General features: G+C 56.7%; 110 protein-coding genes, 1 other RNA gene and 1 pseudogene (2 of these 112 only partly in view). 67 read left to right on the forward strand and 45 right to left on the reverse strand.

From position 1 onward, the window contains the following. The 18 genes from Q0915_RS03850 to Q0915_RS03935 all read left to right on the forward strand — a co-directional run. Window positions 1-190, forward strand: partial view of a UDP-N-acetylmuramoyl-L-alanyl-D-glutamate--2,6-diaminopimelate ligase gene (locus Q0915_RS03850; protein ID WP_299473511.1) — the 3' end only. It extends 1,280 nt beyond the left edge of the window; only the last 190 of its 1,470 coding nucleotides appear in the window; its start codon lies off the left edge, out of view; its stop codon occupies window positions 188-190. After that, window positions 187-1,617, forward strand: coding sequence for a UDP-N-acetylmuramoylalanyl-D-glutamyl-2,6-diaminopimelate--D-alanyl-D-alanine ligase (locus Q0915_RS03855; protein WP_299473514.1), 1,431 nt, complete (start codon window positions 187-189; stop codon window positions 1,615-1,617). The genes Q0915_RS03850 and Q0915_RS03855 overlap by 4 nt, the downstream gene beginning before the upstream one ends. A 10-nt stretch (window positions 1,618-1,627) precedes the next feature. Then, on the forward strand, window positions 1,628-2,713 hold the full coding sequence (gene mraY / locus Q0915_RS03860) for a phospho-N-acetylmuramoyl-pentapeptide-transferase (protein WP_299473517.1): 1,086 nt from the start codon (window positions 1,628-1,630) through the stop codon (window positions 2,711-2,713). 5 nt (window positions 2,714-2,718) lie between these two features. Beyond that, on the forward strand, window positions 2,719-4,119 hold the full coding sequence (gene murD, locus Q0915_RS03865) for a UDP-N-acetylmuramoyl-L-alanine--D-glutamate ligase (RefSeq protein WP_299473520.1): 1,401 nt from the start codon (window positions 2,719-2,721) through the stop codon (window positions 4,117-4,119). Next, complete coding sequence (locus tag Q0915_RS03870) at window positions 4,119-5,276, forward strand: FtsW/RodA/SpoVE family cell cycle protein (protein WP_299473523.1); 1,158 nt, start codon at window positions 4,119-4,121, stop codon at window positions 5,274-5,276. The genes murD and Q0915_RS03870 overlap by 1 nt, the downstream gene beginning before the upstream one ends. 18 nt (window positions 5,277-5,294) lie before the next feature. Beyond that, entirely contained in the window at window positions 5,295-6,401 is a 1,107-nt protein-coding gene (gene murG, locus Q0915_RS03875; protein ID WP_299473526.1) for an undecaprenyldiphospho-muramoylpentapeptide beta-N-acetylglucosaminyltransferase, read from the forward strand. After that, complete coding sequence (gene murC / locus Q0915_RS03880) at window positions 6,398-7,798, forward strand: UDP-N-acetylmuramate--L-alanine ligase (protein WP_299473529.1); 1,401 nt, start codon at window positions 6,398-6,400, stop codon at window positions 7,796-7,798. Before murG ends, murC begins: the two co-directional genes overlap by 4 nt. A 12-nt stretch (window positions 7,799-7,810) precedes the next feature. Beyond that, the gene (gene murB, locus Q0915_RS03885; RefSeq protein WP_299473533.1) at window positions 7,811-8,782 is read left to right on the forward strand and encodes a UDP-N-acetylmuramate dehydrogenase; all 972 of its coding nucleotides are present in this window, start codon (window positions 7,811-7,813) and stop codon (window positions 8,780-8,782) included. Further along, complete coding sequence (locus Q0915_RS03890) at window positions 8,783-9,709, forward strand: D-alanine--D-alanine ligase (RefSeq protein ID WP_299473536.1); 927 nt, start codon at window positions 8,783-8,785, stop codon at window positions 9,707-9,709. Window positions 9,710-9,732: 23 nt separating this feature from the next. Beyond that, entirely contained in the window at window positions 9,733-10,611 is an 879-nt protein-coding gene (locus Q0915_RS03895; protein ID WP_299474680.1) for a cell division protein FtsQ/DivIB, read from the forward strand. Window positions 10,612-10,643: 32 nt separating this feature from the next. Continuing rightward, window positions 10,644-11,930: a cell division protein FtsA gene (ftsA, locus tag Q0915_RS03900; protein ID WP_299474683.1), complete on the forward strand. Its 1,287-nt coding sequence runs from the start codon at window positions 10,644-10,646 to the stop codon at window positions 11,928-11,930. Window positions 11,931-12,045: 115 nt separating this feature from the next. Continuing rightward, on the forward strand, window positions 12,046-13,809 hold the full coding sequence (gene ftsZ / locus Q0915_RS03905; protein WP_299474686.1) for a cell division protein FtsZ: 1,764 nt from the start codon (window positions 12,046-12,048) through the stop codon (window positions 13,807-13,809). Between the two features lie 255 nt (window positions 13,810-14,064). Beyond that, window positions 14,065-15,009 (forward strand): UDP-3-O-acyl-N-acetylglucosamine deacetylase, encoded by a 945-nt coding sequence (gene lpxC, locus Q0915_RS03910; protein WP_299473539.1) that lies wholly within the window; start codon window positions 14,065-14,067, stop codon window positions 15,007-15,009. A gap of 262 nt (window positions 15,010-15,271) precedes the next feature. After that, window positions 15,272-16,084 (forward strand): outer membrane protein assembly factor BamD, encoded by an 813-nt coding sequence (locus Q0915_RS03915; protein ID WP_299473542.1) that lies wholly within the window; start codon window positions 15,272-15,274, stop codon window positions 16,082-16,084. Between the two features lie 69 nt (window positions 16,085-16,153). After that, a complete protein-coding gene (recN, locus tag Q0915_RS03920) occupies window positions 16,154-17,821 on the forward strand; it encodes a DNA repair protein RecN (protein ID WP_299473545.1) in 1,668 nt (555 codons plus the stop codon). An 8-nt stretch (window positions 17,822-17,829) separates the two neighbouring features. After that, window positions 17,830-19,998 carry an NAD-dependent DNA ligase LigA gene (gene ligA, locus Q0915_RS03925; RefSeq protein ID WP_299473548.1) on the forward strand — a complete coding sequence of 723 codons (2,169 nt, stop codon included), beginning with the start codon at window positions 17,830-17,832 and terminating at the stop codon, window positions 19,996-19,998. A gap of 289 nt (window positions 19,999-20,287) precedes the next feature. Next, window positions 20,288-22,345, forward strand: a complete 2,058-nt coding sequence (locus tag Q0915_RS03930) for a nitrate- and nitrite sensing domain-containing protein (protein ID WP_299473552.1) — start codon at window positions 20,288-20,290, stop codon at window positions 22,343-22,345. Window positions 22,346-23,194: 849 nt separating this feature from the next. Next, the gene (locus tag Q0915_RS03935; protein ID WP_299474689.1) at window positions 23,195-25,630 is read left to right on the forward strand and encodes a UvrD-helicase domain-containing protein; all 2,436 of its coding nucleotides are present in this window, start codon (window positions 23,195-23,197) and stop codon (window positions 25,628-25,630) included. A gap of 151 nt (window positions 25,631-25,781) precedes the next feature. Here the strand turns inward: Q0915_RS03935 and Q0915_RS03940 are convergent, their stop codons facing one another. Then, window positions 25,782-26,273, reverse strand: a complete 492-nt coding sequence (locus Q0915_RS03940) for a hypothetical protein (protein WP_299473555.1) — start codon at window positions 26,271-26,273, stop codon at window positions 25,782-25,784. A gap of 189 nt (window positions 26,274-26,462) precedes the next feature. Here Q0915_RS03940 and Q0915_RS03945 point away from each other — a divergent pair, with 189 nt between their 5' ends. Both Q0915_RS03945 and Q0915_RS03950 read left to right on the forward strand, forming a co-directional pair. Then, a complete protein-coding gene (locus tag Q0915_RS03945) occupies window positions 26,463-27,182 on the forward strand; it encodes a response regulator (protein WP_299473558.1) in 720 nt (239 codons plus the stop codon). 28 nt (window positions 27,183-27,210) lie between these two features. Then, window positions 27,211-28,524, forward strand: coding sequence for a HAMP domain-containing sensor histidine kinase (locus tag Q0915_RS03950; protein WP_299473560.1), 1,314 nt, complete (start codon window positions 27,211-27,213; stop codon window positions 28,522-28,524). A gap of 8 nt (window positions 28,525-28,532) precedes the next feature. On the opposite strand, the gene Q0915_RS03955 is transcribed toward Q0915_RS03950, so the two are convergent. Further along, a complete protein-coding gene (locus Q0915_RS03955) occupies window positions 28,533-29,093 on the reverse strand; it encodes a tetratricopeptide repeat protein (RefSeq protein WP_299473562.1) in 561 nt (186 codons plus the stop codon). A gap of 136 nt (window positions 29,094-29,229) precedes the next feature. Here Q0915_RS03955 and Q0915_RS03960 point away from each other — a divergent pair, with 136 nt between their 5' ends. Next, a complete protein-coding gene (locus tag Q0915_RS03960) occupies window positions 29,230-30,120 on the forward strand; it encodes a 50S ribosomal protein L11 methyltransferase (protein ID WP_299473564.1) in 891 nt (296 codons plus the stop codon). A 100-nt stretch (window positions 30,121-30,220) separates the two neighbouring features. On the opposite strand, the gene Q0915_RS03965 is transcribed toward Q0915_RS03960, so the two are convergent. Next, window positions 30,221-30,424: a hypothetical protein gene (locus tag Q0915_RS03965; protein ID WP_299473566.1), complete on the reverse strand. Its 204-nt coding sequence runs from the start codon at window positions 30,422-30,424 to the stop codon at window positions 30,221-30,223. A 248-nt stretch (window positions 30,425-30,672) separates the two neighbouring features. Between Q0915_RS03965 and Q0915_RS03970 the strand changes: the two genes are divergently transcribed. Next, window positions 30,673-32,487: an aminopeptidase P family protein gene (locus Q0915_RS03970; RefSeq protein WP_299473568.1), complete on the forward strand. Its 1,815-nt coding sequence runs from the start codon at window positions 30,673-30,675 to the stop codon at window positions 32,485-32,487. A gap of 108 nt (window positions 32,488-32,595) precedes the next feature. Here Q0915_RS03970 and Q0915_RS03975 read toward each other — a convergent pair whose 3' ends face one another. Further along, a complete protein-coding gene (locus Q0915_RS03975; RefSeq protein WP_299473570.1) occupies window positions 32,596-34,239 on the reverse strand; it encodes a chloride channel protein in 1,644 nt (547 codons plus the stop codon). A gap of 109 nt (window positions 34,240-34,348) precedes the next feature. Continuing rightward, window positions 34,349-34,849 (reverse strand): thioesterase family protein, encoded by a 501-nt coding sequence (locus Q0915_RS03980; protein WP_299473572.1) that lies wholly within the window; start codon window positions 34,847-34,849, stop codon window positions 34,349-34,351. Between the two features lie 140 nt (window positions 34,850-34,989). Between Q0915_RS03980 and Q0915_RS03985 the strand changes: the two genes are divergently transcribed. Together Q0915_RS03985 and Q0915_RS03990 are read left to right on the forward strand one after the other, a co-directional pair. Next, a complete protein-coding gene (locus Q0915_RS03985) occupies window positions 34,990-36,405 on the forward strand; it encodes an FAD-linked oxidase C-terminal domain-containing protein (protein WP_299473574.1) in 1,416 nt (471 codons plus the stop codon). A 180-nt stretch (window positions 36,406-36,585) separates the two neighbouring features. Next, on the forward strand, window positions 36,586-40,404 hold the full coding sequence (locus Q0915_RS03990; RefSeq protein WP_299473576.1) for an AsmA family protein: 3,819 nt from the start codon (window positions 36,586-36,588) through the stop codon (window positions 40,402-40,404). Here the strand turns inward: Q0915_RS03990 and Q0915_RS03995 are convergent, their stop codons facing one another. The 4 genes from Q0915_RS03995 to ssrA form a co-directional block, all read right to left on the reverse strand. Beyond that, entirely contained in the window at window positions 40,405-40,629 is a 225-nt protein-coding gene (locus Q0915_RS03995) for a ribbon-helix-helix domain-containing protein (RefSeq protein ID WP_299473578.1), read from the reverse strand. It abuts the gene before it with no gap. A gap of 5 nt (window positions 40,630-40,634) precedes the next feature. Further along, the gene (locus Q0915_RS04000; RefSeq protein ID WP_299473580.1) at window positions 40,635-40,844 is read right to left on the reverse strand and encodes a DUF4169 family protein; all 210 of its coding nucleotides are present in this window, start codon (window positions 40,842-40,844) and stop codon (window positions 40,635-40,637) included. 15 nt (window positions 40,845-40,859) lie between these two features. Then, complete coding sequence (locus Q0915_RS04005; RefSeq protein ID WP_299473582.1) at window positions 40,860-41,438, reverse strand: SspB family protein; 579 nt, start codon at window positions 41,436-41,438, stop codon at window positions 40,860-40,862. A gap of 187 nt (window positions 41,439-41,625) precedes the next feature. Continuing rightward, window positions 41,626-41,995: a transfer-messenger RNA gene (ssrA, locus tag Q0915_RS04010) on the reverse strand. A gap of 150 nt (window positions 41,996-42,145) precedes the next feature. Between ssrA and Q0915_RS04015 the strand changes: the two genes are divergently transcribed. Next, the gene (locus Q0915_RS04015) at window positions 42,146-42,940 is read left to right on the forward strand and encodes a thymidylate synthase (protein WP_299474692.1); all 795 of its coding nucleotides are present in this window, start codon (window positions 42,146-42,148) and stop codon (window positions 42,938-42,940) included. A gap of 186 nt (window positions 42,941-43,126) precedes the next feature. Here Q0915_RS04015 and Q0915_RS04020 read toward each other — a convergent pair whose 3' ends face one another. Continuing rightward, entirely contained in the window at window positions 43,127-44,512 is a 1,386-nt protein-coding gene (locus Q0915_RS04020) for a multicopper oxidase family protein (RefSeq protein WP_299473584.1), read from the reverse strand. Between the two features lie 173 nt (window positions 44,513-44,685). Between Q0915_RS04020 and Q0915_RS04025 the strand changes: the two genes are divergently transcribed. Further along, the gene (locus tag Q0915_RS04025) at window positions 44,686-45,759 is read left to right on the forward strand and encodes a serine hydrolase (RefSeq protein WP_299473586.1); all 1,074 of its coding nucleotides are present in this window, start codon (window positions 44,686-44,688) and stop codon (window positions 45,757-45,759) included. A gap of 264 nt (window positions 45,760-46,023) precedes the next feature. Then, on the forward strand, window positions 46,024-46,320 hold the full coding sequence (locus Q0915_RS04030; RefSeq protein ID WP_299473588.1) for a GIY-YIG nuclease family protein: 297 nt from the start codon (window positions 46,024-46,026) through the stop codon (window positions 46,318-46,320). Window positions 46,321-46,517: 197 nt separating this feature from the next. On the opposite strand, the gene Q0915_RS04035 is transcribed toward Q0915_RS04030, so the two are convergent. Continuing rightward, the gene (locus Q0915_RS04035; RefSeq protein WP_299473590.1) at window positions 46,518-47,198 is read right to left on the reverse strand and encodes a DUF2461 domain-containing protein; all 681 of its coding nucleotides are present in this window, start codon (window positions 47,196-47,198) and stop codon (window positions 46,518-46,520) included. After that, on the reverse strand, window positions 47,195-47,569 hold the full coding sequence (locus Q0915_RS04040) for a TfoX/Sxy family protein (protein WP_299473592.1): 375 nt from the start codon (window positions 47,567-47,569) through the stop codon (window positions 47,195-47,197). The genes Q0915_RS04035 and Q0915_RS04040 overlap by 4 nt, the downstream gene beginning before the upstream one ends. Window positions 47,570-47,728: 159 nt before the next feature. Between Q0915_RS04040 and Q0915_RS04045 the strand changes: the two genes are divergently transcribed. The 7 genes from Q0915_RS04045 (at window position 47,729) to Q0915_RS04075 (ending at window position 53,858) form a co-directional block, all read left to right on the forward strand. Further along, window positions 47,729-48,241 (forward strand): dihydrofolate reductase, encoded by a 513-nt coding sequence (locus tag Q0915_RS04045; protein WP_299473594.1) that lies wholly within the window; start codon window positions 47,729-47,731, stop codon window positions 48,239-48,241. Between the two features lie 6 nt (window positions 48,242-48,247). Beyond that, the gene (locus Q0915_RS04050) at window positions 48,248-48,739 is read left to right on the forward strand and encodes a GNAT family N-acetyltransferase (RefSeq protein WP_299473596.1); all 492 of its coding nucleotides are present in this window, start codon (window positions 48,248-48,250) and stop codon (window positions 48,737-48,739) included. Window positions 48,740-48,950: 211 nt separating this feature from the next. After that, window positions 48,951-50,144, forward strand: coding sequence for an FtsH protease activity modulator HflK (hflK, locus tag Q0915_RS04055; protein ID WP_299473598.1), 1,194 nt, complete (start codon window positions 48,951-48,953; stop codon window positions 50,142-50,144). A gap of 2 nt (window positions 50,145-50,146) precedes the next feature. Then, a complete protein-coding gene (gene hflC, locus Q0915_RS04060; RefSeq protein WP_299473601.1) occupies window positions 50,147-51,079 on the forward strand; it encodes a protease modulator HflC in 933 nt (310 codons plus the stop codon). Then, entirely contained in the window at window positions 51,076-51,261 is a 186-nt protein-coding gene (locus Q0915_RS04065; protein ID WP_299473603.1) for a DUF2065 domain-containing protein, read from the forward strand. The genes hflC and Q0915_RS04065 overlap by 4 nt, the downstream gene beginning before the upstream one ends. 200 nt (window positions 51,262-51,461) lie before the next feature. Further along, the gene (locus tag Q0915_RS04070) at window positions 51,462-52,883 is read left to right on the forward strand and encodes a DegQ family serine endoprotease (protein ID WP_299474695.1); all 1,422 of its coding nucleotides are present in this window, start codon (window positions 51,462-51,464) and stop codon (window positions 52,881-52,883) included. Between the two features lie 462 nt (window positions 52,884-53,345). Beyond that, the gene (locus tag Q0915_RS04075) at window positions 53,346-53,858 is read left to right on the forward strand and encodes an Hcp family type VI secretion system effector (RefSeq protein ID WP_299473606.1); all 513 of its coding nucleotides are present in this window, start codon (window positions 53,346-53,348) and stop codon (window positions 53,856-53,858) included. Window positions 53,859-53,987: 129 nt separating this feature from the next. On the opposite strand, the gene Q0915_RS04080 is transcribed toward Q0915_RS04075, so the two are convergent. Beyond that, on the reverse strand, window positions 53,988-54,902 hold the full coding sequence (locus Q0915_RS04080; RefSeq protein ID WP_299473609.1) for a LysR family transcriptional regulator: 915 nt from the start codon (window positions 54,900-54,902) through the stop codon (window positions 53,988-53,990). Window positions 54,903-55,004: 102 nt separating this feature from the next. Between Q0915_RS04080 and Q0915_RS04085 the strand changes: the two genes are divergently transcribed. From Q0915_RS04085 to Q0915_RS04095, 3 genes are all read left to right on the forward strand, one after another. Then, complete coding sequence (locus tag Q0915_RS04085; protein ID WP_299474697.1) at window positions 55,005-55,205, forward strand: DUF1127 domain-containing protein; 201 nt, start codon at window positions 55,005-55,007, stop codon at window positions 55,203-55,205. A gap of 44 nt (window positions 55,206-55,249) precedes the next feature. Continuing rightward, window positions 55,250-56,491, forward strand: coding sequence for an MFS transporter (locus Q0915_RS04090; protein WP_299473612.1), 1,242 nt, complete (start codon window positions 55,250-55,252; stop codon window positions 56,489-56,491). A 188-nt stretch (window positions 56,492-56,679) separates the two neighbouring features. After that, window positions 56,680-57,030: an antibiotic biosynthesis monooxygenase family protein gene (locus Q0915_RS04095; RefSeq protein WP_299473615.1), complete on the forward strand. Its 351-nt coding sequence runs from the start codon at window positions 56,680-56,682 to the stop codon at window positions 57,028-57,030. A 21-nt stretch (window positions 57,031-57,051) separates the two neighbouring features. Here the strand turns inward: Q0915_RS04095 and Q0915_RS04100 are convergent, their stop codons facing one another. Continuing rightward, entirely contained in the window at window positions 57,052-57,696 is a 645-nt protein-coding gene (locus Q0915_RS04100; protein ID WP_299473618.1) for a class I SAM-dependent methyltransferase, read from the reverse strand. A 542-nt stretch (window positions 57,697-58,238) separates the two neighbouring features. On the opposite strand from Q0915_RS04100, the gene Q0915_RS04105 reads away from it, so the two are divergent. Then, window positions 58,239-58,751 (forward strand): Hcp family type VI secretion system effector, encoded by a 513-nt coding sequence (locus Q0915_RS04105; protein WP_299473621.1) that lies wholly within the window; start codon window positions 58,239-58,241, stop codon window positions 58,749-58,751. Window positions 58,752-58,909: 158 nt separating this feature from the next. Here Q0915_RS04105 and serB read toward each other — a convergent pair whose 3' ends face one another. Further along, the gene (gene serB / locus Q0915_RS04110; protein WP_299473624.1) at window positions 58,910-59,800 is read right to left on the reverse strand and encodes a phosphoserine phosphatase SerB; all 891 of its coding nucleotides are present in this window, start codon (window positions 59,798-59,800) and stop codon (window positions 58,910-58,912) included. Between serB and miaA the strand changes: the two genes are divergently transcribed. The 4 genes from miaA to Q0915_RS04130 all read left to right on the forward strand — a co-directional run bounded on the left by miaA (window position 59,784) and on the right by Q0915_RS04130 (window position 63,348). Then, window positions 59,784-60,749: a tRNA (adenosine(37)-N6)-dimethylallyltransferase MiaA gene (miaA, locus tag Q0915_RS04115; protein ID WP_366525228.1), complete on the forward strand. Its 966-nt coding sequence runs from the start codon at window positions 59,784-59,786 to the stop codon at window positions 60,747-60,749. The genes serB and miaA overlap by 17 nt on opposite strands. Before the next feature lie 216 nt (window positions 60,750-60,965). Next, on the forward strand, window positions 60,966-61,505 hold the full coding sequence (locus Q0915_RS04120; RefSeq protein ID WP_299473627.1) for a GNAT family N-acetyltransferase: 540 nt from the start codon (window positions 60,966-60,968) through the stop codon (window positions 61,503-61,505). 91 nt (window positions 61,506-61,596) lie between these two features. Then, on the forward strand, window positions 61,597-62,115 hold the full coding sequence (locus Q0915_RS04125) for a GNAT family N-acetyltransferase (RefSeq protein WP_299473630.1): 519 nt from the start codon (window positions 61,597-61,599) through the stop codon (window positions 62,113-62,115). Window positions 62,116-62,331: 216 nt separating this feature from the next. Further along, window positions 62,332-63,348 (forward strand): endonuclease/exonuclease/phosphatase family protein, encoded by a 1,017-nt coding sequence (locus tag Q0915_RS04130; RefSeq protein WP_299473633.1) that lies wholly within the window; start codon window positions 62,332-62,334, stop codon window positions 63,346-63,348. A 61-nt stretch (window positions 63,349-63,409) separates the two neighbouring features. Here Q0915_RS04130 and Q0915_RS04135 read toward each other — a convergent pair whose 3' ends face one another. After that, window positions 63,410-64,966, reverse strand: coding sequence for a 2-isopropylmalate synthase (locus Q0915_RS04135; protein WP_299473636.1), 1,557 nt, complete (start codon window positions 64,964-64,966; stop codon window positions 63,410-63,412). A 784-nt stretch (window positions 64,967-65,750) separates the two neighbouring features. Between Q0915_RS04135 and Q0915_RS04140 the strand changes: the two genes are divergently transcribed. Beyond that, window positions 65,751-66,005 carry a SemiSWEET transporter gene (locus Q0915_RS04140; RefSeq protein ID WP_299473639.1) on the forward strand — a complete coding sequence of 85 codons (255 nt, stop codon included), beginning with the start codon at window positions 65,751-65,753 and terminating at the stop codon, window positions 66,003-66,005. Window positions 66,006-66,135: 130 nt separating this feature from the next. Continuing rightward, complete coding sequence (locus Q0915_RS04145; protein ID WP_299473642.1) at window positions 66,136-66,537, forward strand: VOC family protein; 402 nt, start codon at window positions 66,136-66,138, stop codon at window positions 66,535-66,537. A gap of 122 nt (window positions 66,538-66,659) precedes the next feature. On the opposite strand, the gene Q0915_RS04150 is transcribed toward Q0915_RS04145, so the two are convergent. Then, complete coding sequence (locus tag Q0915_RS04150; RefSeq protein ID WP_299473645.1) at window positions 66,660-66,848, reverse strand: hypothetical protein; 189 nt, start codon at window positions 66,846-66,848, stop codon at window positions 66,660-66,662. Between the two features lie 289 nt (window positions 66,849-67,137). On the opposite strand from Q0915_RS04150, the gene Q0915_RS04155 reads away from it, so the two are divergent. After that, window positions 67,138-67,314: a hypothetical protein gene (locus Q0915_RS04155; protein ID WP_299473648.1), complete on the forward strand. Its 177-nt coding sequence runs from the start codon at window positions 67,138-67,140 to the stop codon at window positions 67,312-67,314. A 461-nt stretch (window positions 67,315-67,775) separates the two neighbouring features. Here Q0915_RS04155 and Q0915_RS04160 read toward each other — a convergent pair whose 3' ends face one another. The 7 genes from Q0915_RS04160 to Q0915_RS04190 form a co-directional block, all read right to left on the reverse strand. Further along, entirely contained in the window at window positions 67,776-68,009 is a 234-nt protein-coding gene (locus Q0915_RS04160) for a hypothetical protein (protein WP_299473651.1), read from the reverse strand. Then, window positions 67,993-68,817 carry an RNA polymerase sigma factor gene (locus Q0915_RS04165; protein WP_299473654.1) on the reverse strand — a complete coding sequence of 275 codons (825 nt, stop codon included), beginning with the start codon at window positions 68,815-68,817 and terminating at the stop codon, window positions 67,993-67,995. The genes Q0915_RS04160 and Q0915_RS04165 overlap by 17 nt, the downstream gene beginning before the upstream one ends. Next, complete coding sequence (locus Q0915_RS04170; protein ID WP_299473657.1) at window positions 68,810-69,235, reverse strand: hypothetical protein; 426 nt, start codon at window positions 69,233-69,235, stop codon at window positions 68,810-68,812. Before Q0915_RS04170 ends, Q0915_RS04165 begins: the two co-directional genes overlap by 8 nt. A gap of 328 nt (window positions 69,236-69,563) precedes the next feature. After that, window positions 69,564-70,256, reverse strand: coding sequence for a hypothetical protein (locus Q0915_RS04175; protein WP_299473660.1), 693 nt, complete (start codon window positions 70,254-70,256; stop codon window positions 69,564-69,566). Between the two features lie 271 nt (window positions 70,257-70,527). Continuing rightward, window positions 70,528-71,241, reverse strand: coding sequence for a DUF899 domain-containing protein (locus Q0915_RS04180; RefSeq protein ID WP_299473662.1), 714 nt, complete (start codon window positions 71,239-71,241; stop codon window positions 70,528-70,530). A 24-nt stretch (window positions 71,242-71,265) separates the two neighbouring features. Beyond that, window positions 71,266-71,757, reverse strand: coding sequence for an SRPBCC domain-containing protein (locus Q0915_RS04185; protein WP_299473665.1), 492 nt, complete (start codon window positions 71,755-71,757; stop codon window positions 71,266-71,268). Next, complete coding sequence (locus tag Q0915_RS04190) at window positions 71,757-72,077, reverse strand: metalloregulator ArsR/SmtB family transcription factor (protein ID WP_299474703.1); 321 nt, start codon at window positions 72,075-72,077, stop codon at window positions 71,757-71,759. Before Q0915_RS04190 ends, Q0915_RS04185 begins: the two co-directional genes overlap by 1 nt. 156 nt (window positions 72,078-72,233) lie before the next feature. Between Q0915_RS04190 and Q0915_RS04195 the strand changes: the two genes are divergently transcribed. After that, on the forward strand, window positions 72,234-72,884 hold the full coding sequence (locus tag Q0915_RS04195) for a glutathione S-transferase family protein (RefSeq protein WP_299473668.1): 651 nt from the start codon (window positions 72,234-72,236) through the stop codon (window positions 72,882-72,884). A 134-nt stretch (window positions 72,885-73,018) separates the two neighbouring features. After that, entirely contained in the window at window positions 73,019-73,942 is a 924-nt protein-coding gene (locus Q0915_RS04200) for a DMT family transporter (protein ID WP_299544175.1), read from the forward strand. A gap of 9 nt (window positions 73,943-73,951) precedes the next feature. On the opposite strand, the gene Q0915_RS04205 is transcribed toward Q0915_RS04200, so the two are convergent. Both Q0915_RS04205 and Q0915_RS04210 read right to left on the reverse strand, forming a co-directional pair. Further along, window positions 73,952-74,863 carry a PhzF family phenazine biosynthesis protein gene (locus tag Q0915_RS04205; protein ID WP_299473674.1) on the reverse strand — a complete coding sequence of 304 codons (912 nt, stop codon included), beginning with the start codon at window positions 74,861-74,863 and terminating at the stop codon, window positions 73,952-73,954. Between the two features lie 108 nt (window positions 74,864-74,971). Next, a complete protein-coding gene (locus Q0915_RS04210) occupies window positions 74,972-76,156 on the reverse strand; it encodes a GNAT family N-acetyltransferase (RefSeq protein WP_299473676.1) in 1,185 nt (394 codons plus the stop codon). A 269-nt stretch (window positions 76,157-76,425) separates the two neighbouring features. Here Q0915_RS04210 and Q0915_RS04215 point away from each other — a divergent pair, with 269 nt between their 5' ends. Next, the gene (locus Q0915_RS04215; RefSeq protein ID WP_299473678.1) at window positions 76,426-76,716 is read left to right on the forward strand and encodes a GIY-YIG nuclease family protein; all 291 of its coding nucleotides are present in this window, start codon (window positions 76,426-76,428) and stop codon (window positions 76,714-76,716) included. A gap of 230 nt (window positions 76,717-76,946) precedes the next feature. Here the strand turns inward: Q0915_RS04215 and Q0915_RS04220 are convergent, their stop codons facing one another. Continuing rightward, window positions 76,947-77,849, reverse strand: a complete 903-nt coding sequence (locus Q0915_RS04220; protein ID WP_299473681.1) for a pirin family protein — start codon at window positions 77,847-77,849, stop codon at window positions 76,947-76,949. Window positions 77,850-78,162: 313 nt separating this feature from the next. Between Q0915_RS04220 and Q0915_RS04225 the strand changes: the two genes are divergently transcribed. Further along, a complete protein-coding gene (locus Q0915_RS04225; protein WP_299473684.1) occupies window positions 78,163-78,813 on the forward strand; it encodes a pyridoxamine 5'-phosphate oxidase family protein in 651 nt (216 codons plus the stop codon). 13 nt (window positions 78,814-78,826) lie between these two features. Here the strand turns inward: Q0915_RS04225 and Q0915_RS04230 are convergent, their stop codons facing one another. Beyond that, window positions 78,827-79,042: a hypothetical protein gene (locus Q0915_RS04230; RefSeq protein ID WP_299473687.1), complete on the reverse strand. Its 216-nt coding sequence runs from the start codon at window positions 79,040-79,042 to the stop codon at window positions 78,827-78,829. A gap of 64 nt (window positions 79,043-79,106) precedes the next feature. Here Q0915_RS04230 and Q0915_RS04235 point away from each other — a divergent pair, with 64 nt between their 5' ends. The 4 genes from Q0915_RS04235 to Q0915_RS04250 are packed head-to-tail and all read left to right on the forward strand — an operon-like array spanning window position 79,107 to window position 82,237. Continuing rightward, window positions 79,107-80,030, forward strand: coding sequence for an ABC transporter ATP-binding protein (locus Q0915_RS04235; RefSeq protein WP_299473690.1), 924 nt, complete (start codon window positions 79,107-79,109; stop codon window positions 80,028-80,030). A 6-nt stretch (window positions 80,031-80,036) separates the two neighbouring features. Continuing rightward, window positions 80,037-80,504 carry a GNAT family N-acetyltransferase gene (locus Q0915_RS04240; protein WP_299473693.1) on the forward strand — a complete coding sequence of 156 codons (468 nt, stop codon included), beginning with the start codon at window positions 80,037-80,039 and terminating at the stop codon, window positions 80,502-80,504. 44 nt (window positions 80,505-80,548) lie between these two features. Beyond that, window positions 80,549-81,310: an ABC transporter permease gene (locus tag Q0915_RS04245; RefSeq protein ID WP_299473696.1), complete on the forward strand. Its 762-nt coding sequence runs from the start codon at window positions 80,549-80,551 to the stop codon at window positions 81,308-81,310. Window positions 81,311-81,340: 30 nt separating this feature from the next. Next, the gene (locus Q0915_RS04250; protein WP_299473699.1) at window positions 81,341-82,237 is read left to right on the forward strand and encodes a D-alanyl-D-alanine carboxypeptidase family protein; all 897 of its coding nucleotides are present in this window, start codon (window positions 81,341-81,343) and stop codon (window positions 82,235-82,237) included. 15 nt (window positions 82,238-82,252) lie between these two features. Here the strand turns inward: Q0915_RS04250 and Q0915_RS04255 are convergent, their stop codons facing one another. Further along, window positions 82,253-83,413 carry a GGDEF domain-containing protein gene (locus Q0915_RS04255; protein ID WP_299473702.1) on the reverse strand — a complete coding sequence of 387 codons (1,161 nt, stop codon included), beginning with the start codon at window positions 83,411-83,413 and terminating at the stop codon, window positions 82,253-82,255. A 710-nt stretch (window positions 83,414-84,123) separates the two neighbouring features. Here Q0915_RS04255 and Q0915_RS04260 point away from each other — a divergent pair. Next, window positions 84,124-87,837, forward strand: a complete 3,714-nt coding sequence (locus Q0915_RS04260; protein WP_299473705.1) for a hypothetical protein — start codon at window positions 84,124-84,126, stop codon at window positions 87,835-87,837. Window positions 87,838-87,912: 75 nt separating this feature from the next. On the opposite strand, the gene ilvC is transcribed toward Q0915_RS04260, so the two are convergent. Both ilvC and Q0915_RS04270 read right to left on the reverse strand, forming a co-directional pair. Beyond that, window positions 87,913-88,932, reverse strand: coding sequence for a ketol-acid reductoisomerase (gene ilvC / locus Q0915_RS04265; protein ID WP_299473707.1), 1,020 nt, complete (start codon window positions 88,930-88,932; stop codon window positions 87,913-87,915). A gap of 106 nt (window positions 88,933-89,038) precedes the next feature. After that, entirely contained in the window at window positions 89,039-89,689 is a 651-nt protein-coding gene (locus Q0915_RS04270) for a TetR/AcrR family transcriptional regulator (RefSeq protein WP_299473710.1), read from the reverse strand. 1,879 nt (window positions 89,690-91,568) lie between these two features. On the opposite strand from Q0915_RS04270, the gene Q0915_RS04275 reads away from it, so the two are divergent. After that, window positions 91,569-92,159 carry a DJ-1/PfpI family protein gene (locus Q0915_RS04275; RefSeq protein WP_299473713.1) on the forward strand — a complete coding sequence of 197 codons (591 nt, stop codon included), beginning with the start codon at window positions 91,569-91,571 and terminating at the stop codon, window positions 92,157-92,159. Between the two features lie 340 nt (window positions 92,160-92,499). Beyond that, a complete protein-coding gene (locus Q0915_RS04280) occupies window positions 92,500-92,850 on the forward strand; it encodes a ribbon-helix-helix domain-containing protein (protein ID WP_299473717.1) in 351 nt (116 codons plus the stop codon). A 188-nt stretch (window positions 92,851-93,038) separates the two neighbouring features. Here Q0915_RS04280 and Q0915_RS04285 read toward each other — a convergent pair whose 3' ends face one another. The 4 genes from Q0915_RS04285 to gatC all read right to left on the reverse strand — a co-directional run bounded on the left by Q0915_RS04285 (window position 93,039) and on the right by gatC (window position 96,575). Continuing rightward, entirely contained in the window at window positions 93,039-94,145 is a 1,107-nt protein-coding gene (locus tag Q0915_RS04285; protein WP_299473720.1) for an NAD(P)/FAD-dependent oxidoreductase, read from the reverse strand. A gap of 158 nt (window positions 94,146-94,303) precedes the next feature. Continuing rightward, window positions 94,304-95,788: an Asp-tRNA(Asn)/Glu-tRNA(Gln) amidotransferase subunit GatA gene (gatA, locus tag Q0915_RS04290; protein WP_299473723.1), complete on the reverse strand. Its 1,485-nt coding sequence runs from the start codon at window positions 95,786-95,788 to the stop codon at window positions 94,304-94,306. Between the two features lie 12 nt (window positions 95,789-95,800). Next, entirely contained in the window at window positions 95,801-96,274 is a 474-nt protein-coding gene (locus Q0915_RS04295; RefSeq protein WP_299473726.1) for a GNAT family N-acetyltransferase, read from the reverse strand. A 13-nt stretch (window positions 96,275-96,287) separates the two neighbouring features. Further along, on the reverse strand, window positions 96,288-96,575 hold the full coding sequence (gatC, locus tag Q0915_RS04300) for an Asp-tRNA(Asn)/Glu-tRNA(Gln) amidotransferase subunit GatC (RefSeq protein ID WP_299473729.1): 288 nt from the start codon (window positions 96,573-96,575) through the stop codon (window positions 96,288-96,290). Window positions 96,576-96,830: 255 nt separating this feature from the next. Between gatC and Q0915_RS04305 the strand changes: the two genes are divergently transcribed. The 3 genes from Q0915_RS04305 to Q0915_RS04315 all read left to right on the forward strand — a co-directional run bounded on the left by Q0915_RS04305 (window position 96,831) and on the right by Q0915_RS04315 (window position 99,022). Further along, window positions 96,831-97,388 carry a TetR/AcrR family transcriptional regulator gene (locus Q0915_RS04305; RefSeq protein WP_299473732.1) on the forward strand — a complete coding sequence of 186 codons (558 nt, stop codon included), beginning with the start codon at window positions 96,831-96,833 and terminating at the stop codon, window positions 97,386-97,388. A 152-nt stretch (window positions 97,389-97,540) separates the two neighbouring features. After that, complete coding sequence (locus Q0915_RS04310; protein ID WP_299473735.1) at window positions 97,541-98,035, forward strand: YHS domain-containing (seleno)protein; 495 nt, start codon at window positions 97,541-97,543, stop codon at window positions 98,033-98,035. A gap of 189 nt (window positions 98,036-98,224) precedes the next feature. Next, entirely contained in the window at window positions 98,225-99,022 is a 798-nt protein-coding gene (locus Q0915_RS04315; RefSeq protein WP_299473738.1) for a siderophore-interacting protein, read from the forward strand. Between the two features lie 36 nt (window positions 99,023-99,058). Here the strand turns inward: Q0915_RS04315 and Q0915_RS32070 are convergent, their stop codons facing one another. Continuing rightward, on the reverse strand, window positions 99,059-99,520 hold the full coding sequence (locus Q0915_RS32070; protein ID WP_366525229.1) for a DUF805 domain-containing protein: 462 nt from the start codon (window positions 99,518-99,520) through the stop codon (window positions 99,059-99,061). A gap of 208 nt (window positions 99,521-99,728) precedes the next feature. Here Q0915_RS32070 and Q0915_RS04320 point away from each other — a divergent pair, with 208 nt between their 5' ends. From Q0915_RS04320 to Q0915_RS04330, 3 genes are all read left to right on the forward strand, one after another. Next, on the forward strand, window positions 99,729-100,088 hold the full coding sequence (locus Q0915_RS04320; protein WP_299473741.1) for a hypothetical protein: 360 nt from the start codon (window positions 99,729-99,731) through the stop codon (window positions 100,086-100,088). A 126-nt stretch (window positions 100,089-100,214) separates the two neighbouring features. Beyond that, window positions 100,215-100,826 carry an MliC family protein gene (locus tag Q0915_RS04325; protein WP_299473744.1) on the forward strand — a complete coding sequence of 204 codons (612 nt, stop codon included), beginning with the start codon at window positions 100,215-100,217 and terminating at the stop codon, window positions 100,824-100,826. Between the two features lie 178 nt (window positions 100,827-101,004). Beyond that, on the forward strand, window positions 101,005-102,426 hold the full coding sequence (locus Q0915_RS04330; RefSeq protein WP_299473747.1) for a murein L,D-transpeptidase catalytic domain-containing protein: 1,422 nt from the start codon (window positions 101,005-101,007) through the stop codon (window positions 102,424-102,426). A 67-nt stretch (window positions 102,427-102,493) separates the two neighbouring features. Here the strand turns inward: Q0915_RS04330 and Q0915_RS04335 are convergent. Further along, window positions 102,494-103,243 (reverse strand): annotated as a pseudogene (locus tag Q0915_RS04335) (IS5 family transposase). A gap of 159 nt (window positions 103,244-103,402) precedes the next feature. Between Q0915_RS04335 and Q0915_RS04340 the strand changes: the two are divergent. Beyond that, window positions 103,403-104,413, forward strand: a complete 1,011-nt coding sequence (locus tag Q0915_RS04340) for an IS110 family transposase (RefSeq protein ID WP_299473750.1) — start codon at window positions 103,403-103,405, stop codon at window positions 104,411-104,413. Window positions 104,414-104,691: 278 nt separating this feature from the next. Here the strand turns inward: Q0915_RS04340 and Q0915_RS04345 are convergent, their stop codons facing one another. From Q0915_RS04345 to Q0915_RS04380, 8 genes are all read right to left on the reverse strand, one after another. Further along, window positions 104,692-105,477: a hypothetical protein gene (locus Q0915_RS04345; RefSeq protein ID WP_299473753.1), complete on the reverse strand. Its 786-nt coding sequence runs from the start codon at window positions 105,475-105,477 to the stop codon at window positions 104,692-104,694. A gap of 147 nt (window positions 105,478-105,624) precedes the next feature. Then, complete coding sequence (locus Q0915_RS04350; protein WP_299473756.1) at window positions 105,625-105,957, reverse strand: hypothetical protein; 333 nt, start codon at window positions 105,955-105,957, stop codon at window positions 105,625-105,627. 204 nt (window positions 105,958-106,161) lie between these two features. Next, window positions 106,162-106,785, reverse strand: coding sequence for a LysE family translocator (locus Q0915_RS04355; RefSeq protein WP_299473759.1), 624 nt, complete (start codon window positions 106,783-106,785; stop codon window positions 106,162-106,164). A 53-nt stretch (window positions 106,786-106,838) separates the two neighbouring features. After that, window positions 106,839-107,423 carry an HD family hydrolase gene (locus tag Q0915_RS04360; RefSeq protein WP_299473762.1) on the reverse strand — a complete coding sequence of 195 codons (585 nt, stop codon included), beginning with the start codon at window positions 107,421-107,423 and terminating at the stop codon, window positions 106,839-106,841. Beyond that, window positions 107,424-108,173: a pyridoxine 5'-phosphate synthase gene (locus Q0915_RS04365; RefSeq protein WP_299473765.1), complete on the reverse strand. Its 750-nt coding sequence runs from the start codon at window positions 108,171-108,173 to the stop codon at window positions 107,424-107,426. Window positions 108,174-108,421: 248 nt separating this feature from the next. After that, the gene (locus Q0915_RS04370; RefSeq protein WP_299473767.1) at window positions 108,422-108,907 is read right to left on the reverse strand and encodes a hypothetical protein; all 486 of its coding nucleotides are present in this window, start codon (window positions 108,905-108,907) and stop codon (window positions 108,422-108,424) included. Window positions 108,908-109,053: 146 nt separating this feature from the next. Continuing rightward, the gene (locus Q0915_RS04375; protein ID WP_299473770.1) at window positions 109,054-109,638 is read right to left on the reverse strand and encodes a DUF4166 domain-containing protein; all 585 of its coding nucleotides are present in this window, start codon (window positions 109,636-109,638) and stop codon (window positions 109,054-109,056) included. A 72-nt stretch (window positions 109,639-109,710) separates the two neighbouring features. Continuing rightward, entirely contained in the window at window positions 109,711-110,118 is a 408-nt protein-coding gene (locus Q0915_RS04380; RefSeq protein WP_299473773.1) for a DCC1-like thiol-disulfide oxidoreductase family protein, read from the reverse strand. Between the two features lie 220 nt (window positions 110,119-110,338). On the opposite strand from Q0915_RS04380, the gene Q0915_RS04385 reads away from it, so the two are divergent. The 4 genes from Q0915_RS04385 to Q0915_RS04400 all read left to right on the forward strand — a co-directional run. Further along, window positions 110,339-111,553 carry a GTP-binding protein gene (locus tag Q0915_RS04385; protein WP_299473776.1) on the forward strand — a complete coding sequence of 405 codons (1,215 nt, stop codon included), beginning with the start codon at window positions 110,339-110,341 and terminating at the stop codon, window positions 111,551-111,553. Then, entirely contained in the window at window positions 111,550-112,179 is a 630-nt protein-coding gene (locus Q0915_RS04390; RefSeq protein ID WP_299473779.1) for a DUF1826 domain-containing protein, read from the forward strand. The genes Q0915_RS04385 and Q0915_RS04390 overlap by 4 nt, the downstream gene beginning before the upstream one ends. Window positions 112,180-112,284: 105 nt before the next feature. Beyond that, the gene (locus Q0915_RS04395) at window positions 112,285-112,920 is read left to right on the forward strand and encodes a hypothetical protein (protein ID WP_299473782.1); all 636 of its coding nucleotides are present in this window, start codon (window positions 112,285-112,287) and stop codon (window positions 112,918-112,920) included. Window positions 112,921-113,087: 167 nt separating this feature from the next. Next, window positions 113,088-113,404: the 5' portion of a hypothetical protein gene (locus Q0915_RS04400; RefSeq protein ID WP_299473785.1), read on the forward strand. Its footprint extends 79 nt past the window's final position; only the first 317 of its 396 coding nucleotides appear in the window; it begins with the start codon at window positions 113,088-113,090; its stop codon lies off the right edge, out of view.

Here is a 113,404-nt window from a genome sequence, read left to right on the forward strand (position 1 = left end):
GCCTGACGCGCTCGAGATTGCGGATCGGTACGATGCAATTACCGAGGGAGTGAAGCACCTCGATGCCGGCGATATCCTGTGTGTAGCCGGAAAAGGTCACGAAACCGGCCAGATTGTTGGCGAGACAGTGATTCCCTTTTCCGATCATGACGCCGTGCAAAGCGCCATCAGCCTTGTAGGAGACACATGAGCGACCCTCTCTGGAAACTGGATGCCTTTGTGGAAGCTACTGGTGGCAGCATCAAGGGTGATGCTGGCGCGAACATCACGGGCATTTCGATCGACAGCCGGCCGCTTGAGCCTGGTGATGCGTTTATTGCGATCAAGGGAGACCGGCTCGACGGTCACGACTATGTCGCGGCGGCTCTGGAAGCAGGTGCCTCGTTGGCCCTCGTTGCAGAAAGCAGGCTGGCCGATTTGCCCGAGGACGGCAGATACGTTGTTGTTTCGGACCCTCTGGAAGCAATGCGGCGTCTCGGCATTGCGGCACGCGCTCGAACGCGCGCCAGGATTGTTGCAGTCACGGGATCCGTTGGAAAAACAGGAACCAAGGAGGCGCTGCGGCTGACGTTGGAGCAGTCCGGCAAGGTGCATGCATCGGTCGCCTCGTTCAACAACCATTGGGGCGTGCCCCTGACACTTGCCCGCATGCCGGCTGACATCGATTTTGGTGTGTTCGAGATCGGGATGAATCATGCCGGAGAGATCACGCCGCTGGTCAAGATGGTCAGGCCGCATGTCGCGATCATTACGACCGTTCAGGCCGTTCACCTGGAGTTTTTCGACTCCGTGGAGAAAATCGCTCAGGCGAAGGCGGAGATCTTTGATGGCCTTGAACCGGGCGGCATTGCCATCCTAAACAAGGACAACCGCCAGTTCGATCTGCTGCGCTTCCTTGCCGCCACCGCCGGTGTGTCTGTGGTGCAGACCTTCGGTGAGGACCAGAGTGCCGACAGCCATACTGAAAATGTTATCAGCTTTGCCGGTGGCTCCAGCGTCGACGCCACCATTCTCGGGACTGAAATCACCTATAAAATCGGAGCGCCGGGAAAACACCAGGTCAAGAACAGCCTTGCTGTCCTGACGGCTGTCGCAGACGTTGGGGCGGATCTTGCGAAAGCCGGGCTCGTACTGGATGGAATGCGGGCTCCAAAGGGACGCGGTGAAGTCAGCCAGCTGATGCTTCAGGGCGGCGAACTCAGTCTGATAGACGAGAGTTACAACGCAAACCCGGCATCGATGCGTGCGGCCATTGCCGTTCTTGGCTCTGTCCCGGTAGCACGGCCGGCGCGGCGCATTGCCGTGATTGGCGACATGCGGGAACTCGGCACGGATGCCGATCGCCTGCACGCGGATTTGCTCGCGCCGATTGTCGAAGCTCAAATCGATGCTGTCTATTGCGCCGGGCCACACATGCATGCGCTCTGGGAACAGTTGCCGCATGAGCTCCGCGCGCACTACTGCGAAGATGCAAAAGATCTGGAAGACGTCATTTTGAAGGACGTCCGCCCCGGCGATGTCGTTATGATCAAGGGATCGCTCGGAACCCGCATGGGCCCGCTGGTAACGGCCTTGAAAAAGGAATACCCGCCCGCGGATGACACCGCGGCGGCATAAGGGATAGCTGATGTTTTATTTTTTGGGGCAATTCGCTGATCAGATTTCGGCACTGAACGTGTTCAGGTACATTACCTTCCGAACAGGCGGCGCCATCATGACAGCGCTGTTTTTTGTCTTTTTGTTCGGACCCAAGATCATTTCAAGCCTGAGAATTCGCCAGGGGCACGGTCAGCCGATCCGCGCCGATGGTCCTGAAAGCCACCTCCTGACCAAGAAGGGCACGCCCACGATGGGCGGTCTCATGATCCTGTCGGGTGCGCTGGTTGCTGCGCTTCTATGGTCGGATCTGTCCAACCCGTATGTGTGGGTGGTCATCGGCGTGACGCTTGGGTTCGGTGTCATCGGTTTTTATGACGATTACCTGAAGGTGACGAAATCCTCGCACAAGGGCTTTGGCGGCAAGGCGCGGCTCGGTCTGGAGTTTTTGATCGCGGCGGCGGCGGCGTTTGCCGTTACGGTTTTGGATACCTCCGAGTTTTCGGAAGCCATCACATTCCCCTTCCTCAAGGACTTTACCCTCAACCTCGGACTTATCTTCATTCCCTTTGCGGCCTTTGTGATGGTCGGGGCCGGCAATGCCGTGAACCTGACCGACGGGCTCGACGGCCTTGCCATTGTGCCGGTGATGATTGCCTGCGCCTCGTTCGGTCTCATAGCCTATCTCTCGGGCAACGCGGTCTTTGCGAACTACCTACAGATCCATCACGTGTCCGGTACCGGTGAGCTGGCTGTCATTTGCGGTGCAGTGATTGGCGCCGGTCTCGGCTTTCTCTGGTTCAATGCCCCACCGGCGGCCATTTTCATGGGCGATACCGGTTCGCTGGCGCTTGGCGGCATGATCGGCGCGATTGCGGTCGCCACCAAACACGAGATCGTTCTGGCAATCATCGGCGGACTGTTCGTTCTGGAGGCGGTGTCCGTCATCGTGCAGGTAATTTCGTTCAAGCTGACGGGCAAAAGGGTGTTCCGGATGGCACCTATTCACCACCATTTCGAGATCATGGGCTGGACCGAAAGCCAAGTCGTGATCCGCTTCTGGATTATCGCTGTCGTTCTTGCCCTGCTCGGGCTTGCGACGCTGAAGCTAAGGTAAGACGCATGATCCCTGTCACCACATTTCTAGGCAAGAAAGTCGCACTGTTCGGGCTCGGGGGATCCGGCCTGGCGACTGCCCGTGCCTTGAAAGCAGGTGGCGCAGATGTCGTTTGCCATGACGACAATGAGGAACGGGTCCAGGAAGCCGCCGCGGAAGGCTTGCCGACACAAGACCTGCATTCGCTCGACTGGAGCGAGATTGCCGCACTGGTTCTGTCGCCGGGGGTGCCGTTGACACACCCGGTGCCGCACTGGACCGTCGATCTTGCACGGGAGGCATCCGTCGAAGTTATCGGCGATGTCGAACTCTTCTGCCGGGAGCGGCGCAAGCAGTGTCTTGCAGCACCGTTCATTGCGATTACCGGCACGAACGGAAAGTCGACAACAACCGCTCTTGTTGCGCACTTGTTGAAGGAAGCCGGTCTCGACGTGAAGATGGGCGGAAACATCGGCACACCGATCCTTGACCTGGAGCCGCCACAACCAGGCAGGCACTACGTCATTGAGTGTTCTTCCTACCAGATTGACCTTGCCCCGACATTGGATCCGAGCATCGGCATTCACATGAACCTGTCACCCGATCATCTCGATCGTCACGGCACAATGGAAAACTATTCGGCGATCAAGGAACGGCTCGTTGCCGGGTCGAAATTGGCAGTGATCGGTGTGGACGACCGCCTTTCATCCCTGATCGCCGACCGGCTTGAACTGGCGCATAAACCTGTGTGCCGCATCGCCGGGGAGCGGGAACTCACTGAAGGTATCTATGCGCATCTGGGCTATCTCATAGAAGCCCATAACGGCAGTCAGTCCGTGGTTGCGCTTCTCGGCGGCACTGACAGTTTGCGTGGTGACCACAACGGTCAGAACGCTGCGGCCGCCTTTGCTGCACTTCGGGCGCTGGAAATTCCAACCGAGCGAATTGCGGAAGCATTGAAAACCTTCCCGGGCCTGCATCACCGTATGGAAGTGGTTGCCAAGCGGGGCAGGGTGCTCTTCGTCAACGATTCCAAGGCGACCAATGCGGACGCAGCCGCGCGGGGACTATCCAGTTTCGACCGTATCTACTGGATTGCGGGTGGCAGAGCGAAGGCGGGTGGTATCTCCTCGCTGGACGAATATTTCCCGAAAATCGCAAAGACATTCCTGATCGGTGAGGCAGCAGAAGAGTTCGCGAAAACCCTTGAAGGGCGGGTTCCCTTCAAGATTAGCGGGACATTGCCCCAGGCCGTGAATGATGCCGCTGCAGAGGCAGCGGAGGATGGAGCTCAGGAAATCGCGATACTTCTGTCTCCCGCCTGCGCAAGTTTCGACCAGTATCCGAATTTTGAATTGAGAGGTGCGGCCTTCGTGGACGCAGTGCGTGCCTTGCCGGAAACCGGAAACAACCAGGAGGTGGCGTAATGGTATCACGCGCTGATCGAAGCCGTTTCGCCGAATGGCTCTGGACAGTCGACCACTATCTGCTGGCAGCGTTCGGGTTGCTGCTGCTTTCGGGGGTTGTTTTTGCCTTCGCTGCAAGCCCGCCGGTCGCTGAGCGCATTGGTGTTGATACGCTCTACTTCGTCAAGCGGCAGGCCATGTTCCTCGTACCCGCGCTGGTGATCATGCTGGCCGGGTCATTGATGACGCCGCGAATGGTTCGAAGAGCGGCGCTCGTTGTGTTCAGTGTCTCGGTTGTTCTGCTGGTCGCAACTCTCTTTATGGGATTTGAGACGAAGGGGGCCCGCCGATGGATCTATATCGCGGGTGTTTCGCTGCAGGCATCGGAGTTCCTGAAACCCGCATTCGTCATACTGGTTGCCTTTCTGTTGTCTGAAAGCGGCCGCCGCCGTGAGGTTCCCGGCGTTTTATTCGCCTTCGTACTCTTTGCCGTATGTGCTGCGTTGTTGATTGCTCAGCCCGACTTTGGCCAGACGATGCTGCTCGGTCTTGTCTGGGCCGGGCTGTTCTTCCTGAACGGAATTTCCTGGCTGATTATTGTGGCGCTTGGGCTTGTGGGTGTCATCGGCCTTTTCGCAGCCTATGCATTCCTGCCCCACGTGACCAATCGCGTTGACAGATTCCTTGATCCGAATTCGGGGGACACATTCCAGGTCGACACGGCAATGGATTCGTTTCTTGCCGGTGGCTGGTTCGGGCGCGGGCCGGGCGAGGGGACCGTGAAACAGGTTTTGCCGGACAGTCATGCCGACTTTATCTTTGCAGTCGTTGGCGAGGAATTCGGCGTCGTCGTCTGCCTGATCGTGGTCTCCGTGTTCGCGTTCGTCGTTCTGCGCGGCCTTAGCCACGCTGGCCGGGACCAGGATGCATTCTGCCGTCTGGCGACAGCGGGTCTGGTGGTTCTGTTCGGGCTGCAGGCCACCATCAATCTTGCCGTGAACCTGCATCTGATACCTTCAAAGGGCATGACCCTTCCCTTCATTTCTTATGGTGGATCTTCCTTGTTGTCTTCTGCGATGACGGCCGGCGCCATTCTGGCGCTGACGCGCAGAAGGCCGCAGCCCTCCAGGTCGGAGGTTGTGACCGTGAGCCGGTTGTCTCCCTCCTCATTGATGTAAGGCGCATAGCGCGAAACCATGAGCAAAACTGTACTCCTTACGGCCGGTGGAACCGGCGGTCACCTGTTCCCGGCGCAAGCGCTTGCGGGCGAACTCGGCAGGCGTGGATGGATCGTTGAGCTGGCGACCGACGAGCGCGCCGACAAATATGGGACTGCCTTTCCGGCCAGGAATGTCCACATCATTTCTTCAGAAACCATTCGCGGCCGCAATCCGGTTTCCATTGCCAAAACGCTATACAGCCTGTTGCGCGGTACACTTCAGGCACGGTCGGTGATCAAAAGCTTGAAACCGGCTGTCGTTGTCGGTTTCGGAGGATATCCGACTTTTCCGCCCATGTATGCGGCACGCCTTACCGGTACCCCCTCGATATTGCACGAAGCAAACGGTATCATGGGCCGCGCGAACAAGATGCTCGCCAAGGGCGTCAATGCAATTGCGACCAGCATTCCGGTGAACAATCTTCCGGCAGAGCTTTCAGCCAAGGTGGTGGAAACCGGCAACCCGGTCCGCGACGCCGTTGTCGAAGCTGCAGGGCAGCCTTATTCCGCGCCGCTTGAAGGTGGCGCATTTGCGTTGCTTGTGTTCGGGGGGTCGCAAGGTGCGCGATTTTTCTCCGATCTTGTGCCGCCCGCCGTGGAACGTTTGCCAGGTGAAATGAGAAACCGGCTGAAGGTCGTTCAACAGTGCAGGCCGGAAGACATGGACCGCGTCCAGAAAATCTATGAAGGCCTCGGTGTCGACGCCGAATGCGCTCCGTTCTTTAAGGACATGCCGCAGCGCATCGCCGCGTCCCATCTTGTCCTGTGCCGTTCAGGCGCGTCTTCGGTCAGTGAACTCAGCATTCTCGGCCGGCCGTCCATTCTCGTACCGCTGCCGGGTGCAATCGATCAGGACCAGGCAGCCAACGCAAAGGTCCTGGAGACGGCGGGCGGAGCCTGGCCGATCCGGCAATCCGAGCTCAATCCGGGCAGGCTTGCAGAGGAACTCGCCCGTTTCATGAATGCGCCGGATCAGCTCGCGGTCGCTGCAGAAAACGCACGCGGCGTCGCCAAGCCGGACGCGGTCAAACGTCTTGCCGACCTGGTTGAAAAGGTTGCTGCACAACAAGGAGAACGGCCATGAAAATGCCGCAGGATATTGGACCGGTTCATTTTGTCGGAATTGGCGGTATCGGCATGAGCGGTATAGCCGAAGTGCTGAAAACCCTCGGCTATCAGGTCCAGGGTTCGGACATGGCGGAAAATGCCAACGTTCAACGCCTCCGGTCGCACGGCATTCCGGTCGCGGTCGGGCATGCGCCGGAAAATCTCGGCGAAGCTGAAGTTCTTGTCGTGTCGTCGGCGATCAAGAAAGACAATCCGGAACTGGTCGCCGCGCGTGAAAAACTGATCCCGGTCGTTCGGCGGGCGGAAATGCTCGCAGAGCTTATGCGGTTCAAGCAGGCCATCGCTGTTGGCGGCACGCACGGCAAGACGACCACGACCTCCATGGTCGCTGCGCTTTTGGATGCCGGTTCACTTGATCCGACGGTGATCAACGGCGGTATCATCAACGCCTACGGCACCAATGCCCGCATGGGGGCAGGTGACTGGATGGTCGTTGAGGCGGACGAAAGCGACGGGACCTTCGTCAAGCTTCCGGCGGATATTGCAATCGTCACCAATATCGATCCGGAGCATCTCGATCACTACGGTGACTTTGAGGGCGTCAAGGCGGCGTTCCGGCAATTCGTCGAAAACGTTCCCTTCTATGGGTTCGCAGTCATGTGTCTCGATCACCCGGAAGTGCAGACCATGATCGGAACGATCGAGGACAGGCGGGTTGTGACCTATGGTACCAATCCGCAGGCCGATGTTCGTTTTACAGATGTTTCCATGGACGGCGGCAGGTCCACTTTTTCAGTCGCCATTCGCGACCGCCGTACAGAAGAAGTCGTGGAATTGAAGGACCTGGTGTTGCCAATGCCTGGGCTGCACAATGTGTCCAACGCAACCGCCGCAATTGCCGTCGCCTCCCAATTGGGTGTCGGTCCGGAGGATCTGGAAAAGGGCATATCTGCGTTCGGAGGCGTAAAGCGCCGTTTCACGCATACCGGGACGGTTGACGGCGTGCAGATATTCGACGACTACGGCCATCACCCGGTGGAAATCAAGGCGGTGCTTCACGCCGCGCGCGAGTCGACGCAAGGCAATGTGATCGCAGTCATGCAGCCACACCGGTATACGCGTCTTCAAAGCCTGTTCGATGATTTTTCCAACTGTTTCAACGACGCTGACACGGTCATTATCGCTCCGGTTTACGCTGCCGGTGAACAGCCCATCGAGGGTGCAAGCCACAAGGATCTGGTCTCGGGCATGAAAACCCGTGGGCATCGCCAGGTTCAGTCCATTGACAGTCCGGAGGAGCTGCCATGCCTGATCAAGGACATCGCCCGGCCGGGTGACTTCGTCATATGCCTCGGTGCGGGCAACATCACGCAGTGGGCTTATGCCCTGCCAAAACAGCTTGAAGAGCTTTGAGGACGGGAAATCATGAGCTATCCCGACCTCCTCGCTGAATATCCGGATCTTTTGGAAGGAATTCGCGGCAAGCTGACGCCCAATCAACCGCTGTCGGCGGTGACGTGGTTTCGGACCGGCGGGCCGGCGCAGCTTCTGTTCCAACCGGCCGACGAGGACGATCTTGCGGCCTTTCTCAGGAAACTGCCAGCTCACATTCCCGTCCTGCCTGTCGGGCTCGGTTCCAATCTCCTGATTCGCGATGGCGGCCTCGAGGGCGTTGTCATCCGACTCAGTGCGAAAGGTTTTGGTGCTGTCGATCAAATCGGTGAAAACCGTCTCAGGGCAGGCGCCGCAGTCCCGGACAAGCGGCTTGCCGAAGCAGCGGCGAAGGCTGGAATTGGTGGGTTTGCATTCTACACGGGCATTCCCGGAGGTTTGGGCGGTGCCTTGCGCATGAACGCCGGAGCTCACGGAACCGAAACCCGCGACCGTATGGTCGAGTTGGTGGCGGTGGACCGGAAAGGCGCGAGGCATGTGCTGAGCAATCGCGACATGGGATATGCGTACCGTCATTCCTCGGCGTCGCATGATCTGATCTTTACCGGCGGCGTTTTTGAAGGCACCCGGCAGGACGAGGCATCAATCCGGCAGGACATGGCGGATGTCGTCGATCATAGGGAAAAGGCACAGCCAATCCGGGAAAAGACCGGTGGCTCGACCTTCAAGAACCCGCCGGGCAGCTCTGCCTGGAAGGAAGTCGACGCAGCCGGATGCAGGGGGCTGACGGTAGGAGGCGCCCAGATGTCGGAAATGCACTGCAACTTCATGATCAATACCGGATCGGCAACGGGGCACGATCTGGAGTTACTCGGGGAAACGGTGCGTGCGCGCGTCCTGCGGCACAGCGGTATCCGTCTGGAATGGGAAATCAAGCGCCTTGGGCGTTTCGGTGAATCCGGGAGCGTCGAACCGTTTCTGGGACAGGAAGGGGAGGCCGCGTAAATGGCCAAGAAACACGTTGCCGTCCTCATGGGCGGTTGGGTCAACGAGCGTCCAGTCAGCCTGTCAAGCGGCCGCGATTGCGCGGATGCACTCGAAGAGGCCGGCTACAAGGTCACCCGGGTGGATGTGGACCGGAATATTTCCGCCGTTCTTCAGAAACTGAAGCCGGATGTCGCCTTTAATGCTTTACACGGGCCCTTCGGGGAAGACGGTTGCATTCAGGGAATTTTAGAATTTCTTAACATTCCCTACACTCACTCCGGAGTGATGGCCTCCAGCCTTGCGATGCATAAAATCAAGGCCAAGGCAGTGATGCAGGCAGCCGGAATCCCGGTCACCCATGACATCATTGTGAACCGCTATGACATCCAGCGCGAACACCCGATGGAGCCGCCGTATGTTCTCAAGCCGATCAATGAAGGGTCGAGCTTCGGTGTCCTGATTGTCAAGGAAGATCAAGAGTTTCCGCCTCAAGAGCTCAGCAGGGCGGACTGGCCATATCCTGACGTTTTGATGTGCGAAAAGTTTATCGACGGCCGTGAGCTGACCTGCGCTGTCATGGATGACAGGGCGCTTGGGGTCATCGACATCGTGCCGATGGGCCACAGCTTCTACGATTATGATGCAAAATATGTAGAAGGTGGTTCAAAACACATTCTTCCTGCAAAAATTTCACCGATTGTTTACCAAACCATAGAGACACTAGCGGTTAAGGCGCATCAGGCTTTGGGATGCCGTGGTGTTTCCCGGGCCGATTTCCGATTCGACGAACGCGAAGACGGAACCGGAGAACTGATTTGCCTTGAAGTGAACACGCAGCCAGGCATGACGCCAACCTCTCTTGTGCCGGAAATGGCGGCCCATAAGGGGATGAGTTTCAAGGATCTGGTCAGTTGGATGGTTGAGGACGCGAGTTGCTGTCGCTAGGTCGCAAATGGAAACGGGACGTGATGACGTCGCTGGAGGCCGAATTGGCTCCGCGTGGGCGCGGTGTGTCGCGTTTGCACCGGCAGCCTGTTTGGCGTTCGGCTGGACGGCTTGCCGACCTCCCGCGCTGGACGGGCTCCGCTGCTGCACTTGGTTTCTTAACCTTAACAATTGGTTATGGAATAGTCATAGGCGGCCACGGTCGGCTCGTTTCCGATGCCTTGCTGTCTGCGGCAGGGTTTGGCATCGAAGCTGTGAAGCTCTCCGGGCAACGTGAAATCAACGAATTTCAGATCCTCGAAGCCTTGGAAATTCACGAGGGAACATCACTTGCCCTCTTTGATGCTGCTGGTGCGCGCGAGCGGCTCAACACGATGGCCTGGGTTAAAAACGCTTCCGTCATGAAGCTTTACCCCAGCACGTTGCAGATCAAGATCGAAGAGAGAATTCCCTATGCGCTCTGGCAGCGCGGGGACCTGGTTTCGATCGTGAACGAAGCCGGCGACGTGATCACGGATGATGTTGACGGGCGTTATGCCAATCTGCTGCTTGTGGTCAATCACGGTGCGCAGCGCAGGGCAGTGGAAATCAACACCGCGCTCGAAAGCGTCCCGGAATTGCGCCCACGGGTGCGGGCCGCGTTCCTGATCAGTGACCGGCGCTGGGACCTGCAGCTGGAAAACGGGATATCCATCAGCTTGCCGGAACAGAATTTCGAAGCCGCACTCGCGGATCTCGTCGGGATGGACGAAGACAGCGGATTGCTGTCGCGCGATATCGTTGCCATCGACATGCGTCTTGCGGATCGCGTCACGGTGCGCCTGTCTGACGAAGCCGCCGAGCAGCGCAAGATCATGACCGGAGGACGCAATCGGTCGGGCAACAAGGAGCAGGACACTTGAGTCGCTCCGATAAAAATCTCTATCTGCCGAGAATGCGGCCCCTGCCAACCCGCCGGTCTGTCATCATGTCTGTTCTTGATGTCGGGTCGACGAAGATCTGCTGCCTGATCGCGAAACTTGTGCCGCATGAGGACAACGCTGTTCTGTCGAGCCGGTCTCACAAGGTTGAGGTTCTCGGTTACGGATATCAGCGTTCACGCGGGATCAAGTCCGGTGTCGTCGTCGATATGGACGCGGCCGAGCAGGCGATCCGGCTTGCGGTTGACAGCGCGGAACGCATGGCAGGCGTTACCGTCGAATCCCTGATTGCAAACATCAGCTGCGGCCGTTTGCGGAGCGAGGTTTACAGCGCCGGTGTGCCGCTTGCCGGAGACAGTGTCTCGGAAGCGGACATTCAAAGAGTTTTGTCCGCCGGTTCGAGTCATTCGGTAACCGACGGGCGGGCTGTGACCCACGCGCTGCCGATCTCCTATTCGCTTGATGGCAGCCGCGGTATTCGTGATCCGCGCGGCATGATGGGACACAAGCTGGGTGTCGATATGCAGGTTGTGACAGCGGAAGTTCCGCCGGTGCGCAATCTGGAACTCTGCATCAACCGCGGCCATCTGCATGTGGAGACGATGGTCGCGACGCCCTTTGCAAGCGGCCTGTCCACCATCGTTGACGATGAAGCCGAACTCGGTGTCGCCTGCATCGATATGGGCGGTGGAACCACTACGCTTTCCGTGTTTGTTGATGGCCATATGGTTCATCTCGATGCGATTGCCGTCGGTGGCAATCACGTGACCACCGACATCGCCCGTGCATTTGCAACGCGCCTGCAGGATGCAGAGCGTTTGAAAACACTTTATGGCTCGCCGCTGGCGTCCAGTTCCGACGATCGCGACCTGTTGACGGTTCCGCCGCTTGAAAGCGACAGCGATCTGCCGAATCAAATCCCTCGCTCGGCGCTGACACGCGTCATCCGTCCGCGCGTGGAAGAAATCCTTGAACTCGTGAGAGATCGCCTAACCGAATCCGGCTTTGCCGGCCGGGTCGGCAAGCAGATCGTTCTGACAGGGGGCGCCAGTCAGCTTACGGGTCTTGGAGAGGTTGCGCGTCACATTCTGGGCCGCAACGTCCGTCTTGGCCGGCCTCTAGGCGTCGCCGGTCTTCCCGAGGCTGCCAAAGGACCGGCTTTTGCCGCTGCTGTTGGCCTCTTGATTTATCCGCAAGTCGCTCAAATCGAACAGTTCGAACACAAGAACCGTCGAGTGGGGTGGGGCGGACAATCTGGTTACCTGGCCCGCGTGGGTCAGTGGATCAGGGAAAGCTTCTGACGACATGAGCCAAGAAGACGACAACCAGGAATTGGAGCTGCCGGGAGCGGCAGTTGAAGTTTGGGAAGAAGACGGATCTCCCGTATCGGGGGATCCAATGGGTCGCGAGGATAATATGACCATTAACCTGAAGATGCCCGACATTCAGGAGCTGAAACCGCGCATTACGGTCTTCGGCGTCGGCGGTGCGGGCGGAAATGCCGTCAATAACATGATCACAGCAGGCCTCCAGGGGTGCGACTTTGTTTGCGCCAATACGGATGCCCAGGCACTGGCCATGAACCATTCCGAGCGGCTCGTCCAGATGGGCGTAGCTGTTACGGAGGGGCTTGGTGCAGGCTCCCAGCCGGAAGTCGGTTCTGCCGCCGCTGAGGAAGTGATCGACGAAATCAACGATCACCTGTCCGGATCGCATATGGTGTTCATCACCGCCGGTATGGGCGGCGGAACCGGCACCGGTGCGGCTCCCGTGATCGCCCGTGCAGCGCGTGAGCAGGGCATCCTGACGGTTGGTGTTGTCACCAAGCCGTTCCAGTTCGAAGGTGCGCGCCGGATGCGCATTGCCGATTCCGGGATTGACGAGCTGCAGCGGAATGTTGACACGCTCATCGTCATACCGAACCAGAACCTGTTCCGGATCGCGAATGCGCAGACGACGTTTGCAGATGCCTTCGCAATGGCCGACCAGGTACTTTATTCCGGTGTTGCCTGCATCACCGACCTGATGGTCAAGGAAGGCCTCATCAATCTCGACTTTGCCGATGTCCGCTCCGTCATGCGTAGTATGGGCAAGGCAATGATGGGAACGGGCGAAGCGAGCGGTGAAAAACGCGCGCAGCAGGCAGCCGAAGCAGCGATTGCCAATCCGCTGCTTGACGAGTCCTCCATGAAGGGTGCCAAGGGTCTGCTGATTTCGATCACCGGCGGCAACGATCTCACGTTGTTTGAAGTGGACGAGGCAGCAACCCGGATCCGCGAAGAAGTTGATTCCGACGCCAACATCATTCTGGGTGCCACCTTTGACGAGACGCTTGATGGCATCATCCGGGTGTCTGTGGTGGCAACCGGCATCGACAAGGAGGCGGGCTTTGAAGCGGATATGTTTCCCTCATCGGCTGAACAGTCCTTGATTTCCGAAGCACCGGCGATGTCCCGGCCAGCGGAAATCTCCACTCAGAAGATGGCTCCGGCCGCTTCTAAGGCAGGGGCTGCGAGTGCGGCAGCGCAGGCCGTCGCCAACCTGGAAAAGGAGCTTGCCATCCCTGAGCCGGCGCCTGTTGCAGTGGCAAGCGATCCGGACGTCGAGATCAAGCGGGTCAAACCGGCCAGCACACCGCTGGCCGAAAAAAGACCCATGATGGATCTGGAAGAGGATGCACCGGCACCTGTTGTGGAAGATGCTCCGGTCAGTCAGCCTTACATCCCACCGGTAGCTGAAGAGCACAGCCCGGCACCGCGGATGCCGCGTGTAGAGGACTTCCCGCCGATCGCTCAGCGTGAAATCCTTTCGCAGCAGAGCCCGGCGCAGCCGCAGCCTGCTGCTCAAAAGCCGGCTCCTGCTGCCGTGCCTGCGGCTTCATTCGAAGCCGAAGAAAACTACAGTGACGAAGATCGACGTCCGATGGGCTTGCTGCGCAGGCTTGCCAACGGTCTTGGCAGGCGCGAAGACGAAGAGGAGCAGGAAGTCGAAGCTCCGGTTGCCCGCAGGGCACCGCAGCTGCAGCCGGCTCCAGCACCGCGCGCGCCGCAAACGAGGGCATCTTCGCCAGGCGCGACAGGCAATCTGGACGATACCGGCCGAGCTGCGCCCAAGCCGGTCAGTGCCGCAGATGACGAGCAGTTGGAGATCCCGGCGTTCCTGCGCCGCCAGGCCAACTGATTCGTTTTGCGATCTTCTTCCCGGATCGCGGCAGCCCGGAGCGCAAGTTTCGGGCTGCTTCCCTAACGTAATAATTTCCCTTTTTAATTCAATGATTTGTTCGCCTGTGAATCGTTACAAACCGTAATAAAGCTTTATTTCGCTCTACTGAGGAACGCGACTATCTTCGCGACCAACTGGTGATCGTTAAAAGTCCGTATGTGCATTGGGGCAAATTGAGGGCTTTTCGGTCGCAAACCGGAAGGGCTGGGTTTTATGACCACACATGTTGACCGACAGACGACGCTTGCCGAGCAGGTAACGCTGACCGGAATCGGCGTTCATTCGGGAAAACCCGCGTCGATCACACTGGTCCCTGCCGATGCCGGTGTCGGTGTCGTGTTCACGCGAACCGACCAGGACAGCGCCGCCGAGGTGCCGGCACTGTGGGACAAGGTTTCCGCGACTGCGCTTTGTACGGTGCTCGGCGATCCGAGCAAAGACGGTATCTCGACTGTCGAACATCTCATGGCAGCCCTGTTCGGAATGGGCGTCGATAACGTGATCGTTGAAATTGACGGCCCGGAAATGCCAATCATGGATGGCAGCAGTGCGGTTTTTGTTGAGGCGATTGAACAGGTCGGCCTGAAGAAGCTCGACCGCGGTCGCCGCTATCTCAAGATCAATAAAAAGGTTCGTGTAGACAATGGCAGCGCGTGGTGCGAGTTGCACCCGCATGACGGTACGAAGTTCGACATCACCATCGATTTTGACACGCCGGTGATCGGCCGGCAGCAATTCGTGTCGGAAATGACACCGGATATTTTCCGCAATGATTTGTCGCGGGCCCGCACGTTCGGCAACGTCAAGGATGTTGAGCAGCTCTGGAAGATGGGGTTTGCCCTCGGGTCTTCCCTGGACAATTCGGTCGCCATCTCCGAAGACAAGGTTCTGAACCCTGAAGGCACCCGTTGGCCGGACGAGTTTGCACGGCACAAAGCGCTTGATGCGGTAGGCGACCTTGCGCTTGCAGGTCTGCAGATCATGGGAATGTACCGGTCCTATAAGGGCGGACACAAAATGAACCACGCAGTGCTGGTCAAACTGTTTGAAGATCCGGACGCGTTCGAGGTTGTCGAGGCTCCGGCCTTCCGGCAGGTTGGTCAGGTCAGCAAGGGCGGACTTGCCGCCGCAGCTGCATTCGGCCCCGACGTCTCCTGAGCCAATTGCCAGACGTTTCCTTTGGCCAAACAGTGTTTTCTTCGGATTTCACTGTAATTTGTGCATGTTGCCATAAAAATGCTCAAAAAAACCGTCAGATCGCCGGTGTGGACGTGACGGGGACAGGGGAATTCCGCTAAACACTCCTGTCATTTAGAAGTTAGGCCGGGAAAACCTGTACGGCCGCATGGACCGGAAGCGGTCCGGGAGTAAAGGTGTGAACGGAATTTTATCTGGTTCTGATGTGAGCGGGACCTTTCGCATGAAATTCATTTTGAAAATGGCGGTCGTCGCGGCCCCGATTTTTCTGGCTGCTTGCAGCGGTAAGGAAGATCTTGACGAGCTGGCGCTGAACGATACGCCCGCTGAAGTTTTGTTCAACGAGGGACTGGCATTGCGCGCCCAAGGCAAGCTGCGCGATTCCACGACCAAGTTCGAAGAAATCGACAAGCTGTATCCCTATTCGGAATACTCCAAGAAATCCCTTGTCAACCTGGCATATCTGAACTATTCGCGCGGCAAGTATCCCGAGACCGTGACTGCGGCGCGCCGGTTCGTAACGCTTTATCCAGGCGACGAGGACTCGGCATATATGCTCTATCTCGCCGGTCAAAGTTATTACCGTCAGATGCCGGACATTACCCGCGATCAGGCGGTAACGCGAAAAGCTGCCGGAGCGTTCACCGAGCTTATCCAGCGGTTTCCTGAATCCGATTACGCGCCGGATGCTGAAGAGAAACTTCGCATTGTCGAAGACCAGCTCGCGGGCAAGGAAATGCAGGTTGGCCGCTACTATCTCAAGCGCCGGAATTACGTTGCTGCCATTAACCGCTTCAGAGCCGTGGTCACCGAGTTTCAGACCACACGTCATGTCGAAGAGGCGCTTTTCCGGCTGACAGAAGCTTACTACGCACTTGGAGTGGTCAACGAGTCTCAGACCGCCGCCGCTGTCCTTGGGCACAATTATCCTGACACGCAATGGTACAAGGATGCTTATTCGCTTCTGAACAAGGGCGGATTCGAGCCTTCAGAAGATTCTGGCAGCTGGATTAGCCGCGCATTCAGGAGTATTTAACGGGTTCTGGAAAGACGACTCGGCTCCTCCGAATGATGGGCCGCAACTAAGTCCGAGGAGCTCGCCTTCATGCTGGTCACGCTGTCAATCCGTGACATCGTACTCATTGACCGTCTCGATCTGGATTTTTCCGCTGGTATGTCGGTACTGACCGGTGAGACCGGTGCGGGCAAGTCGATCCTTCTCGATTCCCTTTCACTTGCTTTGGGAGCGCGCGGCGATGCAGATCTCGTCCGGCACGGCGAAGCCCAGGGACAGGTGACGGCAGTATTCGACGTAGCCCCCAGCCACCCGGTACGAACCTTCCTAAAGGACAACGACGTCGACGATGAAGGCGACATTATCCTGCGGCGGATCCAGACTGCCGATGGCCGCACGAGAGCCTTTGTAAACGACCAGCCCGTCAGTGCCGGCCTGATGCGCCAGGCGGGCGGTTTGCTGGTTGAAATCCACGGTCAGCATGACGACCGGGCGCTTGTCGATCCGGATAGCCACCGGGCACTCATTGATGTTTTTGGTGGACTGACGGGCGATGCGGAGAAAGTCGCGGCAGCGTTCAATGCATTCAGATCAGCTGAAAAAGCCGTGATTGAACACGAAAGGCGGATCGAGACGGCCCGTCAGGAAGCGGACTATCTAAGGTCATCTGTCGAAGAACTTTCCCAGCTCAAGCCTGAACCGGCAGAAGAAGAACAGCTGGCTGCCAGGCGAACGGACATGATGCAGGTTGAGAAAATCGCCGGTGATCTCAACGAGGCATTCGAGACGCTCAACGGTTCGGCATCGCCCATCCCGGAACTCGCGAGCCTGTTGCGCCGGCTTGAGCGAAAAGCGGATCAGGTGCCTCAGCTCCTTGCGCAGCCCGTGAAAACGCTCGCGGAGGCACTCGATCAGTTGGAAGAAACCCGCAGCGGTCTTGAAAGTGCCCTGCGTGAAACGGAATTCGACCCGCGCGAGCTGGAAAGCGTTGAAGAGCGGCTATTTGCCCTTAGAGCGGCATCCCGCAAATATTCGGTTCCGGTTGATGAGCTGAATGCGCTTTGTTCGCGCATGGCGTCCGATCTTGCGGATCTCGATGCGGGGGAAGACAAACTTGCAGCGCTTGCGGACGCGGCGGCGAAGGCCCGCGCCGACTACGACCGGAAAGCTGCGTCCCTTTCAGGCAAACGAACGAAAGCTGCGCGTGCTCTTGAAAAAGCGGTCGAAGTCGAACTGCCGGATCTGAAACTGGAACGCGCGCGGTTTCTTGTGGAGCTGGCGAGCGATCCGGACCAGCGCAGCCGCACCGGTACCGATCAGCTTGAATTTCATGTTCAGACCAATCCCGGCACGCGTCCCGGGCCGATGATGAAGGTTGCCTCGGGAGGCGAGCTTTCACGTTTCTTGTTGGCGTTGAAAGTGTCGCTCGCGGACAGGGGATCGGCGCCGACGCTGGTGTTCGATGAAATCGATACCGGTGTAGGTGGTGCCGTCGCCGAGGCGATCGGTGTCCGCCTGGCCCGGCTTGCAGAGAGTGTCCAGGTACTCACTGTAACGCACGCGCCGCAAGTGGCAGCGCGCGCGGAAGGCCATTTTCTGATTGCCAAGGAAGCGGCCAAACCGGACCGAGTCGCGACGCGCGTGCAGCGGATAAACGATGATCATCGAAGCGAGGAAATTGCCCGCATGCTGGCGGGTAGTGTGATTACCGAAGAGGCGCGGGCCGCCGCTCGCAAGCTTCTGACGGCAGCAGAATAGGGGCGGCTATGAGCGAGGAAACGATCGGTACACCGGATACCAAGGCCACAAGCGTCGAGAACCTGACTGCCGATCAGGCAAAGTTGGAACTGGCGCGCCTTGCTACCGAGATTGCCGAAAACGACCGTCGCTACCATCAGGAAGACGCGCCCACGATATCCGACGCCGATTATGACGCCTTGCGCCGCCGAAATACGGCGATTGAGGAACGGTTCCCGGAGCTGACCCTTGCCGACGGTCCATCTGCCCAGGTGGGTGCCGCGCCGGCAAGCGGTTTCGGCAAGATCGCGCATACCGTGCCGATGCTGTCGCTCGACAACGCCTTTAGCGACGAAGACGTGCAGGATTTTGTCGGGCGCGTCCGCCGTTTCCTGAAATTCGATCCGCTGATGGGTGCGCTTGCCGTTACAGCGGAGCCGAAGATCGACGGTCTGTCGCTGTCCCTGCGTTATGAACAGGGCGAACTTGTCTACGCGGCAACGCGCGGCGACGGCACCACTGGCGAGAACGTGACTGCGAATGCGCGCACGATCGGGGACATCCCGAAAAAACTGGCAGGAAGTGTCCCGGACGTCGTTGAAGTGCGCGGCGAAGTCTACATGGCACACAGGGATTTTCAGGACCTGAACAATCGAATGGAGGCAAATGGTGGCAAGGTCTTTGCCAATCCGCGAAATGCCGCCGCAGGCTCTCTAAGACAGCTCAAGTCCGAAATCACCGCGTCGCGTCCGCTCAGGTTCTTTGCATATGCCTGGGGTGAGCTGAGCGCGATGCCGACCGACACGCAGACCGGTATGGTCGAGCTGTTTGAAGCCTGGGGGTTCAAGATCAATCCGCTGATGAAGCGATGCGAGACCGTCGAGGAGCTTCTCGGTGTCTATCACGGTATTGAAGAGGACCGGGCCCGGCTCGACTACGATATCGATGGTGTCGTCTACAAGGTTGACCGGCTGGATCTGCAGGAGCGTCTCAGCTTTGTCTCCCGCTCGCCCCGATGGGCAATTGCGCACAAGTTTCCCGCGGAACAGGCCTATACGGTTCTGAACGACATTGAAATTCAGGTCGGGCGCACCGGCGCCCTGACACCGGTCGCAAAGCTGGAACCGATTACAGTCGGCGGCGTGGTGGTTTCCAACGCGACGCTGCACAACGAAGATTACATAAAGGGTATCGGTCAGGACGGTGAGCCCATCCGCGACGGCAAGGACCTCAGGATCGGGGACACGGTCAAGATCCAGCGCGCCGGGGACGTCATTCCGCAGATCGTCGATATCGATCTGGACAAGCGCCCTGCCGATGCCAAACCGTTCGATTTTCCGACGATCTGTCCGGCCTGCGGCAGCCATGCGGTTCGGGAGAAAAACGAAAAGACCGGCCGTATAGATGCCGTCAGGCGCTGCACCGGCGGTCTCATTTGCCCCGCACAGGCAACGGAGAAGCTCAAGCATTTTGTGTCGCGCAATGCCTTCGATATCGAGGGCTTCGGCGACAAGCAGGTGGATGCCTTCTACAAGGATGGTCTTGTAATGGCACCAGCGGACATATTCACGCTGGAGGAGCGCGACAAACGCTCACTCACCAAGCTGCGCAATCGAGAAGGGTGGGGCGATCAGTCCGCTGCGAACCTGTTCGAGGCGATCAATCAGCGCCGGTCGGTTGATCTCCACAGGTTTATCTTCGCACTCGGCATTCGACATGTCGGAGAGGGCAATGCCAAGCTGCTGGCGCGGGCCTACGGCTCCTGGGCTGCCTTTTACGAGGCGATGAAGGTGGCGCATGACGATGCTGGTGAAGCCTGGGCGGATCTGAACGATATCGACGGGATTGGGCAGATTGTTGCTGAGGCGCTGGCCGCATTTTTTGCCGAGGCTCACAATCGCGATCAGCTCGACGCGCTATTGATGGAAGTTACGCCGCAGGATGCTGAAAAAGTGGATGCGTCGGGATCACCGGTTGCCGGAAAGACCGTTGTCTTCACCGGATCGCTGGAGCGCATGACTCGCGATGAGGCTAAGGCGATGGCTGAACGTCTTGGTGCCAAGGTGTCCGGTTCGGTGTCGAAAAAGACAGATCTCGTCGTCGCAGGTCCCGGTGCCGGGTCGAAGCTCAAGAAGGCGCAGGATCTTGAGATCGAGGTAATTTCCGAAGACGGCTGGTTCGACCTGGTAGGAGCGTGAGGCGCGCATCTGAAAGCGCTTACATTGGCGCGGCACCGTTCCTGTACGTTCAGGGTGCGATTGAGGGTCTGCGCACCAACTTCAAACCTGGTTTTCATCCTAACGCAAAACATCATTGTGAAAAATGTCACGTGGTCGCTTTTTAGTTTTACCACCTGAAATTGATTCATTTGACATTTTGTGATTTTGACGTCGTATTTTGCCAAATGCGTATCTGACGTTAAGTAACAAGTAATGCGTCCCCGGCACTCTCTAAGGAATGATTTTTGTTCTGGAGGGGACGAGAAAAATGAAGCGCATTAAGCTGCAGATCGCTGCCCTCGCGGGTGTCCCGTTGCTTGCGGTGATCGGTTTCGCAACATTCAACGTCTATGAAAAGTCGGTTCAACTGTGGCATCACGATTACATGCGGCCGATGACACGCATTGCCGAAGACAGCGGCAATCTCATTCACGAGCTGCAAAAGGAACGTGGCATGAGTGTCAGCCTGATCAAGTCGGACTACGATCCGGCGGTCAGGGCCAAGCTCGATGCTCAGCGCCCGAAATCGGATGCTGCTCTCAAGATATTCGACGAGCATCTTGCCGGTCTTGATCTGAATGACGATGAAATGCTGGCCGATCTCCAGCACGTGGCCGAAGAAGTTCACAAGACGGACAGTTTCCGAGAAGCGATTGACGCCAAGCAATTCACCGTCGGAGACGTCATCAAGGGATATACGAAGGAAGTCCATGAGCTGATCCACGTGATCGGCGTCACGACCGAGTCCAGTCCCTCGCAGGCGATCACTTCTGAGTTGCTGCCCTATCTGACAATCGTCGAGGCCATGGAATCCGGCGGTCTGGAGCGAGCGACCGGGGCAGCATTGCTCAACGAATTCAATCTCACCGGTAACGTGAATCTCAAAACCTTCAAATCGGTGATGACTCACTACGGCGGCGAAGTGGCCTTTATGAAGGAGTTTGCCTCGGTCGCGCTCCCCGAACACAAGACCATGATGAAGGAGATGGTCAAGGGAGCCGACGTGGACCAGGCACTCGCGTGGAGGGAGCTGATTCACGCATTGCCGGAAACCAATGATTCCCAGGGGCTCGAAGGCGCTGTCTGGTTCGCAATGGCCACCAAGCGGCTTAATCTCATGAAAGGCCTGTCGGATGAGTTGATTCACCGGGCAGAAGCGGCCGCTGACGCTGATTCCGCCCAGCTCAATTCGGAGATCCTGTGGCTGACCGTGATTGCCGTTGCACTGACCGGTCTCGCACTCGCACTGGCCGTTCATCAGGTGTTTGCCATCAGCAAGACGCTGAGCCGTCAGCGCGATACGATCTCACAGCTTGCGGAAGGCAATCTTGACGTTAATGTCTCTGATACGGACCGCCCTGACGAGATCGGCGATATCGCCCGCGCATCTGAAGTCTTCCGCAACAAACTGATCCGGCAGAAAGAGCTTGAGGACGAAGCGGAAGCAGGCCGTGTCCTGCGCCGGCAGCGCCGCGCACAGCTGGAAAACGCCATCGGGCATTTCGAGACATCGGTGACCGAGATCCAGACCCAGCTGGCAGCCGAAACCGAGGGTGTCAGCAGCAACGCCAACGAAATGGTGACGATTGCGCTGCATGCTGATGAGAGCGCACGGGCAGCCAATTCGGCGACGGAAGAAGCAACGACCAACGTTCAGACGGTTGCTTCCGCTGCTGCGGAGTTGTCAGCTTCGATTGGCGAGATTTCGCGCCAGGCGGCAACTGCAACGGAGATTTCCTCCACTGCCGCGGAAACGGCCGTTTCAGCCGACAAGGACATTTCGCTTCTGGCAGAAACTGCCGACAAAATTGGTGAAGTGGTCGAGATCATCCGTGCAATTGCCGAACAGACAAATCTGCTCGCATTGAACGCCACGATCGAGGCCGCACGTGCTGGCGAAGCCGGTAAGGGCTTTGCGGTTGTTGCTGCGGAGGTGAAGGAACTCTCCACGCAAACCGCAAAGGCGACCGACGAGATTGCCAGCCAGATTTCCGGTGTGCAGTCCTCGACCCAGAAGTCGGTCGCGGCGATCCGCTCAATCGTTGAAAAGATTGAAGAGGTCCGCTCCGTCAGTGAAACGATCGCTGTTTCGGTGGACGAGCAGAACGCGGCCACCAGCGAGATCACCCAGAGCATCACCTTTGCCTCGGATGGTGCAAAGGCTGCGGCAACCAATGTGTCGGGCGTCTCCGGTTCCATCGACCAGACGCGTCAGAAATCCGAAACCTTGAGCGTGTCCGCCGAACAACTCGGTCAGGTCGCGTCCAACCTCTCTGACGCCGTGAACACTTTCCTGGAGGAAGTTCGCGACGAGGAGGCTGCATAAGCCGGTTCCAGATTCATCTGAAACGCTCTTTGAAAATCCCGGTTTGCCAGGTATTGGCAGACCGGGATTTTTAGTTTTTGGGGATTGATTGACACCACGGACGAAAACCCCTGCTTTTGAACTTTGTCATCCCGGTTTAGCGCGTAGCGCCAAGACCGGGACCCAGTCCTCCTTGCGGCGATAAGGTCCGCAGGCGTTGGCGATTACTGGATCCCTGCCTTCGCAGGGATGACAAGTCTGAGGTGTTCCGGGGGTGCAAAGTGTTTGTCATCCCGGTTTGACGCGCAGCGACAAGACCGGGATCCAGTCCTCCCTGCGGTGATAGGGTCCGCAATCGTCGGCGGTTACTGGTTCCCTGCCTTCGCAGGGATGACAACAGTGAGATGTTCCCGTGCGTGTGCGGGTTTGCTTGTCATCGCGGTTTGGCGCGTAGCGTCAAGACCGGGATCTAGTAGCCCCTGCGGTGATCGGGTCCGCCGGCGTCGGCGATTGCTGGTTTCCTGCCTGCGCAGGGATGACAAGTCTGAGGTGTTCCGGGGGTGCAAAGTGTTTGTCATCCCGGTTTGACGCGCAGCGGCAAGACCGGGATCCGGTCCTCCCTGCGGTGATAGGGCCCGCAGGCTTCGGCGATTGCGGTGCCCTTGCTATTACAGGTGCGCGCTGAAGCAGGCTGTATCAACTCCTACATTATAGCGGCTAAAGCCAGCACACCATCGCGTGCCTGCGCCTTTTCTTGTCCCCATCTATTGGTGATTTCTCGCCTCGCCAGAAACACTTTGTTGCTATATTGTTCTTCACAATCGAGACAAAGTGTTCTTGAAAGATCTTACGCAACTGGACCAGCAAATCATGGCAGACCCGGGCGGGTATGACGATTCCTACGACGATCCATTTCAGCCAGCGGCAGCGCGCGGTGAGCCGGCGCCCGTACCGCCGCGACCACAGGGCGGGATTGCAGCGCGGGCCATGGCTGCGCGCCAGGCACCGGACTATCTGACAGGCCTGAACCCGGAACAGAAACTTGCCGTTGAAACGACAGAGGGTCCGGTTCTCGTTCTCGCCGGTGCCGGGACAGGCAAGACCCGCGTTCTGACAACCCGCATCGCCCACATTCTGGCGACGGGCCGCGCCCGGCAGAATGAAATTCTCGCCGTGACCTTCACGAACAAAGCGGCGCGCGAGATGAAGGAACGCATCGCGAAATTTGTCGGCGGGAACGTGGAAGGGATGGCCTGGCTCGGGACGTTCCACTCCATCTGCGTGAAAATCCTGAGAAAGCATGCCGAACTCGTCGGTCTGAAATCGAGCTTCACGATCCTGGACACGGATGATCAGATCCGGCTGATAAAACAGATCATCCAGGCCGAAGGGCTGGACGACAAGCGCTGGACGGCCAGAACCTTTGCCGGAATGCTCGACGGATGGAAGAACCGGGCGCTGACCCCTGAGCAGGTGCCGGAAGGGGAAGCGCGCGCCTTTGCCAATGGCAAGGGACGCAGGCTCTACGAGGAATACCAGGAACGGCTTTCCATCCTTAATGCGGCGGATTTCGGTGATTTGCTTTTGCATGTCATCACGCTTTTCAAAACGCAGCCGGATGTTCTGAAGGAGTATCAGCGCCGGTTCCGTTACATGCTGGTGGATGAATATCAGGACACCAACATTGCCCAGTATCTCTGGCTGCGCCTTCTGGCACAGGCCAATCCGAACGTGTGTTGCGTTGGCGATGACGACCAGTCGATCTATGGTTGGCGCGGCGCTGAAGTCGATAACATCCTGCGCTTCGAACATGATTTCAAGGGCGCCGTGGTCATACGTCTTGAGCGCAATTACCGCTCGACGAGCCATATTCTGGCGGCGGCTTCCCATCTGATTTCCTTCAACCAGGACAGGCTTGGAAAGACCCTTTTCACTGACTTCGAGGAACCAGATCACGATCTGGTCTCTGTTGCGTCCGTCTGGGATTCCGAAGAGGAGGCCCGGACGATTGGCGACGAGATCGAAGCACTGCAAAGCAAGGGACACGCGCTGAACGATATGGCTGTGCTTGTGCGTGCGTCGTTCCAGCTGCGCGAGTTTGAAGAGCGCTTTGTCACGCTTGGACTGAATTACCGCGTCATTGGAGGCCCCCGTTTTTACGAGCGCATGGAAATACGCGATGCGCTCGCCTATTTCCGCTGCGTGGTGCAACCGGCCGACGATCTTGCCTTTGAGCGGATCGTCAACACACCGAAACGCGGGCTTGGCAACGCGACGCTGAAGCTGGTGCATGGCCTTGCCAGGGCGGAGCGCATCCCCTTGATGCAGGCGGCGCAGCAGCTGATTGACACGGAAGAACTGAAACCCAAGCCACGCAATGCCCTGAAGAACGTGCTCGACAATTTTGAGCGCTGGCGGCGCCAGACTGATCAGCTCAGCCATATCGAATTGGCGGAGATCATTCTGGATGAGAGCGGCTATACCGAGATGTGGCGGCTGGACCGGTCCGCCGACGCGCCAGGGCGGCTCGACAACCTGAAAGAACTCGTTCGTTCAATGGAAGAGTTTGAATCGCTGGCCGGTTTTCTGGAGCACATCTCGCTCGTGATGGACCGGGACAGCGCTGACGCCAGTGACGCGGTTTCGGTCATGACGCTGCACCAGGCCAAGGGGCTTGAGTTCGATACCGTTTTCCTGCCCGGGTGGGAAGAGGGGCTCTTTCCGCATCAGCGGTCACTTGACGAAAGTGGACGCGCGGGTTTGGAAGAAGAGCGGCGGCTCGCTTATGTCGGCATCACCAGAGCAAAGAAACGGGCCAAACTGTATTTCGCTTCGAACCGGCGCATACACGGGCTGTGGCAATCCACGGTTCCCTCTCGGTTTCTGGACGAACTTCCCGTCGATCATGTCGAGATTGCGGAGCCCTCGTCCAGCTATGGCGGTTATGCGGGCGGCGGCTACGGTCCGTCGCGTTTCGATAACAACGATCCGTTCGAGCGCGGCAGCTATTCGACACCTGGTTGGCAAAGGGCGCAGCGAGCACGTCAATCCGATGACGGATTTTCCGAAGGCGGTAAAGGATATCAGTCCGCGCGCACGAAGCGTCAGGGTCCTTTGACAATCGAAGGAGAACTTGTCGCCAAATCGGTCAGCGAAACGCCATCGGCCTACTCCGTCGGCGAACGGGTGTTCCACATCAAGTTCGGTTATGGGGCAATCACGTCAATCGAGGGCAACAAGCTCACGGTCGATTTCGAAAAGGCTGGCGTCAAAAAAGTGATCGACAGTTTTGTCGAGCGGCATTGACGCTTTGAAACCGAACGGGCCGGCCGCCTGACGACGACCGGCCGCTTCGTAGTGTGCGCTTCAACGGGTTGTTATGGTTTCGAACCGCACACTGGAGAAAACCTGACAGGGGTTGCCGCGTCGCAGCGCCGTGTGGCCAGGCGAACAGCCATCAGACCTTGAAATCCGCCAAAATCGCCGCGCTGTTTGAAGAAGACGCTTCGCCGCTCTGGTCGTAAGACGTTCCGGTTTGAACCAGTTCCAGAACAGACGCCATGAACTCCTGGACCAAAGCGTTCAGATCCTGCCCGCCTGCATTGGAAAAACCGCCGTGGTGGGCTTGCGGGCCGATCTCGCCGTCTTCGAAAAGCGTGCTCAACTGGTCCGCCTGGTCTTGAGACAAGGTACCGGCATCCACCTGGCCGGAAAGCAGCGAGTCGAATTTTGCCGTGAGCTCTTCCCTGGATGGAGGGCCCGACGCGAAATCCGGCGGGCCGGAAGCCTTGCGTTCTTCGTGCATGGCATCCAGGGCCGAAAGCATGGCTTCGGAATCTTCAGCACTGATTTCGCCGGTCTCAACCTTTGCTTCCAGTGTGCTTGCCACCTGATCCCTGGGAGAAGTGCCGGGCGGAGGCATCACTGGTGCTGTGCCAATTGATATCATCGATTTGCTCCTGAAATGGGATGAACGCTGGTACTGAAATCACGTTGGAGTTGAGGAGGTTAACGACCTGTTAACCGGTTGCCCGGCTCGTTTTCACCCTGTTTCCTGACCGATTTCCGGAAACATGCGGAAACAACTTTCCGAACTTTCTTGATGAATTTTTCCCGGCAATAAGCCTAAGGTCCGCATATGCAGAAGACGTCGCACATACTGGTTGTTGAGGATGATCCGGAAATCGGGATGCTCATCAAGCGCCACCTGATCGCCAACGATTTCAAGGTGACCCTTGCGCGTGACGCTCCGGAGATGGACAGGCTTCTGGCCAGCAACCGCGTTGATCTGATCGTTCTCGACATCATGCTGCCCGGCGAAGACGGCATCAGCATCTGCCGGCGTCTCAGAGCAACAGGTGCAATGCCAATCATCATCGTCTCCGCCAAGAACGAAGACATCGACAGGGTGATCGGCCTTGAGGTTGGCGCCGACGACTATCTTCCCAAGCCGTTCAATCCGCGCGAATTGATCGCACGTGTCAGGGCTCTCTTTCGCAGGGTAGACCTTGGCGGTGTTTCAGCCCCCATCGAAAGCGGCAAACTCTGTTTTGAAGGCTGGGAGATGGAGTGCCGCGCAAGACATCTGTTTAACGCCGACAAGGCTCTCGTGTCGCTGACACCGGCTGAGTTCAATCTGCTCCAGGTCTTGGCGGAGCGAAGTGGCCGGGTCCTGAGCCGTGATCAGCTCATCGAGCTCACTATGGGCCAGATTGGCGCTTCCAATGGACGCAACATCGACATTCTGGTGAGCCGTCTCAGGTCCAAGCTTGAAGCGGGGGGCGCGCCCTATCAATACATTCGAACAGTGCGCGCGGGAGGTTATGAGTTTGTCGCACCTGTAAAGCGCGACGGATGACATGATCAGGCGCTTGTGGCCGGACTCTATGCTGTATCAGGTCCTCGTCCTGATGTCGGTCGCCGGACTTGTGATGATCATTGCCACGGTCGTCGTTGTGCTCTTTCTGAAGGCGGCGCTGGAAAACAATCTAGCGCTCATGAACAGCCACAAGGTCAGTCTTGCAATCGGCAAGCTCAACGAGACCCCCGCCGATGATAGGTTGGCTGTGCTTGGGGACATGCGTCGCTCGGCCCCGAACGTGAATATCTGGTTTGTCAGCGAAGAAGACCTCAAAGCCGCAACCGGTCCTGAAGGCGGAAAACGGTTCGGCCCGTTTCGCCTGGGCGAGACACTGCTTGGCATGAAGGTCGAGCATGTGCTCGGGCCGCGTGAATTGGGGATCGGTAAGCCCCCGCAACTCTTCATTCGCTTGTCCGATGGCAGTCTTATCCTTGCCGAATGGGGATTTCGGGGCCCACCGCCGCCTATACTGGGTCTTCCGTTTTATCTGTTTTTCGGCTTTCTGGTGCTGACCTTCTTTGCGCTTATGTTGTGGGCTGCCCGCTCGCTCGTAAGACCGATGGAGCACCTGGCGCAATCGGCGGAAACGTTCGGCGAAAGATCGACAGTGCCGGTTCCTGTAAAGGAGGCAGGCCCGAAAGAAGTGCGGTCTGCGGCGCAGGCGTTCAACCGCATGCAGTTGAGAATAAACGATTTTCTTGAAAGACGGACGCGTATGCTTGCCGCAATCAGCCATGACTTGCGCACGCCGTTGACGCGTTTGCGTCTGCGGCTCGATCTTCTTGAAGAAGGTGATATCCGGGACAGGAGCCTTGAAGACCTCAATATCATGGACCGCCAGATCAACGCGGCGCTGACATTCTTGAGGGACGGAGCCAGTTCGGAAGAACCGATGCGCATCGATGTCCCAAGCCTTCTTCACGCACTCGTCGACCAATATTGCGATCTTGGCTTTTCGATAGATCTTCGCTGCAGCGGACAATTTTCGATCATGGCCAGGCGCGGCGAACTTGAGCGCGCATTGTCCAATTTGCTTGATAACGCGAACAAGTACGCAAATGCGGTCGAGATCGATGCCAGCGCGAGCGGCGACAAGGTGAGGATCGACATTATTGATCACGGCCCCGGTATTTCCGAACCGGAAAAACACAGGCTCCTGGAACCGTTCGAACGCGGTGACCACGCGCGTCAAATCCAAAAGGACACAGGCTTCGGATTAGGATTGCCGACCAGCAAGACCATTGTGGAGGCAGGCGGCGGTACATTGGAACTGCGCGATACCAGGGGTGGCGGCCTGACCGTTCGCCTTACTTTCCCACTTAACAAAGCATTGCAATAGGCAATCTGTCAGAGATCGACGCCCTTTGGTTTGATGAGCATCGAGCGTTCCTGCAGATATGGATGGATCTCGACAGCCTCCCGGAGCGTTTCCTGACCAAGCTTGATGCGCCCGAGCGTCATGTAGATCATTGCCTTGCCGGAGAGTGCTCCAAAATGGCGGGGTTCCAGCTCAAGAACCCGCTCTATGTCATTCAGGCTGGTTTCGTAGTTGCCCTGAAGGAACAGAATGAAAGCGCGCTGGTTCCAGCCCTCGGCGTAGTCCGGAGCCTCTTTGACGACTTCGTCAAGAATGTCCTTGCCGCCTTGAAAATCGTACTGCTCGCGCTTGCGCATTGCAGCTTCCACTTTCGATTTCAGTTGAGGGGTCGGTGCTGCTTCGATCCACGACTGCCAGATTTCTCTTTCGATGCTTTTGGCTTCCGCTTCGGTTGTTGCATTTTTCAAGGCTTCAAACAGATCGTCGCGCGTTGTTTCAGCATAGGACGTTCCCGCGATCATGCACAGACAGACCAGAAGAACCGCAAGCAGCCGGTTTGGATGAAATCCCGAGTTTTGCATCAAATTCATTGTCGTCACGCGCCTCCCTTCGGAAAACATGGCGCAAACGCCGGAATTGGCCAGTCAATTGTTATTGACGCTGGTGTGTTCTCGTTAGTGCGGCTATACCGCACGCCTTGATCAGTCTATCGAAGTGGATACGGGAATGAGAACCATCCGGGTGCGGATCGTGGCGGAGGAACTGGAAGCCAAACGGATTGCGGATATCCTCGAGCAAGCCTTTGAGGAAGACGGGAACCCGGTGTCCATCTATGAATCTTCTGATGACGGCCGCGTATGGTCGGCCGAGATCCTGCTATTTGAGATGGAACCGCAAGAGGCAGCGGATCTTGTTCGCGACCGTGTCGGGTCCGATGCATTTGCCGCGCCGATCGAGGCGGAAGAACTTCCCGATATCAACTGGGTGGAAAAGAGCCTGGAAGGATTGAAACCGGTGCGTGCCGGCCGGTTTGTCGTGCATGGCGGCCATGACCGGACGAAGGTTCCGGGGGGCGCGATCGGTCTCGAAATCGAAGCGGCCCAGGCCTTTGGGACGGGACACCACGGCACGACGGCCGGGTGTCTTGAGGAGATAGACCGGCTTCTCTCCCTTCGCGAATACAGCAATATCCTCGATCTGGGGACCGGGACGGGTGTGCTGGCGATTGCAGCCGCGCTCATGAACCGTCAGTCAGTGCTTGCAACGGATATCGATCCTGTAGCCACCAAGACAGCGCTTGAAAATGCGCGGCTTAATGGGGCGGGACACTTGGTCAGCGGCTTTACGGCGAACGGCGTCGAAGATCGGCGGTTCAACGAATTTGGCCCCTTCGACCTTGTCATTGCGAATATTCTGGCGCGTCCCCTTATGCGGATGGCCAAATCGATCGGTCACCAGACGGCGCAGACCGCGACACTTGTCCTCTCCGGATTGAGGGTGGAGGACGGCCCGCGGATCCTGTTCGCCTATCGCTGCCAGGGCTTCGTATTGGACCGGAGGCGCGAGAAAAACGGTTGGCTGACGCTCACTTTGGTGCGTGGCCGCAAAGTCGCCTGACGGCGGGTAGGGAAAAGACACCCTTGAAACTGAAAAGGGCCCGCCGGTTGACCGGCAGGCCCTTTTTCATATGCACAGTGCTGCTGAGCGCCTGAGCCCCTTAGAACGGGTTGGTCATTGACCCTTCGCGTTCCAGCTGCTTGCGGTCATAGCCGTGAGCTGCGAGCGTGGCATCGTCCAGAGACAGCAAGTAGCCATTTACGTAGCGGCGAGCCTGCTGGGACCGTGCTTCTACCATGCGGTCGAATGCGCGGCGAACGAAGCTGGAGCCAGTACGTGTCGAAGTCGTTGTTGCGATAGTCATCGTGGTTATTCCCATTTGAAGATCAAGAGCTTCCCTAGGGAGAAACGTCTTTATTCGTTGTTGAACCCTATATGCGCCTTTGAAGCGCGTTAAGGTAGGCCTTCAAATGCATGACAGCTCTGCATCTTTCGCATATGCGAAATGAAATATTGCATTGCAATATCAATATTCAGGTTTCCGAATCTCCCGGTTTTGCGGAAAAATTATCCGGGTTGATCCAAGCGAGCGGTCAAATTACCGTGCCGCTCATGTTCCAATCCTTCGACGATCTCACTGATCCCTCCTGCGGGGCGCCGCGTGCAGCGCTTCTCAGATCCGAACTCGCCCGCCGCGGTCTTGACGGCTTTCTGGTGCCGCGCGCCGATGCGCATCAGGGAGAATACGTGCCGCCGCATGATTGCCGTCTGCAGTGGCTGACCGGATTTACAGGATCTGCCGGTGTTGCTGCGGTGCTGGGCGACACGGGCGCAATTTTCGTTGATGGCCGCTATACGATCCAGGTACGCGAACAGGTCGATCTTGAGGTCTTTGAAGCGCGGCATCTTGTCAACGATCCCGTTTCGGCATGGTTGGCGGACGCATTGAAGCCCGGCCAGAAACTCGGCATCGACGCAATGCTCCACACCGTGCGCGAAGTCCGCCGCTTGCGTGAGGTCTGCAAAAAGGCGGGGGCTGAGCTGGTGACGCTGAACGACAACCCGGTCGACAGCGTTTGGGAAGACCGGCCCGAGCCACCTGTTGGCGCAGTTTCTCTCTATCCCGTTGAACTTGCTGGAAAACCGTCGAAGGAGAAAATTGCCGAAATTCAGAGCGCGCTTGAAGACAAGGGCGTCGATGCCTGCGTTTTGACACAACCCGATTCCATCGCGTGGCTGTTGAATATTCGCGGCTCCGACGTCGAGCATACGCCGTTGCCGCTCTCTTTCGCGACCTTGCCCGCGAAAGGAAAGCCTTCGCTTTATATCGACAGCAGAAAACTCTCCAACTCCGTCCGAGACACCCTTTTGGACCTTTCGGAGCTGGCAGAACCGGCTGATTTCACCACCGGATTGAAAGCGCTTGGTGAGGCTGGCTCCAAGGTCATGATTGATCCGGCGCTTGCGGGCATCGGCATTGCCGACGCGATCACCGATGCAGGCGGCACATTGATTGAAGCTCAGGACCCGGTTCTCCTGCCCAAAGCCGTCAAAAACACGACTGAGCTTAAGGGAGCGCGCGAGGCGCATCTGCGGGATGCTGCCGCCTATGTGAATTTCCTGTGCTGGTTTGACGAAGAGGCTCCCAAGGGAGAGCTTGACGAGATCGGCGCTGCCGAGAAGCTGGAGGAATTTCGCCGCGAGACCGGTGTTCTGAAGGACATTTCCTTCGATACAATATCCGGCGCCGGTCCAAACGGCGCGATCTGCCACTATCGTGTGAGCCGTTCCAGCAACCTGAAGATTCCCCTCGGAAAACCGTATCTGATCGATTCAGGCGGACAGTACGAAGACGGCACCACCGATATCACACGCACGCTGGCCGTCGGCGAAATGAGTGCTGAGATGAAAAAGCACTACACGCTCGTCTTGAAAGGCCACATTGCTGTCTCCACGGCGCGGTTCCCGCAAGGAACGACGGGAGCGCAGCTCGATCCGCTTGCCCGCATCGATCTTTGGAAGGCCGGCCTCGACTTCGATCACGGTACCGGCCACGGTGTCGGTGCCTATCTGAGCGTTCATGAAGGCCCGCAGCGTATTGCCAAGACGGGCACTGTGCCGCTCAAGCCAGGCATGATCCTGTCGAACGAGCCCGGATATTATCCCGCCGGCGAATACGGTATCAGGCTTGAAAACCTGGAAATTGTCACTGAAGCGCGTGATGTTGCCGGTGGAGAGCGAGCGATGCTCGGGTTCGAAACGATCACGCTCGTGCCTATGGATCTGCGTCTGGTTGATGTGAGTCTTCTCACGACCGCCGAACGCGATTGGCTTAATCGCTATCACGCGCGTGTGCGCGCTGAAGTGGGGCCGCTGGTTCGCGCAAAGGAGCGGATCTGGCTCGAGAAGGCGACAGAGGCGGTTTAAAACCGCCTTGTCTCTTGGCCAGGACCAGACTGCTTAGGCGAAAGGTCCCGGCTAGAGGCCGGGACGGCACTCGAGCGTTTACGCAACTGCTTTGCGAACACCGCAGGCTTAGTGATGTTCTTCCTTGGTGGCCTTGATCAGCGCTGCGTTGAAGTAGCGAAGGCCTCTGACGTGGCGCGCCAGACCGATGACCTTTGTGGCATCTCCCTTCCGCACGACCGGAAGCGTCGCCTTTCCGCATGAATCGAAGCTTTTGAGCGCGCTTTCGAGCGTATCCGTGTCATGCAGATAGGGTCCGTCCTCGCCGGGATTGAAGACACGCTCTTCCTCGTCTTCGGGAGGTGGATCCATGAAGTCCCGTACTTTGACTGTTTCGCTCAGGAACTGGTGCGCGCCTTCATTCACAAAACAGCCGCGCATGCCAAGCTGCCAGTGGAAATAGGATTTCCCGTGCACAGCCTGCGTCAGTCCCGTGGCGATTGAAACCGCAAGAAGAAGCGCAATGGACAGTGCGTAGCCGCCGGTCAGTTCGAACACGATCACCGTTGTCGAAAACGGCGCGCCGAGGACGGCTGCGGCGACAGCGCCCATGCCCAGAATTGCATATAGCCCGTGGCTGGACGCCATTTCCGGGAAAACCGATGCCGCGATCAGTCCGAATGCGCCACCCGTCATGGCGCCAAGATAGAGCGATGGCGAAAAGATTCCGCCCCCGAATCTTGAGGCCAGCGTGATTGCCGTCGCCGCCGTCTTGACGACCAGCAGCGTCAGCATGGTGTTGATGGTCAGTTCGTGTTTCAGCGCGAGGTCTGTCGCCTCGTAGCCGACGCCGAGAATTTCAGGATAGAACACGCCAATTGCACCGACCACAAGTCCACCGATCACCGGCCGGAGCCACAAGGGCATCGTGATGTTGCGTGCGGTCCAGTCGCTGCCGATCAGCGCGAACTGGAAGATGATTGCGACCGCGGCACAGGTAAGCCCCAGCAGAGCGAAAGCCGGGATCTCGAGATAGGACGTAATTTCATACTGAGGGATCTCGAATGCCGCGACATTGCCGAACCAGAGACGCGACAACAGAGTGCCCATGACCGAGGCAAGGACAATCGGCACGAATGCGGAAACGGCGTAATGCGCGAGAACGACTTCATGCGCGAACAGGACACCCGCGATGGGCGCGTTGAAGGAGGCCGATACACCGCTGGCGACCGCGCAGGCGAGAAGCGTGCGCCGGGCCGAGTCGGGCAGTTGAAAAAACTGGCAAACCGCGGTGCCAAGGGTTGCGCCAAGGTGAACGACCGGGCCTTCGCGTCCTGCACTCGCACCACCTCCGAGCGAAATCACGGTCACCAGCGCGGACCACAAACCAGCCTTGAGCGGTAGGCCGCGACCGCCATATGCGCGTGCCTCGATCACGTCGGCCACACCGCCAGCGCGCTGATAAGGGTGGTATTTGTGCAGGATCCATCCCACCAGAAGACCGGCCACTGCGGGCGCAAGCATGATGATCCACCACGGCTGCTGAACGGCGGCCTGGATGGTGAGTTCCGTCGTCGTGCGCAACCAGGGCCACTGAATGAGGCCTATCGCCGTTCGAAAGGCGATTGCGGCCAGGGCAACCAGGGCACCAACGATGATGGCAAGGAGCCATACAAGAGGCAGCTTGTTGGCCCGGAACTGACGCACGTTGGGCGTGATCCAGCTGATAAGGATGTCTGGAAGCTGGCCGGCAGTTTCTATTATTTTACGCATCGGTCGGGCCGGAAAGTGGAACCATTGTCTGAACAGGTTTCATTTTGCCCGAGTCGGCGGGAAAGAACAGGTCTTCCAGCGCATTAAGGCGCAATATCACTCCAAATTGTCATGAACGTGCTCTTTTGGGGATCTCAATGCGCCGTCCGGATCTGTCAGGTAGGGGAAGATTGGCCTGTGCCGTGGCAAGAGCCTCAAGGTTCGCAGCAATATCGTGCGGCCATGGCGCGACCTTGCGCGCGCCCATATCGACATGGAGGCACATTTGTTCAGACGTTGCCGACAGCCAGTCTTCGTCCGCGTGGCGCAATTCCTGAAAGAAGTGAGCACGCTTGGAATCGAAGCCGATCAGCTGAAGCGTGACGATGACGGGCATACCTGCGCTCAGTTCGCGCACATAACAGACATGAACTTCGGCGGTGAAAAACGAAGCATTGCGGGTCTTCGCGTATTCAGATCCCATTCCCAGGTCTTCAAAGACCTGATCAACAGCCGTGTCGAACAGGACGTTGTAATAGGCCATGTTCAAGTGGCCGTTATAGTCGATCCACTCGTCCTTGACGGACATGACACTGCTCTTGACCGGTCCGGAGCCCCACAAAGCCGACATCTTGATCTCCTTAAGAACTTTCCGGCAAAGCTTTGCCGTCAATAGCGGTTTTGGCTTTGACCTTTTTGCCTTCCGCTAACATATTCACAATTACAAAGCGGGGCCAAGTTCAGGCGCCCAAGGAAGGAAACGGGTCAGAAATGGCACTCGAAGCAAAAGCACCATCTGCCGAAGACGCACGTGAAGGCGTTGAAGCTGTCATCGCGGCATTGCGGGCACGGTTCGGCGAGCGTTGCGCAACATCACAAGCCTTGAGAGAGCAGCACGGACATACAACGACATGGCTAGCGAACCAGCCACCGGATGCAGTGGTGTTTGCCGAATCGACCGAAGAAGTGGCCGAAGTCGTGAAAGTCTGCGCAGCCGAACATGTCCCTGTAATCGCATTTGGAACCGGAACGTCGCTGGAAGGTCACGTGAATGCGCCACGCGGCGGCATATCGATTGATCTCAGCAGGATGAACAGGGTCCTTGAAGTGAATTCAGAGGATCTGGACTGTCGTGTTGAGGCTGGTGTGACCCGTAAGCAGCTCAACAGTTACATAAGGGATACGGGTCTTTTCTTCCCGATCGATCCTGGCGCCGATGCAAGCCTTGGCGGCATGGCGGCCACGCGCGCATCGGGCACGAACGCGGTTCGTTACGGCACGATGAAAGACGCCGTTCTCGGGCTAACCGTGGTTACTGCGGACGGGCGTATCATCAAGACCGGCGGACGCGCGCGCAAGTCGTCCGCCGGTTATGATCTCACCCGCTTGTTCATCGGCTCCGAAGGAACGCTCGGAGTAATTACGGAATTGACGATCCGGCTCCACGGCCAACCGGAAGCGATCTCCGGTGGCGTTTGTCCGTTCCCGGACGTGGAAGCTGCTTGTCAGGCGGTGATCATGACCATCCAGATGGGCCTTCCCGTCGCGCGGATTGAATTGCTCGACAGTCTTCAGGTGAAGGCCTGCAACACCTATTCCAACCTGGACCTGGCAGAGACTCCGACGCTGTTTCTGGAATTTCACGGCTCGGAAGCAAGCGTAAAGGAGCAGTCCGAGACATTTTCCGGCATCGCGGAAGAGTTCGGCGGCGGACCATTCAAATGGGCAACCGTTGCGGAGGACCGATCGAAACTGTGGGCAGCAAGGCACGATGCCTATTGGTCCGGACGCAGCCTCAGGCCGGACGCTCAGGTTGTTGCGACAGATGTCTGCGTGCCGATTTCAAGGCTTGCCGAATGTGTCACACAGACCGCTGCGGACATCGAAGCAGAAAGTCTGCTTGCGCCGATCGTCGGCCATGTCGGAGACGGAAACTTCCATGTCCAGGTTCTTGTGGACCTGAACAACCCGGATGAAATGCGCAAATGCGAGGCCTTCATTGAACGGCTCGCCATCCGTGCGCTCGACATGGAAGGGACCTGCACGGGTGAACATGGTGTCGGCCAGGGAAAACAGAAATACATGCGGCGTGAGCATGGCGATGCCCTTGAATTGATGCAGTCGATCAAACAGGCTCTCGATCCGCACAATTTAATGAATCCGGGCAAGATCCTGCCGCAGTCGTGATATTGTATCGAATCAGTTGGATAAGCTCGTTTTAACCGCAGCAGCGTATGAAATTAGCAGTATATGCATCTTTCCGAGTATGTGTTTGCAGTGCAGCAAAGATGCGCTACATGTGCCCGGTATAGGCGCCGGTGATTTTGGAGAACAAGGAGACAAAGCCTGAACTCCGTTTACATCACATTGGGAATATCTGTCATTCTGGTGCTGGTCGCGGCACTGGTCGGACCTTTCTTTGTCGATTGGACGGTCTATCGCTCAACATTCGAGACCTATGCGGAACGTGCCCTCGGACACAAGGTTACCGTGCTTGGCGAAGCGGACCTTAGGCTTTTACCGGCCCCGTCCATCAGTTTTTCGGATGTGCGCGTCGGAGAAGCGGAAGACCCGCTGCTTGTGGTTTCACAGTTCAATGTCAGGATAGAGCTGCCGCCGCTTCTGAAGGGCGAGATCCGGGTTATAGACATGGAACTCGACCGGCCGCATCTGTCGCTATCGCTTGACGAAGACGGCAGGCTCGACTGGCTGACAGCGCGCACATCGGATGGTGCGCTGGCCAATCTTCCGCCTGATGATGTCGCATTCGAAAAGATTACGATCCGTGACGGGGCGCTCTCCATTGTTGATGCGCGATCGGGCGAAACACACCGGATCGACGATGGCAACCTGTCGGTAAGCGCCAGGTCGCTGGCCGGGCCATTCAAGGCGACAGGCAGCCTGACGCTGGACGGCGCGCCCTACAATCTGTCTATCGCGACCGGCCGTTCTCAAAGGGATCTGGGCATTCGCGTCAAAGGGGAACTGACGCCCATCGACTGGGCGGTGAACTTCGCCTTCGACGGCATGTTGCAGCAATCAGATGCCGCACCCGCCTTTGACGGAAATTTCAACATCGCATCGATCGTTCTGGATGAAAGCGACGGAAACGACTGGTCCTCCGAAGGTCGGTTCACGGCTGACATTGCGGAAGTCGCGGTTCCCGAGTTCGAGTTCCGTTACGGTCCGGAAGACAAGCGTCTCAGCGTTTCCGGCAGTGCGGATCTGGTCTATGCCGGCAACAAGCGTTTCGAGATACGGGCGAAGTCCAAGCAAGTCGACCTGGATCGCTTGCTGGGCGGCGGACCCCAGGCGCCGGTCGAACTCAATGCAGCCAGCGGCCAGCTGATTTCAGCGCTGCGCGCCGTTCCGCTGCCACCCATCGACGGTTCCATTTCGCTGGATCTGCCGGCCTTGGTTGCCGGTGGCGGAATTGTTCAAAACGTACGCCTGGATCTTGAGACCATGCTGGGTGGCTGGCGCGTTGCACGTCTGGCAGGCCGTTTCCCGGGACGCACAACGGTTGCGACACAGGGCGACCTCGGCCTGGAACCGACAATGAGTTACCGCGGTGCCGTTTCAATCAGTTCCGACCAGCCAGGGTCATTTCTGGGATGGTGGCAACAAAGGGAAGCCAAGGTGTCGGCGATGGAGCCGGTTACCTTGGAAGGCCGTTTGAACCTGCTGCCGGAAGGTGCTGCGGTTAACAATCTTCGGCTCACAACGGTAGGATCGGAAGCGCGCGGTGCGTTGGCCTATCGCAAGCCGCGCAACGGTAATGCCGAATTTTCACTCAATCTGGAGGCTGACCGGCTTGATCTCGACGCAGTCGAGAGCATCGCAGCGCTTGTGCGGCCTGAACAGGCAGCCAGCGGCGAGAGCAAGGATCCAACTGGTCTTGACGTCTCCTTGCGCCTTCGTGCCAAGGAAGTCACGGCTCGCGGTGTCGATGGCAAAGGACTGGCCCTGGAAGCTGAATACGCTGATGGCGGTGTCCGGATCGACCGGCTCTTTGCGGAGGACTTCGCCGGAACGCGCCTGGATGTCACGGGGGAAATCAGCAACCTTTTCTCCGCGCCTGAAGGGGCTGTCGCTGGCGACCTGAACGCTCGCGACCTGTCCGGACTTGTGGCGTTGGCGGCAAGTGTCTTTCCCGATACCGAGTTTTCAAAACGGCTTGAAAAAGCAGCGGGAAGCCTTGTACCGGCTGCTTTCCAGGGTGAGCTCAAGGCGGCCGCGCTCGGTGACGGTACTGACATGACGCTCACACTGGACGGTGTGGCAGGCGGGGCCGAGGCTTCGGTGAACGCTGAGCTGAAAGGGCGTGTTGACGATTGGCAGGACGGGGAGATCAATCTTGCTTTGGGTCTGAAGGGCCCGGACGGTGGCAAACTCCTGCAGCAACTCGGGTTCGACATCATTCCGATTTCCGAGATCAGCGAAGGGCGGCTTTATGCGATCGCTTCCGGCGTGCCCTCAAACGGTCTTGCCGTTGAACTTGATGCCTCCATCGGATCGTCGGAACTCAAAGCAGGCGGAAACCTCGTTTTGCAACCGGACAAAGCGCCCGGCCTGAATGCCAGCGTTGCCGCGAAAACGGACGATCTGGCGCCGCTTGCGTTGATGGCAGGACGGGTCATGCCGGTGATGTCCGGGTCAATTCCCGCCGAACTCGCGTTCGATGTCTCGCTTTCCGCGGGTGTGCTGGACGTCAGCAATGCATCGGGAAGTCTTGGCGACACCTCGTTTGAAGGGCAGCTCAAGGGCAATCTGGAGCCGGCACCAGGTGAACGGAACCGGCGATTTTCAGGCGCTCTTGCAGCGAGCGAAGCGGATTTGCGGAGCCTGACGGAACTGGTCCTTGGGCCCGATCAGTGGTTTTCAGCTGGTGACGGGACGAGTATCTGGCCGACCGAAACATTCGGTGCCCCCTTGTTGGACCGGCTTGATCTGACACTTCAGTTTGAAGCCGGCCGGTTGTTGATCGACGAGGAAACGGAGATCTCGAACCCCAAGGCAGAACTCCGGCTGTCTCCAACCCTTATGCGTCTTGACGGACTGTCCGGAGCATTCGCCGGGGGCGCGCTGAACGGCAGTCTGTCCGTGCAGCGCTCAGATGCGGAGGCAGCGTTTTCTGGGCGGGTAAAATTGGATCGCACCGATATCCGCCAACTCGTCTGGCGGCCGGACAGCCGTGCCGTGGCCTCAGGAACGCTGGACCTCTTCCTGGAATTTGAAGGGGCAGGGCGGTCGATATCGGCGATCGTTGCCGGTTTGAACGGAGGCGGAACCTTCACCATGGCGGAAGGGGACTTTCGCGGACTGAACCCGCAAGCCTTTCCGCTTGTGACACGGGCCGCCGATGCCGGTCTTGAATTGCAGGATGACAGGATCCGCGATGTTTTCGTCAGCCACATGGGGGCGGGCAGCTTGCCGTTCGAAAGGGTCGACGGTACGCTCACACTGGTTGGTGGGCGTTTGAGCGCGCGAAATGTGGTCGTGGATTCAGCACGTGCAGAAATCTTCGGATCGGGTGAACTGGATCTCAGATCCTACGATCTCGACGCCGATTTTTCGTTGAAGGTCGATCCGGGCGAAGACGCGGTCACAGGCGCGGAACCTCAGGTCGGCCTGCTGTTTGAAGGACCCGTCGATGCTCCGGCGCGGCGTGTCGACATTGCCCCTTTTACGGCCTATCTCACATTGCGTGCATTCGAACAGGAAGTTGAAAGGGTCGAGAAGCTGCAGGCGGAAATCCTTGAACGGGATCGTATCGTCCGGGAGTTGAAGCGCCAGCGGCAGGCCAGGGATCGGCGCGTGCGCGAAGCGGAAGCGGCTGCCCTTGCTGCGGAAGAACTGGAACGCCTTCGCATTGAAGAAGAGGCACGGGCGCTTGAAGAGCAATCGGAGCGGCGGATCGAAGAAGAAGCTGCCCCGCCAAGCGACCCTGTTCCAGTGCCAAGGCAACAGAGCAATTTGCAACGAGGTGGTGAGGATGCGCCCTTCGCGGAACGTATCCGGGCGCTCCTCGGAGACGATGGCCCGCAGACGACTCAGTCCGTGCCCAGTTCAACACCGGCGGCCAAACCGGGTAATAACCTGCCGCCGCTTGATCCGCCGATTTCGATCGAAGACCTGATCACACAGGATGTGGGTGCGCCATTGGTCCTACCGGGCGCGCAGTAATCAGAAATCAGCCGCAAATGACCTGACTTTTCGGAGCGCCCATACGCGAACCGCCGAAGACAGCGGATCTTCAGTGTCCCGGTTGTCGTCGATTTCAGCAATCAGACTGGCCAAGGACCGCTTTTCTTGCTGCGCGTGCGCATCCACGATCTCCCAGAAATCCGGTTCAAGGGCGAGACTTGTGCGGTGGCCATGGAGAGACAGCGAGCGTTTGACGAGAGCCATCGGTGTCAGGAGAAGTTGTCGTCGCCGGGGGAGGGGTCGGATGTCAGACGATGCGCATCGACCTGCTTCTCGAGTTCCTCGCGCCGCTGGCGGGCGGCATCGCGTTCGGCTTTGGAACGTCCGAAACTACGCCGGTTGTCTTCAGCGCGTTTTTCTTTTTCTGCGCGTTGTTTCTGCTTGCGCACCTGGCGCAGATTGACGATCTCCGCGCTCATTCAGGTCTCCGGGTTTCAGGTTTTCTTGCGGAAGGCGTCGAGAGAGACGACTTCGCCGCCGCCATCGCTTTCCACCGCTTTTGCGACCACCTGTTCCGTATCTGTTTTGTCGGCAGTAGCCGCTTCTGCATCGTCGCCATCGCCTGGCTTTTCAGATTCGTTGTCAGCGTGTTCCTGCTCCGCCTTGGCGAGTTCTTCAACTGCTTCCAGAAGCTCTTCGGGCAGTTCTTCTGCCGTCTTCCCGGGGTCGAACTCGAGTGCGAACTGCACGGAGGGGTCGAAAAAGCCCTTGATCGCGGAAAAAGGTACGAGGAGTTTTTCCGGCACGCCGCCGAAGGAGAGGCCAACCTCAAAGGCATGTTCGCCGATTGCAAGATCCCAGAACTGGTGCTGCAGGACGATGGTCATCTCCTGCGGATAGCGCTCTTTCAGTCTTTGGGAAATGCGCACGCCGGGCGCGTTCGTGTCGAAAGCAATGTAGAAATGATGATCGCCGGGAAGGCCCGTTCGTCCGACCTCGGCAAGGATCTTCTTGACCGCGCCCCTGAGCGCGTCCTGTATCAGGATATCGTATCGCAGAAGGTCTTCAGACATCAGTTCTCGTCGAATCTTGCTTTTCTGTTGGGCCACTCGGTCCACATTGAAGGGCCGGGGGCAAAAAGAAAAGCCAATTTTCCAAGTGATACCAGATTAATGCGTCTTTGATGAGAAGGCTATGCCAATGCATGCATTCACGCCGAAAAGTGCTCGGTAAATCGGTCAATGGAAGGGATTGGAAGAAGGTGAAGGCTTCTGTTGCCAGGTGCCTTCGAACCCCGCCTGAAGGTGCTAACCAACGGGACTTAGTGGACTACCGGCGCTGCATTACGCGGCGACAGCGTTGTCCATAGCATAGTTGTCGTTTGCAACTATTAAAACAGCCCGATAACGGTGGTACAATGCCGAGCAAAAGCACAGTCTTTACGCCCTCGTCGATCCTATTTCGCCCCCGCCGAAACCCGCGAAAACTCCTGCAGACAGCTTCACGGGCTTGGGTGGAGGCGCCGGGTACCGCCCCCGGGTCCGATAGGTTTATTACACTGACAGTTTATTGCCGTAGCTGGCGAACCAGCCTGCCTGATATAAGCGCTTCGGCCCTGAAATGAAAGAGGCTTTCCGGCAGAGCATGTGTTTGGCCGGCTCGCCCTAAAGATCCTTCACCATTACAGGATCTGGGGAAAGTGCGCCCAAGGGGCTGTGTTTTGCCGAAAATCTGCGAAGTTATCGCCATCCGCTCCATGTCCTGTCTGAAAGGCGTTGCCGTGCAGCAATATCTCGACCTCCTGACGAAAATTCTGGACGAAGGCATCGACCGGGGCGACCGCACAGGCACGGGCACGCGCTCGATCTTCGGGCATCAGATGCGCTTTGACCTTGCGGACGGGTTTCCGGTGGTCACGACCAAGAAACTGCACCTGAGGTCGATCATTCACGAGCTGCTCTGGTTTCTGGCCGGTGACACGAATATTCGTTATCTCAACGAAAATGGCGTGAAGATCTGGGACGACTGGGCAGACGAAGGCGGCGAGCTCGGCCCCGTTTACGGCTACCAGTGGCGGTCCTGGCCGGCACCTGACGGCAGGTCTATCGACCAGATCGAGAAGCTGCTGGAAATGATCCGCACAAGCCCGGAAAGCAGGCGCCTGATCGTGTCTGCCTGGAACCCGGCTCTGGTCGATGAAATGGCGCTGCCTCCGTGCCACGCCTTGTTCCAGTTCTATGTGGCCGACGGCAAGCTGTCTTGCCAGCTTTACCAGCGCTCGGCCGACGTCTTCCTCGGTGTGCCGTTCAATATTGCATCTTATGCGCTGCTCACGATGATGATTGCCCAGGTGACAGGCCTGAAGCCCGGCGACTTTGTGCACACGCTCGGCGATGCGCACCTTTATTCCAACCATTTCGAGCAGGCCCGCGAACAACTCACCCGCGATCCGCGCCCCTTGCCGGAAATGAAAATCAATCCGGACGTGACCGATCTTTTTGCATTCAAGTACGGGGACTTCGAGCTGAGCGGCTACGATCCGCACCCGCATATCGCGGCACCGATTGCGGTTTGAAATGCTTTTGTGGTTGTCATCCCTGCGAAGGCAGGGATCTAGTAGTCACCGACTTGACAGCGCCTAGCGAGCACTGCGGTGTACTAGATCCCGGTCTTGCCGCTGCGCGTCAAACCGGGATGACAAAATCTCGGCGCCTGTAGCATGCAATATGAATCATTTGACCTGATGGCCCCAGAAGAGGACTCAAACCACCTCAAACCATGTCCTCATGCCTGAGGCTGCGTGGCCAAGCATGTGGCAGTGGATGAGCCATTTGCCGGGATTGTCTGCAACAAAGGCTATTTTGACAATTTCGCGCGGAGCGGTCGTGAACGTGTCCCGCCAATCCTGATGTTCGAGCGGTTCGCCGTTGCGTTCCAGGACGCGGAAATGATGGCCATGAACATGCATTGCATGCGCGAAGCTGGTGTCGTTGCGGCTTTCAAGGACGATTGTTTCACCGCGCCTGGCATTGAACATCGGTTCATCCTGTACACCGGGCACACCGTTGAACGTCCAGAACAGACCGTTCTGCATCATTTCACGGACTTCGTCCTCCGAGCGTTCCTTGAGCAGCGAACGCATTCCGCCCATGGCGCCGCCTTCCATGACAAGCGGTATCTCCAAGGCGTCCTCCAAATCGGGTTCCGGCAACCTGTTGACAGGTGGCAGGCTTAGGGGACGATCGTTTGCCGGGGCTTCGGCTACCTGGAAATTTGCGAAGGTGAAAGGTTGTCCGGTCATCATTTCAAAGGGAAGCGTTCCCGCTTCGGGTGGCCGCAGAGCCAGATCAATGCGCTGGGCGGGAGCAAGCTGCACAACGCCCGCAACTTCTCTTGCCTCGTTAAAGCTTTGTCCGTCGAGGGCTATCACCTTCGCACCGAACCGATCCGGCGCGATTTCAAGGATGCGGGCTGAAGAGGTGTTGATCAGCCGAAGCCGGTGCCAATGCCCCATTTTGAGCGGAATGTCCGGCAAAGAGGCCCCATTGACCGTCAGCCAATTCCCCAGCCGGCCCGCATGCGAAAAATCATGCATCGCCCCAAAGCTGCCGGTATCCAGAACGCCCTCGTCATTCAAACGCCAGTCGCTGAGCATCAGGATGATGTCTGTCTCAGCTGAAAAATATTGCCCATGGTCTTCGACGATGAGCGGACCGGCCAGCCCGCGCGGAACCTGGTTCCAGCTCATGTTATGTGCGTGGTACCAATAGGTTCCGGCATCTGGAGCAACGAAGTCGTAATCGAAGCTTTCACCCGGCTGCACGGCCGGTTGTGTCAATCCGGCGACGCCATCCATTGCGTTTTCGATGCGGATGCCGTGCCAGTGAACAGACGTGGGTTCGCTGAGCTTATTGGTGAAGCGCACCTTGACGCGGTCACCCTGTTTCACGCGAATTTCCGGTCCGGGGAGCTGGTGATTGTAAAGCCATAAGTCGGAGGCAGCACTATTGTCTCCGTAAAGATTAGCCTGGCCTTGGACTGCCGTAAGTTCCAGAAAACCTGCGGAGGCCTCTGCCAGGGCAAGCTGCGGAAACGCTGTTGTTACGCTCCCGGCGAGTGCGGATTTCAAAAACGTCCTGCGATCCAATTTCAACTCCGGTGCATTCGTGGTCGAGACAGCTTATCTGGAGTATGGTGCCTCCAGTAGCTGGAAGGTCAATGCCGGGCCGGCGCGCAGAAAGTTTCCGACGCAAAACCGTTCGGATTTGCGTATAGGGTTCGACGACAAAGAACGAAACATCACTGAACAGGAAGACCGTCATGACTTCCCTTGATGCCGCCATTTCCCTGTCACCTCACGCGATGGCCGCGGAAAATCGCGGTTTTGATCCTTTGATCGGACGCAAGCTGGTTGCCGGCGTGGAATCGGGTCTTCTGCCGCATCTGCATGTGGTTCTGGCGGAACGCGGCGGTGAAACCATTTTGGAAAGCTATGGCCGCGGACCCGACGAGAGTTGGGGGAAGTCGCTCGGGGAAGTCGAATTCGATGCCGGAACCCTCCACGATCTGCGTTCCGTGACCAAGAGCGTCGTCAGTCTGCTTTACGGGATTGCCCTGGAAAGGGGACTGGTGCCCACGGTCGACGCACCAATCCTCAATGCCTTTGAAGATTATTCCGATCTTGCGTCCGATCCGGAGCGGGTGAAACGCACGATTGAACATGCACTCACCATGACCCTCGGTCTGGAATGGGATGAATCCAAGCCTTATACCGATCCCAGGAACAGCGAAATAGCGATGGAGCTGGCCGAGGACAGGTACAGGTTTATTCTGGAACGCCCGATCGTCGACGCGCCTGGCACCAAGTGGACCTATAGCGGCGGCGCAACGGCTTTGATAGGCGAAATCATTCAGCGCGGCACGGGCAGGTCGCTGCCGGAATTTGCTACCGAGGTTCTGTTTGATCCGCTCGGAATTGAACGGTTCGAATGGGCAGCGGGCAGGGATGGGACCCATTCACCCGCCTCAGGACTCCGGCTAACTGCACCGGACCTTCTGAAAATCGGGCGACTGGTGCTCAACAACGGTACCTGGGAAGGGCGCCGCGTGGTGCCCGAAGCCTGGATCCGCGCGTCGCACATGCCCCACATCCGGACCGCCGACATGCTGGACTACGGCTATTTCTGGTTCCTGGGCAAGGCACCGGTCGCAGCGCTCGGCGGACCGACGGACTGGATCGCCGGTTTCGGCAATGGTGGGCAGAGGCTCTGGATTTGCCCAAAAGCGGATGTCGCAACAGTGATTTATTCGGGCAACTACAACAACTGGAATGCCTGGATCCCGCCAACCCGGATCTGGATCGAGATTATCCTGGCCAATCTCAAGGCGGCTTGAGCGCCGGGGCGCGAAAGGTCTCAAAGGGAGGCGTTGCTCCTGAGTCTGTAGCCCATCCTTCGAGACGCGTGCAGGCACGCTCCTCAGGATGAGGGGAAGTTGCTGCGCACCAGTCCCAGTTACAAATAGTCAGCGCAAACCAACCATACCCACCACCTCATCCTGAGGAGGACCGCGAGGTCCGTCTCGAAGGATGGGCTACTTGCTGAGATCTCTCTCTTTTGCTAGAAAAAAGTCACTATGCAATTTTAGATAGAGATCTGAATGGCGGCGACCGTTTACATCCTCAAGTGCTCAAACGGTAGCTACTACACAGGTATTACCCGCAAAGATCTGGAAAGCCGGGTCAGTGAACATCAGCAGGGAACTTACGACAGCTACACCGCAAGATATCGTCCGGTCACTCTGGTATTCAATTGCGCGTTTGACCGAATAACAGACGCGATCGCCTGCGAGCGCCAGATAAAGGGTTGGCGGCGCGAAAAGAAAGAAGCGCTCATTCGAGGCGACTTCAACCTTTTGCCGGAATTGTCCGCGAGGGGCCGCAGGGCGGGGTTCTAAGGTCTTGGCCCATCCTTCGAGACGCGCGCTAGCGCGCTCCTCAGGATGACGGGAAGTTGCTGCGCACCAGTCCCAGTTACAAAAAGCCAGCGCAAACCAGGAATACCTACACCCTCATCCTGAGGAGGACCGTCAGGTCCGTCTCGAAGGATGGGCAGCGGGTACGCGCGACCAGTTCACTTTTGGCAAACTACGCCTCAGTCGGGCTTCGAAAGGCCCAAGAGCCAATTCCAAAGCGGCAAGGTCGGTTCAAAGGCAGCCGCTAGAGATCCGGCTGCCGAAGGTCCAGTCGCAATTCCGGTGTCTTCTCTCGACTTCCAGACGGCCAAACCCTTGTGGCGGGCGAGACTTGCATGCGGGTGATCTTTGGGGAAACCGCGGGGCACATTTGCAAGGTCCGGTTCAGAGCGCCCGAAGCCGTCGTTTTCAAGCGTGGTCAGAAGAGTTTCAATCTCGTCGCCGGCACCTGCCTCCAACGCCTGGAGATACGATCCCAGATCGGGTTTCGAAAACGCCATGCAACCGGTTCCGTAGCGGATTTGTTCAGGTTCAATCGACAGGAAAAAGCTCGGAGGCTGTGCATCCTTGCCCTCGAATGCCGCGCCTTTCGGCCAGAAGGCCATGCGGATATGGGTGTTATAAGGTGTCTTGTCCTTGGAGAACCTCAAGTCCCGGTTGATCCGGAATTGTTTCGAAGCCATCCCGTGACCCGTCAACTTGGCGAGTTCCTCGGCGAGCGAAGCCCTGAACGCATCCGACGGTTTCTTGACCAGACGCTGGTAGTCGCCCTTGTTAGCGTCGAACCAGTCTTTGGAACTGTTCGCCTTCAGGTTCTGAAGAAACTGAAAGGTCTCGGAGGAAAAGCCTTGCGCTGTCATCTGGCTGTTCTCCCGGTCCGCGCCTTTTTCGGCTTTGTTTCCTTTGGCGGCAGGGCGCAGACATAATTCCGAGCCAGGTCGACCCAGCCTTTCAAATCCGTGTCGCTTTCAATGCCTTCCGGTTCGACGCGGATAAAACCGGGCATCGGCCGCCCGGCCGGTTCGCAAGGCGACGCATGAGGTCTCGCAAGAGCCTCCGCCTCCTGGTCCTTGCCGACCCTGGCCATCAGGCCGCGTTTTGACGCGCACACAAGCATGTTTCCGTTCACCATGAAGCAGGTCGAGCCGAACATCCTTTTCTGTTCGACATTCTCTTCCGGGATCAGAGCCCTCGTGCGTTCGATCAATACGGTATCCATCAAATCCGACATGCGCTGAAATCCCTAGGCGGTTACGGTTCTGCATACAAGGACGCACGACCATGGACGTTTCCGACAGCCGCGTGGCGAAATTGTTCCAAAAATTCTCCGCTGGCCGCAAAACATGCTAGGAGGCTGGCTTGGAAATGAAAACCGGATTCGGAGACAAACTTGCCGGAACTTGTTCTGATCGCCGCCGTCGCACGCAACGGGATTATTGGTTCGGACAATGACATGCCCTGGAAGTTGTCTTCCGATCTCAAGCACTTCAAGCGTCTAACGCTTGGAAGACCGGTGATCATGGGCCGGAAAACATTTCTTTCCTTTGGGGGACGGCCGTTGCCGGGCCGTCCTCATATTGTGGTTTCCCGCGACCCTGACTACCGGGCAGATGGCGTCGATACGGCGACATCGCTGGACGCAGCGATTGCGCAAGCCCGGGAACTGGCGGATGAGCTGGAGGTCGACGAGGTTTTCTGCATCGGTGGCGGACAGATATACAAACAGGCCATCGATCAGGCGAGCCGGCTGGAAATCACCGAAGTCGACGCGAAACCGGACGGCGATACACGATTTCCCAAAATCGACCCGGCCCTTTGGGAAGAAACCGATCGTAAGGACGGACAGCGGACCGAAAGGGACAGTGCGGATTTTGCGATGGTCACCTATCGGCGGAGAGCCTGATCCCAAATGAGTGACACCCGGAAGAAATTCGGCAATGCCTTTGAGGGAAAATGGTGCATGCTGCGGGATATGGATCCCATTGAGGCGCATGACCTTTTCAAACTGCGCCAGAATGTCTTCATTCTCGAACAGACATCGCTTTATCAGGATATCGACGGCAGGGATCCCGAGGCGCTGCATCTCATTGTGCACGACAAAACCAGTGGTGTTCTTGTGGGAACGATACGCCTTATGACAGAGCCGGAAACGGTCAGCGCGCGCATTGGCCGCGTCGCGATCGCGCCTGAGGGGAGGGGAACCGGGCTCGGCCGCAAACTCATGGAAGCGGGCATCGAGAAAGCCGAGGCGCTTGTGGAGGGCTGCTCGATCGACCTGTCGGCCCAGGCCCATCTGGAAAAGTTCTACAAATCCCTTGGCTTTGAAACCATTTCGGCTATCTATCTTGAAGACGGGATACCGCATGTGGACATGATCCGCAGAGGCAGAGCGCCCGGTTAACCCTTTGCCCGAAAGATTAGACGTGCCAGCCTTGACACAGCCGCAATCCACACCCACCTGCGGCACGGGAAAACGCAAAGGTTTTACTGAGGACGTATGCCGGGCTTTTCATTGAAAGCAGTCGGTAACCTCCCTATAACCAACCTTGAGTCAGAACGGGTAAATGCCCATGTCCGGCACCCGATGCCGGAGTTCAAAGAAGGAAGTCTTGATGCCTTGGAGCAATCAGTCAGGTGGCGGTGGCCCCTGGAAGGGTGGCGGAAACAATGGCGGCCCATGGGGCGGCGGAGGAAACAACAACGGTCCCTGGGGCGGTGGCCCGAGCCGCGGTGGCGGTGGCGGCGGTGGCAACCCGCCTGATCTTGAGGAACTCCTGAAAAAGACCCAGGACCGCATGAAGACCGTTTTGCCTGGCGGTGGCGGCGGCGGCATCGGCTTTGCCGGGGTCCTTATTGTTATTGGAATTGGTGTCGTTGGTTGGCTCCTAACCGGTCTCTACACAGTCGACGAAGGTGAGCGCGGCGTTGAGCTGGTGCTTGGCGACGTGCGCGGGCTGACATCACCGGGCCTGAATTACAATCTGCCTTATCCGATCGGCGAAGTTTACAAGCCGGCCGTCGAGCTGCAGCGGGAAACCACCGTAGGCGTGGACGAGACCTATTCCACGTCTGGTGCGGTCCGCGCGCGCGACATTCCGGAAGAAAGCCTGATGCTGACAGGTGACGAAAACATCGTCGACGTCGGGTTCAAGGTTCTGTGGCGCGTCAAGAACACCACCGATGGCATTACGGATTACCTGTTCAACATTCAGGAACCGGCGGCCACAGTGAAAGCAGTCGCCGAAAGCGCCATGCGCGAAGTCGTTGGCGGCTCGAATATCGACGCCATCCTGACTGAAAACCGCGTCTCCATTCAGAACGACGTGGCAACACTCATGCAGTCGACACTCGATTCCTATCGGGCGGGCGTTGAGATTTCGGAAGTGCAGATGCAGCGCGTTGACCCGCCGGCACAGGTCATCGAGGCGTTCCGTGACGTTCAGGCGGCCCGCGCCGACCAGGAACGTATCCGAAACGAAGCCGAAGCCTACGCCAACAGGATCGTGCCTGAAGCGCGCGGTCAGGCGGCCCGTGTTCTCGAACAGGCAAACGGATACAAGGACCAGACCATTGCAGAGGCAACCGGTCAGTCTCAACGTTTCACGAAAATCTACGAGCAGTACGAGAAAGCGCCCCATGTCACCCGGGAACGTCTCTATCTTGAGACGCTGGAGAAAGTTCTCGGCGCGAACAACAAAATCATCATCGACAGTGAATCGTCCGGCTCAGGCGTCTTGCCGTTCCTGCCGCTGAACGACCTGAACGGACGCGGCAGCGCGCCGTCCACGCGGACGGGAGGTAACTAATCATGCGCAGTGGTATTCTTGCAATTGTCCTCATAATCGTTGCGGTCGTTGGATATTTGTCCGTTTATGTCGTCAACCCGACGCAGCAGGCGCTCGTATTGAGGTTCGGTCAGATTACCGAGGAACCGAAGACGGAACCTGGTCTCTACTTCAAGATCCCGTTTGTCCAGAATGTGGTTTATCTCGACAAGCGCATCCTGAACCTCAACATGCCGCCGCTTGAGCCGATTTCCTCGGACAAGAAGCGCCTGATCGTGGATGCGTTTGCGCGCTACAGGATTTCCGACCCGGTGCTGTTCTATCAGCGTGTCCAGAACGTGCTGACGGCAAACCGGCGCCTTTCGACACTTCTGCAATCGACACTTCGATCCGAAGTCGGCCGGACCAGCTTTGTGGCGCTCGTGCGTGACGACCGGTCGGGCGTGATGGAGAACATCCGCAGGGACGTCAGCGCCAACGCGGAAGAACTCGGCATTGAAGTGATCGATGTGAAAATCCGCCGTGCCGACCTTCCTGATGCGAACTCCCAGGCGATTTACGCTCGTATGCAGACAGAACGTCAGCGGGAAGCAACCGAGATCCGCGCGCAGGGTGAAGAGCAATCCCGCCGCATCCGCTCCCGTGCGGATCGTGATGCAACCGTTATCGAGGCGGAAGCGAACCGGGATGCGGAAATCATCCGCGGTGACGGTGATGCGGAGCGAAACAAGATCTTCGCTGAAGCATTCGGCGCCGATCCGGAGTTCTTCGCCTTCTACCGGTCCATGCAGGCTTACGAAGCCGGACTTCAGTCGGGCGATACCAGCCTGGTGCTGTCGCCGGATTCCAGCTTCTTCCGGTTCTTCAAGGATCCGACCGGTGTCAACGCGCCGGCCGGGGAAGATGATGGCGGCACGGGTATTTCGACACGTTCGCCTTCGCTCGCCTCGCAATGATCGACTTTGTGACCGCTCTCGGGCTGGTCCTGGTCATTGAAGGCGTACTTTATGCGCTCCTGCCTGGTGGCATGAAAACCATCATGCGGGGCGCACTGGAAACGCCGGACCAGACATTGCGGGTGACGGGTCTTGTTGTCGCCGCATTGGGTCTGATTATTGTGTGGATCATACGCGGATAACGAAAAGTTTCCGGGCGGGAGAAGCAAAAATCTCCCGCCCGTTCTATATTTTGACTAGAAGTCTTTAGAAGCTATGCGCTGTTTTGTCTGAAAGACAGCCGCACCGGAACGGATGAGGAGAAAGCCCTATGGCTCCATTTTTTGTTCGCCGTCGCATGTCCCGGATCGCCTATGCTGCGGCGGGACTTGTGCTTGGCGGAATGGTGGCATTCCAGCCTGTACAGACCGCACAGGCCCAGGGGCCGGTTTCGGTAGCTGATCTTGCCGAAAACCTGGCCGATGCCGTTGTGAATATTTCAACGGCGCAAACCGTTCAGGGCCGCAGATCGGTGCCAATGCCGCAAGTCCCGGACGGGTCGCCGTTCCAGGAGTTCTTTGAGGAATTCTTCAACCGGCAGAACAGGGACAACGGGGAGCAGGCACCGCGACGTGTCCAGTCCCTGGGTTCCGGTTTTGTGATCGATGGCACCGAAGGCATCATCATTACTAACAACCACGTGATTGAAGGGGCAGACGAAATCACTGCCAACTTCAATGACGGCACCAAGCTGCGGGCGGAAATCATCGGTACCGATGAGAAAACCGACCTGGCCGTGCTCAAGGTCGAGCCGGAAACACCGCTCAAGGCCGTTGATTTCGGCAATTCGGAATCGATCCGCGTTGGCGACTGGGTGATGGCGATCGGCAATCCCTTCGGTCTTGGCGGGACGGTTACCGTGGGCATCGTTTCGGCACGGAACCGCGATATCAACTCCGGCCCTTATGACAATTTCATCCAGACGGATGCGTCCATTAACCGGGGCAATTCCGGCGGTCCGCTGTTTGACATGCAAGGCAATGTGATCGGAATCAATACCGCCATCATTTCCCCATCAGGCGGCTCCATCGGTATCGGCTTTGCCATTCCGGCCAAAACTGCAATGCGTGTCATCGACCAGCTGCGTGAGTTCGGCGAGACCCGCCGCGGGTGGCTTGGGGTGCGTATTCAGGAAGTCACGGACGAGATTGCTGAGAGCCTTGCAATGAACGAGGCCATGGGCGCTTTGGTGGCTGGCGTGACCGAAAACGGTCCGGCGGCGAAAGCCAAGATCGAAGCCGGTGACGTCATCTTGAAATTCGACGGCAATGACGTTGAGGAAATGCGCGAGCTGCCACGCATGGTCGCGGAGACTGCGATCGGCAAGGAAGTCGAAGTGGTGGTCCTGCGCAAGGGTGACGAAGTCACCATCAGCGTGATCCTGGAGCGTCTTGAGGAAAACACTCCGACAGAAGCCAGTGTCGAAACAGATCAACAGCCGGAAGAAGAACCGGTAGCCAAGAGCGAGGTGCTGGGCATGATGCTGGCGGAGCTCGATGATGAATTGCGCGAACAATTCTCCATTGAATCCGATGTCACCGGTGTTGTCGTGACCGAAGTCAAACCCGACTCGTCCGCAGCGGAGAAACGGATCACCGCCGGCGACGTGATCCGGGAAGTGGCTCAGGAGCCCGTCGAGACACCCGAGGACGTGGAGACGGAGATTGCCAAGTTGAAGGACGACGGCCGCCGTTCCGCGCTGCTGCTGCTCGCCAATCCGACCGGTGATGTCCGCTTTGTTCCCGTGAGGATCGAAGACGAATAGGTCTCCAAACAGATATCAACGCTCAAGGGGCGCTGGAAACAGTGCCCCTTTTCCTTTTTTAGCCGCTGCTGCTCTGCGATGGCTGTAAGAGAAATTTCCGGATCGGTGCGATCAACGGGTGCAGTTCTGCGGCTGCGGCTGGTGCATGGCGTGGGATTTTCGCACGATCAGCGGTCCAACTTGCCTCCCGGCAGGCCTTTAGAATGCGTTTTGTGATGTTCGTCACACCGGACCTGCGCGTGTTTTCTCGCAGCTTAGCCGCAGCTGTGCAGAAATCTGCACAGTGACACAGTCGTTAATGCGCCGCGAAAATAAAATATCATCATATTTTTCAATAGCTTGTCGAAAAGTTGGCAAACTGGCACACCCGTTGCAATTCTCCTGGCATCGGCGCCAAACACAAATCAAGCGCCCCGGAATTCAAATCAAAGCTGCCGAGCAGCACAGAGCCAGGAGATCAAAATGTCCAATATCGCATACCTGAAAGCCACAGGCGCAACCCAAGGCGACATGACAGCAGACGCAACCACAGGCGACAGCATCGGTAACCTGTGGCAGGAAGGCCATGAAGGCCAGTCCCTGGTCTACGCCCTGGAACAGAACGCAGTCGTGCCCCGCGACCCGCAGTCCGGTTCCATCATCGCAACACGCCGCCACCTGCCGACGACTTTTGTCAAGCCGGTCGACAAGGCAACCCCGCTCTTCTGGCAGGCGCTTGCCACCGGTGAAGCGCTCGAAATCGAAGTCGAGTTCTGGCGCACGTCCACAGCCGGCGTTCAGGAGCACTACTACACGATCAAGTTCATTGACGCGGTTCTGGTGGAAGGCAAGACGATCCTTCCGGACGTCAACGACGAAGCCAACGCCTCGCGTGGCGACATCGATCAGTTCTCCTTCACCTACCGCAAGTGCGAGTGGACCCACGAAGTTGCCGGCACAAGCGCATCCGACGATTACCGTGCGCCGGTCACCTGATCCAAATCCCCCGGACCGGACTTAATCCGGTCAGCAGCTGGAAGGCCGCCCCTCCTGAAAGCTGCCACCGCCCGGCTCCAATGCCGGGCGGTTTTATTGTTTGAAAGAGTGCCCGCCTTTCAATTGCAACTACGTTCTTGCCACAGACAAAAGCACGTCTCTGAGCCACATATGCCTGGCGTCGCGCTGCATGCGAGGGTGCCAGTTTGCAACGATTTCGAGGCCAGGAAGCTTCAGTGGTGTAACCACTCGAGCGAAATTGTGGTCGAAGGAACCGGCAATTCGTTCAGGTATGAATGCCACGAGGCTTTGCGATTTCATGAGGTGGATCAGCATTGCGAATGTGGGGACGGCCAGCACGACTTGCCGGTTCCTGCCGGTAACCGCCAAAGCTTCGTCGATCGGTCCGCGGAAACTGCCGCCTGTCGGATCGACGAATGCGTGCCGCAGCATGCAGAGCCGATCCAGGGACATTTCCTCTCCGTCCTGCATGTCCGGGTAACTGGAAAGGCAAACAAACCCGTCGCTATAGAGTAAACGCGCCGGGAGGTCAGGCACGGCCAGATCCCGATCGCTCAATATCAGATCAACTTCGCCCCGCTCCATTTGATCGACGATGCCGCTTGCGGGCCGTGGCAATACGGAAACACGTGCATTGGGAGCAGCACTGAAAACCGTTTTGGAAAATGTGTTCAGGATCGTGTGTTGCAGATAGTCGCTTCCGCAAATCCTTGCTGTGAAGTGAGACGTTGCAGGATCGAAATCGTCTGGCTCAAGTAACGTGCGTACGCCGCCCAGAACCTCATCGATTTGGGGTGCGATCGCGTCCGCTCTCGGAGTCGGTGTGATGCCGTGGGACGTGCGGATGAACAAGTCATCATCAAACACCTGTCGAAGCCGCTTCAACATGCCCGAAACCGTTGGTTGCGTTAACGCAAGACGTGCTGCCGCCCGTGTCACGCTGCGCTCTTTGTGAAGCGCATCAAAGGCAACAAGCAGGTTCAGATCGATACTTCTGATATTGGCCTCATACATATCATTCATTGAACAATACGTTTTGATCAATAACAAGCGGTACATCACATTCAACCTGTCTTGAAGCTCTAGCGGGTGAGATCTTTGACCAGGGAACTAACCATCGGAGCAGTGCCTGAAGCAAAACCAAGTGGTTCGCGTCTTGCCGCCTGGCGCGCAGATTTTCACGCCTGGCGACAGAAACGACGCGACCGCAATGAACTGGAAAATCTTAGCAGCTCGACGCTTCGGGATCTGGCCATCGATCGCAGTGAAATCACCTCAATAGTGACCTCAGGCGAGGGCGAGCGCAGACGCAACAGAGGCGACTGATGCGGCACGTCCGTCGCATCGGTTTCAGCATCGGGAGATCTTGAATGCATGTTAAGAATGTCGCGGCAGGCAGGTACCTCAGCGACCCGCGAATTGTCTTGCTTGCCGGTTCGGTTGTCGCGCTTGTTGCGATCGGAATGCGGCATTCCTTCGGGCTGTTTCTGAACCCGGTTACCGAAGGTATTCAAAGTGTCGACCGGGAAACATTCGGATTCGCGGTCGCATTGCAGAACCTGATTTGGGGTCTCGCACAACCATTCGCAGGAATGATCGCCGACCGGTATGGAAGCGCGCGGGTCATCTTCGCAGGTGGTGCCCTTTATGCCGGCGGGCTGATTTGCGCGTCGCTTGCCTCTTCCGCTCTCGGTTTGGTGCTCGGTCTTGGCGTTCTGGTTGGCATTGGCTTGAGTGCCACGACCTATGCCGTGGTTCTGGGAGCTGTCGGACGCCGGTATCCTCCGGAGCGCCGCTCCACCGCGCTTGGAGTTGCGTCGCTTGGCGGATCACTGGGGATCTTTCTGTCCGTTCCGGTCACTTTGGGCCTGATCGATGCTCTGAGTTGGTCGATGGCATTTGTGAGCCTGGCGGTCGTGGCTCTCACGATATGTGTTCTTGCGCCTTTCCTGTCCGGTCGAACGGATGTGCAAAGTGCGGATCAATCTCTTGCCGAGGCATTGTCGCAGGCGCTCGGGCACCGGGGGTTCGTGCTGCTCGTCCTTGGTTTTTTCGTCTGCGGATTTCAGCTCGCTTTTATCGGAACGCATCTGCCGGCCTACCTCCAGGACCGGCAGCTGGGAGCCTGGCTCGGCGGGACCGCACTTGCGACCATCGGGGCGACGAACATCGCGGGCACGCTCGCGTGTGGTGCGGTCGGCGACTACTTGAGCAAAAAGAAAGTACTGATCGGTCTCTACCTGGCAAGGTCGAGTGCGATCGCAATGTTCGTCATGCTCCCGGTGTCCGATGTGTCGACGCTGGTCTTCGCTGCGGTTATGGGGTTTACCTGGCTGGGCACTGTTCCGCTTACGACGGGTATCGTCGCTCAGGTTTTCGGGCCGCGTTTTCTTGCGACGCTGATCGGGATCGTCTTTTTCATGCATCAAATCGGCAGTTTCCTGGGCGCCTGGCTAGGCGGTCTCGTGTTTGAACGAACCGGAAGCTACGATCTTATGTGGTGGAGTGTTGTCCTGTTCGGCTTGATCGCCGCTTTGCTTCATCTTCCGATCGATGAAAGGCCATTGGTGTCTAAAGTGCCCAGGCTTCAGGGGCTTGCGGGAAATGCCTGATCGGCCATGGTTTCAGGCGAGTCTGTTTTGTGCCTTGGCAAGCCTGGCTCTCGTCTTCCTGTGGTCGTTCAACGCGGGTGCGTATCAAAGGCTCTTTTTTGAACTCTCGATTGTCGGTTTCATATGTTGAACAGGATTGGTCCAGGCTCGAAAGCTGACCGGATCCAAAACTAACTCGAAGGAAAAACATGATTGCTCAGTTTAATGAAGGCGGTCCTCTGCTGCGTCTTTTTCAGGTGACGGTCAAACGCGGCTTCGCGGAAATACTTCTTGAAAAGTTTGCGACGACCTCGGCTGATGTCGTCAAAAACGAGCCGGGAAATGAAGGTTATTTTTTCGGCCGCGGGACCGAAAGCGACGAGAACACGCTCGTTTTCGCATCTCTCTGGAAAGATATCGACGCCATCAAGCAGCGCTTCGGAGACGCGTGGGAGCAGTCCTTTCTTCCAGAGGGCTACGAGGATCTCATCGAAGACCATTCAGTACAGCATATCGACCTGAGTTCCGGGTGGCACGTTCCGGCCGGACGGTCGGGATAGGGGCGGGTGATATTCGGCGGGTCACAGTTTCCGGAAGGATACTGCCATTGCCATATCGCCCGAATGTTCGTGATCATCTTTCGCGTATATCCGGACCTCCTCAAGGCTGGGCTCTGATATCCGCCGGACACTTGCCAAACCGGCAAGTGTCTCCTGAAAGCCAAGACTTGAAAAATGTGAACGGTTCACGCCGATGACGAAGAGGGCACCTGCGCTTGCAATTGCGAGGAGACTGGTCAGTACATCCGGTCCAAGGTGCCCATGGGTGAAAGTTCCGGAAGACACCACCGCGCCGTAGTCGTTGCAGATTGGCGACAGATCCGTTGTGAGATCGATTTCGTACGTGTGGCGGTAAAGCGATTTCCTGGCAGCGTGGGACAGCATTTCCGAGGAAATGTCCATGCCGTCGATATCCCGCGCGGGGAGGGCGAGCGCCTCGGCAACCAGACCCGTGCCACAACCGATATCGGCGACCGGAATGTCCTTCGGCAGGGCGTTTGCAGAATAAATCTTTGCAATGGTCTGCGGATAGACAAACCCAAGCGCATCGGCAAAGTCTTCGTCGTAGGACCGCGCGAATTCCCGATAATACGTTTTGTTGTCGTCCGGGGTCGAGAGCCTGTAGGCATTCTCAAGAATGGCCTTCCCCTTGTCGCTTGCCGCCATCTGGGCGTTTCCTTTCAAAGCAGGTTCCAGCATTGGTTGCCTGAAAGCCTAAGGGGGCAAGAAGACGCAATCAAGTCGAACACCGCATGCGCATGGTCGCGCAGCATCCGGCGGGTTCTCGCGTTTGACCTCCAGCCACCGCCATCTGTTCGGGGCAGCTCCCATTCAGCGTGGACGGTCTTTTGCGCGTGAAAATTTCCCGCGTGCTTGGCAAATGAATGTTTCCAGTTGTGGGATTTTCGCACGTTCAGCGTTCCAACTTGCCTCCCGGCAGGCCTTTAGAACGCGTTTTGTGATGTTCGTCACACCGGACCTGCGCGTGTTTTCTCGCAGCTTAGCCGCAGCTGTGCAGAAATCTGCACAGTGACATGGTCGTTAATGAACCGCGATAATAAAATATCTTCATATTTTTCAATGATTTGTCGAAAAATTGGGAAACTGGCACACCCGTTGCAATTCTCCTGGCATCGGCGCCAAACACAAATCAAGCGCCCCGGAATTCAAATCAAAGCTGCCGAGCAGCACAGAGCCAGGAGATCAAAATGTCCAATATCGCATACCTGAAAGCCACAGGCGCAACCCAAGGCGACATAACCGCAGACGCAACCACAGGCGACAGCATCGGCAACCTGTGGCAGGAAGGCCATGAAGGCCAGTCCCTGGTCTATGCCCTGGAACAGAATGCAGTCGTGCCGCGTGACCCGCAGTCCGGTTCGATCATCGCAACACGCCGCCACCTGCCGACGACTTTCGTCAAGCCGATCGACAAGGCAACCCCTCTCTTCTGGCAGGCGCTTGCCACCGGTGAAGCGCTCGAAATCGAAGTCGAGTTCTGGCGTACGTCCACAGCCGGCGTTCAGGAGCACTACTACACGATCAAGTTCATCGACGCGGTTCTGGTGGAAGGCAAGACGATCCTTCCGGACGTCAACGACGAAGCCAACGCCTCGCGCGGCGACATCGACCAATTCTCCTTCACCTACCGCAAGTGCGAGTGGACCCACGAAGTTGCCGGTACAAGCGCATCCGACGATTACCGCGCTCCGGTCACCTGATCCAAGGCAATAACGCGGAGGCCGGCATTGAACCGGCTCCCAGCTGGCGGACCTACCCCCCGCCTGCCAACTGCAACCGCCCGGTTTTCTCACACCGGGCGGATTTCATTTGGACCTGGAATTGTCCCTAGATTTGCGGAATGCATGAGCGAAGCGGTTCAGCTCAGGACAAATTCCGTCTCCGAATATCCCTGCAAATACAGCAAGGCCGTCAGATCACCGTGGTCGATGCGGAAATCAGCCGCTTTTGCAACGGCCGGCTTCGCCCGGTACGCAACGCCTGACCCCGCTTTTTCAATCATGGCCAGGTCATTGGCCCCGTCACCGACAGCCAGCGAGTCTTCAAAGGCAAGGCTCTTTTCAGCTACCAGCTCTTCCAGGCGCGAACGTTTTGCATCCTTGCCAAGAATCGGTTCACTGACCCGGCCCGTAAGCTTGCCGTCTTCTTCCAGAAGTGTGTTGGCCTGGTTTTCGTCGAACCCGATCATTGCGGAAACGGCTTTTGTAAAGTGCGTGAAACCACCGGATACCAGTGCGCAATAGGCGCCATTTGCCTTCATTGTCTGGACCAGCGTACGTCCACCCGGCATCAGGACGATCCGGTTGCTCAGGACCGTGTCGATTGCCGAAACGGGCAATCCTGTCAAAAGACCGACCCGTTCACGCAGTGCCGGTTCAAATTCGATTTCGCCGCGCATGGCGCGTTCGGTGATCCCCGATATTCTGTCCTTGAGCCCGAGTTCGGCAGCCAGTTCGTCAATGCACTCCTGCCGGATCATGGTGGAATCCATATCGGCAATGAGAAGGTGCTTGCGGCGGCCGCGTTCGGGCTGCACAAAGACGTCAACGGGTGCGGAAGCTATGAGTTCGCGCAGCATGGTATCGGCGGAAGCTGCGTCAGGTGCTTCGAAACGGATATCGGCAGCGACCCCTGCGCTCAGGATTGTCGCCGCGTCGCGTACACCGAGGGCGTCTTCAGCGCGCCTGACAAGTTCCTGATCGACAGCCGGGGCTGTTGGAGTAGACACCAAAGTGGCAACAAAAGACATGGATGCATCCCTGGAAGGCGAAAGGAAACAGCTTGTTGAAGGCCGCGCCATTCTGATAGCGGGCCCGACTGCAAGCGGCAAGTCCGCTTTGGCGCTGGATCTTGCCGAAGCTTGTGATGGCGTGATCATTAATGCCGATTCCATGCAGCTCTATGAAGATTTGCGCATTGTCAGCGCCCGTCCGTCAATTGCCGAGGAAGGCCGGGTTCCGCACAGGCTCTACGGTTTCTTGCCCGCATCGACCGCGTTTTCCACCGGCGCTTGGCTGCGTTTGGCGACACAGGAAATTGAAACTGTCGAAGCCGAAGGCAGGACCCCGATCCTGGTTGGAGGAACGGGTCTTTATTTCAAGGCACTAACGGAAGGATTTGCCGAACTGCCGGAGATCCCCGAGGAGATACGAGATGCTGCGCGGGAACTCGCGGACCGGGAAGGTGTGGAGGGGCTGAAGAAGCAGCTCTCTTTGCTTGGCGATGAGGCAGCCGCACAGTCGCTTGCCGATCCCCAGCGGCTTACACGCGCGCTGGAAGTGCTACAGGCAACGGGCAAGCCGCTCAGCCTTTGGCAGCAGAAAGCGCAGTCCGCGCCTTTCCTGACGCCGGACAGCTGCACCCGGATCGTGCTGGGCCCGCCCCGGTCCTGGCTGCATTCCCGTATCGAGCAGCGCGCACGCCTTATGCTGGAAGAAGCCGGTGTCGCTGAGGTCAAAAGACTGCTTGCGTTGAATCTTTCCGAAAAACTCCCGGCAATGCGGGCGATCGGCGTCAGCGAAACACGGGACTATCTGTCGGGAACCACAGATTTGGAAGAAACAGTCCACAGGCTCACTGTTGCAACGCGGCAATACGCTAAGCGGCAGGAAACGTGGTTTCGAAACCAGATGCCGGATTGGCAACGGGTTGATCCGTCAAAGGGAATCGACAACGACTGTTTATGGAAGGCAGGCTAATGTCACCAAGTCAACTTAAAGGTGGTGCAATGCAGCAAGCGGTTTTACGATAACCTGTTGGTAATACGCATATATTTTTGCCTTTTTTGACATTATACTTTGGTCTGCCTTCGGGTTGGCACAATTCAGGGTTACGCGTCCGGCAATCGAGTCCCGGGAGTTTTCAAACTTCCTTCAGAACACTGGCGCATGACCTGATTGCATAGGAGGACCACGGTGCAGACGATATTTCTCGAATGTGGCTCAGTGCGGCTTGTTCCCTTTTCCCCGTCCGACATAAATCTCGTCAAAAACCTTCACTCCGACCCATTTGGCAACCGATGTATTGAATATTCGACCGACTGCACGATCGCGGATGCGGCTGATCTTGTGCGCTCTGCCTTGCAGAACCAGGCGGATCTGGGTTTTGCCAAATGGAAGGCTGTTTCCGACAACGGCCGATTTCTCGGCTGGGCCGGGTTCACGCCTGTCAGCGAAACATCGGAAATCAGCCTGAACTACTGTCTGCTCAACGACGTGCTTTCGCAGGACGAAACGCTGGCAACAAGACTGTGCGAAGCGCTGTCTGGCTGGTTCTTCGAAAACACCTATTTCTCGCACCTTGTGGCCGTCGTTCGGACGGACAACAGGGATGTGCGCAACGTGGTCCGTGATGTCGGGTTTTCTCACCGGGAAAGCAAGGTGATCGAGGGCATGCAGGCTGACGTCTTTCAGCTTTTCAGCCCCTCCATGCAGTCTTACCTGATGAGTGCCTGATACCGACTTCCGGTTGCAGGCTGGATATTCCCCAAAAGAAACCGTAACCTTGGCCGTGTTGAACGCGGCTTTTCTTTTGGAAGACTGAGATTTGACCGAAATTATTCTGACGACCGAGCGCCTTCGGGTTGAGCCCTTTCAGGACACAGATCTTCCGCTTCTCCTTGAGCTTCACTCCGACCCCGAGGTCAACCGGTATCTGTCGCCGGGTCTTGCACCGATGGGCGCGGAAGAGGTCGAGCGGCGGCTGGACACTTACATTCAATTGCACCGCGAAAAGGGTCTTTCCAAATGGAAGCTGCTGACCCGGGACGGGAACTTCATCGGACGTGCCGGGTTGAGCTGGATGAACGCGCCCGACGGATTTGAGGTTGGCTACAGCCTGAAGCAGGATGCGTGGGGGCGGGGTTATGCGACCGAGATCGCCAAGGGACTTGCCAACTGGTTTTTCGAGAATACAGACAACAGGTTCCTGATTGCCTTTGCCCATACGCGGCATCTGGCGTCACTCAATGTGATGAAAAAGGCGGGGTTCACCTATTGGTTCGATATGGAAAGGGATGGGGTTCCCTGCACGTTTTACCGGATTGAGCGGCATGAGGTGGTCTGATCAGCTCCCTTGCGCCGCATATTCAGGGACAGTCCGACACGGGGCGGGCGGCCGGAATCAGATCCAGTCCGAACTCGCGTTTAGCGCCGCTTGTACTTTTTCAAGCTTCATTCTTTTGATTGTTTTGTTCAGGTGAACCCGTCACGGTAGCAGGGGCGCGGGGCGGGTGTCGGCGCTTCGCGCCCATTTTTCATTTCAAACACAAGGTATTTGGACATGGCATTTTATCATTGGCTCAATCGGTACAAGGACCGGGAAAAGAACCCGGAGAAGGCGAAATGGATCGCGGAACACCTGCTGAAGCTTCGTGCGGATCTCGCGGAAAGCAAACTTGGAGACCGTGACCCGAACAGCCTCGTGATCGGGTCCTGGAACATCCGCGCATTTGATGACGGCAAACCGCGCCGCGACGAGAGCTTTCACTACATCGCCGAGATCATCGGACATTTCGATGTTTGCGCGATCCAGGAGGTCAAGGAAGACCTGGATCCGCTCAACAAGCTGAACACGCTGCTCGGGCCGAACTGGTCGTATATCGTCACGGACGTGACCGCGGGCAGCAAGGGAAACACGGAACGCCAAGCGTTCTTTTTCAACACCAACAAGGTCTTTTTCCGCAACCTAGTTGGCGAGGTCGTGCTGCCACCGGAATCGCTGCTTGATCATGGCCAGATTGCACGCACGCCGTTCTTTGCGTCGTTCCAGGCCGGTTGGTTCAAGTTCACGCTTATGAGCGTTCACATCATCTTCGGTGGAAGCACCAAGAATAAGAAGAAGATGCGCGCTGCCGAAGTGGAAATCCTCGCGAAACTGGCGGCAAAGCGCGCGAAGAAGGAGGGGCAGGTCTATGTCCTGATCGGTGATATGAATATTGAATCCCGCGACGATGAAATCATGGCCGGGCTTAAGAAACATGGGCTCTTCGCGCCACTCTTTGGGGCGACCAATCTCAAGGGCACCAAACATTACGACCAGATCGCCTTCACCGGCGAAAAGAGCCGAACCCGGTGCCTTCAGTCCGGCAGTTTCGATTGGCGCACCGCCGTATACCGTCCGGATGAGAAAGATCACTATGAGCCCATCGCACTCGAGGCGCGCGACGGCAAGCCTTACAAGAACTGGGACAAGGACTACGAAAAGTTCTTCGCAAGTTTCGAGATGTCCGATCACCTGCCCATCTGGGTGGAAATGGAGATCGATTATTCGAACGAGTATCTGGAACGGTTCATCTGACTGAAAACCGTGAACATTGATCCCTGAAACGGCAAGTGGCCGTTTCAGGGATCTGTTCCTATCAGACGGCCTGCAAGGCGCCCGGGTTGCCGGTCTGCTGGCGCAGGGCGAGTTTGTTCATGGCCGACACATAGGCACGCGCGGAGGCGACCAGCGTGTCGGTATCGGCGCCTTTTCCGGTTGCAATGCGGCCCTCGGCTTCCAGGCGCACGGAGACTTCGGCCTGTGCGTCAGTGCCTTCGGTGACGGCATGAACCTGGTAGAGCGACAAGGTGGCCTCGTGGGGCACGATGGCCTTGATCGCGTTGAAAGTCGCGTCGACCGGACCGTCGCCGGTTGCCTCCTTGGTGATGTGCTGGCCGTTGACGTCCATCGTCAGGATCGCCTTTTGCGGACCTCCGGTGCCGGCGATCACGGTCAAGGCAATAACCTTGGTGCTTTCGCCCAGGATGTTGATTTCATCCTCTACCAGCGCCTCGATGTCTTCGTCGTAGACATGTTTCTTGCGGTCGGCCAGGTCCTTGAAGCGGCGGAAGGCATCCTGCAAGGCGTTGTCGCCCAGTTCAAAGCCCAATTCGCGCAGCTTGTCGCGGAAGGCATGACGGCCGGAATGCTTGCCCATCACCAGCGACGTTGCTTTCACGCCGACGTCTTCCGGACGCATGATCTCGTAGGTTTCCGCATTCTTCAGCATGCCGTCCTGGTGAATGCCGCTCTCATGCGCAAAGGCATTCTTGCCGACGATCGCCTTGTTGTACTGAACAGCAAAGCCCGATGCGCCAGCAACCATTTTGGATGCACGGACCATGAATTGCGGATCGATCTGTGTGGTGTATTGCAGAACGTCTCCGCGCGTGCGGATCGCCATGACGATCTCTTCCAGCGCGGCGTTGCCTGCACGTTCGCCGAGGCCGTTGATCGTGCATTCGATCTGGCGGGCACCACCTGCGACACCAGCCAGAGAATTGGCAACGGCCAGTCCCAGATCGTCGTGGCAATGGACCGAAAAGATGGCCTGGTCGCTGTTCGGCACGCGCTCGCGGATGTCCTCGAACATGGCTTTGTATTCATCCGGCGTCGCGTATCCGACCGTGTCGGGCAAATTGATGGTGGTTGCACCGCACTTGATGGCAGCCTCCACACAGCGGCACAGGTAATCGATCGGCGTGCGGGTTGCGTCCATGGCGGACCACTCGACATCGTCGATCAGGTTACGCGAGCGGGTCACGGTATCGGTAATGATGTCCATCACCTCGTCCTGGGATTTGTTCATCTGAAACTTCAGATGAATTGGCGAGGTGGAGACAAAAGTGTGAATCCGGCCCTTGGCGGCATGCTTTACCGCTTCACCGCAGCGGTCGATATCGGCATGGATCGCGCGGGCGAGGCCCGCGATCACGGAGTTCTTCGAGCGCTTGGCGATCTCACTGACGGCTTCGAAGTCACCGTTGGAGGCAATTGGAAAACCTGCCTCGATAATGTCGACGCCCATGTCGTCGAGGATTTCGGCAATCTGCAGTTTTTCTTCCAGCGTCATGGAAGCGCCGGGCGATTGTTCGCCGTCGCGCAAGGTCGTGTCGAAGATGCGGATATGATCCGTTTCAGAGGTGGCAGTCATGTCGTTTCGTCCCTGGCTTGGATCGGCAGTTCCGGCCCATTCTGTCAGGCGGAACCGTCACGCGATCCGGAATTCGTAATGCGTTGTGTCGAAGTATCTCCCCTAAGTGTCCGTTCCGCCAGATCAAAACGCGGAGCAGCCGACGCTCAGGGGCATCTAAGAAGGAGGAGATCGCCAAGTAGGAGGAGGCCGCCGCGCTCATTCAGCGCGTGGATCGTAGAACCGGAAATGTCGCGTGCCGCGATCATGGGTTTCAACTCTGGCCTTTAGTCGTCTTGCCGTAATAGCCACCAAGCTTGAGACAAAAGCGTAAGCAGGTGGTTAACGAGATTCGTTCTTAAGGCAGGATGCGGACTGATGCAAGTGAGGTTATTGGGCTACCGTATTAAGTGACCGCCAGCATCGGGCAATCCAATCCCCTTTAATAAATTGCCCGCCACCGGTTTAGTGGTGCGTCTCAACACCCTTGCGTGGCAAGGGTGTCTTTCCAGAAATCGGGATTTGAAGATTCGGCTTGCAAATGCTTCGATGCGGTTGCAAAGATCTAAACTTCTCAACTCTCCGAAGACTTCAGGATAGGGCAGATGCAAAGGCCGGTGTGCCTTCGGCGCAAGGCAGCGCCGTCGGCCAGGTACCAGCCTGCCAGAATTCCAAGAGGCAGAGGTTCCCGCGCGCTTTACGCGAGCATACGAGCCGATAGTACCAACGGCGGCTCCAGCTAGCGCTTCAAAGAGTGTCGTCCTGATGGTTTCGGCACAAGACGAGGCATACCAATAAAAGAGAGGTGATTTTGGCAGAGACAATTGGCTTTATTGCAGCAATTCTCGGGACCATATGCTGGTTGCCGCAAACGATAAAAACCTGGCGTACGCGGGAAACGAAGGACCTGTCACTTTCTGCGAACCTCCTCGTTCTTGCGACCGTTGCGCTATGGCTCATCTACGGGATTGCCATTGACGCGTGGCCACTCATCGTGGCGAACGTGATATCGGTCATCCTGGTTGGCGCGATCGTAACCGCAAAGTTGATTTACAAATAAAGCGGGTTCTCAAGGCTACCGTTCCTAAACGAAGGTTTTTTGGGGCACAGCCTCGGCGTTGTGTCTTTGGTGCCGGCAGGCTATCGCGTGTGGTACCGGACTGAAGACGTAAATGTTGTCGGAGAATTTCGTGTCGAATACATCGGGTTTGAACCATCTCGGATTGGCAGTCGCCGATCTCGATCAGACAACGCGCTTTTTTGAGTCCGTTTTGGGTTGGCAGGAAACCGCCCGGGATGAGTCCTACCCAAGAAATTCGATCACGGACGGAAAATTGCGCCTTACGCTCTGGCAGGTCGATCACTCATTTCCACCCAAAGCTTTCGATCGGAGACACAATATCGGGCTGCATCACCTCGCCCTGGAGGTCGATACGGAAGCGGAACTGCTGCGTCTCGCGGACGAAGTGGCCGCTTGGCCCGGGGTGGTTATCGAGTTCATGCCGGAGTTCATGGGGGCAGGGCCGCGAAAGCATATGATGTTTGCTGAACCGGGCGGCATAAGGCTGGAGCTGGTCTGGATGGGCGTCTGAATTCGCGGTTTTCGCGAATGTCCATGCTGTCCCGAAAGACCTGGCACCCCAAACGCAACGTCAATCGGGTTTTGGTGAGTGAGAGGCCAGGGCCCGGTTGCCTTCACAGCCCAAAGAAGCGTTTACAAGTCTTCGAGAAACTTGCGTCCTTCGCCCGTCAGGACGACGTCGAGTGGCATTGCACCAATCCTGCGCAACAGGCCTGCCTCCTCAAGAGCGTGAAGACGCAGGTCTTGCACGTCCACAAACCGGTGGCGGCCTGCGTTCAGCAACCGCAAGAACTTCTTCTCGGATTGTGAAAGTTTCACCATGCGTTCCCGTCCAAGAGGGTGCCCATGTCTCACGGGCCTACAAGTTAAAGCATTGACGAGCGATGGTAACGCCGACAACATTTTTTTCAATCTACTTATTTGTCGGAACGCATTTGCCGGGCCGGCGAAATCTCATGCTGGCGTCGCGCGAGGCATGGTGTTCGTCATGAGCGTGGCAAAATTTTTAAGTAGTCTCTGACTCTGTTACAGAAATTTAATTAACCGTCGTAACTTGACCGGCTTGTGAATGCGCACTATGTGCACTATGTTGGGTTCAAGGAGATTTAAGATGAATTTACATGCTGCACATTGTTTACTTGTTCGTGACGGTCTGACTTACAACCGTCCCCGTCTCAGCTGGCTTCCGCGCAAGCTGTACCGCTCTTTCGGTGATGCGAATAAATCCATTCGCCGCCTGAATTGGGCCAAGGCGGACAAGTCGAACACGGATGCATCGGCGCGCTAACGCGCGGTGACATTCGGCAGAAACAAGCCCGGCACTTTAGGCCGGGCTTTTTCATTTGTGCAGAACAGCGTCAAACCATTTGAAAGGTTCAACTTTTTGTCCGGTACGCTTTGTACCGATCAGTTATGCCTGCACATCAACAGCTTCGCCTAATCCGGGCGGGGGTGATGCCGGAGTGCTTGACGCACTGGCCGCCGTGTCAACGCTCGACGCACCGGATTGCCCCGGAGCAGTCGGCTTTGAAGAATACGCATCCGATTTAAGTGCCTGAGCGCTGCTTGCAGCCGCGCCTGCAGATCCTACGTCCATGTCCATCTCCTTCGATATGTTCCATCCCATTGGATGGACCGAAGTTGGCCGTGGAAGCTTAACGGGCGCTAAAGCAACAGCGCGTCATTACAAGACGTGAACGCAAGTTCAGTTCTGGTGATCGCTTTTGAATCTACGCGTTGCTGTCATTGCTATTTCATGCCACCGGCATCCGGCTGCCCGTATTTCGCGCTAAACGCCCGCATGACCTTGTCGAGTTTTTCTTGATCGACGATTTCGTCGAAGTTCTCCAACAGTATGGTCAGCAGGTAGTTGTTTCCGAAATGCCATTGAGCGTTGAGCTCTCGAAGCTTCGCATATGCATCCTCGGTAAGCGCGGCGCTGAACCTCTTTGGAAGCGGCAAGCGCTTAGGTTTTGTTGACATCTTCAGTTTCTCCGCAACCGGAGAGCGGTTCTGTCGAGCCTTCGCCGGTCTCTTCTATCTGTTTCGTCCTGCGCCAGAAGTTGGCGTGAAGTCCCGCCATCGACCCGGGTTCCGCCTTTCGGACAATGGCCATCCGGTCAGCGAGGTCCGTGATGTCTGGAAACACAGCGGTCTCGGCACCACCTGCTGCCATCTTCAGGCCCGCACACTGGTGGCAGATGCCCTGTTTGCTGACAAGTGCACAAAGACCCTCGAATTTGTCCTGCATGGCGCGTCTGGCAGCGGAAAGACGATGGCGCAGCACAGCGTCTGATATTCCAAGGACACTGGAAGCCTCACGGGCGGACAGGTCCAAGACGTCCCGCAGAATGAGTGCCGCCTGTTCATCCACCGGCAGAAATCTGCCGACACACGCGAAACAGTAGGCGATGTGTTCATGAACCTCATAGGCAAATTCCGGATCTGAGATCGCACCGACCACTTCGCCCGACAATTCCTCCGACTGTGCGCATAAATTGGCATAGGCCACTTGCGCTTCGGTGCGCCAGCGTTTCTGTTTGCGCAAGTGATCGACGGCTGTCCGTGTAACAATCGATGTCACCCAGGTCGAGAAACTGGAGCGCTCTTCGAATGACGCGATACTTCGCCACGCCTTGGCAAGACCGTCCTGCAGGACGTCTTCGCTGTCTTCCGGATGCCCGACCATACGCTGCGTGATCCGGCGCAGTTTCGGCAGGTCGTGTTCAACGAGGTTCGAAAACGCGTTGCTGTCGCCTTGTTTGGCCCTTGCTATCAACTCTTCAGACATGGCTGGGATCCCGCATGCACGCAACGCCACCCAGTATCGCCCCCATGGCGAAGAACACAAAACCGGGCAGTGCTTCGAATACGGAGAGATAACCCGGTACGATCAGAAAGATGATCAGTCCGATTTCAACGGCAAGTATCAGTCCGCTATTAACGGCAAGACCCGCTTGCGAGTTCGACCAATTCAGTTTGACCGCGATGCCTAACGCAACTGCCCCGGAAAGGACCAGGAAGTAGGCAAAGTAAGCCAGGACTGCGCCGGTTGCACCAGGGAGGGGACCGCCATCGTAGCCATAGATGGCATATCCGGCTGCCGGACCGGTTCCCAATGTGGCCGACAAAATGACGATTGCCCCGGCCATGTGAAGCAGACCCCACAAGCCAAATCCGATTGCACCCAGTTTCGCATAATTCATCATGGAGCCTCCTGTTGTTTCCATGATGTTAGACGAACGTATCCACAGCCTTCACCAAGTAGATGATTTTTCTAGATAATCTGTCCTGTCGAAAACCTGATTTTTCCGAGCTAAACTGCCCGTAGATGTTCTGTATCTGATTTTTTCGGCGATTTGGTTGCCGGAAGCGATGGCCTTTCCGACTTTCTTCCTGGCAAGAGCCGAGCCTTAACGAAAATGCGTCTTGCCGAAATGCAGCGTTGTCAGAATTAAACGATATGGGGCATTCACCGAAGAGTGAGACAAAAAGCAGCCCTAGCGGGCTGCTTCAAAGACGGTTTGTTGTTGGTGGCTAGATTTTTGGGGCCTTTTGTCTGGATCTTGCCACTAGTAGAAACAGTCCACCGGCAAGCATAAGCCCGGATGCTGGCAAGGGAACTTCGGAAACTGTGGCTTCATAAGTAAATTCCGTTGCAAGACCATAACCATTGACCGAGCGACGGGCGTTTCCACCGAAACCCTGTCTCCATTGGTGGGCAACGCTATACAAGCCCGTTCCGGCTCTGAGGCCTCCTCCTAGGAAGCCGCCCGAATATGAGTCATCGCTCTTCAGGACCCACTCAACGAGCAGATCCCCCGCCGATGAATCGTAGGTGAAGTTTCCGTTCGCGGTAACAACGTCAAAATCGGCTTTTGCATCCGACAGATCAACTGAACCAAAATAAGAGTAGTCGGAACCATGATTTGCAGTAAAGTCTGTAAAGACGTCAGAAGGTATATCTGTATATCTTGTTTTCGATGTTGATACATAAACATCGAATGTTCCACTCATATCTCCGCGCCATGCGAAGTTTCCGATAGAGGTGATGTCGACTACGCCGCCGCCAAAGTATGTAGAGCTGTAAATCTGCTGCGTTGTTTCCATGCATCGATAGATGCAGGACGTACTTGTCGGATTGCCCACTGACGTCGTGACGGCGTTGGCGCTAGTTGCACCAAACAAGAGGAAAGTCAGTGAAAATGCTAGTTTCTTCAATCTTGACATGAATGTGCCCCATTCCAAAGGTGATAAGTACAACTAACGAGGGAATTTGAAATTACAATCAAAATTTTTTTAAATTGGTTCTATTTTTTCAACTCTAGCATTTGCGATTGGCAACGCGATGACGCGATCAAGGTGTCGTCTGAAGGTTTTGAGTGCCGGTCAATTAGCAACGCAATGATTCCGTTAAGGTCTTAACTGTGGCCTGTTGTTAAACGCCGGTCCGCACAGTTCGTGGAATGCGGACCGGCTGAATACAAAAACGTCTTTGAAGCTAGCGATTTGTCCCGTACATGTCGCGCCTGCGAACCCAGGCCTGGGCATAGGGAAGGTCTTCTTCGTGCCGGCCCATCGGGGTCAGGTCCAGGATATTGTAGGCCATATTCAAGATGTCGAGCCCCCGGCCATAAGTGGAGTAACTGTGACCGATGCGGCCGTCGTCGAGTTTCAGGAAAGTGCTGACGCCCGGCAACTCTTCAGAGTGAACGGTGTCCCGGCCACTGTAGTTGTAGCCTCTGCCGGTCGGGTCTGTTTTGCCGGGAAACGTGACGCCGAAGTCGACACCAAACCCATTCCCGGCAGTTGAGACCCACTCGAAGGTCCAGCCCATGCGTTTCTTGTAGGCCTGCAAGGTCGTGAACGGTGCATTCGAAATTGCGATCAGTTTCGTGTCCCGCGCCGCCAGATGCTTGTCGAGGCGCTCGTAATTGTCCGCCCAGAAGGAACAGCTCGGACAGCCTTCTTCCCAGGTTTCGCCGAACATGAAGTGATAGACCGCCAGCTGGGGAAGAGGGCCGAAGAGATCGCCGAGTGATTTTCGGCCTTCATCGGTGTCAAACACATAGTCCTTTTCGACCAGAACCAGCGGCAATTCGCGGCGCGCAGCAGAAAGTTCATCGCGTTCCTTCGTGAAGGCTTTTTCGCGTGCGAGCAGCGTCTTCCGCGCTTTCAGCCAGTCTTCCCGGCTGACAAACTGTAGGGATGTCATGGTGTTCTCCTGTACTCTTGAAACTCATGCCGAAATGATTTCATCAAGACGCCTGAAGCAGCCGTTCCAGCCGCCGCCAACACCTCTGCGGGCGTCCTCGGTTTTGATCGCCTCGTGGCAAAGCTTCACTTCCGTGGCCTTTCCGGCCTCCGTGAACGTGATTGCGACCTGGGAGGTGTCCGTGGCCTCGCGTGTGCCGTCCGCGAATTCCTGGACGTGGCGCCAGCTGAATTCCAGACGGTTCGGGGCGTCGATGGTGAGATACTCGCCTTCGAAATGGATTTGCTTATCCTGGGTCTTTTCGATGACGAAGCACCATTTCCCGCCAACCTTCAGGTCAATATCGACCGATACGAGGCCGCCGGCTTTCGGAACGAACCATGACTGAACTTCAGCCGGTTCGGTAAAAGCGCGGAAAACCCTTGCAGGGGCAGCGCGGAACAGCCCTTCCACGATGACGGGCTCCTGCCCGGGGCCCGATTCCAGAAAGTCTTTTTCGATCTCTTGAACGGTCATCAGTCGTTATCCTCTTTTGCAAGATGGCGGGCGAGGGCGTCGAAGCGGTCGATCCAGAAGGATTCGTATTTGCTGAGCCAGTCGACGGCTTCCTTGATCGGCGCACCTTTCAAACGGCAGTGGCGGGTGCGTCCCCGCTTTTCGATATCGACAAGACCTGCATCCGACAGAACGCGGAGGTGCTTGGAAACCGCCGTCAGCGACATGTCGAATGGGGCTGCAAGGTCGGAGAGCGTCGTTTCACCGTCAGCTAACCGGGCCACGATGGCGCGCCGGGTACCGTCGCTAAGAGCTGAGAATGTTGAGTCCAATTGGGCCATTTGCTGCACAGTCATAAAGTTAACCTTTTGGTTGACTATCACGGGAAATCATTATAGTCAACTAATTGGTTGAGTAAAGTCGGAGTTCCGCTGAAACGCTCGACACTGGCCGGTCACGGGTGTTTCGTGCAGCCGGCAGGAACAGGAGAGAAAGACATGAAACTCTATGTAACTGACTTGTCCCCCAACAGCCGGCGCGTCCTGGCAACCATTCATCATTTGGGACTTGGGCACGAGACCGAAGTTCAGAAGTTCAATCTTTTGGCGGGCGAGCACCAGAGCGATGAATTCCGAGTGATCAATCCCAACGTGAAAGTGCCTGTTCTGGTGGATGGCGACTTCAGGCTGTGGGAAGCCAATCCGATCATGATCTATCTCGCGGATCGCCAGGGAGCTGAAGAATTCTGTCCTTCGGATCGCATGGGACGCATTGAAGTCCTGCGTTGGCAATCCTGGGAAGTGCAGCACTTCAACCGTGCGCTTGGCGACATTGTTTGGGAAACGGTTGCAAAACAGGTCTTTGGGATGGGACCGGCTGACGAAGAAAAAATCAGCTCGGGTCAGGAGAACTTCCGGCGTTTTGCAGCCGTTCTTGAAGACCACCTAGCCGACCGTGACTATGTCCTTGGAGACAAGCCGACTGCAGCTGACTTTGCCGTCGGCAGCCACTCGGCGCTCGCATTGCATCCACAGTCGCAAGTGCCTCTGCTTGAGTTTCCAAAGGTTCTTGCCTGGCTGCAAAGCCTTGAAGCACTTCCTGCCTGGGCAAAAACAGCGCCGGAGGCTCCCGCGCAGGCTGCAGAATAGCGGGCGAATGCCTTCGGCTCATTTTGGCTGGCGACCGAGCCTCTTTGTCGTCGGCCGAAACGTCCCTGGGTGAAACCGGATGTTTCGACCGATTTCGTTGCTTGTCGCCAGATCAGACGCTACGATGACCAATGATGACAAGAACTTACGCGATTGCCCTGATCTTCGGCTTCGCCGCTGCCTTCCTGATGGGGGCAAATTCAGTGATTGTCCGGTACCTCACAACCGATCTGCACGGACTTCAGATCGCAGTGTTTCGACTTTGGATCGCGTGTTCAGTCATCTTAATAATGCTGAAAGTGTCAGGACGGTCGGTCAGACTGCGTGGGTTCGACAAGTTCTCATTGCTGGCAAGTCTCGGATTCACGCTGAATTACATCACCTTCCACATCGGACTTGAGCAGACCAGTGCGACGAATGCGATGGTCCTGGAAAACACAGCGCCGTTTTTTGTGCTTCTGTTTCTGGTCATTGCAGGTTTCGAAAAGGTCCGATGGTACGATGCACTGGCGACGTTCATGGCTCTGGCCGGCGTTTACCTGACTGTTCGCCATGATTTCGATGCAGGCGCAGGAGACAGTCTTGTTGGAGACTTTTGGGAACTCGGTGCAGGTTTCTCCTGGGCAATATTCATCTTTGGAAGTGCCCGCGCAGTAAAGAAGACCCGGACGACCATGGACCGCATGGAAGTTCTTTTGAAAATTCTCCTGCCAAGCGCTGTGGTTTTGACACCGAGCCTATTGCTCTACCCATTGGAAGCGACGATGAACGACATGCTGCTGCTTGTGCTGCTTGGTGTTCTGTCGACGGCGGTGGGATATTACCTCTGGTATGAAGCGATGGCGATCGTGTCGACCGTTACGGCGGCGCTTCTTGCCGTTTTGTCGGTTGTCTTCACATTCGTGATTGCCTATCTCGTACTCGGCGAAGAGATGACAGCCGACATACTGATTGGGGGCGCACTCATAATCACAGGTGTCGTACTGCCGGGAATAATCAGCGCCAGTTCGAAGAAATCCGCGGAGACCGGACATCTCGGCGAGCACGACAAAACCTGAATTCAAAAATCAGACAAACAGTTCGCCCTGTGCGACCAGCGTCGCCTGTCCGCCGATACGCACTGCGTGCATGCCGCCGTTTTCGATGTCGATTTCAAGATCAATCAGCGACGGGCGACCCATCTCGAAGCCCTGCTCAATGCGGATGTGATGGGTCCCTTCCGTGAGGCCGTCATAAAAATTCACGACGCCCGCAAAGGCGGCGGCAGCCGATCCGGTTGCCGGGTCTTCGGGAATGCCCATGTCGGGCGCAAACAGCCGCGCATGAAAAGCGCTGTCATGCGACCTGGTTTCACGGCAGTAGATATAGGCGTGGTTATGGTCGTCCTTGCCGAACCCGGCCTTCCACATAGCAGAAACCGGCTTTGCCCGGGAAAGCGCATCAAGGTCACGCACAGGCACGAAGCTGAACGGGGGGCCGACCTGAAACCTGGATGGCGCGTGGTTTTCAAACCCAATGTCTGTCGGCTCGAGATCCAGCGCCGCTGCGATGAGTTCGATATTGTGGGTCGGTCCGGCCGGCTCCGGCAAGCTGGGTACATCGAATTCGGCGAAACCGGCCGCATTCTGCTTCAGGATGACCGCGCAGCGCACAGCCCCTATCTTCTGTTTCAGAACTACGACCGCATCCTGTTCGCCATCAACTTCTCCAAAACGTTCCGTCGCCAGCAGAATGGCGGTGCCGATGGTCGGGTGGCCGGCAAAGGGGAGTTCCATTTTCGGCGTGAAGATTCGAATGCTTGCAGATTGTCCAGGGTTTTCAGGCGGAAACACAAAAACGGTCTCCGAAAGGTTGAATTCTCCGGCGATCTTCTGCATCTGCTCGTCGCTCAGGCCCTCGGAGTCCAACACGACCGCCAAAGGGTTTCCGGCCAGGAGTGTGTTGGTGAAGACGTCCAAGATCGCGTAGCGGCGGCCCATATTCTGTTCTCCCTGGAGATGCACTTGAAATCTGTTTCCGAGGTGTGCGGACTTTTACATTTCTCGGCGAGTCCCGCCAGTCCTTAGTGGTTGTTCTTGGTGAACAAACTATTGACCGGCCCTGGTATTGCCGAGGCGTTCGGAAGGTAGCAAATACTCCGCAATTTCCCGGGCAAATGGAACAATGGCCGGGTTGTCGAGGTCTGAGCGAGTGCGGATCACAAATATGTCTGCGAGCTCCTGCTCCTCCGACTTCAACGAGTGTTCGATCATGCGCATCCGCAGACTTTCCGCGGTTTCGTCGATATCGAAAATTTGTGCGATTGAGATACGCGGTCCGTCGAATGCCACAAGCAACTCTTCGCCGGATTGGCGATCGCAGATCAGCCCGGTTTCTTCCTGAAGCTCCCGGCGAATGGCCGCGTGAATGTCGACCTCGTTCTCCGGTGTGACATCGTTCAGATCAAGATTGCCACCGGGGGGATAGATCATTCCGGCCGTTGCCGTGTGATCGGCCATGACGCCATAAAGCAATGCACCATCCAGAGATCTGACGATGGCAGATCCGAAGAGATTGAAAGCCGTCGCGTCCGGTGCACCCCAGTCGCGCCAGGCCAGGTGCGCTGCGTAAGAGCTCTCGGAGCAGCGTCCGGTGAAAGTGCCGTTCTTAAATTCAAACGCTGTCAGTTTAAGTGTTCGGCCATTCCACAAGAGAGCGATGCGTTTCTTTGCCTCTTCGAAATGGGCGGAAATTTCAAGTTCGTTTTCGGTTTCGAACCACCATGGTTTTTCGGTCAAGCGCAGGCTGATATTCGTGACTTTGTGAACGCTCGCAGGCAGCCATTTTTCCATGAGCGGAATGTCTTTTCCCGGTGACATCTCGCTCGAGCGTGTATCGAGGGTCCTGTACCCGTGCTTCAGATAAAACTGCTCCGCATGAAAATCGGATTCAAGATAGAGACGCCGAAGGCCCTTTTGCCGCGCCACATCCTCCGCGCGCTTCAATAATAGACTGCCGAGGCCGGACCCTTGCGCCACAGGGTCGACAAATAGAAAGTCGACCAGAAGCGTATCTCCGTCTTGTGCCGTCACTCCGGAAAAGGCGAGCGGCTTTCCATCCCGATCTGCGACCGTTATCTCAAGCGACCGGATTGTTGCCTCTTCAACGCCCCAGGCTTCGCAAAACGCGTCCATCTTATCCTGTGGATATCCCCAGGAGGCCTTTGCGCGGTGGAGAATGCGGGTCAGTGCCGGGGCATCGGCGAGCGTGGCGGGACGTAGTTTGAGGGGCATGGCAGTCCGTATTGTTATGCGCCAGACAGCCGTAGCCGCAGTTTGTGAAGGTAAGAAGGCAATCGGGAGCAACGTCTACAGCGTCCCATGTCTATGCCATTTGCGCGAGCGCTGACATAAGCCTTGCATGCACGGCCTTAACGGCATGGATGCCATGGTCAAGCCATGGCATGACGCGATGTGCAGAGCTTAAATCCACTTTTTGAAACTCTTGTTTTTCGGTCATTGCAGGGCTTGACCCTGCAATCCATGCCGCGTCCTATCGATTGATGAAGCGCTTTAGGGTCTACATATTGGCAAGCCGAAGGAACGGAACGCTTTACACCGGCGTCACGAATGATCTCGCAAGACGACTTTACGAGCATGAGCGCGGGACCGGTTCAAAATTTGCTGCCCGATACGGAGCTGTTCGCCTGGTCTGGTATGAAGAGCATCCGGTTGCCCAGCAAGCAATCGCTTGTGAAAAGGCGATCAAGTCTTGGCGGCGGAACTGGAAAATCGAGTTAATCGAAAAAATGAACCCTGACTGGTATGACTTGAAACGGCATTTGAATTCGTAACAACAAGAAAGCGCGAACAGGTCGTGCGGGATGTCTCTTTGTTTTCAGCTTGTCATTCCGGCTGGAGCGGTGCGGAAGACCAGAAACCAGTATTCCCTTGTCCGATCGTATTTCATCACCAGCCTCGGATGTTGCTGGATCCCGATCTTGCCGCGCGTGCGGCAAACCAGGAGGACAAACATGCGTAACAAATAGGTATTCCGTTTTGAAGCCAGCGGATGGCCCGGATATCACCGGATAAACGTTCCGTTCTGTAGCTCGGCGACCGCCTGGACAAGTTCGTCGCGCGTATTCATGACAATCGGACCATGCCAGGCGACCGGTTCCTTGATCGGGGCACCGGAGACCAACAGAAAGCGTATGCCTTCCTCGCCTGCCTGCACCACGATTTCATCGCCGGCTCCGAAAATCACGAGTGTCCGGTCGCCCGTCTGGTCGCGGATCTTCAGCTCTTCGCCGCCGAATTCTTTCTCTGTCAGGACACCGAAAGGGTCGGATGCGCCTTCAAATGTCCCGGATCCTTCGAAAACATATGCGAAAGTCTGCTTGTAAGTGTCTACCTTCAAACGCTTTTTCTTTCCGGCAGGCACATGGATGTCAAGATATTGAGGATCTGCGGCGATCCCGTCGACCGGACCGCGCTTGCCCCAGAAACTCCCACAGATGATCCGGGCCGAACTCCCGTCATCTTCCGTCACAACGGGAATGTCTTTTGCCGTTACGTCCTGATAGCGCGGTTCGGTCATTTTGAGGGACGAGGGCAGATTTGCCCAAAGCTGGAAGCCGTGCATGCGCCCGTTTTCATCACCTTTCGGCATTTCCTGGTGCATGATGCCGCGTCCTGCGGTCATCCACTGAACATCTCCGGCGCCAAGGTCTCCCTTGTTGCCCAGACTGTCACCGTGTTCGACCGTGCCGGCCAATACATAGGTTATGGTCTCGATACCGCGATGGGGATGCCAGGGAAATCCGGCCAGATAGTCTTCCGGCCGATCGTTGCGGAAATCGTCGAGCAGCAGAAAAGGATCGAGCATTTCGGGGTCCTGAAAACCAAAGGCTCTCTCTAGCTTTACGCCAGCACCCTCAAGCGTGGGCTGCGTTGAACCGATATGCGTCACCGGACGGATAGACATGGAGGTTTGTCCTTTTCTGGCTGCTCGTTGTGCAGAAAATAGCGTTGATTGGCAGAAAACCTAGCCGCACTCAGACGAACGCTCTGTTCATCGCGGGGAAACAATTCTGAACGCTGTCCAAGGGCTGCAACATTGACAGTATCGATGTTTTTGAGGTACGTACCTCAGGTAAGTTATCGATGAACGTGAGTGCGGCCAGGCAACGTTCAGTGCGATTGTTTGTGCTCAAAACCGAACCGGAAAATCAGCGACTGTCCGACGTGTTACACACACGCGAGGTATGATGTTTGAACCGTGTGGGAGGAACCGGGTTATGCAGGAATTCAGACCCAAGCCGGAATTTACAATCAGCGATGAAACATCTCTGCGCGAACTGTTTCCGGCAACCCACGAGTTGGCGAAAAAGAAGTGTCAGGAGACGCTCGACAAGCATGCGCGAGACTTTATTGCCCGCTCGCCATTTCTGTGTCTTGGGACGCAAGACGCCGATGGAAAGGCGGATGTCAGCCCGCGCGGTGATCCTGCCGGGTTCGTGAAAGTCGTTGACCGGGAAACGCTTGTTATTCCCGACCGCCCCGGAAACAATCGCCTCGACAGTCTGGTGAACATTCTCTCCAATCCTAGCGTCGGACTGTTGTTCTTGATCCCGGGGTTCGACGACACGTTGCGCGTCAACGGCAGGGCGTGTCTCATGATCGACCCCGACTTGCTCGAGATGTTGAGCATCAACGGGCGCGCTCCGAAAGTCGCCATTCTGGTGAAAGTGACGTCTGTCTTCATGCATTGCGCCAAAGCCTTCCGCCGTTCGCATCTTTGGGATCCGGACAGGTTTGTGGATCGCGGCGAAATGCCGTCGCTGATGAAAATTATCCTGGATCAGACTGAAGGCGCTCCGCAGGACGATACGCAGATGAGCGCGCTGGAGCAAAAGCTCGAGGAAGAATACAAAAAGACGCTTTATTAGCACGCGTTCGGGTTCACTCCTGAACCTTGAGCGGGATCTGGACAGCCTTCGCATTGAAATCAAATGTGAGCGCGTGGCAGCTGAAGAAAAGAGCCGGTTCTGAGGCGGTCAACTTGACCAACGTGCCATGCATTGCGCTCGGTTTGGCGATGCGCGCAGCGAATTCATTGGTGACATCGTACCGGCAGCAGACGATGGATCTTGCATCTTGCAGCGGTCTGGCCCACATGCGAGGCTGCCTTGCCAATTTGGCCGTCTGGTCAAATGCGTATCAATGAACCGGTTGGAACTTCATGGCTCCGATATTGTCCGTTCGTGACCTGGAAAAAACCTACGACGGTGGTTTTCAGGCACTGAAATCTGTTTCCCTCGATATAGAGGAAGGAGAAGTCTTTGCACTTCTTGGTCCAAACGGTGCCGGCAAGACGACATTGATCAGCACAATCTGCGGCCTTGTGCGCCCCACATCCGGTTCAATCCATGTCGGCGGCCACGACGCAATGAAAGAGTTCCGTTCCGCCCGCCGTCTTATAGGGCTGGTGCCGCAGGAAATGCCTACCGCGCCATTCGAGATTGTTGGCGATACCGTCACATTCAGCCGGGGCCTCTTCGGCCTGCCGCCGGACCGGCCGTTGATCGATGGCATCTTGAAAGATCTCACGCTTTGGGAAAAGCGCAATAACCCGATCATGGCGCTTTCGGGCGGCATGAAACGCAGGCTGCTGGTTGCCAAGGCGCTTTCCCATGAACCCAAGATCCTGTTCCTGGATGAGCCGACTGCAGGGGTCGACGTCGAATTGCGGCATGATATGTGGCGCATCGTGAGTGAATTGAAGGAACGCGGTGTCACGATCATTCTGACAACGCACTACATCGAAGAAGCCGAGGAGATGGCCGACAGGGTCGGGGTCATCAACAAGGGTGAAATTATCCTGGTTGAGGAAAAGGAAGAGCTGATGCGAAAGCTCGGCCGCAAGCTCCTGACCCTCAATTTGACAGAGCCTCTCGGCGCGGTCCCAGACAGCCTCTCTCGTTATGATCTGGAACTCGCCGAAGAAGGGATGCGTCTCATTTATACCTACGACACGCACGCCGAACGCACCGGCATCACCGCATTGCTGACCGACCTTGCGGATGCGGGGGTGCGGTTCCAGGATCTTCAGACCGACCAGTCTTCGCTTGAAGACATTTTCGTCGGTCTTGTGAAGGAGGGGTGAGTTTCCATGACTTCCGACATTAGCATCCGTGCAGCCAGACTGAACGACAGGGAAACGCTTACGGAACTCTGCATGCGGTCAAAACGGTCCAACGGTTATGATGAAGCGTTTATGGCGCTATGTACCGAAGAGCTGCGTGTTCAGGACCTATGGATTTCCGAAGATGACTTCTGGATCGCCGAGGCACCGGACGGTCGGGTTGTCGGATGTATCAGACTGTCGAGTGACAGCTGTATCGGCGAACTTGAAACGTGTTTCGTTGACCCGGACTGGAAAGGCAAAGGCGTCGGCAAGCGCCTGTTCGAAGCACTCCGCGAGAAGGCCAAGTCGATTGGTCTGGAGCTTATCGGCCTGGACGCCGATCCGTTCGCCGAACCCTTTTACGCACGTATGGGGTTTCGCACGATCGGCCGCTCGCCCTCAGGCTCGATACCCGGCAGGACTTTGCCGCGTATGGAATTGAATCTAACGTGAGCGCAAGACACGCTCGGCAGAAACTTTGGCAAACGGGTGACTGAATGAATTTTGGAGCTGTTAGATCCATTTATCTGGCAGAAATGGCACGAACGAAACGCACGCTGATGCAGAGTGTTGTGTCGCCTGTGATTTCGACGGTGCTCTATTTTGTGGTGTTCGGTGCCGCGATCGGCTCCCGAATCTCAGAGGTGGACGGCGTTAGCTACGGCGCATTTCTCGTTCCGGGCCTGATTATGCTCTCGCTTATGACACAGAGCCTGTCGAACGCGGCCTTCGGGATTTATTTTCCGCGTTTTACCGGAACCATTTTCGAGGTGCTGTCGGCACCGGTCTCCTACCTTGAAATTACCGTTGCCTATGTAGGGGCTGCCGCAAGCAAATCGATCATCGTCGGGTTGATCATTCTGCTTACGGCCAATTTCTTTGTTGACCTCGAAATCCGGCACCCCGTCTGGATGGTGACCTTTTTTGTCCTGACAGCGGTGACCTTCGCGTTGCTTGGGTTCATCATCGGCATCTGGGCGGACAATTTCGAGAAGCTGCAATTCGTGCCGCTTCTGATCGTTACGCCGCTCGCCTTTCTCGGCGGCAGCTTTTACTCCATCAAGATGCTACCTGAATTCTGGCAGACGGTGACACTGGTGAACCCGGTCGTTTATTTGATTTCCGGCTTCCGATGGAGTTTTTACGGTCAGGCGGATGTAAGCCTGGGGCTGTCGCTTGCCGCAACGAGCTTGTTCCTGATCGGCTCGCTGGCGATCGTGCATTGGATCTTCAAGACCGGATACCGTTTGAAGGCGTAAGGCCGTCTATGTGAAAGCGTGAGAGTGTTTATGTCACCAAGGTCATTTCTCAAGACGGTTTCCGCGCTTTGCCTCGCGCTCGTCCTGGCTGCCTGTCAAACCGCGCAAACCCAAGCCCCGGCGACACCAGCTGCATCTTCAGCCGCGGCTGCACCCGTACAAAGCGCGTCGCTGCCGGTCATTGCCTATGCACCGGCAACCGCCGAGGAACGCGGGTTCTCAGCCCTTGTGATCAATGCATCCAGCGGTGAACAGCTTTACGAAGTCGATGCGGATGCGGCGCGCTTTCCCGCTTCGCTTACAAAAATGATGACGCTTTACCTTCTGTTCGAAGCCGTTGCCGACGGGCGTTATTCCCTGTCGTCTCCCTTGACCGTTTCCGACAATGCGGCTTCGCAGCCGCCGGCAAAGATCGGACTCAAAGCCGGGACGACGATCACGGTCGAGCAGGCAGCCAAGGCACTTGCGATCAGATCAGCCAATGACGTCGGCATGGCGGTCGCGGAAAACCTTGCGGGAAGCGAGGCTGCGTTTGCGCGCCAGATGACCCGTCAGGCGCGTGCGCTGGGCCTTTCCAGAACGCGCTTTGTCAACGCAACAGGTCTGCCTGATCCGAGCCAGGTGACAACTGCGAGGGACATGGCAAAACTCGGACTCGCACTCAAACGGCGTTTTCCGCAATATGCCGGCTATTACCGTGCGAAGTCGTTTAACTACGGCGGCCGCACCTTCAAGGCAACCAACAATCTCCTGGGCAAGGTTCCGGGTGTCGACGGCCTGAAAACAGGTTACATCCGCATGTCGGGATATAATCTGGTGGCCACGGCGCGGCGCGGTGGCAAGCAGCTGATTGTCGTCGTCATGGGGGGAAAGAGCGAAGCCGCGCGGGACCGGGAGGTAACGCGGCTCATCGAAGCCTACTCCTGAGCCGGATTTTCCCCGTTACACGGCAACCGGCTTGAGCGACGGTGCAAACGTGACGCAGTTGCGACCATTGTTCTTTGACCGGTAAAGGCTCTCGTCAACAGCCTGTAGCAAGTCCTCCATCACCAACTCGGTTCCGTCGCCGTGATAGATGCCAGCCGAGGCGGTGATCCTGAAATTTGCCGGAGCAAAGTCGAACTGGATTTCAGAGATCCGCTGTCTGAGGCGATCCGCGACCTTGGCTGCGTTTTCCCTGGAGATGTCCGGCAGCAAAACTGCGAACTCTTCGCCGCCAAGCCGTGCGAAACAGTCGTCCTTGCGCAATTGCGCCTTTGTGGCGGCGACGACTTTCACAAGAGCCTGGTCGCCGGCCAGATGACCGAACTGATCGTTGACCTGCTTGAAGTGATCCAGATCGAAATTGAGCAGGCCAAACGTTTTCTTGGAGGAAGCGTGCAGCATGTCCTCAAGGCGTGCCTGGAATTCCCTGCGGTTGTACGCCCCAGTCAAGGGATCCCGCATTGCAGCTTCCTTGTGACGCTGCGCTACTTGCTCGAACGAGAGCGCCGTTGAGAAGGCTCCGGTCAGGCTGACAAACAGCATGGCGCTCATCAGATGCAGGTCCTGCATCATGTCGTTGATCATACCCGGGCCGGCGAATTCGTCGCCTGCGAGCCCGTGAAAGATGCGAAGTCCGCCAACGGCTGCAAGGAAAAAGAAGGCAAGGACGAGCCCGATGACCGAGATTAGTCCATGGAAGTTCTTGGACGTGTAGGCGACGATGGTCGCGACGCAGAGGAGCGTGAATATGACGTTGCCGCCGACATAGGCAAGCATTGGATCGGAAAGCACGTAGGCAAGGACGCCCACCAGCACATAAGAAGCGGCCGGAGCGAATACGTCGCTCAGTTTGTTCGGCAAGCGCGCGAGAACGCGGGCTGCATAAAGATGAAACCCAAATCCGAGCAACAGCAGCGTGTTCGGCAGAACGTAGGCAACAAAAGTCGGAAGCACACGTTCGAAAGCAAAGCAGATCAGAGCGATCGCCAGTAGAGCATTTGCTGCTGCCCAACTGCGCCAATGGGCGTTCGGTGTCACACGAAGTGACATCGACTGAAAAGAAATGGCAAAAATCAGCAGCAAAAGCAGGTTTGCCGAAAAAAGCGTCAAAAGATCCATGTAGACGCACTCCACAAACTGATAGCCGAAACCGGCGGTACAGGAGAGCCTATGGTGAAACTGTTTTAGATGTTGTTAGTGCTGGTTAATAGATTTTCATCAAATTGTACGGGAGTGGAAAATCAAATAGAAATGTCCACTGAAAATAGCACTGACCCCCATAGGCACATGTGCGGATTAACATTTTCTAAAACTCGGCGAAGAATCTACGCGACTTTTATCTAATTTGGTCGAAAAACTGTCTAAAGGCGAAAAAGAGGATTAGTTATCTTAGTCTGGAGATTAAATTATCCGAATAAATTCAGTAATTTATGAATCTTTGGCGTCTTATCAGAGTTGCTTCGAATTTTGCCGGAGAGGTAGTGAAAAAACTCGGCAAACACGTAGAACGGGCATGACGATACACGACTTTCAGCGCCTCTGCCGCAACACCGGCCGGAATTACCGACGAGAATACGGGCGCTGACAGGCCAACCTGAACCTGGCCCGTTGCGAATGAAGAAAAACGCCTTGGCCGCTTCTCAAGTTCTATTTTGGCTGAATTTACTTTGATATTCGAGGCATATTGCCCGACTGAAGCCAATTTGCTTTAAACGAGTTGGGCTTGATTTTTCGCGCTATGGCTGTTTGCCTGTGCGAATGCGCGGGGTTGCGAAATCGTGGGGAGGGACGATCGGCCGATTGCCCCGTTCAGGTTTCTTGGTGGGGCAATGAAGTTAGTCTGGTGTCTTTTTTTAAGTCTTTTCCTTTTCACCACTCAAAGCGATGCGGCCGGCAAATCGGGTGAAACCGGGCGGGATCATTCCTGGCGGGAGGAGCGCGAAGGGCAGGGCGTTTCGGGCTATCAGGGAACAGGATCCGCCCATTTTGGCGGTTTGCCAGATGCCCAGGAACTGGAGCAACTTCTTGCAAGGGAAGCGGCGCAAGATCCGGAAGACCTTTTCCGCTTGGGGCTCGCCTATGAAAACAGCGAGCTTTGGGAGGCGGACTACAAGAAGGCCTTTTCCTATTTTCAAAAGTCTGAAGCGCTGGGCTTTCCCTGGGCGAAGTCGCAGGTGGGTTATTATTACGAAACAGGTCTCGCAGGCCCTCAGGATTACAAAAAGGCAGTTAGACTTTATCAGGAAGGTGCAGATTTCGGTGACAGCTGGAGCGGGCTGCGCCTCGGGTATCTTTATCTGGAAGGCGAAGGCATCCGCCAGCACGACGGGCAGGCCTTTTTCTGGATCCAGTGGGCAAGCCGCGGCGGTGTCCCTGAAGCAACATCCGCACTTGGATGGCTTCATGAAAACGGACGTGGCACGGCGAAAGATCTCACTGAGGCAGCGCGTCTTTACCGCCGCGCCGGTGAAGCAGGCAACATGAACGCCTGGGTCAATCTCGGGCTGATGCATGAAACCGGTGTTTTCGGAACCCCTGACTACGAGCAGGCAACGGCGCTTTATCGAAAAGCCTCTGATGCTGGTTTCAGCCGGGGGAAACACAATCTCGGGATAATGTACTATTGGGGACAAGGTGTAGCGCAGGACCAGGAACACGCTGTTTCACTGTTTAGAAGCGCCGTCGAACTTGGGTATCCCTACGCACACGTTTCTCTTGGTCTTGCCTATGAGCAAGGTTCCGGCATTGCGCAGGATTACGCCAAGGCCGCTGCCGAGTACCAAAAAGCGATAGACGCGGAAGGGTACGCCCGCGCAAAAGCCTACCTTGGCTGGCTTTATCAGGAAGGTCTCGGGGTCGACCGGGACGTGAAGAAATCTCAAGCGCTGTTTGAAGATGCCGCGGCCGAGGGGCAGCCCTTTGCGTTGACGGAGCTCGGATATTCTCTCGTCTTCGGATCGGGTGGCATAACGCAGGATGTTCATCGCGGGCGGCGACTATTGGAGCAAGCTGCTGCCGAAGACTATCTGGCCTCTATCCTTGTTCTGGCAGACATGTACGAAAACGGCACAGGGGTCGCCCGGGACAGCGCGGCCGCATTTCACTTCTACAAACAAGCCGCTGACCTTGGTGATCCGGAGGCATTGGTGTCACTCGGAGATCACTACCTGGACGGTGATCAGGTCGAGCGAGATTTTGACAAAGCGCTTGAGCTCTACAATCAGTCTCTAGACGCCGGAAACAAGAATGCCCTGCTTGATCTGGGATATTTGCATACGGAAACCGACTGGGACGGACACGACTTCCAGAAGGCAATGGAGCATTTCCGCAGAGCTGATGAAGCCGGTGTGGAGAATGCGGCAACATTTTTGGGGATCGCACACTTTCATGGAGAGTGGGCTCCGGAAAACGACCAACTCGCACGTGCCTATTTCAAGCGTGCGGCAGAAAACGGTTTCTACCTTGCCGCAAAATATCTCGGGTACATGGAAGAAGAGGGGTTGGGCGGTCTGACCGAGAAATATGAAGCGGTCCGTCACTATGAACTCGCCGCCGAAGGCGACGAACTCTTTGCAGCACAGCGCCTTGTGACTGCCTTTGGTGACGATGGCTGGATGACGCCGAACCCGAAGAAAGCGCTACGCTGGACGATCCGCGCCGGAGAACTGGGCGATCCGGAGGCGGCCTTTGAAGCGGCGGAAGCACTCTACGGCGATCCGTCACAGAAGAATTTGGAAAAAGCCTCAAATCTTTACCGGGTCGCGGCCGATGACGGTAATCTTGAGGCATCGGTCAAATGGGCGCGCCTGCAGATATTGGGTGAAGTCGAAGGAGCTGACTATTTTGCAGCGATCAAGGAACTGAAGTCAGTCGCAGAAGCGGCGCCGCTGTCGGCTATCGGACCCTTGTCGCAATTGATCAGGAACACAGACGAGGAACCCGCCACTCCGCGAGCGGACGCAGAGCGGGAGCTGTTTCTTGGAATAGCTTATGCCAATGGAATCATTTTCCCGCAGGATGCGGAAAAGGCAGAAACACATTTGCGGCGGAGCTTGTTGAGCTGGGACTTCAGTTCCTCTTCAGGCCAGTTCGCGCTGGCAGTTCTCCTGTTTCAATCTGTTGATCGCGACAGCGAATTTGACCGAGAAATCGTTGAACTACTGAAGAGAGCCGCCAATCGTGGGCATGCCAATGCGCAATTAATCCTCGGCCAGTTTTACGGAAAGGACCTGGGAGACTGGAGCAACTTGGTCGAGAAAAACAATTCCATTGCCTTGAATTGGCTGCGACTAGCAGCGGAACATAATAATCACGCGCGCTATGCCCTGGCCCTGGGAATTGCTGCAGGCTGGGACGAGAATGTCGACACTTCAAGCGGTTACGGAATGCTGGAAGATCTCGCGATAACGGGACACTCCTTGTCTGCCCTGCAGCTTGGAAAATTTTACGCGGACAAATCCAATGGGGTCGATTATCGGCCTGATCTCGCCGCCCATTGGTATCGAAAGGCGGCGCGTTTCGGTGACAGCACATCCATGTTTGAGCTCGGCAAATTGAATGACAAAGGTGAAGTAGAAGGACACTCCCAAGCGATTGCGTTCAAGCACTATCTTGCAGCTGCCGAGGCCGGGCACCCAGAAGCAACGAGAATTGTCGGGGAGCGATACCAACAAGGGAAAGGCGTTGGTAAGAACCTGATCCTTGCTGAAACCTGGCTTCAGAAGTCGGTCGATTTGGATATGTACGGTGCAGACCTCGAGCTCGCGTCTCTTCATGTGGCCGGGGATGAGTTTTCTATCGAAAAGAGACGACAGGCCGTAAATACGCTCCAAAGCTATGTTGATCGGGGTGATCCACGGGCAATGCTTGCGCTCGGCAGAGCCTATATCACAGGTGCGGGTGTTGAAAAAAATCCTGGAACAGGCTTACGGCTGTTTCAAGATGCAAACAATCTTGTGCCCGGTTTGGCCCGTATTCAGATCGCAGAGTACCATTTTTGGGGGGCTGGCGGGGTTGTCAACTACGAACTGGCGTTTGATGGGTTTTCGAAATCTGCCAAGCTTTCAAACCCCGACGCCCAGTATTGGTTGGGTTGGATGTACCAAAATGGTCTTGGAACTGAACGCAACCCGGAAGAAGCTGCGCGACTGTATCGAATCGCTATCGAACATGGCGAACACCGCGCCAAGGTTGCTCTAGGCGTTCTTTACTTCGAAGGGCATGGCGTAAGAAAGGACGAAAGAATGGCAGCTGAATATTTTCAAGAAACAAGTGAGCGCGGAATGGAGAGCGGCCGCGCTAACCTAGGCTGGTTGATGGTGAATGGGTTTGGCGTGCCAAAGAATGTCAAAGAGGGCTTTGCATTGATTGAGCAGGCAGCTTCAAGGGAAGATTCGTATGGTGCTTACTACCTGGCCCAACTTTTAGAAAAAGGTCAGGATCTGAAGCCTAAGCAAGTTAGTGCAATCAACCTCTACAAAATTGCGGCCAGGCACGGGATTGCCGGCGCGATGCAGGCTCTAGAGCGTCTAGAACACAAATAACAATGCGCGCCCTCTGCCAAAGAAAAAGCCGAGCGTCGCTGCCCGGCCTTTTCGTATCAGTAAAGCAGGTCCGGCTTAGTTCTTGGTCTTGTCGACCAGAGCGTTGGACTTGATCCACGGCATCATGCCACGCAGCTTTTCTCCGACTTCTTCGATCTGGTGACCGTCGTTGAGACGGCGGGTCGCCTTGAACTTGGCTGCACCCGCACGGTACTCCTGCATCCATTCTGACGTGAATTTGCCGGTCTGGATGTCTTTCAGAACGCGCTTCATTTCCGCCTTGGTTTCGTCGGTGACGATGCGCGGGCCGGTGACATACTCACCCCATTCAGCCGTGTTGGAGATGGAGTAATTCATGTTTGCGATGCCGCCTTCGTAGATCAGGTCGACGATCAGCTTCACTTCGTGCAGGCACTCGAAATAGGCCATTTCCGGCGCATAGCCGGCTTCGACCAGGGTTTCGAAACCGGCGCGGATCAGCTCGACGAGACCGCCGCAAAGAACAGCCTGTTCGCCGAAGAGGTCGGTCTCGCACTCTTCCTGGAACGTGGTTTCGATGATGCCGGACCGGCCGCCGCCGACGCCGCTGGCGTAGGAAAGGCCGAGGTCGAGTGCGTTGCCGGACGCGTCCTGGTGAACGGCGACCAGGCACGGCACGCCGCCGCCTTTTTCATATTCGCCGCGCACCGTGTGGCCTGGGCCCTTCGGTGCAACCATCAGAACGTCGACGGAGGATTTCGGCTCGATCAGGCCGAAATGGACATTGAGGCCGTGTGCGAAGGCAATCGCAGCGCCGTCGCGGATGTTGGCGGCGATGTGGTCCTTGTAGATGTCCGCCTGCAGTTCGTCCGGCGTCGCCATCATCATCAGGTCGGCCCAGGCAGCTGCCTCTGCGACGGTCATGACCTTGAAGCCATCGGCTTCGGCCTTGAGGGCGGTTGTGGAGCCTTCGCGCAGCGCGACGGCAATGTTCGGCACGCCGCTGTCCTTCAGGTTCATGGCATGGGCGCGGCCCTGCGAGCCGTAACCGATGATGGCGACTTTTTTGGACTTGATCAGATTGATATCTGCGTCACGATCGTAATAAACGCGCATGGGTTCCTTTCTCCCGTTTGCATTCTCGTTTTTGGCGTAAGGCCGGACTTTTCCGCCGGTCTTGTTTGTTTATTGAACTGTTCCCTTGCGGAGTGGCTCCGGAGCCTCAGGCTCCAAACAGCCGGTAAAAGCGGTCAACGGCGGTCTCGGCCTGTGACTTGTGATCCCGCTCGGCTGTGCTGGCGCTTTCACCGAGCAGGAAACGGATGTGAACGTCGCGGATCGCCAGTCCGTAAAGCACCTGGTAGGCGTCCTCCGCGTCGTCAAATTTCAAAAGCCCGTGGCGGCGTCCGCTTTCCAGCATGGTCCGGGCACGCGCCGAGATCATGTGTTTGCCGCGTACAAGCAGCAGATGACCAAGCCGATTGGAATTGGTGTTGGACTGGCCGATGGAGAGCCTGTTGAGCGCCAGCGATGTTTCGGAGAACAGAACCCCGAGAAGCGCTTCAACAAATGCGGTGACATGGGCGCGAAACGTATCTGCGTCAGCTGTCGCCCCGGATTCTGAGGGAAACTGCACCTGACTTGCCTGATAGGCGACAACGGCAGCCAGCAGTCCGTCCCGGTCTCCAAACCACTTGTAGAGACTTTCCTTGGAACAGCTTGCCGTGCGCGCAAGCCCGGCCGTTGTCAGAGCCTTTTCGCCACCTTCCACCAAAAGCATCAAGGCATGTTGCAGCACCACCTGCTGACGCGGCGAAAACTCCGGCGCAGCATCCGGACGGGAAGTGGCGATGTCATAGGCGGCAGCAGGCATGAGTATTGTCTTGACTGGAATACAGGTGATCTGTGCGCAGAACCGTACGGTACGGTTCGGTGTGCGTTATGGCATTTGGGCGAGGGGAGGTCAAGAGAGGTTTTCGTTTTTTCGAAGTGGCGGGGGCGTGTTGAAACACACACGTCTTGAAAGACTACAAACTGCTCGCGATATTTGTAGCGGGCTTTTAAAGGAGGCAATGGTTGTACGATCATAATGCGAAGGTCGCGGGCTGGATAACTGCCAGAGCGGTGTTGGAGGTCGTTGTTCTGCCTGGCCTCGTGGGGTTGTATTTGTTGGCACACCATATTTTTGATCGTTCAGGTCTTGTCGATGTCGCTGCGACAGTTACTAAGGTGAGTGAAGTCTGCCGAGCAGAAAAAAGGGACTCGGCTAGTCCTCCGAACGACCTCTTGCTGCAAGGCGAGTTCGCATTTGATTGTGTCCGATTTCAAGCGTTAGTTGCCCAGGGTCTCAAGGCGAATGACTACAGAGTCGTCGAGGCAAGTAAGGTGAGTTTCCGGTATAGGTCTCCTTCTGACAATCAAGTGCATGTCGGGTCCGGTATCCTTGACAGCAGAGATGTAGTCGTTGGAGACGAGGTCCAGATCAAAGCCTCCAGATCCGACTTCAGAAAGACGGTTGTAAATCCGAATGGCGCATAAGGCGTGGTACCCAGTCTTTCGTGCCAGCGCTTGGGTCCTTCCTCAGGATGAGGCCATCTATTCAACTGTCTTCCCGTGGCGACGCGGCGGGACAAAAAGGATCCTTCAGAGATTGTTGCCCCGGACTGCGGTATGAGTGGCGGACCGTGAACCGGTCGTGGGCACCAGCTGAAAAATTTGGTTGGACAAGTGCTTACTGGATCCCTGCCTGCGCAGGGATGACAAGGAAAAGGTCGGACTCGGTCTCATGAAATTTCATGACTAGCGCTTGCACTTTGTCATCGCACATTCGATCGGGGGGCTTTGTCTGTTCAACCGGATGCGGGTCCCGGCTCAACGCCGATGACCCATATGACATTGACAACTGCTTTCGGGTGAAGTCTCGACGGTGTCGTCGCCTCAGCGCCGTCCCGGACTTGATTTGGGACCTGTAAGGTTTGAGCAAGTAGGAGGTCACGGCTCACGGCCGGGATAGCGAAGGTGTTATGGCAAGCCTAGGCTGCAGAATTTGATGTTGTTTCGAGAGCGTGTTTTTCCAAGTATCTCGTTCCTCCCAGTGCCGTCCCGGACTTGATCCGGGACCTTGTACAGTTTGAGCAAGAAGGAGGCCCCGGCTCAATGCCGGGACAACGCAGTTGCTATCGTAAGCCTAAGCTGAAAGGTTTCGTGCCGTTTCAGGACGCGGTTCTTTTAAAAACCTCGGTTGTGCCCGCCTCCGAGCGAGGATCCAATGCCTGGTGCAGCAATATCGGGCTTACGTCGTTTTGCGTTGCTCAGCGGCCCTTTCAATTGAACCTGCGCATGCACGGGCCTGGATTGGATCCCCGGTCAAGTCGGGGATGACTGATCGCGGTAATCGTCAGAAGTTTCGAGTCTTCCTCAGAGCCAGAGCAGCTAGGTAACAATGATGACTATTTGACGGTATATCTCAGGGCGGTTTTCTGCCCTTTGCCGTCCCGGACTTGATCCGGGACCTTGTTCGATCAGCGAGATTTAGGTCACGGCTCACGGCCGGGATAGCGCAGTTGCCATCGTATGCGTAAGCCGGAAGGTTTGGTGCCGTCTATCACCGGTGATTCTCCAAGCGCCTCGGTCATCTCCGCCTAATCCTGTGAATTCGAAAAAATCTCCTGTAGTAGTCGCCTAATACCCGTTCAATCCCTTTGCCTGTTAGCCTTTCTCCATCGTTGTTGAACACTCAGGGAGGATTGGACATGAGTGCGAAGGTCCTGATGATTACCGGAGATTTTACCGAAGACTACGAGACCATGGTGCCGTTCCAGACGCTGCTAGCCATGGGCTATCAGGTCGATGCGGTGTGTCCGGGCAAGAAAGCAGGTGAAGCGGTAGCGACCTGCATCCATGATTTTGAAGGCGACCAGACCTACACCGAAAAGCGCGGCCACAATTTCAAGCTGAACGCAACATTTGCCGAGGTGGATGTTGCCGGTTACGACGCGTTGGTCATTCCGGGTGGCCGGGCACCGGAATATCTGCGCCTCGACGGTGCTGTTATCGCTGCGGTGAGGCATTTCATGGACGCCGGCAAACCGGTCGCTGCGATCTGCCACGGTGCGCAAATCCTGACCGCGGCGGACGTTATCAACGGCAGAACGGTGTCCGCATATCCGGCGTGCCGTCCGGAAGTGGAACTTGCCGGTGCGACCTATGCCGATATCGCCGTCGATGCAGCGGTGACTGATGGCAATCTCGTGACCGCCCCGGCCTGGCCCGCCCATCCGGCCTGGTTGGCGCAGTTCATTGCGGTGCTTGGTGGCTCGGCGGCCGGGTCACTTGCAGCCTGATCGGGTTGGGTTCAGGCACGGCATTCAGGTCGATCCTTCGAGACGGACCTGACGGTCCTCCTCAGGATGAGGTTTGGTGAACCTGGCCGCCTTTCCGTCTCGCTGCGCGCAGCCTTGTCATCCCGACTTGATCCGGGATGACAACCGGGGCGTGGATTGCCCTACGACCTCATCCTGAGGAGCGCGTCAGCGCGTCTCGAAGGATAGGCCTCGGATCCAGAGCCTTGCCGTGTTTGAAGCAGAAGAGCGGCAGGCCTTTGCCGGGCCGGTTGGCCTTCCGTGGAGAGACCTTATATTGGAGCAGGGCCGCCGGAGCCGAGAATTTGGACGGGAGGACGTCATGTGCAAACTGTTTATCGAAGCCGATCCCTCACTTTGGGAGAGCAGCACAAAGTCACTGCGCATCGACGGGATGGTGACCTCCGTTCGCCTGGAGACCTTCTTCTGGAACGTGCTGGACGAGATCGCCGGCCGCGACGGCATGAATGTCGTCCAGCTGATCACCCGGCTTCACAACGAAAGCATCGATGCCGGGCACGATCTCGGCAATTTCACAAGTTTCCTGAGGGTTTGCTGCGGCCGTTATCTCGCGCTGCAGCTTTCAGGTGATGTCCCGACCGACACGCGCCTTCCCATCGCAGGGCTGGACGCCGATGAAATTCTGGAGGCGGAGAGCGCTCGGGTGCACTGATTGGAATACGTCTCGACGGTCGAGATACGTTCCCGGCATGGGGAGCGAAATCAAGCCTGATTATCATCTCAAAAGTTTGCGGGTTTAGAGACGAACTCAGTCGCGTCGTTTGTGATTGGGCAACTGCATCAAGGCGGAGCTGGGACCCTATCATGTCGAGGAGGTCGCAGTGAACAAGGGGCGCGTTTTTATGCGCCTGCATCCAACCTTTCCACCACCTCATCCCCAATTGCCAAAGACGACGTCAGACCCGGGGACTCAATCCCGTAGAGCGCGACAAGACCCTCCAGGCCATGAGCTTCGGGGCCTTCGATCCTGAAGTCGGCGGCCGGTTCACCCGGTCCGGCGATCTTGGGGCGGATGCCGCAATAGTCCGGGATGAGGCTTTCATCCGGAAGACCCGGCCAATAGCTGCGGATCGCATTGTAGAACCTGTCGCCGCGACCAGCGTCGACGTCGTAGTCTATGTCATCGACCCATTCGACATCGGGTCCAAAGCGCGCCTGACGTTGAAGATCGAGTGTCAGATGGACGCCAAGACCACCTGGCTCGGGGGCCGGATAAATGAGATGGGAAAAGGGTGCTTTGCCCTGAAGTTTGAAGTAGTTGCCCTTGGCCAGATAGGTCTTCGGGGCGTTCGCACCCTCGATCTCTGCCATCAGGCTCGGCGCTGAATGGCCGGCAGAAACGATGAGTTCCCGGCAGGTGAGGGGCGTTTCATCACTGTCGGGCGTTCTGACCTGGACAGCATAGCCATGATGGACGCGTTCAATGCGAAAAACGTCCGCATTCAGAACCACCTGCCCGCCGTGAGCCTCAAGGCTGCCCTGAAGCGCGAGCATATATCCGTGGCTGTCGATGATGCCCGTGGAGGGCGACCAGAGCGCGCCGACGCAATCGAGTTTTGGTTCGAGGTCCGCAAGCTTTCTGCGGTCTAAAATAACCAGATCGTCGAGACCGGTGTCTTGCGCCTGGCGATGCAATCGTTCCAGTTCCGGTATCTGGGTGTCGTTTGAGGCGACGATCAGTTTTCCAAGCCGTTTGTGGGCGATGCCGTTTTCGGCGCAGAACGCGTAGAGCTGGTTCTTGCCGGGCAGACATAGCTTCGCTTTCAGGCTGCCGGGTCGGTAGTAGATCCCGGCGTGAATAACTTCGGAATTGCGGGCGCTCGTTTCCGATCCGATCAGGCCATGACGCTCCAGAACCATGACATCGCGGCCGCGCATTGCCAGCGCGCGGCCAATCGCAAGTCCAATGACACCGGCGCCGATAACGAGGGTTTCGATGTCATGCATTCAGGTCACCAATAATCAGAGCAATTGGAGGGGCAGTAGGGGTGTCTTCATACCCTGCGCCACCCCGGCTTGGAGCCGGGGCCTTGTTCGCAAACTGCGGGTTTGTGGTCCCGGATCGTGTCCGGGACTGCACGGGCGCGACAACTCTGTTGAATGGCTCAGCCCCACCACTTTTCCGGTTCGAACGAGCCTGCGGCATCTTCAATGACCTGGCCGACCTGGAAGAGGGTTGCTTCATCGAACGGCTTGCCGATCAGCTGAAGCCCGAGCGGAAGCCCGTCCTTGTCGAGACCGGCGGGAACGGCGATGCCCGGCAAACCGGCCATGTTCACCGTGACCGTGAAAATGTCGTTCAGATACATTTTCACCGGATCTGCGTGAAGTTCCTGATCTGCCACCCCGAAAGCGGCAGACGGGGTTGCCGGTGTCAGGATTGCGTCGACGCCGTTTGCCCAGGCAAGATCAAAGTCGCGTTTGATCAGCGTGCGGACCTTCTGAGCCTTCAGATAATAGGCGTCATAGTAGCCGGCGGAGAGCACGTAAGTGCCAATGAGGACACGGCGCTTGACCTCGTCGCCAAAGCCTTCCGCACGTGTGTTTTCGTACATTTCGACAATATCTTTGCCGGGAACACGCAAGCCGTAGCGAACGCCGTCGTAACGGGCAAGGTTGGAGGATGCTTCCGCGGGCGCAACGATGTAATAGGCTGGCAGCGCGTATTTGGTGTGCGGCATCGAGATATCGACAATCTCGGCGCCGGCGTCCTTCAGCCATGCGATGCCCTTCTGCCACAGCTCTTCAATTTCGCCCGGCATGCCGTCCATGCGGTATTCCGCCGGAATGCCGATCTTCAGTCCCTTGACCGACTTGCCGATGGCCGCCTCGTAGTCGGGGACTTCAATGTCGACAGACGTCGTGTCCTTAGGATCGATTGATGCCATCGATTTCAAAAGGATTGCGCTGTCGCGCACCGTGTGGGCGATCGGGCCGGCCTGATCGAGCGAGGAGGCAAAGGCAACGATGCCCCAGCGCGAGCAGCGGCCATAGGTCGGTTTGATGCCGACGGTGCCCGTGAAGGCTGCCGGTTGACGTATCGAGCCGCCGGTGTCGGTCGCGGTCGCCCCCATGCAAAGACGCGCGGCAACAGCTGTTGCCGAACCGCCGGAAGATCCTCCCGGAACAAGGTCCTGGTTGGAGTCCTTTTTGCGCCATGGGTTGATCACATCGCCGTAGTAGGAAGTCTCGTTGGAAGACCCCATCGCAAACTCGTCCATGTTGAGTTTGCCAAGCATGACCGCGCCGTCCGACCAGAGGTTGCTGGTGACGGTGGATTCATAGGCGGGCTTGAAGCTGTCGAGGATATGGCTGCAGGCCTGCGTATGTGCGCCCTTTGTCGCGAACAGGTCCTTGATACCGAGTGGAATGCCCTCAAGCGCGCCGCCATTGCCTCCGGCGAGCTTGGTGTCGGACGCCCTGGCCATGTCACGCGCCCGGTCGGCGGTGATGCTGACAAAAGCGTTGAGTTGCCCGTTGGCGGCCTCAATGTTCGAAAGGAACGCGTCGGTCAGTTCGAGTGAAGTGTAGTCCTTGTTTTTCAGCCCCTCGCGGGCGTCGGCAATGGTCAGTTTGGTCAGGTCGGTCATGACTTGGTTCTTTCAGCTGGCCGCAAGGGGCCTTGAATAAAATACGGAATAGGGACTGTCGGGATAGTCGAGCACCGGTCCACAGCGGTTGAAGCCGGCGCGCTCATAGATGCGCCAGGCCGCCTGGTGCTTGTCGCCGGTTTCCAGAACGAGTGAGTTAAATCCTTCACTTTGCGCAAGCAGAACAATCCGCTCGAGGATCTTGCCGCCCAGGCCCTGCCCCTGATAGGCGGGGCGCGTATACATGCGCTTGACCTCAGCAATCCCGTTTGCGTGCCGGTGAAGTGCGCCACAGGCCGCCGCATCGCCGTCAACCCTGGCCACAAAAACGGTGGTCGCATCACCGGCCATTTCCTGGACCGACAAGTGATAACACGCTTCGGGTGGCGACAAGGTCAAAAGCACCTCGTTCAGCTCCGCAATCATCGCGCCCATGTCCTCAGACAAGGGTGTCTCGATCGAGATGACAGTGGCTTGGGGCGACATTGCCAAACAGACCTTATTCGACGACTTTCGGGACCATGAAGAAATGATCTTCGGAAACCGGCGCGTTGAGCGTAATATCGTCGGCCTTGTTGCCGTCGGTTATGCCGTCAACACGTTTCTTCATGGTCTGTTCGACCACAGACGTCATCGGCTCGACGCCGTCGATATTGACTTCGTCGAGCTGTTCGACAAACCCGAGAATGGCGTTGAGCTCACCCGTCATCCGGGTGGCGTCCTCTTCGCTGACCTTGATGCGTGCCAGTCTGGCAACGCGTTTCACAGTGTCGGTATCGACAGACATGGGATCCTCGTCTTGCTAAATATTCGCGTCCGCTGGGATGAATCGGAATGTGTTATGTGCAGGTTCGGGACCTGCGTTCGTGGCCGCTTATAGCTAAAATCGGAGCATCCGGGTGTGAATTCGCATTGGATTCAGCCCAGATCAGAATTATACGGTACCCATTGGAACCGTAATTCTAGTTGCTGGATCATAACCTTCGTACTTCGGGCGAATAAACAGGAGGGTGAGTTGAGGGGGCGGCCCAAGGAAAACCGGGTGAGTGATGCGCTTCTTAACGCAACACTCGTTGAACTCGCGGAGGGCGGATATGCTGGTACAACCATCGCCGGGATCGCTCGGCGGGCGGGGACAAGCAAACAGGCGATCTACAGGCGCTTTCCGGACAAGACGGCACTCGCCGCCGCAGCGCTGGCGAACGGCTTTCTGGCTTTCAGGCCGGATCCACCGCTGCGAGGCAGCGTTGCGGAAGACCTGCGGCGGTATCTCATTGGTCTTGCAAAAACGCTGACCGAAACACCGCTTGGTGGCGCGATCAGATCCCTTTCCTCTTACCGGCACATTCCGGAAATTGCCGCTGTTTTTGAGGAAGCGGAAAACGGCCAGCGTCTGGCGTTACGGCAAGTCTTGATCGCAACCCCGTTTGAAGCCGACATGGAGACAAGGATCGATCTTTTGCTTGGGTTGGTGTCTTTCGGCATGCTGGTTCGCGGATATGTTCCCACCGCGTATGAGTTCGAAAGGGCAATTCACCTTGTTCTGGGCCTTGTTGCTCCACGAGATCCCCGGCCTTTTTCCGGGCTTCCCGGCACGTGAAGGTGGTGGAAATCACATTTTCTAGCAAGCTCCTTTCATCTCTGTGATCAAAGGTTATTGGCCATTTACCGCGTCAAGGGACATGTTTGCACCAGCACGGTGCAAAAAGACGCCGCGCGTAACGCCTTCTCTTACCCCTTGTGGAGACGTCCATGCCGCTTTACACCTCAAAATCCGTCCTGTTGGGACTGACAGCCCTGTTTTCGGCCGTCGCTTTTTCCGCGACTGCTGACGAGATCACTACCTTTACGAAGGGTGGCGCTGCCATTGGCGGCACTGATCCTGTTGCTTACTTCACTGAAGGAAAGCCTGTTGCCGGATCCGACGAATACACGTTCGAATATGATGACGTGACCTGGAAATTCTCCTCTGCCGAAAACCGCGACAAGTTTGCTGCCGAACCGGCGAAATTTGCACCGCAATACGGCGGCTTCTGCGCCTTCGGCGCTGCCATGGGCTTCAAGGTTCCGGTCGTACCGGAAGCGTGGTCGATCGTTGACGGCAAGCTGTACCTCAACAACTCACTGAAGGTACAGGAGCGTTTCGAACAGGATGTCCCGGGTCATATCAATAACGCGACCCTGAACTGGGAAATCATCAAGGACAAGAAGCCGGAAGACCTGAAAGAACCGATCATCCGAAACTAATCGTCCTCTGAATCAATTTGCCATTACTACCTCAAAACTTCCTTTCAGCCCGCCAACTGGCGGGCTTTTTTTTTGAAATCTTCTCCTGCGTGACGCTGTGTTTCGGCTCATCGAACAATGCAGCTCTTCAAAAGACGCAATGCACATGCTAAATCTTGAGTATGTTATTCATCTTTATGAGGCTCTCAGGTGACCACCAAACCGAAGCGGCGACCACGCATACTGACTGTTATGAAAACCCGGTCACTCAGCCCGAATATGGTGCGTGTGACATTCTCCGGTCCTGAACTGGAAGGTTTTCCGGCCAATCACGAAGGCGCCAATTGCAAGCTGGTTTTGCCAGGAGAGGGCGAAACGAAAGAGGAGTTCGACGCCTATTTCGCCCCTGATGCGCCGAGTGAAAAAATCCACCCTGTACGAACTTACACTGTGCGCGCCTTCCGTCCGGCCGAGTTGGAACTTGATATCGACTTTGTCGTCCATGGTGACGAAGGTCCGGCCACACGCTGGGCGCAGCGCGCGGTGACAGGATCGTTTTTGGGTTTCTTTGGTCCAAGCCAGCCTAAGATCACGGAGTATTACGCTGACTGGTATTTGATTGCAGCTGATCTTTCAGCGATGCCCTTCGCCGAGGCAACACTGGAGGCTATGCCACGGGATGCGCAAGGCGTTGCAGTTTTCGAAGTCCCTTCGAAAGAGGACATTCGCGAGGTTACGGCCCCGCAGGGCATCGAGATCACCTGGCTTGTGCAAGATGATCCGCACGTAGCTTCCAGCGCCCAATTGGATTTCGTCAAATCTCTCAACTGGCGCCAGGGCGTATTGCAAACTTGTATTGCCGGTGAGAGTTCGGTCATCCGCTCGCTTAGGGACCATCTCCACAATGAGCGGGCCGTACCGAGGAAGGACACCTATATTTCAGGCTACTGGAAAATCGGTCTTGTCGAGGACGAGCACCAGAAGATGAAGCGCGCGGAAGCGGCCTGATACAATGCGCAGGCCTTGTGGATCCAGAGCGAACGTTCAAACGGCGTTGCGATGTCTTCGCCCGAATTCTTTCGGCGGCAGCGGGGTACTGCGGCGCGAGGCCGGCTGAACCGGCGGCTGTGGCACAATATTGTGCGCCGGTGGATCAGGCTTGTCCGAGGTGAACCGGCCAGGCGTCTTTTCGATCCCGCAAAAGTAACACATCAGCCCACTGCCAACTGTCGGCAACAGGAAGCTCAGATACCAAAAGCTACTTCGGCCGGAGTCGCGAAGTCTGTTGAGGCATGTGCACAGATTCATGTATAGCATGGCAATAATCGTTACGGCGATACCGACGTTTTCCATCGGATTACGGGCACTCGAGCTGCCGTCCAGATCCGCGAACAAGAAAATTGTTCCGGCGAGACCACCAATTGCCAAACAGAAGATTGCGATCTGAGACAGCCACCAGTGTGCACGACCGATTTTGCCATGACAGGGATTGATTAGGGCCAGCATAAGATACTCCGAAGAGTGTCTCGTCTAAACCATAAATTGTAAAAATGCGTTTAAGCGCCGTCTTGGTTTTGTCTGCATTCTTGTGCCTTTTAAAACCGAAAATTCAGGGCTTTCATTCATTGCCGCAAGATGCCGATTGGAAACCGTCTTCAAGCCCGCTAATCCGGCCGTTCAGCGATTGCGTAGTGCAATGGAAATGGAGGATAGGATGGCTCGTTACCATGTGTCCGTCACAGGGCTTCGACTGAAAGGCTGGTTCCATGTAATCAGGTTCTGGCGCCATGCTGCCCCCAGCTTCCGGCAAGTCAAAGACGCCGAAGGCATTGTGATGGCGAAAGTCCTGAAGCGCGGGGGCGTCCATCACACGCTGACGGTCTGGGAAAGCGAAACCGCGATGAAAAGGTTCCTTTATCGAGGCGCTCATCGCATGGCGATAAAAGCCTTTCCTGCTATTGCCAGCGGAACGACCTGCAGTTTTCCGTCGGACGTCATTCCCTCCTGGGACGAGGCGTTGGAATATCTCGCGAAACATGGGCGTTTCTATTCCAAGTCCGGCGCAGAGGCGTGATGAATGCCAGCGTTTGTTGCCTGACTTCACACAGCTGCTAAGGCAATCAAACAACATTGGCCGTTCAAGTTGTTTCCACTAAACTCCAGGAGGAGCAACTGACAAACCCAGTCGAAAAGATAGCCCATGCGCCTCATTGATTTCTTCGGAGCAGCACTCGTTACCGTCGTGTTTTCAGGCACCTTTGCCGTTGCCGCCGAGCCGGCGTTTGATTGCGCGAAGGCGGAAAGTTCTGCCGAAAAGCTGATATGTTCCCATGACGAACTGGCTGAACTCGATCAAAAGCTTGCGTCGGTTTACGAGCAGGCAGTCGACGCAGTTGAAACCTATGCAAACAAAAGTGACGCGCTTTCGGAACTCAGGGCCTTTCAGCGCGGCTGGGTAAAGGGAAGGGACGAATGCTGGAAAGCGGACGACGAGTTGGCCTGCATCAGAGCGGAATACGAGTACCGCATTGCCGAAATCACGGCGCGATACAGTCTGATCAAGGGGCAAGCGCCCGTTTTTTATACCTGCAATGACAATCCGGCAGATGAGATCGTTGCGACTTTTTACCCGACGACGCCGCCATCGGCGCGGCTGGAACGGGGTGACACGACCGAAATTGCCGTTGAAGGGCCAACAGGTTCGGGGGCCAGATACCTTGGTTCCTTTGGCATTGTCTTTTGGATCAAAGGAAACGATGCCATGGTCGAATGGCCGCAAGGGACATCGTTCGACTGCAAGGTACGAAGCTAGGTCGTGTTAACAGACTGCACAGCCGTGGGCGTGCAGCGGCGATGTGAACGAAGCCGAGATAGCTGGAGGCGGTTTTGTCTTAGCTGGTCGCCAATCTGCTCAGGGCTGCAGCCTTGCTTCAAACTCTTAGTTGACTGTAGGTTCAAGTAAATAGAGTATTTTTTTGGAGTTGAATACTATGGAAGGTTCACATTTTAGTCTGCTGGAAAACGTTCCGATAATTGTTCTTGCTGCAGGACATGGGGGCACTGACCCAGGCGCAGTATACGGTCAACACAACGAACGAGATCAAGTGATTCAGATTGTTGAGCGTATGGCGAAGCTTCTCCGCTCCTGGGGGGTCAGAGTAGAGGTCGCTCCGCACTCTCACGACACTCACCAAACCATCCCACACATCAATAGTCTGTATGGCTTTGGAGATGCTTGGGTAATTGAAGTCCATCGCGATTCAGCATCTGGGCTGAGTAATGACGATGCGTCTCGCCGATGCGGATGTTACTATGGCACCTCTCTTGGAAGCAGACTTATTGGCGAGTTCGTTCGCGATTCCATGAAAGGTCACGGCGCACACAGCAATACATGGGCTCGTCCGGACACCGCCTCGAATTTTAACAGCCTTGCTTGGATTAGACAAACCAACCAGTTGGCTCATCTGTTAGAGCTTGGCTTCATGCAAGGCTCAAACAGCAACGCTCACCTGATGTTTCTCGCCGAAATAGGTGCAAAGGCCCTTTTTGAAGCGTTCACGGGGCGCGAAGCGAATGAAAATGCGATTACAGAAAGCACTCTAGAGACGTCGGTTCCGCGTGTGTATTCCAGTTATGTCTCTGAAAGTGCATTGAGTAGGGGCAGTTTTGCAGCTGAAGCACCTGAGCAATTGAATGCAATGCTCGACGCAAAAAGGTCGCTCGAAGCTGCCATCAGTGCGTTAGCGAAACAGCACAAAGCAGAACCACCGTTTAGCATGATCGCGCGTCAAGCTTATTCTGCCGAAGAGGCCATTTTGCCATCCAGCGCCGACTATGCGCCATTGGCTGAATCTCGCGATAACCAAAACGATGAAGAAGTCCTACGGTCTCTTGCTCGAGCGCACGGTATTCTGCCAGCTGTTGAACAAATGATCGCGATGCGCAATTCGAGTTTTCCCCATAGCCGGCCTCGTTACTGGGGCGTTGTGAATTTCTCAAGGCACTCCAGCAAAAAACGGCTTTACGTTCTCAATGTCTCAGAAGAAAATGTGAAATCCTACCTCTGCTCACATGGGATCGGCTCAGATGGCAGTAAAGACGACGGTATCGCCGAGAAATTCAGCAACAAGAGTGGCTCGCATTGCACGTCCCTCGGCATTTACCGATGTGCGGAGACGTATATGGGCAGCAATGGATACTCTATGCGCCTTGATGGTTTGGAACATACCAATTCCAACGCCCGAGAACGATTTATTGTGATGCACGGTGCGCATTACGTGTCAAAGAAGTACATCAAAAAACATGGACGTATCGGCAGAAGCGAAGGCTGCCCCGCACTTGATCATAAATTTTCGACGAAAGTGATAGATCAACTTAAATTCGGTTCGTTTCTCAATCACTGGACGAAGTAGTACTCAGGAGATTAGTCGTCGCGTTACAAAATCGCGTGTGAGTGATAGCTGAACTGCAACTCCTAGGTCATGTTGACAAACTGCGCAGCCATAGACGTGCGGCGGCGATTTGAGCGGAGCTGAGATAACTGGCGGCGGTTTTGTCATAGCGGGTCGCCAAACGGCGAGAGCATTTGAACTTGTTGAAGCAGCCTCGACCTGGTTCCTCAGAGCGTATGTGATGGCAGCGACGAGGACTGGTTCTTTGCGATCTATCTTGCCGGGGATGACAGGCGCGCCACCGCGCTTTTCGATGACACCGCGGATGTTATCGCTGACTTAGCCCTGGTCGGCAATGAACACGTTGGGTGCTGGAAGATCGTCATCAACGAGCGCATCGAAGCCTAGACTTGGCCATTGCTTATCTCCGCCCGGACAGGCAACCCGTGAGCGTTGGCAATGGGGTAGATCTTGGTCGTGAAGCCAACCTTTGAGCGGCCGAAACCTTCCTTCTGAGTCCCCCTTTTGCGCAAGCTGTCAGATGGTGGGCGTGGATGAAGGTGCTGTCGATAATCTGAACCTGACCGGCATTGGCCCCGCTATCATTGAGCGTGTCCAGGATCGGTTCCCACAAGCGTGGCAGCGTCCAGCGCCGGAACTCGTAGTAGTCGTACGCCCATTTACCAGACTCTTTAGGCATATCCCGCCAGGGTGAACCGGCGCGCGCAATCCAGAAGAACGCATCCAATACAATCCGATGATCGGAAGCAGGGCTGCGAGCGCGACCGCGAACAGCAACCAGAATGGGTTCAAAAAACACCCATTCGGCGTCCTCCATCAGCAATCGCGCCAAAACAGCCTCCGTTAAAGCCACCTTGAATCAGATCGCAGCTGATTTTAGAATCTAGTTTGTCAACATCGGTTAATTGGCGGCTGCTCTCCGCGGAGTGACTTATTCTCCGCATGTTTTGTTGATTGGCAGCAATGGAGAGCGAGCATGGCGCATTATGTAGGACTAGACCTGTCGATGGAGGACAGCCGTTTCTGTGTTGTGGATGAAACGGGAAAGATCGTTTTCGAAGGTCATTGCGCGAGCAAACCGTTTGAGATTCAAAAGGCGCTGAAGCGCTTCGCACCGAAGCGCGTTGTTTTGGAGACGGGTCGCATGGCACCCGGGCTTGTGCATGGACTTCGAGGTTTGGACGTGCCGGTTGTGTGCATTGAAAGCCGTCAAGCGCATCAATCATTGCAGGCATTGAAAGCGAACAAAACTGATCGGGGCGATGCGCATGGCCTGGCTCAACTCGCCCGCACCGGGTTCTACAAGGAGGTGCATGTCAAATCGCTTTCTGCCCACGGCGTGAAATCCATGATTGCAGCGCGCGCACACTTGATCCGTACCCGGGCGAAGGTTGAAAACCAATTGCGCGGGTTGGCTGCCTGTTTCGGTTTGCAGCTCGGCAAGGGAGCAGGTCGGGATTTTGCCCGACGAACATACGAGGCGACCCGTGCCCGTCCTGGACTGACGCAGGCAGTCGATGCCTTGCTGGAGGTTCACGCCAGCTTGGTAAGCGCTATCGTAAGTCTTGACCGGGAGATGCGCCGGTCGGCGCGAGAGCGAGAAGTTTGCGCTCGGATAATGGCGATCCCCGGGGTCGGTGTGCAGACGGCACTGGCAGTCACAGCCGCTCTGGACTGTCCCGATCGGTTCAAACGCTCCCGGGACGTTGGCCCCTATTTGGGTCTTGTGCCTCGCCGGCATCAGTCGGGGGAGATTGATTATTCCGGTCGGATCACAAAACGGGGCGACGGCACGGCGCGTGCTCTCCTCTATGAGGCTGCGAACTCAATCCTGACCCGGTTCAAAGGGAGTATGAAGCTCAAGTCCTGGGCCTTGCGCATCGCAGAAAGATCGGGACTGAAAAAGGCTCGTGTGGCCCTCGCGCGCCGGTTAGCTGTCATCATGCACGCAATGATGATGGACGGAACGGAGTTTGCCATGTCATGATCCCGTAGGGTTGACCCACAAGCCCCAAACGGCAGGGTCGAGTGAAGGAGCGAGAGGATCCGGTGATTTGCGAAGGAAACGTGTCGGACGGTCAAACCAAGCTTGGCGCAGTCCGCTGATGTACAATGCAACGCCTCCTCTCAGCTGATCCGATCAAGTGCCGCAGCGCGAGCACGAAGAGAACACAGCATCCTTCAAACGTCCCGCTTGCTGAGGGCCCGAGCAGCCGCCAATTAGAGAACACGGCCTAGGCGGCCGACTGCGCTGGCCAGACTTGCCTATCTCATCCCCTCATACGCATATCGGGTTTTCGTTGTCGCCGATGGGTCGAACCATCCAGGTTGTTTTTGAAGCAGCCGGAAGAGTTCATTTGCGCCTCTGACCTGATCCAGGTCGAAGCCTTTTTTCCTTCCATCCCATTCGAAATCGAATGCACATTCAGCAATCAGGGGCCAGCCGGTCGGTCCGTTTGGATACCAGAAACTGAGACCGAGCTTGATCGGTTCTGCCTTTTTGAAGTCGACCTTGCAGAGCTTGCGGAAGATCTCCGTGGCCGTGAAGGCGTTCACGGTGCTCAATCGGGTTTTCTTGTGTAGCTCGAGTTTCTCCAGGGCCGGAAAAATTTCGACCGCGTCCTCGATCGTTGCGAGTTTGGGCTTTTTCTTGAACCGGATTGCGCTGGACCGGGAGAACACGCTGCGAAAGGGAGGCATCAGGTCCTCCTCGAATTTCATTCGAGACCGTCTGGCGTCAGCTGTTTCAACGGACGCATCCTCGGCAAGGATGAGATCCGCGGAGCGGAACTTCAGGGTGAGCTTGTAGTCGTCCTCATCCTCTTCATAACGGCATCTCAGTGCGTAGCCGGCTGCGCGAAGGCGGAAATCTTCAGTGTCGACGTAACTTGTTTCGCGTGCTTCTTCCTTGTCCTGACGGTCTATGTCTCCGCCGAGCCTTTCCGCCAGAAAACCGATCACATCCTGAAATGCGTTGCTTGCGGTCTCTCGATCCAGAAAGCGGGTCGCATTCAGGATCAGCTTGTATTCGCGGGACGTGATACGGTTCATGTATGGCTCCTGCAGCAAGGTGATGCCTGGGCAAGAGTGCAATCTTTGCGCGATCTGGTCAAACTTTGTGCATCCGATGCGCTAGTCGTGATCATCGAACCCGCGGCAGAACGCGCGGGTGCCTGGGGGCATAGTCTTCCGCAAGTGTTAGCCCTTGTATGCCCAGAGCTGATCATCTGCTTGAATAGCCGCGACAACCGCTTTCGCGCGAGTAAACGTACCTTGGTTCGTTCCCAGACCCATGTGATCCGCCTCGGTTTTGACGAGGTAGCCAACAACAGTTTCCTCCGACACACCTCTGCGAAGCTGGCTCGCAGCTTGCATCAAGTAGCTGTCGTAATCGTCGGCGAACATTGAGCAGTTTTCGTCGGTCCAGTTCTGGCCCTCACCGAGAAGCCCTGTCCGGTCCCATTTAGACCAGCCAATGTCCCTGAGGCGCGAGAGCCTAACCTTAGGCAGAGGTGGATTGAGGAGCGGCATTATGAAGTACTCTCGAAACGTATCTCGGCGATAGACAACCTGGTGCCGCGTAACTTTTCAGCTCGAAACTTCTTAAGATCTTGGGGCGAAAAGCCTCGCTTCGTTGCCTGCTGCATGACCGGATACCGTCCAACGCTGCAGAGACTTTTGAAGCGTTTCTTTTGGAACAGGCCTGAGGCTGCATTGCCTCCTCAATACGCTTGGTTACCGGCTGGCCGTGGCGAGTGCAGACCCGAACCCGACAAACAGGCCGCCGGTGATGCGCCGGACCCATCTTGCACGCTTTGCCGACGTCAGGAACCGGCGCAGGTGACCGCCAGCGAAGGCGATAAACGCATGGTTGGCGAAGCACAGGATCGCATAGGTGAAGGACAGGATACTGATTTCCAGCATATCGATCCTGCCGGAGCGCATGAATTGCGGGAAGAGGGCGGTGATCACAAGGATCGCTTTCGGGTTGGTGACGGAGACAAGCAGAGCCTCCAGGAAAAGTTTCCAACCGCTCTTGCCAGCTGCCTGGCTGGTGTCGGTAACGTGAAACCCCGATTTGTCGCGCCAGATCTTCAGGCCGAGATAGATCAGGTAGGCCGCACCGATGAACTTCAGCACGGTGAAAGCCTGAGCAGACGTAGCCATCAGCGCGCCGAAGCCGAAGGCAACCGCATACCCGATGATGACAAGACCTGCGGCATTGCCCGTTGCCGATGCAAGTGTCGCGTTTCTTCCGAAGCGCAGCGTGTTGCTGATGGCGAGCATGACACCCGGGCCGGGGCTGATGGCAGGCAATAGGGAGACGGCAATGAACACAAGCCAGAGCTCAAACGACATAGTCTAATTCCTCTATCAGGCGGGACCGCTTGAAGCGGCAGTCGAGGAGCGGATCAAGGCAGCAGGCGGCCTGCCTTCACGGCTTGATCCAGAAGGCTCTGGGCATACTCCCAAAGCTGTGGAAAGGGGCTAAGGCGGGCTTCCTTGGTTTCGCGCAAGTCAGCCACGGAAATCGGGGCATGGGTCGGGTCTTCCAGGCCAGACGCGAACACCAGAACCATCGGATGCAGGGCGTCCATGGCATTTGCAAATCGCGCTTCGGCTGTTTCATTGGCTTCAAATTCAAGCCAGAGATCCTTGAATTCCGCCCCTTGTGTCTCCGGGAGCAGCGCAAACAGACGCTCGGCCGCCGCGTTTTCCCGGGCCTTGACCGCTGCGTAATTGGTGTCGTCCACCCAGTGATCCCCCGCATCGATCTCGACAAGGTCGTGAACAGTCAGGAGCTTGATCACGTGATGAATGTCGGTGCCTTCAGGCGCATGATCTGCGAATGTCAAAGTCTGAAGGATAACATGCCAGCAGTGCTCCGCGGTGCCTTCCCTGCGCGTGCCGCTGGCAAGCTGGTTGAGACGGACGACTTCCTTGAGCTTGTCGGCTTCAAGCAGGAAGGCGACCTGACGTTCAAGCGCACCAGGCATTCAGACTTCACCCATCGCTTTGCGGAACCTTTTGACGCTCTCGGCAAATCCGTAAATCAGGGCATCTGCGGTAAAGCCGTGTCCGATGGACATCTCCCGGATAAACGGCGCCCTGGCAACGAGGGCCGGGATGTTCTCAACGGTAAGGTCGTGTCCGGCATTGACACCAAGGCCGCATTCGCGGGCGGCAGTTGCCGTATGGACGATGCGCTCCAGTTCGCTTTCGGCCGTGACCCTGTCGTCATAGCAGGCTCCATAGGGGCCGGTGTAAATCTCGATCCGTTCCGCGCCAACGCGGGCGGCGTGCTCGGGGGCAGCCGGATCCGGGTCGCAGAACAGTGACACACTGACGGCCCATTCCTTGGAGGCGGCGATCGCCGTCTCAAGGAGGCCGATGTCGCCGGTAAAATCCCACCCGTGATCGGAGGTTGTCTGCTCCGGATCGTCCGGAACGAACAGGACCTGTTCCGGCCGGGCTTCTTCGACCAGACGCATGAAGTCCTCGGACGGATACCCTTCCAGGCAAAGCTCCTTGTTGGGGAACCTGTCCTCGATCAGGTCAGCAAGTTCGAAGACGTCTGTCTTGCGGATATGCCGTTCGTCCGGGCGCGGATGCACGGTGATGCCCTTTGCGCCGGCTTCCATTGCAATTGCAGCAAGACCGGTCACGCTCGGCCAGGGCAAATCGCGACGGTTCCGCAACATGGCGATGGCATTGACGTTGACTGAAAGGCGCGAGACGGCAGACATGGCTCAGAGTCCGGTTGAGGCGGTTCACAATCCGATTCAAGAAATTGGGTCGGGATTGCAACATTGTTTCAAAAGCCATTGAAGTCAAACGGGATATTGTCTCTAGGGACAATGTTTTCAGCGCCGTTTCCGCCTGTTTGTCTCCGATCTGAAGCCCATTGAAAGAGAGTTTCAATTGATCGTTCGCCCGTTATTAAGGGCCGATCCTGACCGCCCGTCCGTCAAATCTGCTTGTGAGGTGTGTACGATCATTCAAAAACACTTGGGCCAATTTTATTCCGATCAAGGTCCCGTCGGCGCAGATGCCGGACATGCAGATGGATGATGAAAAGGCACCCTAGCCAGACCGCGAGGGGTTTCAGATGGACAAAAAGCAGCATCGGCATTATTGCCCCCCAAACCGTCCCGAGGCCTGGTGCCACGAGTGATCCGCCAATCGAACCGGCCAATATCGGTGAAAGGATTGACGCCAATACCGCGAAGCTCCATCCGGCCATTCCTGCCCGACCGAACCATCCAGACAACAGCAAACCGGAAACAGCCCCGCCGGCCGCTGCCAGCGACGCCGTCAACATCGGTGGCGGGTCAAAATCATCGGCTGACTTTCCAAACCCGAGTGCCTCGGACAACGCGAGGGCGACCAGAAACCCGGCAGCCGCAACTTCCAGAAAAACGATGAAGCGAAACTTGTCTTGCACCAGCCAGTGCCGCGCCTGAGAGAATTCGTGCAACATGAGGCCTCCCGATACGATTGAACCGCAAACTTGATAGTCCGCATTCCAGGAGAGCGTTCGGAGGGTTTCTGTGTTTTTTGTGCAGTTTGCACCCTTTCGGATGGCCAGGAGGGCAAGGCGCGCTTCGCACCCAATGGATTGCGACGCTAGCGTCCCGGCTGAGACGTAGCGATCAGAAAGCCCTGGTAACGGACCAGTTTGCCAATGCCTGGGAGCGAGACCATCACATCGAAGTTGAAACGTCCGTCATCCTGAAACTCAGTCGCTTCGCTTCTCGGCAGCAGCCAGCTTGGCAAAGGGATGCCGAGAAGGCTGGCGCGGGTGACCGGGAAATGCAGTCTTTCGCCGTCGAATGTCAGGTCGATATTGAATTTCAATAGTCCGAAACGTTCGCAAACGTGACCGCGACTCTGATCGTCCCGGAGTGTAAGAGCCGAAGAGAAGGACTTGCCGCCGAAGTCACGATGCCAGATTTCTGCGTCTTGCCGTCTCTCGATGGTGACGGACACAGGTGTTTGTTCGGATTCTGGAGGGAAACCGATCATTCGGCAGACAAACTTGCCAAGCGCTGAAGATCCGCGTGTTACCCTGGCCTCTCCGGTCCAGACATGTTTGCCTACGACGCTGTGAAGATCGCTTACCGTCGCAGGGAGCCGGTCGAACTCGCGACCGAGCGCCTGCCGAAACAGGCACGGTGCCTCTTGGGCATTCATTTCCGGTTTCGCATTCAAATCGGCTTCCTTCTGCTACCGAAACCGGCTGCACGATCCAGATCCAAGCTCACACATTCGCGGCGGATGCGGTTAGTCAACGATCCGGTTCTTCAATTCGTTTGAGGGAAGGGGGCATGATCTTTTGCCGAATGCAAACCGGTTTCGGGCAATGCGGTCGTACAGCCAATCGGTAAAGAACTTGGGCAAAAAGTCGATGACTGCAAGCAGCGCCCAAGGTCCTCCGACGCTTCGCATGGCTGCAGCGAACGAGGCCATCTTCGTATAGGCCCTGCCGTCCAGAATGACGATGTTGGTTTCGAGGAGGTCCGGGTCCATGTCAAATTTCTGATATAGTGCGCGCCCGGTTTCGGATCGGGCACGGACGAAACGAAAACCTGCCGATCTGTCGCGATGGGCCATGAAACGCGCAAATCCCGAACAAATGATGCAGATATCGTCAAAGACGATCAGGTTTTCCTTTCCTGAAAGCTGTGACACGTGACCGCGATCCTTTTCATGTTCTGGGCCGAGCTGAAGGTGCGGCACAAGCATGACGCAACTGCCCCATCATGGTCCACGTGCTTATCGTCGCGGCTCCACAGTTGCCATAAACGGTGGGGATCCTTGTTGGAAGCAAACCGCCTTCTTGTCATGTGCTCAAAATCGAGTATGTTCTATTGTAATGTAATAACATTACAAATCAGCTTATGGAGAGGTGATGACTGATACTCGTTTGCCGGTAACGGTCCTGTCCGGATTCCTCGGGGCCGGGAAAACCACATTGCTCAACCGTGTCCTGAACAACCGCGAAAACCTGAAGGTCGCTGTCATCGTCAATGACATGTCGGAGGTCAATATTGATGCGGATCTGGTGCGAGCCGGGGGTGCGGAACTGAGCAAGACCGACGAGACACTCGTTGAAATGTCCAACGGGTGCATATGCTGCACTTTGCGTGACGACCTGCTGAACGAGGTCCGGCGTCTTTCCGAAGAAGGAAAGTTCGACTACCTGCTGATTGAATCGACGGGGATCTCCGAACCACTGCCAGTGGCCGCGACTTTCGAATTTCGGGATGAAAACGGACAGAGCCTCTCTGATGTGTCCAGGCTCGACACGATGGTCACCGTGGTCGACGCCGTCAATTTGCTGAAGGACTTCTCCAGCCACGATTTTCTGAGCGACCGGGGCGAAACACTCGGGGAAGAAGACGAGCGCACGCTGGTGCACCTTCTGACTGACCAGATCGAATTTTCGGATGTTGTTATTCTGAACAAGGTGAGCGCAGCGACACAGGCTCAAGTTGATGCCGCCCGCAAGATCATTCGCAGTCTCAACGCAGATGCCAGGATCCTGGAAACTGACTACAGCGAGATTCCGCCCGCAGATATTCTGAACACGTGTCTTTTCGACTTTGAAAAAGCGCATGAGCATCCGATGTGGGCGAAAGAACTCTATGGCTTTGCGGATCACGTTCCGGAAACGGAAGAGTATGGCGTGGCATCCTATGTCTACCGGGCAAGGCGGCCATTCGATCCTGAAAAGGTCCACGCGCTTTTGAACGGCCCAATGCCGGGCGTCATTCGGGCAAAGGGTCATTTCTGGATCGGCAGCCGTCCGGAGTGGGTCATCGAGTTTTCGCTGGCCGGTGCTCTTTCCAGCGTGTCGCCGCTTGGAACCTGGTGGGCATCGGTTCCAATTGAACGCTGGCCTGATGATGAGCGTGCGCACGCCTATGCGAGATCACACTGGGCCGAACCCTTTGGAGACCGCCGGCAGGAGATCGTCTTTATCGGTACCGGGATTGATTGGCCCGAACTCCGCAGCCGGCTGGATGCGTGCCTGATCACCGAAGAGAGCGGAAACGATCTTGCGGCTTTCGCCAATCTGCCCGATCCCTTTCCTTCATTCCGAATGGCGGAGCGGGCGGCATGAGTCTCGCCGAAGCGGAAGTACACCGGCCGCTCCGGGCAAAAGCCCGGAATGTCCTCATGGGCCGCGAGCCGGATATTCTGGCCGAAATCGACGCGCCCGGCGTGGCCGCGACCATCTGGACGCGCACGTGCGATCAGGATTTTCAAAGCTGGATCGATGCCCTGCCTTTCGAGCAGCTGCCCGAGCTCCGTACCATTGTTCCGGTGCACCTTGCCGAAGCTGCTGCGATTGCCGCGTGCGACCAGGCAAATATGCCAAAAGGTCCTGAAATGGACATGCTCACAGGTGATGTCGGCGCGCTCGCCATGATGCTCGCAAAGTCATTGAACATACGTCAGGTGCGGGTAAGACTCGACGTTTCGAACGAGGTCATGTGTCCGAAATTCGATGTCGACAATGTTCCGGCGCGCCTTCTGTGCACCTATCGCGGCAAAGGCACAGAATATGTTCCGATGGGACAGGAGAACGACCAGCAATCTGTTCGGCAGGTGACGCGCGGCGCGGTTGCGCTGTTCCGCGGTGGTGCATGGCATGGCGAAGAACGTACCGGTCTTTTTCACCGCTCACCTAATCCGGAACCGGGGCGTGGACATCGGTTGCTTTTGGTGATCGATCCCGTCGAGTGAAAATTTAGCCGTGAGTTGCCACGCCGCCAATGCAAAGTTTGGCGGCAGGCCGATCAGACGTATAGCGTTGCTTCCGGTCAGAGTTACAATCAAGGACGGAAGAGCGTGGCGCGAGCACACCTGCAGAACCGGGTTTTGCCAACGGGAGAAATCGTTTCCGCACCCTTTCGAGGCGCGTTTACCGGCAACCGGGGCATTCTGACATTTGACGAACACGGCCGGCTGGGCACGTCCAGGTGGAAGCACCAGCACTGGATTATCTGCGAGCTGATCCACCCGCGTGGCCGATACCACGGACCGCAACCGGCAAGGGCATGGACGCCGCTATTTTTCCTGGACGAGGCGATCGCCCTTGCCGCCGGACACCGGCCCTGTGCCTATTGCCGGCCAAAGGCTTACCAGGCCTGGCTTGATGCCTGGGCCAGAGCGTATGGTCAAAGGCCAGGGCACAAGGAGATGGATGCGGTCCTGCATTCGGCGCGCACAACACGAAACCGCGTTCAGGTTCGTCATCATGCGCTGTTGAACGACCTGCCAAATCATGTCTTTGTGCTGGTTGAGGGACGGTCGCACCGGATGCTGAATGGCTCTCTCTTTCCTTATGAAAAAGGTTGCTATGGTGCGGGAGTCCCTCTTGAAGACTTTGGCAGCGCGCCTGTTACGGTGTTGACACCGGCGCCGTCAGTCGCCGTGCTTGCGGCAGGCTACAAGGTTGAAACCAGCCTCTCAGACGAAGCCTGAGGAAAACAATTTTCTGGTCCCGCAGATCTTTGCGCGAAACGGTTTCTGACTTGAGTCTGGAGACGGCATCGACATCTTCTTCGTTGCCGAAGGTAGGCGAGGCGCTGGCGCTTGCGTCTGCCTTCGGGCAGATTGCAGTATGACCATCAATGCGGGATCCGGACATAGTGAAAGCGTTCGTCATGCCCTTTGAGAAAGTATTTGCACTTACGTTGGTTTCGATAGTCTTGTTGTCTTCCGGCGCGTGGGCGCAGGACTATGACTACGTCAGCGACAACCACAGCTGGTCGTTAAGCTGCAATCAGTCCGGTTATGTCTTGCGCTCGCAATATCCGGTAACCCGTTTCCATGAAGCAGGCGCCGCGTCTTCCGTCACCCGTCAAAAGGAAACGCTTTATCTGGGCCGCTCCTGCGATGCGTCCAGCACGGTGCTCGGCGAGGGCAAATGGTGCTGGGCCAATGGCGGGTTTTTTGCCGAGTTCGA

It is taken from the genome of uncultured Roseibium sp. (assembly GCF_947494555.1).
Taxonomy (GTDB): Bacteria; Pseudomonadota; Alphaproteobacteria; order Rhizobiales; family Stappiaceae; genus Roseibium.

Bases quoted from the DNA above. Each gene is read 5' to 3' on its own strand.
- Q0915_RS04215 (WP_299473678.1), top strand. From the start codon at position 76,426: ATGAAGCGCTTTAGGGTCTACATATTGGCAAGCCGAAGGAACGGAACG.
- Q0915_RS03950 (WP_299473560.1), top strand. From the start codon at position 27,211: ATGCTGTATCAGGTCCTCGTCCTGATGTCGGTCGCCGGACTTGTGATG.
- gatC (WP_299473729.1), bottom strand. From the start codon at position 96,575: ATGTCTGTCGATACCGACACTGTGAAACGCGTTGCCAGACTGGCACGC.
- Q0915_RS03940 (WP_299473555.1), bottom strand. From the start codon at position 26,273: ATGATATCAATTGGCACAGCACCAGTGATGCCTCCGCCCGGCACTTCT.
- Q0915_RS04330 (WP_299473747.1), top strand. From the start codon at position 101,005: ATGGAAGGTTCACATTTTAGTCTGCTGGAAAACGTTCCGATAATTGTT.
- Q0915_RS03965 (WP_299473566.1), bottom strand. From the start codon at position 30,424: ATGACTATCGCAACAACGACTTCGACACGTACTGGCTCCAGCTTCGTT.
- Q0915_RS03935 (WP_299474689.1), top strand. From the start codon at position 23,195: ATGGCAGACCCGGGCGGGTATGACGATTCCTACGACGATCCATTTCAG.
- Q0915_RS04160 (WP_299473651.1), bottom strand. From the start codon at position 68,009: ATGTCAACAAAACCTAAGCGCTTGCCGCTTCCAAAGAGGTTCAGCGCC.
- lpxC (WP_299473539.1), top strand. From the start codon at position 14,065: ATGACCACACATGTTGACCGACAGACGACGCTTGCCGAGCAGGTAACG.
- hflC (WP_299473601.1), top strand. From the start codon at position 50,147: ATGCGCAGTGGTATTCTTGCAATTGTCCTCATAATCGTTGCGGTCGTT.
- ftsZ (WP_299474686.1), top strand. From the start codon at position 12,046: ATGACCATTAACCTGAAGATGCCCGACATTCAGGAGCTGAAACCGCGC.
- Q0915_RS04050 (WP_299473596.1), top strand. From the start codon at position 48,248: ATGAGTGACACCCGGAAGAAATTCGGCAATGCCTTTGAGGGAAAATGG.
- Q0915_RS04105 (WP_299473621.1), top strand. From the start codon at position 58,239: ATGTCCAATATCGCATACCTGAAAGCCACAGGCGCAACCCAAGGCGAC.
- Q0915_RS04385 (WP_299473776.1), top strand. From the start codon at position 110,339: ATGACTGATACTCGTTTGCCGGTAACGGTCCTGTCCGGATTCCTCGGG.
- Q0915_RS04175 (WP_299473660.1), bottom strand. From the start codon at position 70,256: ATGTCAAGATTGAAGAAACTAGCATTTTCACTGACTTTCCTCTTGTTT.
- Q0915_RS04035 (WP_299473590.1), bottom strand. From the start codon at position 47,198: ATGACAGCGCAAGGCTTTTCCTCCGAGACCTTTCAGTTTCTTCAGAAC.
- Q0915_RS04275 (WP_299473713.1), top strand. From the start codon at position 91,569: ATGAGTGCGAAGGTCCTGATGATTACCGGAGATTTTACCGAAGACTAC.
- Q0915_RS04220 (WP_299473681.1), bottom strand. From the start codon at position 77,849: ATGTCTATCCGTCCGGTGACGCATATCGGTTCAACGCAGCCCACGCTT.
- recN (WP_299473545.1), top strand. From the start codon at position 16,154: ATGCTGGTCACGCTGTCAATCCGTGACATCGTACTCATTGACCGTCTC.
- Q0915_RS04280 (WP_299473717.1), top strand. From the start codon at position 92,500: ATGTGCAAACTGTTTATCGAAGCCGATCCCTCACTTTGGGAGAGCAGC.
- Q0915_RS04210 (WP_299473676.1), bottom strand. From the start codon at position 76,156: ATGCCCCTCAAACTACGTCCCGCCACGCTCGCCGATGCCCCGGCACTG.
- Q0915_RS04090 (WP_299473612.1), top strand. From the start codon at position 55,250: ATGCATGTTAAGAATGTCGCGGCAGGCAGGTACCTCAGCGACCCGCGA.
- Q0915_RS03915 (WP_299473542.1), top strand. From the start codon at position 15,272: ATGAAATTCATTTTGAAAATGGCGGTCGTCGCGGCCCCGATTTTTCTG.
- Q0915_RS04185 (WP_299473665.1), bottom strand. From the start codon at position 71,757: ATGACCGTTCAAGAGATCGAAAAAGACTTTCTGGAATCGGGCCCCGGG.
- Q0915_RS04225 (WP_299473684.1), top strand. From the start codon at position 78,163: ATGCAGGAATTCAGACCCAAGCCGGAATTTACAATCAGCGATGAAACA.
- Q0915_RS04000 (WP_299473580.1), bottom strand. From the start codon at position 40,844: ATGAGCGCGGAGATCGTCAATCTGCGCCAGGTGCGCAAGCAGAAACAA.
- Q0915_RS04240 (WP_299473693.1), top strand. From the start codon at position 80,037: ATGACTTCCGACATTAGCATCCGTGCAGCCAGACTGAACGACAGGGAA.
- Q0915_RS04195 (WP_299473668.1), top strand. From the start codon at position 72,234: ATGAAACTCTATGTAACTGACTTGTCCCCCAACAGCCGGCGCGTCCTG.
- mraY (WP_299473517.1), top strand. From the start codon at position 1,628: ATGTTTTATTTTTTGGGGCAATTCGCTGATCAGATTTCGGCACTGAAC.
- Q0915_RS04025 (WP_299473586.1), top strand. From the start codon at position 44,686: ATGACTTCCCTTGATGCCGCCATTTCCCTGTCACCTCACGCGATGGCC.
- Q0915_RS04155 (WP_299473648.1), top strand. From the start codon at position 67,138: ATGAATTTACATGCTGCACATTGTTTACTTGTTCGTGACGGTCTGACT.
- Q0915_RS04285 (WP_299473720.1), bottom strand. From the start codon at position 94,145: ATGCATGACATCGAAACCCTCGTTATCGGCGCCGGTGTCATTGGACTT.
- Q0915_RS03955 (WP_299473562.1), bottom strand. From the start codon at position 29,093: ATGAATTTGATGCAAAACTCGGGATTTCATCCAAACCGGCTGCTTGCG.
- Q0915_RS03970 (WP_299473568.1), top strand. From the start codon at position 30,673: ATGTTCCAATCCTTCGACGATCTCACTGATCCCTCCTGCGGGGCGCCG.
- Q0915_RS04095 (WP_299473615.1), top strand. From the start codon at position 56,680: ATGATTGCTCAGTTTAATGAAGGCGGTCCTCTGCTGCGTCTTTTTCAG.
- Q0915_RS03980 (WP_299473572.1), bottom strand. From the start codon at position 34,849: ATGTCGGCTTTGTGGGGCTCCGGACCGGTCAAGAGCAGTGTCATGTCC.
- Q0915_RS04230 (WP_299473687.1), bottom strand. From the start codon at position 79,042: ATGTGGGCCAGACCGCTGCAAGATGCAAGATCCATCGTCTGCTGCCGG.
- murC (WP_299473529.1), top strand. From the start codon at position 6,398: ATGAAAATGCCGCAGGATATTGGACCGGTTCATTTTGTCGGAATTGGC.
- Q0915_RS04365 (WP_299473765.1), bottom strand. From the start codon at position 108,173: ATGTCTGCCGTCTCGCGCCTTTCAGTCAACGTCAATGCCATCGCCATG.
- Q0915_RS04295 (WP_299473726.1), bottom strand. From the start codon at position 96,274: ATGTCGCCCCAAGCCACTGTCATCTCGATCGAGACACCCTTGTCTGAG.
- ilvC (WP_299473707.1), bottom strand. From the start codon at position 88,932: ATGCGCGTTTATTACGATCGTGACGCAGATATCAATCTGATCAAGTCC.
- Q0915_RS04205 (WP_299473674.1), bottom strand. From the start codon at position 74,863: ATGGGCCGCCGCTACGCGATCTTGGACGTCTTCACCAACACACTCCTG.
- Q0915_RS04355 (WP_299473759.1), bottom strand. From the start codon at position 106,785: ATGTCGTTTGAGCTCTGGCTTGTGTTCATTGCCGTCTCCCTATTGCCT.
- Q0915_RS04065 (WP_299473603.1), top strand. From the start codon at position 51,076: ATGATCGACTTTGTGACCGCTCTCGGGCTGGTCCTGGTCATTGAAGGC.
- Q0915_RS04100 (WP_299473618.1), bottom strand. From the start codon at position 57,696: ATGGCGGCAAGCGACAAGGGGAAGGCCATTCTTGAGAATGCCTACAGG.
- murB (WP_299473533.1), top strand. From the start codon at position 7,811: ATGAGCTATCCCGACCTCCTCGCTGAATATCCGGATCTTTTGGAAGGA.
- Q0915_RS04310 (WP_299473735.1), top strand. From the start codon at position 97,541: ATGCCGCTTTACACCTCAAAATCCGTCCTGTTGGGACTGACAGCCCTG.
- Q0915_RS04360 (WP_299473762.1), bottom strand. From the start codon at position 107,423: ATGCCTGGTGCGCTTGAACGTCAGGTCGCCTTCCTGCTTGAAGCCGAC.
- Q0915_RS04135 (WP_299473636.1), bottom strand. From the start codon at position 64,966: ATGACTGCCACCTCTGAAACGGATCATATCCGCATCTTCGACACGACC.
- Q0915_RS04005 (WP_299473582.1), bottom strand. From the start codon at position 41,438: ATGTCTGAAGACCTTCTGCGATACGATATCCTGATACAGGACGCGCTC.
- murG (WP_299473526.1), top strand. From the start codon at position 5,295: ATGAGCAAAACTGTACTCCTTACGGCCGGTGGAACCGGCGGTCACCTG.
- Q0915_RS04200 (WP_299544175.1), top strand. From the start codon at position 73,019: ATGACAAGAACTTACGCGATTGCCCTGATCTTCGGCTTCGCCGCTGCC.
- Q0915_RS04130 (WP_299473633.1), top strand. From the start codon at position 62,332: ATGGCATTTTATCATTGGCTCAATCGGTACAAGGACCGGGAAAAGAAC.
- Q0915_RS04260 (WP_299473705.1), top strand. From the start codon at position 84,124: ATGAAGTTAGTCTGGTGTCTTTTTTTAAGTCTTTTCCTTTTCACCACT.
- Q0915_RS03995 (WP_299473578.1), bottom strand. From the start codon at position 40,629: ATGGCTCTCGTCAAACGCTCGCTGTCTCTCCATGGCCACCGCACAAGT.
- Q0915_RS04030 (WP_299473588.1), top strand. From the start codon at position 46,024: ATGGCGGCGACCGTTTACATCCTCAAGTGCTCAAACGGTAGCTACTAC.
- Q0915_RS04070 (WP_299474695.1), top strand. From the start codon at position 51,462: ATGGTGGCATTCCAGCCTGTACAGACCGCACAGGCCCAGGGGCCGGTT.
- Q0915_RS03895 (WP_299474680.1), top strand. From the start codon at position 9,733: ATGACGTCGCTGGAGGCCGAATTGGCTCCGCGTGGGCGCGGTGTGTCG.
- Q0915_RS03960 (WP_299473564.1), top strand. From the start codon at position 29,230: ATGAGAACCATCCGGGTGCGGATCGTGGCGGAGGAACTGGAAGCCAAA.
- Q0915_RS32070 (WP_366525229.1), bottom strand. From the start codon at position 99,520: ATGCTGGCCCTAATCAATCCCTGTCATGGCAAAATCGGTCGTGCACAC.
- Q0915_RS03985 (WP_299473574.1), top strand. From the start codon at position 34,990: ATGGCACTCGAAGCAAAAGCACCATCTGCCGAAGACGCACGTGAAGGC.
- gatA (WP_299473723.1), bottom strand. From the start codon at position 95,788: ATGACCGACCTGACCAAACTGACCATTGCCGACGCCCGCGAGGGGCTG.
- Q0915_RS04270 (WP_299473710.1), bottom strand. From the start codon at position 89,689: ATGCCTGCTGCCGCCTATGACATCGCCACTTCCCGTCCGGATGCTGCG.
- Q0915_RS04170 (WP_299473657.1), bottom strand. From the start codon at position 69,235: ATGATGAATTATGCGAAACTGGGTGCAATCGGATTTGGCTTGTGGGGT.
- Q0915_RS04320 (WP_299473741.1), top strand. From the start codon at position 99,729: ATGGCTCGTTACCATGTGTCCGTCACAGGGCTTCGACTGAAAGGCTGG.
- Q0915_RS04350 (WP_299473756.1), bottom strand. From the start codon at position 105,957: ATGCCGCTCCTCAATCCACCTCTGCCTAAGGTTAGGCTCTCGCGCCTC.
- ligA (WP_299473548.1), top strand. From the start codon at position 17,830: ATGAGCGAGGAAACGATCGGTACACCGGATACCAAGGCCACAAGCGTC.
- Q0915_RS04190 (WP_299474703.1), bottom strand. From the start codon at position 72,077: ATGGCCCAATTGGACTCAACATTCTCAGCTCTTAGCGACGGTACCCGG.
- Q0915_RS04040 (WP_299473592.1), bottom strand. From the start codon at position 47,569: ATGTCGGATTTGATGGATACCGTATTGATCGAACGCACGAGGGCTCTG.
- ftsA (WP_299474683.1), top strand. From the start codon at position 10,644: ATGCGGCCCCTGCCAACCCGCCGGTCTGTCATCATGTCTGTTCTTGAT.
- Q0915_RS03890 (WP_299473536.1), top strand. From the start codon at position 8,783: ATGGCCAAGAAACACGTTGCCGTCCTCATGGGCGGTTGGGTCAACGAG.
- Q0915_RS04255 (WP_299473702.1), bottom strand. From the start codon at position 83,413: ATGGATCTTTTGACGCTTTTTTCGGCAAACCTGCTTTTGCTGCTGATT.
- Q0915_RS04235 (WP_299473690.1), top strand. From the start codon at position 79,107: ATGGCTCCGATATTGTCCGTTCGTGACCTGGAAAAAACCTACGACGGT.
- Q0915_RS04150 (WP_299473645.1), bottom strand. From the start codon at position 66,848: ATGGTGAAACTTTCACAATCCGAGAAGAAGTTCTTGCGGTTGCTGAAC.
- Q0915_RS04345 (WP_299473753.1), bottom strand. From the start codon at position 105,477: ATGAACCGTATCACGTCCCGCGAATACAAGCTGATCCTGAATGCGACC.
- Q0915_RS04080 (WP_299473609.1), bottom strand. From the start codon at position 54,902: ATGAATGATATGTATGAGGCCAATATCAGAAGTATCGATCTGAACCTG.
- serB (WP_299473624.1), bottom strand. From the start codon at position 59,800: ATGTCTTTTGTTGCCACTTTGGTGTCTACTCCAACAGCCCCGGCTGTC.
- Q0915_RS04245 (WP_299473696.1), top strand. From the start codon at position 80,549: ATGAATTTTGGAGCTGTTAGATCCATTTATCTGGCAGAAATGGCACGA.
- murD (WP_299473520.1), top strand. From the start codon at position 2,719: ATGATCCCTGTCACCACATTTCTAGGCAAGAAAGTCGCACTGTTCGGG.
- Q0915_RS04165 (WP_299473654.1), bottom strand. From the start codon at position 68,817: ATGTCTGAAGAGTTGATAGCAAGGGCCAAACAAGGCGACAGCAACGCG.
- Q0915_RS04180 (WP_299473662.1), bottom strand. From the start codon at position 71,241: ATGACATCCCTACAGTTTGTCAGCCGGGAAGACTGGCTGAAAGCGCGG.
- hflK (WP_299473598.1), top strand. From the start codon at position 48,951: ATGCCTTGGAGCAATCAGTCAGGTGGCGGTGGCCCCTGGAAGGGTGGC.
- Q0915_RS04340 (WP_299473750.1), top strand. From the start codon at position 103,403: ATGGCGCATTATGTAGGACTAGACCTGTCGATGGAGGACAGCCGTTTC.
- Q0915_RS03975 (WP_299473570.1), bottom strand. From the start codon at position 34,239: ATGCGTAAAATAATAGAAACTGCCGGCCAGCTTCCAGACATCCTTATC.
- Q0915_RS04075 (WP_299473606.1), top strand. From the start codon at position 53,346: ATGTCCAATATCGCATACCTGAAAGCCACAGGCGCAACCCAAGGCGAC.
- Q0915_RS04325 (WP_299473744.1), top strand. From the start codon at position 100,215: ATGCGCCTCATTGATTTCTTCGGAGCAGCACTCGTTACCGTCGTGTTT.
- Q0915_RS03855 (WP_299473514.1), top strand. From the start codon at position 187: ATGAGCGACCCTCTCTGGAAACTGGATGCCTTTGTGGAAGCTACTGGT.
- Q0915_RS04370 (WP_299473767.1), bottom strand. From the start codon at position 108,907: ATGTTGCACGAATTCTCTCAGGCGCGGCACTGGCTGGTGCAAGACAAG.
- Q0915_RS03870 (WP_299473523.1), top strand. From the start codon at position 4,119: ATGGTATCACGCGCTGATCGAAGCCGTTTCGCCGAATGGCTCTGGACA.
- Q0915_RS03930 (WP_299473552.1), top strand. From the start codon at position 20,288: ATGAAGCGCATTAAGCTGCAGATCGCTGCCCTCGCGGGTGTCCCGTTG.
- Q0915_RS04250 (WP_299473699.1), top strand. From the start codon at position 81,341: ATGTCACCAAGGTCATTTCTCAAGACGGTTTCCGCGCTTTGCCTCGCG.
- Q0915_RS04390 (WP_299473779.1), top strand. From the start codon at position 111,550: ATGAGTCTCGCCGAAGCGGAAGTACACCGGCCGCTCCGGGCAAAAGCC.
- Q0915_RS03945 (WP_299473558.1), top strand. From the start codon at position 26,463: ATGCAGAAGACGTCGCACATACTGGTTGTTGAGGATGATCCGGAAATC.